General features: G+C 66.8%; 79 protein-coding genes, 1 tRNA gene and 1 pseudogene (1 of these 81 cut by a window edge). 47 read left to right on the plus strand and 34 right to left on the minus strand.

The window, feature by feature from the left end:
- Positions 1–58: the start of a ComF family protein gene (locus LGM71_RS28720; RefSeq protein WP_226117710.1), read on the minus strand. 755 nt of this gene lie to the left of the window's left edge; the window shows 58 of its 813 coding nt (coding positions 1–58); it begins with the start codon at positions 56–58; its stop codon lies beyond the left edge, outside the window.
- A gap of 84 nt (positions 59–142) precedes the next feature.
- On the opposite strand from LGM71_RS28720, the gene LGM71_RS28725 reads away from it, so the two are divergent.
- The 8 genes from LGM71_RS28725 to LGM71_RS28760 all read left to right on the plus strand — a co-directional run bounded on the left by LGM71_RS28725 (position 143) and on the right by LGM71_RS28760 (position 7,199).
- Complete coding sequence (locus tag LGM71_RS28725) at positions 143–1,108, plus strand: methyltransferase domain-containing protein (protein WP_059599866.1); 966 nt, start codon at positions 143–145, stop codon at positions 1,106–1,108.
- 195 nt (positions 1,109–1,303) lie between these two features.
- Entirely contained in the window at positions 1,304–1,828 is a 525-nt protein-coding gene (locus LGM71_RS28730) for a DUF2244 domain-containing protein (protein ID WP_059599867.1), read from the plus strand.
- A 57-nt stretch (positions 1,829–1,885) separates the two neighbouring features.
- Entirely contained in the window at positions 1,886–3,469 is a 1,584-nt protein-coding gene (gene coxB / locus LGM71_RS28735; protein WP_124626341.1) for a cytochrome c oxidase subunit II, read from the plus strand.
- A 43-nt stretch (positions 3,470–3,512) separates the two neighbouring features.
- Positions 3,513–5,120, plus strand: a complete 1,608-nt coding sequence (gene ctaD / locus LGM71_RS28740; protein ID WP_059599869.1) for a cytochrome c oxidase subunit I — start codon at positions 3,513–3,515, stop codon at positions 5,118–5,120.
- An 80-nt stretch (positions 5,121–5,200) separates the two neighbouring features.
- Entirely contained in the window at positions 5,201–5,341 is a 141-nt protein-coding gene (locus LGM71_RS28745) for a cytochrome oxidase small assembly protein (protein ID WP_006760728.1), read from the plus strand.
- 35 nt (positions 5,342–5,376) lie between these two features.
- Complete coding sequence (locus LGM71_RS28750) at positions 5,377–5,985, plus strand: cytochrome c oxidase assembly protein (RefSeq protein ID WP_124626339.1); 609 nt, start codon at positions 5,377–5,379, stop codon at positions 5,983–5,985.
- A gap of 16 nt (positions 5,986–6,001) precedes the next feature.
- Positions 6,002–6,202: a DUF2970 domain-containing protein gene (locus tag LGM71_RS28755; RefSeq protein WP_059599870.1), complete on the plus strand. Its 201-nt coding sequence runs from the start codon at positions 6,002–6,004 to the stop codon at positions 6,200–6,202.
- A 139-nt stretch (positions 6,203–6,341) separates the two neighbouring features.
- Positions 6,342–7,199, plus strand: a complete 858-nt coding sequence (locus tag LGM71_RS28760) for a cytochrome c oxidase subunit 3 (RefSeq protein ID WP_059464449.1) — start codon at positions 6,342–6,344, stop codon at positions 7,197–7,199.
- Between the two features lie 195 nt (positions 7,200–7,394).
- On the opposite strand, the gene LGM71_RS28765 is transcribed toward LGM71_RS28760, so the two are convergent.
- Positions 7,395–7,604 carry a twin transmembrane helix small protein gene (locus LGM71_RS28765; protein ID WP_059599872.1) on the minus strand — a complete coding sequence of 70 codons (210 nt, stop codon included), beginning with the start codon at positions 7,602–7,604 and terminating at the stop codon, positions 7,395–7,397.
- Positions 7,605–7,688: 84 nt separating this feature from the next.
- Between LGM71_RS28765 and LGM71_RS28770 the strand changes: the two genes are divergently transcribed.
- From LGM71_RS28770 to LGM71_RS28790, 5 genes are read left to right on the plus strand one after another with little or no spacing between them, the layout of a single operon-like run.
- Positions 7,689–8,399 (plus strand): SURF1 family protein, encoded by a 711-nt coding sequence (locus tag LGM71_RS28770; protein ID WP_059599899.1) that lies wholly within the window; start codon positions 7,689–7,691, stop codon positions 8,397–8,399.
- Between the two features lie 60 nt (positions 8,400–8,459).
- Positions 8,460–9,086: an SCO family protein gene (locus LGM71_RS28775; protein WP_226117712.1), complete on the plus strand. Its 627-nt coding sequence runs from the start codon at positions 8,460–8,462 to the stop codon at positions 9,084–9,086.
- A 25-nt stretch (positions 9,087–9,111) separates the two neighbouring features.
- A complete protein-coding gene (locus LGM71_RS28780; RefSeq protein WP_124626335.1) occupies positions 9,112–10,224 on the plus strand; it encodes a COX15/CtaA family protein in 1,113 nt (370 codons plus the stop codon).
- 8 nt (positions 10,225–10,232) lie between these two features.
- Positions 10,233–11,135 carry a heme o synthase gene (gene cyoE, locus LGM71_RS28785; protein WP_006477738.1) on the plus strand — a complete coding sequence of 301 codons (903 nt, stop codon included), beginning with the start codon at positions 10,233–10,235 and terminating at the stop codon, positions 11,133–11,135.
- An 18-nt stretch (positions 11,136–11,153) separates the two neighbouring features.
- The gene (locus LGM71_RS28790; protein ID WP_059599875.1) at positions 11,154–11,771 is read left to right on the plus strand and encodes an SCO family protein; all 618 of its coding nucleotides are present in this window, start codon (positions 11,154–11,156) and stop codon (positions 11,769–11,771) included.
- Between the two features lie 151 nt (positions 11,772–11,922).
- Here the strand turns inward: LGM71_RS28790 and LGM71_RS28795 are convergent, their stop codons facing one another.
- A complete protein-coding gene (locus LGM71_RS28795; RefSeq protein ID WP_226117714.1) occupies positions 11,923–12,213 on the minus strand; it encodes a YciI family protein in 291 nt (96 codons plus the stop codon).
- Between the two features lie 200 nt (positions 12,214–12,413).
- On the opposite strand from LGM71_RS28795, the gene LGM71_RS28800 reads away from it, so the two are divergent.
- Together LGM71_RS28800 and LGM71_RS28805 are read left to right on the plus strand one after the other, a co-directional pair.
- A complete protein-coding gene (locus LGM71_RS28800; RefSeq protein WP_226117716.1) occupies positions 12,414–13,982 on the plus strand; it encodes a methyl-accepting chemotaxis protein in 1,569 nt (522 codons plus the stop codon).
- 196 nt (positions 13,983–14,178) lie between these two features.
- Positions 14,179–14,994, plus strand: a complete 816-nt coding sequence (locus LGM71_RS28805) for a MetQ/NlpA family ABC transporter substrate-binding protein (RefSeq protein WP_059599877.1) — start codon at positions 14,179–14,181, stop codon at positions 14,992–14,994.
- Between the two features lie 109 nt (positions 14,995–15,103).
- Here LGM71_RS28805 and LGM71_RS28810 read toward each other — a convergent pair whose 3' ends face one another.
- Complete coding sequence (locus tag LGM71_RS28810; RefSeq protein WP_059599878.1) at positions 15,104–15,412, minus strand: VF_A0006 family four-cysteine protein; 309 nt, start codon at positions 15,410–15,412, stop codon at positions 15,104–15,106.
- A 347-nt stretch (positions 15,413–15,759) separates the two neighbouring features.
- Here LGM71_RS28810 and LGM71_RS28815 point away from each other — a divergent pair, with 347 nt between their 5' ends.
- From LGM71_RS28815 to nagE, 11 genes are all read left to right on the plus strand, one after another.
- A complete protein-coding gene (locus tag LGM71_RS28815) occupies positions 15,760–16,725 on the plus strand; it encodes an ABC transporter substrate-binding protein (RefSeq protein WP_226117719.1) in 966 nt (321 codons plus the stop codon).
- Positions 16,726–16,864: 139 nt separating this feature from the next.
- The gene (locus LGM71_RS28820; protein WP_059599879.1) at positions 16,865–17,761 is read left to right on the plus strand and encodes an ABC transporter permease; all 897 of its coding nucleotides are present in this window, start codon (positions 16,865–16,867) and stop codon (positions 17,759–17,761) included.
- A gap of 1 nt (position 17,762) precedes the next feature.
- A complete protein-coding gene (locus LGM71_RS28825) occupies positions 17,763–18,557 on the plus strand; it encodes an ABC transporter ATP-binding protein (protein ID WP_226117721.1) in 795 nt (264 codons plus the stop codon).
- Between the two features lie 295 nt (positions 18,558–18,852).
- Entirely contained in the window at positions 18,853–19,560 is a 708-nt protein-coding gene (gene imuA, locus LGM71_RS28830; RefSeq protein ID WP_059681656.1) for a translesion DNA synthesis-associated protein ImuA, read from the plus strand.
- Positions 19,493–20,980, plus strand: coding sequence for a Y-family DNA polymerase (locus tag LGM71_RS28835; RefSeq protein ID WP_226117723.1), 1,488 nt, complete (start codon positions 19,493–19,495; stop codon positions 20,978–20,980). The genes imuA and LGM71_RS28835 overlap by 68 nt, the downstream gene beginning before the upstream one ends.
- A gap of 6 nt (positions 20,981–20,986) precedes the next feature.
- Positions 20,987–24,205 carry an error-prone DNA polymerase gene (locus LGM71_RS28840; RefSeq protein WP_226117726.1) on the plus strand — a complete coding sequence of 1,073 codons (3,219 nt, stop codon included), beginning with the start codon at positions 20,987–20,989 and terminating at the stop codon, positions 24,203–24,205.
- Positions 24,206–24,525: 320 nt separating this feature from the next.
- On the plus strand, positions 24,526–25,260 hold the full coding sequence (locus tag LGM71_RS28845; protein WP_059599884.1) for a GntR family transcriptional regulator: 735 nt from the start codon (positions 24,526–24,528) through the stop codon (positions 25,258–25,260).
- A 102-nt stretch (positions 25,261–25,362) separates the two neighbouring features.
- A complete protein-coding gene (nagA, locus tag LGM71_RS28850; protein WP_226117727.1) occupies positions 25,363–26,466 on the plus strand; it encodes an N-acetylglucosamine-6-phosphate deacetylase in 1,104 nt (367 codons plus the stop codon).
- The gene (locus LGM71_RS28855) at positions 26,459–27,466 is read left to right on the plus strand and encodes an SIS domain-containing protein (protein WP_226117756.1); all 1,008 of its coding nucleotides are present in this window, start codon (positions 26,459–26,461) and stop codon (positions 27,464–27,466) included. Before nagA ends, LGM71_RS28855 begins: the two co-directional genes overlap by 8 nt.
- Before the next feature lie 15 nt (positions 27,467–27,481).
- The gene (gene ptsP, locus LGM71_RS28860; RefSeq protein ID WP_226117729.1) at positions 27,482–30,064 is read left to right on the plus strand and encodes a phosphoenolpyruvate--protein phosphotransferase; all 2,583 of its coding nucleotides are present in this window, start codon (positions 27,482–27,484) and stop codon (positions 30,062–30,064) included.
- Positions 30,065–30,150: 86 nt separating this feature from the next.
- Entirely contained in the window at positions 30,151–31,911 is a 1,761-nt protein-coding gene (nagE, locus tag LGM71_RS28865) for an N-acetylglucosamine-specific PTS transporter subunit IIBC (protein WP_124902029.1), read from the plus strand.
- A gap of 190 nt (positions 31,912–32,101) precedes the next feature.
- Here nagE and LGM71_RS28870 read toward each other — a convergent pair whose 3' ends face one another.
- The gene (locus tag LGM71_RS28870) at positions 32,102–34,585 is read right to left on the minus strand and encodes a family 20 glycosylhydrolase (protein ID WP_226117732.1); all 2,484 of its coding nucleotides are present in this window, start codon (positions 34,583–34,585) and stop codon (positions 32,102–32,104) included.
- A 237-nt stretch (positions 34,586–34,822) separates the two neighbouring features.
- Here LGM71_RS28870 and LGM71_RS28875 point away from each other — a divergent pair, with 237 nt between their 5' ends.
- Entirely contained in the window at positions 34,823–35,032 is a 210-nt protein-coding gene (locus LGM71_RS28875) for a hypothetical protein (RefSeq protein WP_226117736.1), read from the plus strand.
- Positions 35,033–35,139: 107 nt separating this feature from the next.
- On the opposite strand, the gene cydX is transcribed toward LGM71_RS28875, so the two are convergent.
- From cydX to rpoH, 5 genes are all read right to left on the minus strand, one after another.
- Positions 35,140–35,262 carry a cytochrome bd-I oxidase subunit CydX gene (cydX, locus tag LGM71_RS28880; protein ID WP_059598852.1) on the minus strand — a complete coding sequence of 41 codons (123 nt, stop codon included), beginning with the start codon at positions 35,260–35,262 and terminating at the stop codon, positions 35,140–35,142.
- Positions 35,263–35,316: 54 nt separating this feature from the next.
- The gene (gene cydB / locus LGM71_RS28885) at positions 35,317–36,453 is read right to left on the minus strand and encodes a cytochrome d ubiquinol oxidase subunit II (protein WP_059598851.1); all 1,137 of its coding nucleotides are present in this window, start codon (positions 36,451–36,453) and stop codon (positions 35,317–35,319) included.
- 31 nt (positions 36,454–36,484) lie between these two features.
- A complete protein-coding gene (locus LGM71_RS28890) occupies positions 36,485–38,065 on the minus strand; it encodes a cytochrome ubiquinol oxidase subunit I (RefSeq protein ID WP_124626318.1) in 1,581 nt (526 codons plus the stop codon).
- Positions 38,052–38,333, minus strand: coding sequence for a cytochrome oxidase putative small subunit CydP (cydP, locus tag LGM71_RS28895; protein ID WP_124626316.1), 282 nt, complete (start codon positions 38,331–38,333; stop codon positions 38,052–38,054). Before cydP ends, LGM71_RS28890 begins: the two co-directional genes overlap by 14 nt.
- Before the next feature lie 327 nt (positions 38,334–38,660).
- Positions 38,661–39,596, minus strand: coding sequence for an RNA polymerase sigma factor RpoH (gene rpoH, locus LGM71_RS28900; RefSeq protein WP_059541288.1), 936 nt, complete (start codon positions 39,594–39,596; stop codon positions 38,661–38,663).
- Between the two features lie 361 nt (positions 39,597–39,957).
- On the opposite strand from rpoH, the gene LGM71_RS28905 reads away from it, so the two are divergent.
- Both LGM71_RS28905 and LGM71_RS28910 read left to right on the plus strand, forming a co-directional pair.
- On the plus strand, positions 39,958–40,527 hold the full coding sequence (locus tag LGM71_RS28905) for an acyloxyacyl hydrolase (protein ID WP_124626314.1): 570 nt from the start codon (positions 39,958–39,960) through the stop codon (positions 40,525–40,527).
- Between the two features lie 45 nt (positions 40,528–40,572).
- Positions 40,573–40,956, plus strand: coding sequence for a nuclear transport factor 2 family protein (locus LGM71_RS28910; RefSeq protein WP_059464474.1), 384 nt, complete (start codon positions 40,573–40,575; stop codon positions 40,954–40,956).
- Positions 40,957–41,101: 145 nt separating this feature from the next.
- Here LGM71_RS28910 and leuA read toward each other — a convergent pair whose 3' ends face one another.
- Complete coding sequence (leuA, locus tag LGM71_RS28915; RefSeq protein ID WP_226117738.1) at positions 41,102–42,748, minus strand: 2-isopropylmalate synthase; 1,647 nt, start codon at positions 42,746–42,748, stop codon at positions 41,102–41,104.
- Between the two features lie 394 nt (positions 42,749–43,142).
- Positions 43,143–44,135 carry a DNA-binding protein YbiB gene (gene ybiB / locus LGM71_RS28920; protein ID WP_124902032.1) on the minus strand — a complete coding sequence of 331 codons (993 nt, stop codon included), beginning with the start codon at positions 44,133–44,135 and terminating at the stop codon, positions 43,143–43,145.
- Positions 44,136–44,316: 181 nt separating this feature from the next.
- Here ybiB and maiA point away from each other — a divergent pair, with 181 nt between their 5' ends.
- The gene (gene maiA / locus LGM71_RS28925) at positions 44,317–44,961 is read left to right on the plus strand and encodes a maleylacetoacetate isomerase (RefSeq protein WP_124902033.1); all 645 of its coding nucleotides are present in this window, start codon (positions 44,317–44,319) and stop codon (positions 44,959–44,961) included.
- Between the two features lie 94 nt (positions 44,962–45,055).
- Here the strand turns inward: maiA and ftsY are convergent, their stop codons facing one another.
- Positions 45,056–46,201: a signal recognition particle-docking protein FtsY gene (gene ftsY, locus LGM71_RS28930; protein WP_059598844.1), complete on the minus strand. Its 1,146-nt coding sequence runs from the start codon at positions 46,199–46,201 to the stop codon at positions 45,056–45,058.
- Between the two features lie 202 nt (positions 46,202–46,403).
- On the opposite strand from ftsY, the gene rsmD reads away from it, so the two are divergent.
- The 3 genes from rsmD (at position 46,404) to LGM71_RS28945 (ending at position 47,953) form a co-directional block, all read left to right on the plus strand.
- Positions 46,404–47,018 carry a 16S rRNA (guanine(966)-N(2))-methyltransferase RsmD gene (gene rsmD, locus LGM71_RS28935; protein WP_124902034.1) on the plus strand — a complete coding sequence of 205 codons (615 nt, stop codon included), beginning with the start codon at positions 46,404–46,406 and terminating at the stop codon, positions 47,016–47,018.
- 111 nt (positions 47,019–47,129) lie between these two features.
- Positions 47,130–47,627, plus strand: coding sequence for a pantetheine-phosphate adenylyltransferase (gene coaD / locus LGM71_RS28940; RefSeq protein WP_006398238.1), 498 nt, complete (start codon positions 47,130–47,132; stop codon positions 47,625–47,627).
- A gap of 59 nt (positions 47,628–47,686) precedes the next feature.
- Entirely contained in the window at positions 47,687–47,953 is a 267-nt protein-coding gene (locus LGM71_RS28945; RefSeq protein WP_059507779.1) for a YfhL family 4Fe-4S dicluster ferredoxin, read from the plus strand.
- Positions 47,954–48,034: 81 nt separating this feature from the next.
- Here LGM71_RS28945 and hisC read toward each other — a convergent pair whose 3' ends face one another.
- From hisC to LGM71_RS28985, 8 genes are all read right to left on the minus strand, one after another.
- Positions 48,035–49,102 carry a histidinol-phosphate transaminase gene (gene hisC / locus LGM71_RS28950; RefSeq protein WP_124626301.1) on the minus strand — a complete coding sequence of 356 codons (1,068 nt, stop codon included), beginning with the start codon at positions 49,100–49,102 and terminating at the stop codon, positions 48,035–48,037.
- A gap of 130 nt (positions 49,103–49,232) precedes the next feature.
- Positions 49,233–49,832, minus strand: a complete 600-nt coding sequence (gene pth / locus LGM71_RS28955; RefSeq protein ID WP_059451462.1) for an aminoacyl-tRNA hydrolase — start codon at positions 49,830–49,832, stop codon at positions 49,233–49,235.
- Between the two features lie 120 nt (positions 49,833–49,952).
- Positions 49,953–50,561, minus strand: a complete 609-nt coding sequence (locus LGM71_RS28960; RefSeq protein ID WP_059598854.1) for a 50S ribosomal protein L25/general stress protein Ctc — start codon at positions 50,559–50,561, stop codon at positions 49,953–49,955.
- 162 nt (positions 50,562–50,723) lie between these two features.
- Positions 50,724–51,686: a ribose-phosphate pyrophosphokinase gene (locus LGM71_RS28965; RefSeq protein WP_006483739.1), complete on the minus strand. Its 963-nt coding sequence runs from the start codon at positions 51,684–51,686 to the stop codon at positions 50,724–50,726.
- A 44-nt stretch (positions 51,687–51,730) separates the two neighbouring features.
- Positions 51,731–51,807: transfer RNA gene (locus LGM71_RS28970), tRNA-Gln, on the minus strand.
- A 53-nt stretch (positions 51,808–51,860) separates the two neighbouring features.
- Positions 51,861–52,742, minus strand: coding sequence for a 4-(cytidine 5'-diphospho)-2-C-methyl-D-erythritol kinase (gene ispE, locus LGM71_RS28975; RefSeq protein ID WP_226117740.1), 882 nt, complete (start codon positions 52,740–52,742; stop codon positions 51,861–51,863).
- 27 nt (positions 52,743–52,769) lie between these two features.
- The gene (gene lolB, locus LGM71_RS28980) at positions 52,770–53,390 is read right to left on the minus strand and encodes a lipoprotein insertase outer membrane protein LolB (RefSeq protein WP_124626472.1); all 621 of its coding nucleotides are present in this window, start codon (positions 53,388–53,390) and stop codon (positions 52,770–52,772) included.
- Positions 53,390–55,213 carry a tetratricopeptide repeat protein gene (locus LGM71_RS28985; protein ID WP_124626297.1) on the minus strand — a complete coding sequence of 608 codons (1,824 nt, stop codon included), beginning with the start codon at positions 55,211–55,213 and terminating at the stop codon, positions 53,390–53,392. Before LGM71_RS28985 ends, lolB begins: the two co-directional genes overlap by 1 nt.
- Positions 55,214–55,299: 86 nt before the next feature.
- Between LGM71_RS28985 and mutM the strand changes: the two genes are divergently transcribed.
- Together mutM and mutY are read left to right on the plus strand one after the other, a co-directional pair.
- The gene (mutM, locus tag LGM71_RS28990) at positions 55,300–56,127 is read left to right on the plus strand and encodes a bifunctional DNA-formamidopyrimidine glycosylase/DNA-(apurinic or apyrimidinic site) lyase (RefSeq protein WP_059598837.1); all 828 of its coding nucleotides are present in this window, start codon (positions 55,300–55,302) and stop codon (positions 56,125–56,127) included.
- Positions 56,128–56,164: 37 nt separating this feature from the next.
- Positions 56,165–57,271 carry an A/G-specific adenine glycosylase gene (gene mutY / locus LGM71_RS28995; protein ID WP_226117742.1) on the plus strand — a complete coding sequence of 369 codons (1,107 nt, stop codon included), beginning with the start codon at positions 56,165–56,167 and terminating at the stop codon, positions 57,269–57,271.
- A gap of 113 nt (positions 57,272–57,384) precedes the next feature.
- On the opposite strand, the gene LGM71_RS29000 is transcribed toward mutY, so the two are convergent.
- From LGM71_RS29000 to kdsD, 11 genes are all read right to left on the minus strand, one after another.
- Positions 57,385–58,020 carry an LON peptidase substrate-binding domain-containing protein gene (locus LGM71_RS29000; RefSeq protein WP_059598835.1) on the minus strand — a complete coding sequence of 212 codons (636 nt, stop codon included), beginning with the start codon at positions 58,018–58,020 and terminating at the stop codon, positions 57,385–57,387.
- A gap of 26 nt (positions 58,021–58,046) precedes the next feature.
- Positions 58,047–58,955, minus strand: a complete 909-nt coding sequence (gene rapZ / locus LGM71_RS29005; RefSeq protein WP_059526093.1) for an RNase adapter RapZ — start codon at positions 58,953–58,955, stop codon at positions 58,047–58,049.
- A 76-nt stretch (positions 58,956–59,031) separates the two neighbouring features.
- Positions 59,032–60,000 (minus strand): HPr(Ser) kinase/phosphatase, encoded by a 969-nt coding sequence (hprK, locus tag LGM71_RS29010; RefSeq protein ID WP_010090664.1) that lies wholly within the window; start codon positions 59,998–60,000, stop codon positions 59,032–59,034.
- A 119-nt stretch (positions 60,001–60,119) separates the two neighbouring features.
- Positions 60,120–60,659 carry a PTS sugar transporter subunit IIA gene (locus LGM71_RS29015; RefSeq protein WP_059598834.1) on the minus strand — a complete coding sequence of 180 codons (540 nt, stop codon included), beginning with the start codon at positions 60,657–60,659 and terminating at the stop codon, positions 60,120–60,122.
- Positions 60,660–60,828: 169 nt separating this feature from the next.
- Positions 60,829–61,188, minus strand: coding sequence for a ribosome hibernation-promoting factor, HPF/YfiA family (gene hpf / locus LGM71_RS29020; protein WP_006477786.1), 360 nt, complete (start codon positions 61,186–61,188; stop codon positions 60,829–60,831).
- Positions 61,189–61,347: 159 nt separating this feature from the next.
- Positions 61,348–62,853: an RNA polymerase factor sigma-54 gene (locus tag LGM71_RS29025; protein WP_059598833.1), complete on the minus strand. Its 1,506-nt coding sequence runs from the start codon at positions 62,851–62,853 to the stop codon at positions 61,348–61,350.
- Between the two features lie 134 nt (positions 62,854–62,987).
- Positions 62,988–63,764, minus strand: a complete 777-nt coding sequence (lptB, locus tag LGM71_RS29030) for an LPS export ABC transporter ATP-binding protein (protein WP_059598832.1) — start codon at positions 63,762–63,764, stop codon at positions 62,988–62,990.
- Entirely contained in the window at positions 63,761–64,426 is a 666-nt protein-coding gene (lptA, locus tag LGM71_RS29035; protein ID WP_059464489.1) for a lipopolysaccharide transport periplasmic protein LptA, read from the minus strand. Before lptA ends, lptB begins: the two co-directional genes overlap by 4 nt.
- 20 nt (positions 64,427–64,446) lie before the next feature.
- Positions 64,447–65,061 carry an LPS export ABC transporter periplasmic protein LptC gene (gene lptC, locus LGM71_RS29040; RefSeq protein ID WP_059451451.1) on the minus strand — a complete coding sequence of 205 codons (615 nt, stop codon included), beginning with the start codon at positions 65,059–65,061 and terminating at the stop codon, positions 64,447–64,449.
- Positions 65,062–65,064: 3 nt separating this feature from the next.
- Positions 65,065–65,601: a KdsC family phosphatase gene (locus tag LGM71_RS29045; RefSeq protein ID WP_059598831.1), complete on the minus strand. Its 537-nt coding sequence runs from the start codon at positions 65,599–65,601 to the stop codon at positions 65,065–65,067.
- A complete protein-coding gene (gene kdsD / locus LGM71_RS29050) occupies positions 65,601–66,584 on the minus strand; it encodes an arabinose 5-phosphate isomerase KdsD (protein WP_059598830.1) in 984 nt (327 codons plus the stop codon). Before kdsD ends, LGM71_RS29045 begins: the two co-directional genes overlap by 1 nt.
- Before the next feature lie 125 nt (positions 66,585–66,709).
- Here kdsD and LGM71_RS29055 point away from each other — a divergent pair, with 125 nt between their 5' ends.
- From LGM71_RS29055 to purU, 5 genes are all read left to right on the plus strand, one after another.
- Positions 66,710–68,716 (plus strand): cation:proton antiporter, encoded by a 2,007-nt coding sequence (locus LGM71_RS29055; RefSeq protein ID WP_226117745.1) that lies wholly within the window; start codon positions 66,710–66,712, stop codon positions 68,714–68,716.
- 78 nt (positions 68,717–68,794) lie between these two features.
- Positions 68,795–69,361 (plus strand): adenine phosphoribosyltransferase, encoded by a 567-nt coding sequence (locus LGM71_RS29060; RefSeq protein ID WP_059526281.1) that lies wholly within the window; start codon positions 68,795–68,797, stop codon positions 69,359–69,361.
- Positions 69,362–69,395: 34 nt separating this feature from the next.
- On the plus strand, positions 69,396–70,010 hold the full coding sequence (locus LGM71_RS29065; protein WP_059598829.1) for a LysE family translocator: 615 nt from the start codon (positions 69,396–69,398) through the stop codon (positions 70,008–70,010).
- A 5-nt stretch (positions 70,011–70,015) separates the two neighbouring features.
- Positions 70,016–70,873, plus strand: coding sequence for an NUDIX hydrolase (locus tag LGM71_RS29070; protein ID WP_124902039.1), 858 nt, complete (start codon positions 70,016–70,018; stop codon positions 70,871–70,873).
- A 76-nt stretch (positions 70,874–70,949) separates the two neighbouring features.
- On the plus strand, positions 70,950–71,834 hold the full coding sequence (gene purU / locus LGM71_RS29075) for a formyltetrahydrofolate deformylase (RefSeq protein ID WP_124626287.1): 885 nt from the start codon (positions 70,950–70,952) through the stop codon (positions 71,832–71,834).
- Between the two features lie 119 nt (positions 71,835–71,953).
- On the opposite strand, the gene LGM71_RS29080 is transcribed toward purU, so the two are convergent.
- Positions 71,954–73,036 (minus strand): AI-2E family transporter, encoded by a 1,083-nt coding sequence (locus tag LGM71_RS29080; protein WP_226117747.1) that lies wholly within the window; start codon positions 73,034–73,036, stop codon positions 71,954–71,956.
- A 255-nt stretch (positions 73,037–73,291) separates the two neighbouring features.
- A complete protein-coding gene (uvrA, locus tag LGM71_RS29085; RefSeq protein WP_059598825.1) occupies positions 73,292–76,177 on the minus strand; it encodes an excinuclease ABC subunit UvrA in 2,886 nt (961 codons plus the stop codon).
- Positions 76,178–76,444: 267 nt separating this feature from the next.
- On the opposite strand from uvrA, the gene LGM71_RS29090 reads away from it, so the two are divergent.
- The 7 genes and pseudogenes from LGM71_RS29090 to LGM71_RS29120 form a co-directional block, all read left to right on the plus strand.
- Positions 76,445–77,632, plus strand: coding sequence for an MFS transporter (locus tag LGM71_RS29090; RefSeq protein ID WP_174909361.1), 1,188 nt, complete (start codon positions 76,445–76,447; stop codon positions 77,630–77,632).
- Positions 77,633–77,735: 103 nt separating this feature from the next.
- The gene (locus LGM71_RS29095) at positions 77,736–78,287 is read left to right on the plus strand and encodes a single-stranded DNA-binding protein (protein ID WP_059603013.1); all 552 of its coding nucleotides are present in this window, start codon (positions 77,736–77,738) and stop codon (positions 78,285–78,287) included.
- A gap of 113 nt (positions 78,288–78,400) precedes the next feature.
- Entirely contained in the window at positions 78,401–78,952 is a 552-nt protein-coding gene (mug, locus tag LGM71_RS29100; RefSeq protein ID WP_226117749.1) for a G/U mismatch-specific DNA glycosylase, read from the plus strand.
- Positions 78,939–79,562, plus strand: a complete 624-nt coding sequence (locus LGM71_RS29105) for a DNA-3-methyladenine glycosylase (RefSeq protein ID WP_124902040.1) — start codon at positions 78,939–78,941, stop codon at positions 79,560–79,562. The genes mug and LGM71_RS29105 overlap by 14 nt, the downstream gene beginning before the upstream one ends.
- A gap of 71 nt (positions 79,563–79,633) precedes the next feature.
- Complete coding sequence (locus LGM71_RS29110; RefSeq protein ID WP_059603020.1) at positions 79,634–80,398, plus strand: ParA family protein; 765 nt, start codon at positions 79,634–79,636, stop codon at positions 80,396–80,398.
- Between the two features lie 461 nt (positions 80,399–80,859).
- Positions 80,860–81,441, plus strand: a complete 582-nt coding sequence (gene phaP / locus LGM71_RS29115) for a TIGR01841 family phasin (protein ID WP_226117751.1) — start codon at positions 80,860–80,862, stop codon at positions 81,439–81,441.
- A gap of 256 nt (positions 81,442–81,697) precedes the next feature.
- Positions 81,698–81,824 (plus strand): annotated as a pseudogene (locus LGM71_RS29120) (acetyl-CoA C-acetyltransferase); the annotation flags it as partial.

The following is an 81,824-nucleotide window of genomic DNA, read 5'->3' on the forward strand; positions in this document are numbered from 1 at the left end:
GCGCACGAACCTGCGACAAAACGACGCGCATCGGGCGCGGGGCGAAACGGCGATCCATTGCGAACACTCCTGGCGGCCCCCGTCTCGCTGAAGGCCGCGAGGCGAGCGAGTATACTTCGGGCTCTTCGCCAGTGTGCCCGACATGTCCCCAGCTTCGACTTCAACCGGCCGTCCGGCCAATGACGCCCGGCGTTTGCGGCGGATCTTCGATCGCCGCGCCGCCGCGTTCGACGCGGTCGCGTTCCTGCCGCGCGAGATCGCGCAGCGGATGAACGAGCGTCTCGAATACATCAAGGTGAGCCCCGCGGCCGTGCTCGACGCGGGCTGCGGTCCGGGCGACGACCTGCCGGCACTGCGCGCGCGCTTTCCCGAAGCGCCGGTGTTCGGTGTCGACCTGTCCGGCGCGATGCTCGCGCGGGCGGGCCACCGCGAGGTCGAGCAGACGAGCTGGCGCCGCTGGCTGCCCGCGTCGCTCGGCCGGGCGCTGGGCCAGCGCGGCCCGCGCGTCGCGCAGGCCGACTTCTCGATGCTGCCGTTCGCGGCCGGCGCGTTCGACCTGATCTGGTCGAATCTCGCGCTGCACTGGCATTCGCGTCCCGATGCGGTATTTCCTGAATGGCAGCGCGTGCTGCGGGTGAACGGCCTGCTGATGTTCAGCACGCTCGGCCCCGACACGCTGCGCGAACTGCGCGCGGCCTGCGCGGACGCCGAAGCGGCGCTCGGCATCGCGCCGCCCGCCGCGCGCGTCGTCGATTTCGTCGACATGCACGACCTCGGCGACATGCTCGTCGAAAGCGGCTTCGAGATTCCGGTGATGGACCAGGAAGTGCTGACCGTGACGTACAAGACGCCCGATTCCCTGCTGGCCGACGTGCGCCGCTGGGGCGCCTATCCGTTCGACCGCGCGGTGCCACAGCGCGCGGCGCGGCGCTTTCGCGCGGCGCTCGGCGATGCGCTGGAAGCGCGCCGGCGCGCGGACGGCACGATTGCCCTGACGTTCGAAGTGATCTACGGCCACGCGTGGAAGGCCGTGCCGCGCACGACCGCCGAGGGGCACGGGATCGTGCGCATCGAAGATATCGGAAAGGGGCGTCCGAAGAATCGGTAAAGCGGTAAAGAGGGGTTTTGTTATGCCCGAAATTAGCGGCGCAAAGCGGGGTCGAATTGACGTGAAAAACGGCCGGGAAGCTTGTGGCGCTTGGCTCGCGGGCCGATAGCCGCTTGCTTGTGGATGCCATTGAACCCGCCTATAATGCGTCAGCTTGTCGTCCCGGGGTCCCCGCAATACGGGCCGACGAGTCCGATGCAGGCATGCATCGCATGCCATTCGCGTGAGGCGGCGATGGAAGCAGCGAGGGTTTTGGCGGAGACGACGAACGGTGAGCCGGTCCTCGAAGACTGGCTCATGAAACGTAACTGTTCGGTGTCGCCGCGCCAGTTCGTGCTGTTTTACGCGTCGCTCGCGGGCTTCTCGCTGGTGATCGCGGCATTGCTGATGTGGCGGGGGGCCTGGCTCGTCATGCCCTTCACCGGAATCGAATTGCTGGCGGTAGGCGTCGCGTTTGCGGTCTACGCCCGTCATGCGGTCGATTACGAGCGCATCAGGCTGTTTCCGCACCGGCTCGTGATCGAGCGGATGGATGCGGAGCGGTTCACGCAGATCGAATTCAACCCGCGCTGGGTGCGGGTCGAGCCGGGGGCGACGCCACGCGATCCGATTCGACTCGTATCGCGCGGGCAGACCGTCGTAATTGGGCAGCATCTCGCGCAGCACAAGCGGGCGCAGTTCGCCGACGAACTGCGCGTGTCGCTCAGGCGCTGCGGCTGACGAGGCGCGGGCATCGGCCGGAACGGGCCGGCGGCTTGCGACGGGGGAGGGGTTTGAATGGAAATTTTGGGTAAGGATGCTATGAAAACAATCAAGCGAGCCCTCACGGGCGTGCTGGCATGCAGCGGATTGCTCTTTGCCGGCGCTGCTCTGGCGGTCGGTGATAGCCCGGGCGGCCCCCGCGTCAACGAAATCAATTTTCAGCCGCCTGTCACGAAGATCGCCGAGGAGCTCTACGATCTCCACACGATGATGCTGATCCTGTGTACGGTGATCTTCGTCGGCGTGTTCGGCGTGATGTTCTACTCGATCTTCGCGCATCGCAAATCCAAAGGCCACAAGGCCGCCAATTTCCATGAAAGCACGACCGTCGAAATCATCTGGACGATCGTGCCGTTCATCATCGTCGTGCTGATGGCGCTGCCGGCCACGAAGGCCGTCGTCGCGATGAAGGACACGACCAACGCCGATCTCACGATCAAGGTCACCGGCTACCAGTGGAAGTGGGGCTACGACTACGTGAAGGGCCCGGGCGAGGGCATCAGCTTCCTGTCGACGCTCAGCACCCCGCGTGACGAAGTGATGGGCAAGAAGCCGATCACCGAGACGTACCTGCAGGAAGTCGACAACCCGCTCGTCGTGCCGGTCAACAAGAAGATCCGCATCATCACGACCGCGAACGACGTCGTTCACTCGTGGTACGTGCCCGCGTTCGGCGTGAAGCAGGATGCGATCCCCGGCTTCGTGCGCGACACGTGGTTCAAGGCCGACAAGGTCGGCACGTTCCGCGGCTTCTGTACCGAACTGTGCGGCAAGGAACACGCGTTCATGCCGGTCGTGGTCGTGGTGCTGTCGGACGACGACTACGCGAAGTGGGTGACCGCGCAGAAGGCCAAGCTGGCCAGCGCTTCGGTCGATCCGAACAAGGTCTACACGATGGCCGAACTCGTCGCGCACGGCGAGGAAGTCTACAAGGCGAACTGCGCGGCCTGCCACCAGGTGAACGGCAAGGGCCTCGGCGCCTTCCCGGCGATGGACGGCAGCCAGATCGTGAACGGCCCGATCGCAGGTCACGTCGAGCGCGTGCTGCACGGCAAGGGTGCAATGCCGTCGTGGGCATCGCTGTCGGACCTCGACATCGCATCGGTCATCACGTACGAGCGCAATTCGTGGGGCAACCACAAGAACGACCTGCTGCAGCCGAAGCAAGTGGCTGACGCGCGCAACGGCAAGATGCCGGAAGACGCGGCAGGCGCGGCGGCCCCGGCCGAAGCGGCCTCGGCACCGGCGCAAGCCGCGTCGGGCGCGGAGGCAGCGTCGGCATCGGCTGCGCTGTCGACGATCTACTTCGAGACGGGCAAGAGCGTGCTGCCGGCCGACGCGAAAGCGGCGATCGCTGCAGCGGCCGACTATGCGAAGGCACATCCGGACGCGAAGCTCGCGCTGTCGGGTTTCACCGACAAGACGGGCTCGGCCGACGCGAATGCCGAACTCGCCAAGCATCGTGCACAGGCCGTGCGCGACGCGCTGAAGGCAGCAGGCGTGGCGGAAGACCACATTATTCTCAAAAAGCCGGAAACGATCACGGGCGGGGCTGACGCCAAGGAAGCCCGGCGTGTCGAGATCGGGCCGGCGGCTTGACGTGTCGCTGAGTTAGTCGACGTATTCGCATTAGGAGATTCTCATGTCTAGCATCGGGCACGACGTAGCCGCGGACCACGCGCACGACGACCACGCGCACGAAGCCCCGCACGGCTGGCGGCGCTGGCTGTTCGCCACCAACCACAAGGACATCGGTACGCTGTACCTGCTGTTCTCGTTCATCATGTTCCTGTCGGGCGGCGTGATGGCGCTCGCCATCCGTGCCGAGCTGTTCGAGCCGGGCCTGCAGATCATGCGTCCGGAGTTCTTCAACGAACTCACGACGATGCACGGCCTGATCATGGTGTTCGGCGCGATCATGCCGGCGTTCGTCGGCTTCGCGAACTGGATGATTCCGCTGCAGATCGGCGCATCCGACATGGCGTTCGCGCGGATGAACAACTTCAGCTTCTGGCTGCTGCCGGTCGCGGCCGTGCTGCTGGTCGGTTCGTTCTTCGCGCCGGGCGGCGCGACGGCCGCCGGCTGGACGCTGTACGCACCGCTGTCGACGCAGATGGGCCCGGGCATGGACTTCGCGATCTTCGCGGTCCACATCATGGGTGCTTCGTCGATCATGGGCGGGATCAACATCGTCGTGACGATCCTGAACATGCGCGCACCGGGCATGACGCTGATGAAGATGCCGATGTTCGCATGGACCTGGCTGATCACCGCGTACCTGCTGATCGCCGTGATGCCGGTTCTGGCAGGCGCGATCACGATGGTGCTGTTCGACCGCCACTTCGGCACGTCGTTCTTCAACGCGGCAGGCGGCGGCGACCCGGTGATGTACCAGCACATCTTCTGGTTCTTCGGCCACCCCGAGGTGTACATCATGATTCTGCCGGCGTTCGGGATCGTGTCGCAGGTGATCCCGGCGTTCGCACGCAAGACGCTGTTCGGCTATAGCTCGATGGTGTACGCGACGGCTTCGATCGCGATCCTGTCGTTCATGGTCTGGGCGCACCACATGTTCGCAACGGGCATGCCGGTCACCGGCCAGCTGTTCTTCATGTACGCGACGATGCTGATCGCCGTGCCGACGGGTGTGAAGGTGTTCAACTGGCTCGCGACGATGTGGCGCGGCTCGATGACGTTCGAAACCCCGATGCTGTTCGCGATCGGCTTCCTGTTCGTGTTCACGTTCGGCGGTCTGACGGGCCTGATGCTGGCGATGGCGCCGCTCGACATCCAGTATCACGGCACCTACTTCGTGGTGGCGCACTTCCACTACGTGCTGGTGGCCGGTTCGCTGTTCGCGCTGTTCGCGGGTTGGTACTACTGGGCGCCGAAGTGGACGGGCTGGATGTACAACGAGACGCGCGGCAAGATCCACTTCTGGGCGTCGATGATCTTCTTCAACCTGACGTTCTTCCCGATGCACTTCGTCGGTCTCGCGGGCATGCCGCGCCGCTATGCGGACTACCCGGCGCAGTTCACGGACTTCAACCAGGTAGCGACGATCGGTGCATTCGGCTTCGGCCTCGCGCAGGTGTACTTCCTGTTCGCGGTCGCGCTGCCGGCCTACCGTGGCGGCGGCGAGCTGGAAAAGGCGTCGGACAAGCCGTGGGATGGCGCGACGGGCCTCGAGTGGACGGTGCCGAGCCCGGCTCCCTTCCACACGTTCGAGCAACCGCCGCACGTCGAATAAGTTTCACTTGGCGTTCCGTCGCTGCCTGCCGTGCAGGCAGGCGCGGCGGGCGCCGAATCGAAGTTTCAGCGAAGTTTCAGATGAACCGGAATCCACAAGAAAGACGAACGCCCGAGCAGATTCGCGCGGGCAACAAGCGGCTCGGCCTCATCCTGCTCGTCATCGCCGCCGTTTTTTTTGTGGGTGTCGTGATCAAGCAGTGGTGGCTGTCCACTCACTGATGCAGCAACTGACGCAGTAGCGAGGAAGTAGTCGTATGTCGAAGCCGGAAGAGGGCGCCGTCGATCGCGCGTTCAATCGTTCGATGCTGATGAAGCTCTTCGTCGTGGCCGGACTGATGTTCGGCTTCGGCTTCGCGCTGATTCCGATGTATCGCGCGATTTGCCAGATCACCGGCATCAACAACCTGGTGCAGCGCGATGTCAGCGAACGCGAGGCGAAGAACTCGCAGGTCGACTACAGCCGCACGGTGTCGGTCGAGTTCGACGCGAATGCGCGCGGCCCGCTCGGGTTCAAGCCGGAGCACAACAGCCTCGACGTGCATCCGGGCGAGCTGACGACGATCGTGTACGACGTCACCAACGGGCAGGGCCGGCCGATGGTGGCGCAGGCGATTCCGAGCTACGCGCCGAAGCAGGCAACGGAATTCTTTAAGAAGATCGAATGTTTTTGCTTCACGCAACAGACGCTGGCCGCGAACGAGTCGCGCAAGATGCCGGTGGTGTTCGTGATCGATCCGAAGCTGCCGAAGGACGTGAAGACGATCACGCTGTCGTACACGTTCTTCGAGCTGAACACGCCGGCCACGCCGGCGCCGGCACCGCGCAAGACGGCGGCGCAGGGCGCGGCGAAGCCGGACGCATGACGACGGAGACGGGGCGGTGACAGAGACCAAGCGGAGCGGGTCGTTCGGCCAGGCGGTGAAAGCGGTGCTGTGGTCGTTCTTCGGGGTGCGCAAGCGGCGCGACCTGGAGGCCGACGCGACGCAGCTCAATCCGCTGCACGTGCTGATCGTCGCGTTGATCGCGGCCGGTGTGTTCATCGGCGTGCTGATCCTGATCGTGCGCGCGGTCGTGGGTTGAGGCCCGCGGCCACGAAAGAATGCAGTGCGTGGCGCCCGGGCGCTGCGTGCGGGAAAGAGCGGCGGCGGCACGCGCCGTGCAAGAAATAAAGCCGGAGCGGTTTCCGGTACACAAATTGGACTGAAGTGGAGAATCAAGCATGAGCGGTCAAAACCAGACCCCGTACTATTTCGTGCCGCATCCGTCGCAGCATCCGATCAGCGCGGCCATCGGCCTGCTGGTCATGCTCGCGTCGGTGGCGCTGTGGATCAACGGTCACGACTGGGCTCCGTACACGGCGCTGCTTGGCCTGCTGTGGTTGCTCTTCACGCTGTATCACTGGTTCGGCGACGCGATCGCCGAGTCGGAAGGCGGTCATTACGGCAAGAACGTCGACAAGTCGTACCGCTGGAGCATGAGCTGGTTCATCTTCTCCGAAGTCATGTTCTTCGGCGCATTCTTCGGCGCGCTGTTCTATGCGCGTGAAATCGCGCTGCACCAGCTCGGCAGCCTTGACTACAAGCTGATCTGGCCGGACTTCTCCGCCGTGTGGCCGAACGAAGGCCCGGCCGCGCTTGCCGGTCACTTCAAGACGATGGGCCCGTGGCCGGTCCCGACGCTGAACACCGCATTCCTGCTGGCGTCGGGTGCGACGCTGACGGTGTCGCACCACGCGCTGCGCGACGACCACCGCAACAAGGCGATCGCCTGGCTGGCCGCGACGCTCGTGCTCGGTGTCTGCTTCCTGTTCATGCAGGGCTTCGAGTACTACCACGCGTACAACGAACTGAACCTGACGCTGAACTCGGGCGTGTACGGCTCGACGTTCTTCCTGCTGACGGGTTTCCACGGCTTCCACGTGTTCCTCGGTGGCACGATGCTCGCGGTGGTGCTGGTGCGGATGATCCGCGGCCACTTCAAGCCCGATCACCACTTCGCATTCGAAGGCGCCGCGTGGTACTGGCACTTCGTCGACGTCGTCTGGCTCGGCCTGTACGTCGTCGTCTACTGGCTGTAAATGCAGGAACGGCCCGCGCAGCGATGCGCGGGCCGTTTTCATTGGCGGGGACGGGGCAGCGGCTGGTTGCCTGCGCTCAACGCCAACCCGGCGCCGCCGCGACTTCGTCAGGCGGCGCTTTTGCTTGGTGGCGCCGTTGTGCGGCGAAATGTCACAGCGGTCGCGGCGGTCACGGTGACCGCCGGCACGTATGCATCAACGCCCGATCGGCAGGCCGGTCGAATGGATCCAGCCCATCCAGTTCGCGAACAGGATGAACAGGAACAGCGAGACCGACAGCCCGACGCGGGTGGCAAGCGACCACACCATGCGTTTCGTGTGGCCGCGGTCTTGCATCATGAAGTAGAGCGCCGAGCCCATGCTGGCGACGATGAGGACGAAGGCGATGGGAACGAGGATGTGCATGACGCGAACCGGACGACGGCAATTCGAAAGGAAGAGGATAATTATCGCACTTCGCTTTCGCGAATGCGTCTCGCGGGTGGCCCGATGAGGATCCGCTGGCTGCCTGCGCTGCTGATACTCGCCATCGTCGCGGTCACGATTCGCCTCGGGTTCTGGCAGCGCGACCGTGCGCATCAGAAGGAGGCGCTGCAGGCGAGCATCGTGCGCTACGAGCACGCGGTGCCCGTCGACGTCGGTGCGCAGCCGATTCCGCTCGCGTCGATCGAGTTCCATCGCGTGCGGGCCAGGGGTCGCTTCCTGCCGGAGCAAGCGGTGTTCCTCGACAATCGGCCGTATAACGACCAGCCGGGTTTTTACGTCGTGATGCCGTTTAAACTCTCGGGCGGCGGCGTCGTGCTGGTGAACCGCGGCTGGCTGCCGCGCAACATCGCCGATCGCACGGCGATCGAGCCGTTTTCGACGCCGGATGGCGACATCGAGATCGAAGGCATCGCGCGGGCCGATGCGTCGCGCGCGTTCGAGCTTGGCGAAGGCGGCTCGGCCGCGCACCAGAAGATCCGGCAGAACCTGGACGTCGCCGCGTATGCGAAGGAAACGGGGCTGCCGCTGCAGCCGTTCGTGATCCAGCAGACGAGCGACGATGGCGACAAGCTCGTGCGCGACTGGCCGGCGGCGACGACCGGCGTCGAGCGCAATTACGGTTACATGTTTCAGTGGTGGGCCATGGCGGCTGCCGCGCTCGGTTTCGGCCTGTACGCCGCGCGGCGTGCGGCGAAGAAATCGGCCGGCGCGTGAGCGCCATGCCAGGACGCGGCGCACGCGCCGCGGGTTCGTTTCGAGAGGTCTGATTTGTCCATGCAATCTTCCCGTCGGGGTCCGGCCTCAGCGCCGATTTCGCCTGCGGCCCGCAAGCGCGGCCGCTGGATGCTCGTGCTGCTGGGTCTCGTGTGCGCAGCACCGATCATCGCGTCGTACTTCACCTATTACGTGATCAAGCCGAAGGGCGGCTCGACCAACTACGGCACGCTGATCGAGCCGCAGCGGCCGATCCCGGCCGATCTGCAGGTGACCGACGAAACCGGCAAGACGGTGCCGCTGTCGTCGCTGCGCGGCGTGTGGCTGTTCGTGATGACCGACCGCAGCGCGTGCGATGACGCCTGCGCGCAAAAGCTCTACTTCATGCGCCAGGTCCGCGTCACGCAGGCGGGCGAGCGGCACCGGATCACGATGGTATGGCTGCGCAGCGATGCGGGCGCGGTACCGCCGAAGGTGCTGGAGGCCTATCCGGACACGCGCCGGCTGGTCGCCGATCCGGCCGCGGTCGCCGCGTGGCTGCCGGCGGAAGCCGGCACCAAGGACAGCGACCACATCTACATGGTCGATCCGAACGGCAACCTGATGATGCGTTTCCCGAAGGACCCGAATCCCAGCAAGATCAAGGCGGACGTCACGAAGCTGCTGAAGTGGTCGAGCATCGGCTAAGGCGAGACGACGAGGCAACCATTCAATGTCGTATCTACTGCAACTCGGCCTGATCGGCCTCTGCATCGCGCTGCTGCCGCTGTCGTACGTGTGGGTCAAGGCCGACGACGACAAGTTCCGCAAGCTGGTGTGGATCACCACGTTCCTGACCCTCGATCTCGTGATGTTCGGCGGCTTCACGCGGCTGACCGATTCGGGCCTCGGCTGCCCGGACTGGCCCGGCTGCTACGGCACGTCGTCGCCGTTCATCGCGCACGCCGCGATCACGGCCGCGCACCAGGCGATGCCGACCGGCCCCGTCAGCATGACGAAGGCGTGGATCGAGATGATCCACCGTTATTTCGCGATGGCGATCGGCGTGCTGATCATCGCGCAGGTCGTGATTGCGTGGTCCGCGCGGTTGCGCCGCCGCGCGCTGCACGTGTCGCCGTGGTGGCCGACGAGCCTCTTGCTGCTGATCGTCGTGCAGGGCGTGTTCGGCGCGTGGACGGTCACGATGAAGCTGCAGCCGGTGATCGTCACGACGCACCTGCTGCTCGGCCTCACGCTGCTCGGCACGCTCGGCTGGCTCGCGGCGCGGCAGACGCCGCTGCCGTCGCATGACCCGGAGGCCGGCCGCTACCGCGCGGCCGCGCTCGCGGCGCTGGTGCTGCTGGTCGTGCAGATCGCGCTCGGCGGCTGGGTGAGCACCAACTACGCGGTGCTCGCGTGTACCGACTTCCCCACCTGTAACGGTCAGTGGATTCCGCCGATGAATTTCGAGCAGGGCTTCCATCTGTGGCGCGCGCTCGGCATGACGAAGGATGGCGACGCGATCACGCAGGACGCGCTGGTCGCGATCCACTGGACGCACCGCACGTTCGCGTTCGTCGTGGTCGCGTTCCTGGTCGCGTTCGCGTTGAAGATGCGCCGCTTCGAGTCGCTGCGCCGGCCCGCGAACGGCGTGCTGCTGGTGGTCCTGCTGCAGTTCCTGACGGGCCTGACCAACATCGTGCTGCAGTGGCCGCTGCCGGTCGCCGTCGCGCACAACGGGGGCGCCGCGATCCTGCTGCTGCTCGTCGTCATGTTAAACTTTCGCATCCTTTCAAGCCGCCCCGGCCGTGTCGCGCAGCCCGCGCGCGACGCCGCCCCGGCGTGACCGCCCCCATGCAAAGCACCCTTTCCCAATCGCCCGGTAGCCGGTTTTCTCAGTACATGGCGCTGACGAAGCCGCGTGTCACGCAGCTTGCGGTGTTCTGTGCGGTGATCGGCATGTTTCTCGCGACGCCGGGCATGGTGCCGTGGCATGTGCTGATCGGCGGCACCGTCGGCATCTGGCTGCTGGCCGGCGCGGCGTTCGCGATCAACTGCCTCGTCGAACAGAAGATCGACGCGATGATGCGGCGCACCGCATGGCGTCCGTCCGCGCGCGGCGAGATCACGACCCCGCAGATCCTGCTGTTCTCGGCCGTGCTCGGCAGTGTCGGCGCATGGACGCTCTATACGTTCACGAACCCGCTGACGATGTGGCTGACGATCGCCACCTTCGTCGGCTACGCGGTGATCTACACGCTGCTGCTCAAGCCGATGACGCCGCAGAACATCGTGATCGGCGGCGCATCGGGCGCGATGCCGCCGGCGCTCGGCTGGGCCGCGGTCACCGGCGCGGTGCCCGGCGATGCTTGGATCCTCGTGCTGATCATCTTCGTGTGGACGCCGCCGCATTTCTGGGTGCTCGCGCTGTATCGCCGCAAGGATTATGAAAACGCGGGCCTGCCGATGCTGCCCGTCACACACGGCGAGAAATTCACGCGGCTGCACATCCTGCTGTACACGGTGATCCTGTTCGCGGTCACGCTGATGCCGTTCATCTCGGGGATGAGCGGGGCCGTCTACCTGACGAGCGCGGTGCTGCTCGGCGCGGTGTTCCTCGCGTATGCCTGGAAGATCCACCGCGACTATTCGGATGAACTCGCCCGCAAGGCTTTCCGCTACTCGATCGTCTATCTGTCGCTGCTGTTCGCCGCGCTGCTCGTCGATCACTATGCACGCCCGCTGCTCGGCGTGTAACCGCACGGTTTGAACGCAATGCTCCATTCATGGTTCGGGCGCCGCGCGCGCCAAGGCTGGATGCTCGCGTGCGCATTCGCGGCAGCCACGCTGCTCGCCGGCTGCGACAACGCGCCGAAGTTCCAGAATCTCGACATCACCGGCAACACGCAGTTCGGCAGCGATTTCTCGCTGCCCGACACGACGGGCAAGGTGCGCACGCTCGCCGACTTCAAGGGCCGTGCGGTCGTGATGTTCTTCGGCTATACGCACTGCCCGGACGTGTGCCCGACGACGATGGCCGAACTGTCTGAAGCACTGAAGCAGCTCGGGCCCGACGCCGCGAAGCGCGTGCAGGTGCTGTTCGTCACCGTCGATCCGGAGCGCGACACGCCGGCGCTGCTCGGCCAGTACGTGCCCGCGTTCGATCCGTCGTTCATCGGCCTGCGGCCGGCCGACGAAGCGGCGCTCAAGAAGGTCACGAAGGATTTCCGCGTGTACTACGCGAAGGTGCCCGGCAAGACGCCCGGCAGCTACACGATGGATCACACCGCCGCGAGCTACGTGTTCGACCGCGACGGCAAGCTGCGCCTGTTCGTGCGCGATGGCCAGGGCCCCGGCCCGTGGGTTCACGACCTGAAGCTGCTGGTCGACTGAGCGGCGCGCGCCGCATGTTCGCGCGGGCGTTCGCCCGGCGAAACGCGTGACGGCCGCGACTCGCCGTCACGCATTCTTCCTGTTTCCCTTCGATCTGCATGCGCCGCCTCGCGAGGCGGCGTGCGTGCGCACATTCGCGCGCCGGCGCGCGTTACGGCAGTGCCGGCACGTTGAAGCCCTGCGCGGCACGCGTGATCCGGAATTCCGTCACGCGATACGTCGCGAGCCCTTCGGTCACGAACGGATCGGTCTCGAGGATCGCGTCCAGTTCGTCGCGGTCGATGCGGGCCGCGAGGATCACGCCGCCGTCGCGCGGCACCTTCGGCCCCGCTGCGATGAAGATGCCGCGCTCGAACAGCGGCTGCAGATACGCACGATGGCGTTCGAGCGCATCGTCGATGCGCTCGAGCGACGCGTTGTAGTGGATGTCGATGACGTACATGGATGGCCCTGGAATGTCGCCGGCGCGTCGTGTGCCGGTCAGCCGGTCTTTTTAGCACAGCGGCCGTCCCGTGTCGTGCCGGCCGTCGTGCGTGTATTCAAGTTGTAAGTCTCGTTGCCGTAAATACGGAGGCAACCGTTTGCGCGCGACCGGCCGTTCGCGCGTATCGCGGGCATCGACTTCGACAACAAGGCACGCAGATGAGCAGAATGAGTTTGAATCGCAAGCTGTGGCTCGCGCTTGCGCTGGTATGGATCGGCTTGCTCGGCGTCGGCGCATGGAGCGCATACGAGACGCGCGCGACGATGCTCGCCGAACGCAAGGCAGGCATCGCCAACCTGGTCGACTCGGCGGCCGGCATCGTCAGCGCATATCACGCGCTCGCGCAGAGCGGCACGCTGTCCGAGGCCGACGCGAAGCGCGACGCGCTCGCGAGCGTGGCCGCGATGCGCTACGGCGAGTCGGGCTATGTGTTCGTGATGGATTCGAAACCCGTCGTGCTGATGCACCCGACGCTGCCGAAACTTGTCGGCACGCAGGTCGGCGACTATCTCGACCCGGACGGCAAGCCGCTGTTCGTCACGATCCTGAACGCCGCGAAGGCGACCGGCAGCGGCTTCGCCGAGTATCGCGGGCGGCTGCCGCACAGCGAGACCGCGGTGCCGAAGATCAGCTACGTCACGCGCTTCGCGCCGTGGGACTGGAACATCTCGAGCGGCGTGTTCCTCAAGGACATCGATACCGTCTACTACCGGACGCTGTTCGGCCACCTCGCGGTCGTGTTCGCGATCGGCTTCGCGATCAGCGCGGCGATGCTCGTGATCATCCGCAACGTGCGCGGCAGCCTTGGCGGCGAGCCGGACGAAGCGGCCGCGCTGGCGACCCGCATCGCGCAGGGCGACCTCACGCGGCCGGTGCCGGTGCGCGCAGGCGACGACACGAGCATGATGGCGGCGATGCGCGACATGCAGGCGCGCCTGCAGGCGACGATCGGCGGAATCCGCCAGTCGGCCGAGTCGATTGCGTCGGCGAGCCGCGAGATCGCGTCCGGCAACGACGACCTGTCGCAGCGCACGGAGGAGCAGGCCGCGTCGCTCGAGGAAACGGCCGCGAGCATGGAGCAGCTGACCGCGACGGTGAAGCAGAACGCCGACAACGCGCGGCAGGCGAGCGGGCTCGCGAACAACGCATCGGAGATCGCGCGGGCGGGCAACGACGTCGTCAGTCGCGTGATCGGAACGATGGGCGAGATCGACGACAGCTCGCGCAAGATCGCCGACATCATCGGCGTGATCGAGGGCATCGCGTTCCAGACCAACATCCTCGCGCTGAACGCGGCGGTCGAGGCAGCGCGGGCCGGCGAGCAGGGGCGCGGCTTCGCGGTGGTCGCGGGCGAGGTGCGTTCGCTCGCGCAGCGCAGCGCGACGGCCGCGAAGGAGATCCGCGAACTGATCGTCGATTCGGTCGAGCGCGTGCGTAACGGCTCGACGCTGGTCGGCCAGGCCGGCACGACGATGGGCGAGATCCTGCAGGCGGTCGCGCGCGTGACCGACATCATGGGCGAGATCGCGGCGGCGTCCGAAGAGCAGGCGAGCGGCATCACGCAGGTTGGGCGCGCGGTCACACAGATGGATCAGGTCACGCAGCAGAACGCGGCGCTCGTCGAGGAGGCCAGCGCGGCCGCGGCGTCGCTGCAGGAGCAGGCCGGCCGGCTGCGCGACGCGATCAGCGCGTTCCGGGTCGCCGATGCCGGTGGCCGCGTGCATTGAACGCAACTAACGGCCTGATGGCGGCGTGGTAGCGGCCTGGTCGCGCATCGTTCGCCAGCACCGCTGCGGTGCATACCCATATGAGCGGGATGTATTTCACTTCCGGCCGATCCTGTGACACCATTTGCCCCTTCCTGCGAGTTCGGGGATACCCGTATCGCGCCCCATTTTCAGTTAGCAAGAAAGCGAGAAACAGATGAAGCGTCGCAGTCTCCTGAAGGTATTTTCCGTGCTGGCCACCGGTGCCGCGCTGACGCTGTCGGCGGGCGCGCACGCCGAAGACAAGGTCATCAAGGTCGGCACGGTCGCCGGCCCGGATGCGGAAGTGTGGCAGGTCGTGCAGAAGGTCGCGAAGGAGAAGGAAGGCCTGAACGTGAAGGTCATCGAGTTCAACGACTACGTGCAGCCGAACGCGGCGCTCGATGCGGGCGACCTCGACGCGAACAGCTTCCAGCACCAGCCCTACCTCGACAGCCAGGTGAAGCAGCGCGGCTACAAGATCGTCAGCGCGGGCCTGACCTACATCTCGCCGATCGGCGTGTACTCGAAGAAGTTCAAGGCGCTGAAGGACCTGCCGCAAGGCGCGAAGCTCGCGGTGCCGAACGATCCGTCGAACGAGAACCGCGCGCTGCTGCTGCTGCAGACGCAAGGCGTGATCAAGCTGAAGGCCGGCGCCGGCACGGGCGGCAACAACGCGACGGTGCTCGACATCGCCGAGAATCCGAAGAAGCTGAAGATCTCCGAGCTCGACGCCGCGCAACTGCCGCGCGTGCTGTCGGATGTCGACGCCGCCGTGATCAACACGAATTACGCGCTCGCCGCGAACCTGCAGCCGACCAAGGACGCGATCGCGCTCGAATCGCTGACGAGCCCGTATGCGAACCTGATCGCCGTGCGCGCGAAGGACAAGGATCAGCCGTGGGTGAAGAAGCTGGTCAAGGCGTACCAGTCGCCGGAAGTGCGGGAATTCATCAAGAAGCAGTTCAAGGGCTCGATGGTCGCGTCGTTCTGAACGCCGCACACCGGTCGGACCGCTGAAACGAAAGGGCCTGCCTCGCGCAGGCCCTTTTTCATTGGCGCGGCCGCAGATCATTGCGCGGCGCCCGGCGTTCAGCGCTGGCTCACATCTCGCCGCGCCGCGAGCAGATCGCCATGATCTGCTGGATCGCGTAGTTGTCGCGCACGCCCGGCAGCGACTGCACGACACACTCGTGAAAGCGCCGCTCGCGCGGCAGCAGCATCGCGTTGTTGCGGTACAGCGCGTCGCACGAGCGCTGGATCAGTTGCGCGGCCGCGCCGTTGCGGCTCTCGCGCAGCGCACCCAGCATGCAGTCGTCGTATTGCGCATAGCCGTCGGTCAGCGCGAATGCCGCACCCGGCAGCGCCAGCGCGACGACCGCGCACGCGATCGCACGGATTCCCCGTTTCATGCACGCTCCGTTGGTGTGGATTGGGTCCGCGGACAGCATAACGTAAAGCTGTGAACGCGGCTGACGTGTTGCGCCGGGGCCGGCGCCAAGCGCCGCCGGCCGGGCTTCCCGAGCGTTTCGCAGCGGCTCGGCGGCCGCGTGTGCCGGCCGGACGACCGAAAGCGCGAAGTCAGGTGGTGGTCTGCGGAAATGGTATCCTCGTGCGTTCGCCGCCGCGCGCCTTCCCGGGGCCCGCGCGGGGCCGCTGCCGCCCACACCGTCACCCGGTTGCGCGTGCATCGGCACCTGCATGACGGCGGCGGGAATCCATCATCCAGAACCGACACAAATACGGGGGAGACTCACCCATGAAGCGTTTCAAGATTTTCGCGATCCGTTCGATCACGGCCGGCGTCGCCGCATTCGCGTTCGCGGGCGCCGCGCACGCACAGACGGTCAAGGTGCTGTCGATCGTCGACCACCCGGCACTCGATGCGATCCGCGACGGCGTGCGCGCCGAACTGAAGGCGCAAGGCTACGGCGACGACAAGCTCAAGTGGGAATACCAGAGCGCGCAGGGCAACACGGGCACGGCCGCGCAGATCGCGCGCAAGTTCGTCGGCGACCAGCCCGACGTGATCGTCGCGATCGCGACGCCGGCCGCGCAGGCGGTGGTTGCATCGACGAAGAGCGTGCCGGTCGTCTATTCGGGGGTGACCGATCCGGTCGCAGCCCAGCTCGTGAAGGGCTGGGGCCCGTCGGGCACCAACGTGACGGGCGTTTCCGACAAGCTGCCGCTCGACCGTCAGGTCGCGCTGATCAAGCGCGTCGTGCCGAAGGCGAAGACGGTCGGCATGGTCTACAACCCGGGCGAGGCGAACTCGGTCGTGGTCGTGAAGGAGCTCAAGGAGATCCTCGCGAAGCAGGGGATGACGTTGAAGGAAGCGGCCGCGCCGCGCACCGTCGACATCGGCCCGGCTGCGAAGAGCCTGATCGGCAAGGTCGACGTGATCTATACGAACACCGACAACAACGTCGTGTCCGCATACGAAGCGCTCGTGAAGGTCGCGAACGAAGCGAAGATCCCGCTCGTCGCCGGCGACACCGACAGCGTGAAGCGCGGCGGCATCGCGGCGCTTGGCATCAACTACGGCGACCTCGGCCGGCAGACCGGCAAGGTCGTCGCGCGCATCCTGAAGGGCGAGAAGCCGGGCGCGATCGCGTCGGAAACGAGCAGCAACCTCGAGCTGTTCGCGAACACGGGCGCGGCCGCGAAGCAGGGCGTGACACTGTCGCCGGATCTGCTCAAGGAAGCGAAGACGGTCATCAAGTAAGCCGCGGCCCGACCGCCGCGCTTGCGGGCCCGATCCGGGCCCGAACGACATCGCCGGACGGGCGGCTCCCACCCGGGGCCGCCCATCCGCTTCGCCCGGCCGTATACGTGAGGCCGGGAAGCAACAGGGTTTCCCCATCATGTCTCTGTTCTCGTTTCTGGGCGCGCTGGAGATCGGCCTGATCTTCAGTCTCGTCGCCCTCGGGGTGCTGATCTCGTTTCGCATCCTCAACTTCCCCGACCTGACCGTCGACGGCAGCTTTCCGCTCGGCGGCGCCGTCGCCGCGACGCTGATCTCCGCCGGCCACGACCCGTTCACGTCGACGGTGCTCGCGATCGTCGCGGGCGCGCTGGCCGGCTTCGTCACGGGCTGGCTCAACGTGCGCCTGAAGATCATGGACCTGCTCGCCAGCATCCTGATGATGATCGCGCTCTATTCGGTGAACCTGCGGATCATGGGCCGGCCGAACGTACCGCTCATCACCGAGCCGACGATCTTCACCGTGCTGCAGCCCGACTGGATGCCCGACTACGTGCTTCGCCCGGCGCTGCTCGCGATCGTCGTCGTGGTCGCGAAGCTCGGCCTCGACTGGTTCTTCTCGTCGCAGCTCGGCCTCGCGATGCGCGCGACCGGCGCGAACCCGCGGATGGCGCGCGCGCAGGGTATCGCGACTGGCCGCGCGACGCTCGCCGGGATGGCGCTGTCGAACGCGCTCGTCGCGCTCGCCGGTGCGCTGTTCGCGCAGACGCAGGGCGGCGCCGACATCTCGATGGGGATCGGCACGATCGTGATCGGGCTGGCCGCGGTGATCATCGGCGAGACGCTGCTGCCCGCGCGCCGGCTCGTGCTGACGACGCTCGCGGTCGTGCTCGGTGCGATCGTCTACCGCTTCTTCATCGCGCTTGCACTGAACAGCGAATTCATCGGCCTGAAAGCGCAGGACCTGAACCTCGTGACGGCTGCGCTCGTCACGATCGCGCTGGTGCTGCCGGCGACGCGCAAGAAGCTGTTCGCGCGCAAGAACGGAGGGGCCTGACATGTTGTCCGCACAAGACCTGAAACTCACGTTCAATCCCGGCACGCCGATCGAGACGCGTGCGCTGCGCGGGCTGTCGCTCGAGATTCCCGACGGCCAGTTCGTCGCGGTGATCGGCTCGAACGGCGCCGGCAAGTCGACCTTCCTCAATGCGGTCAGCGGCGACCAGCGCGTCGATTCGGGACGCATCGCGATCGACGGCACGGATGTCACGCGCCAGCCCGCGTGGGACCGCGCGCACCTCGTCGCGCGCGTGTTCCAGGATCCAATGGCCGGCACCTGCGAGGCGCTGACGATCGAGGAGAACATGGCGCTCGCGATGGCGCGCGGCGTGCGGCGCGGCTTCCGGGCCGCGCTCGACCGTCCGTCGCGCGAGCTGTTCCGCGACAAGCTGCGTCTGCTGAACCTCGGTCTCGAGAACCGGCTGACCGACCGGATCGGGCTGCTGTCGGGCGGTCAGCGGCAGGCGGTGAGCCTGTTGATGGCGTCGCTGCGGCCGTCGCGGATCCTGCTGCTCGACGAGCACACGGCCGCGCTCGACCCTAAGACGGCCGCGTTCGTGCTGGAACTGACCGCGCGCATCGTCGCCGAAAGCAAGTTGACGACGATGATGGTCACGCACAGCATGCGGCAGGCGCTCGACTACGGCGACCGCACGGTGATGCTGCACCAGGGGCAGGTCGTGCTCGACGTGTCGGGCGACCAGCGCCGCGGGCTCGACGTGCCGGACCTGCTGCAGATGTTCGAGAAGGTGCGGCACGAGCAGCTCGACGACGACGCGTTGCTGCTCGGCTGACGCGCGGCGGGCGGGCCGGCGCGGTGCGAGGTGCTGCATCGTGCCGGTTTGCGTGAGGGTTGGCATGCCGATCCGGCCGGGTGATTCGGCGCGCGTGCGCCGCATCGGGCCGGATGGTTGGGGCGGGCGTTCGGGCGGCGCGATCCGGCCACGCCCGATCCGGCGCGCCGTAGCATGACGGGGCGCGCCGGCTTTCTCCCCGTTTTTCCTCCGACAAAAGCCGGTTTCGCACCGGCGCTGTGCGATGCGAGCGCATTGCCATATACTGTATATCCATACAGTTGTGGGTGGCGTCATGCTCGCATCCTCCATTTCTCCCGAATCCCTTCATCCATCGCTCTGGCGTGGCTCGCAGCTCGCGCGCGGCGGTCTGCGCACGATCGATACCGGCTTTGCGCCGCTGTCCGCCGAGCTGCCGGGCGGCGGCTGGCCGGTCGGCGGGCTCGTCGAGTTGCTGGCCGCGCAGCCGGGCTGCGGCGAGATGCGGCTGCTTGCACCCGCGCTCGCGCGCACCGTCAGCGCGCGGCGTCCGCTCGCGCTCGTCGCGCCGCCGCAATCGCCGCATGCGACCGCGCTCGCCAGTCTCGGCGTGCCGGCCGACGCGTTGCTGTGGCTGCGCGCCGGTAGTCGCACGGATGCGTTGTGGGCCGCCGAACAGGCGCTCAAGACCGGCTGTTGCGGCGCGCTGCTGCTCTGGCAGGACGCGCGGCCCGATGCGCTGCGGCGCCTGCATCTCGCGGCCGCGCGCACGGGCGACACGCTGTTCGTGATGCTGCGCCCGCTGTCGGCCGCGCGGCAGCCGTCGCCGGCCGTGCTGCGCGTCGCGCTGTATCCTGTGCCGGGCGGCGTGTCGCTCGACATCGTCAAGCGTCGCGGGCCTGCGAGCGGCGAGCCGCTCGTGCTCGACCTGCCGTCGCCCATCGTGGAGAGCCGCTATGCGCGTCTTGCTCGGCATCCATCTGCCGCGCCTGCCGCTCGACGTGTGCGCCCCGCAGCCGTCTGACGCAGCGGCCGGCGGCGCCGGCTGCGCGGTGCTCGAGCAAGGCGTCGTGTTGATCGCCGATGCAGCCGCGCGCCGGCAAGGCGTGCGCGCGGGCATGAAGCGCGGCGGCGTGCTGACGCTCGCGCCCGAGACGCAACTCGTCGAACGCGATCCCGCGCGCGAGGCCGATGCGCTGCGCGCGGTCGCGCTCGCATTGCTGCGCTTCTCGCCGTGCGTCGCGCTCGACGACGAAGCGACGCTGATCGTCGACGTCGGCCCGAGCCTGCGCCTGTTCGGCGGCCTGCCGTCGCTGTGCCGCCAGGTGCGTGCGACGCTCGCGGCGCTCGGTTATGCGGCGCGCCTGTCCGCCGCGCCGACCGGGCGCGGTGCGTGGCTGCTCGCGCGTGTCTCGGCCCGCGCGCGGATCCGGCGCCGGTTGGCCGCCCCTGCGTCGCTGGTTCGCGCGCTCGATGGGCTGCCGTGCGCGTTGCTGCCCGACGCGCGCCCGTATGCGGGCTGGTTCGACGGCCTCGGTTGCCGCACGCTCGCCGATCTGCGTGGCTTGCCGCGCGCGGGGTTGCAGCGCCGCTGCGGCCCGGCGCTGCTCGCCGCACTCGATCGCGCGTACGGCGATGCGGTCGAGCCGCTTGCGTGGATGGCGGTGCCGCCCGTGTTCGACGTGCGGCTCGAATTGCCGGAGCGCGTCGAATACGCGGAAGCCGTGCTGTTCGCCGCGCGGCGGCTCGTCGTGCAGCTCTGCGGGTGGCTGGCCGCGCGGCAGCTGTCGCTGGCCGCGATGACGTTCGATCTCGAGCACGAGCGCGGCCGTCAGGCCGTGCCGCCGACACCGCTCGAACTCGCGTTCGCTGCGCCCGTGCGCGACGAGACGCACTTCATGCGGCTGCTCGGCGAGCGGCTCGCGCGCGTCGAATTGCCGGCCGCGGTGATCGCGGTGCGGCTGAAGGCCACGCGCGTCGAATCGGTCGCGCCGCCGGCCGACGATCTCTTTCCCGAGCCGGGCGGCACGCGCGAGACGCGCGCGCGGCTGTTCGAACTGCTGATCGCACGGCTCGGCGCGGAGAACGTGCTGCGCGCGGCACCCGTCCCCGATCACCGTCCGGAGGCCGCGAACCGCTGGCTGCCGCTCGATGCGCAAGCAGGCAAGCCGGCCGCTGGTCCGCCGGCCGTGCCGCCCCGCCCCGCATGGCTGCTGGCCGAGCCGCAGCCGCTCCTGATGCGCGAGAACCGGCCGGTGTTCCATACGCCGCTCAGGATGATGTCGTCGGCCGAGCGGATCGAAGCCGGGTGGTTCGACGGGCAACTGGCCGCACGCGATTACTACGTCGCGCAAGACGAGGTCGGTGCGTGCTACTGGGTATTCAAGGAACGGGCGGGGAGCGAGTCCGAGCCGCGCTGGTTCCTGCACGGCCTGTTCGGGTGAGCCGTCATGATTGCAGAATTCAGCTGGCTGCCCGATTACGCGGAGTTGTTCTGCCGATCGAACTTTTCGTTCCTGCATGGCGCGTCGCATGCGGACGAGCTGGTCGAGCGCGCGGCCGAACTCGGCTATCGCGGGATCGCGATCACCGACGAATGCTCGCTCGCAGGTGCGCCGCGCATGCATGTCGCGGCGAAGGCGAAAGGGCTGCCGCTCGTCATCGGTTCGTATTTCGAAGTCACGCCGGATGAAGTCGCGCCCGGCCACGATCCGGGCCCCGGCGCGTTCGGGCTCGTGTTGCTTGCGCAGAACCGCGAGGGTTACGGCAATCTTTCCGAGCTGATCTCGTGGCGGCGGATGGCATCGCCGAAGGGCACTTACAAGCTGACGTCGCGGATGCTGTCGGCGCCGCCTGCCGAGTTTGCCCACTTGCGCGGCATGCCCGACTGCTTCGCGATTCTCGTGCCCACGTATCCGGTGCGTGCTGATGTACTCGATGCGCAGGTCGCGTGGTTTCGCGCGACGTTCGGCGAACGGGCGCGGCTCGGGCTCGTGCAGTTGCAGCGCGCGCTGGACGGTGCGCAGCGCGAGGAGATTCGTGCGGCCGGCGCGCGGCGCGGCGTGCGTATCGTCGCGCTTGGCGATGTGACGATGCACCGGCGTTCATGCAAGCCGCTGCAGGACGTGATGACGGCGATCCGCGTCGGGATGCCGGTTTCAGAGTGCGGCTATGCGCTCGCGCCGAATGCGGAACAGCATCTGCGTTCGCGACAGCGGATCGGGCAACTGTACTCGCCGGAGGAGATCGCGGAGACGTGCGCGATTCTCGATGCTTGTCTTTTCGAACTCGATTCGCTGCGCTACGAGTATCCCGACGAGATCGTGCCGCAGGGGCTGACGCCGACGCGCTATCTGGAACAGGAAACCTTCGCGGGGGCGGCGGGGCGTTATCCGCAAGGCATTCCGGAGAAGGTCGAGAAGCAGATCCGCCATGAACTCGACCTGATCGCGAGGTTGAGCTACGAACCGTTCTTCCTGACCGTCTACGACATCGTCAAATACGCGCGCAGCCAGAACATCCTGTGCCAGGGCCGGGGCTCGGCGGCAAACTCGGTCGTCTGCTACTGCCTCGGCATCACCGAGGTCGATCCCGACCAGAGCACGATGCTGTTCGAGCGCTTCATCAGTGAGGAGCGCGGCGAGCCGCCGGATATCGACGTCGACTTCGAGCATCAGCGCCGGGAAGAGGTCATTCAGCATATCTACGAAAAATACGGCAAGGACCGCGCAGCACTCGCGGCGGCGGTCTCGACGTATCGCCCGCGCGGCGTGCTGCGCGAAACCGGCAAGGCGCTCGGTGTCGATCCGATGCTGATCGATCGCGTCGCGAAAGGGCATCGCTGGTTCGACGGCAGTCGCGATCTGCTGCAGCAATTCGCGACGACCGGGCTCGACCCGGCCACGCCGATCATTCGCGCATGGGCCGAACTCGCGGGGCGCTTGCTCAACTTTCCGCGCCACCTGTCGCAGCATTCGGGCGGCTTCGTGATCAGCCGCGGCAAGCTCACGCGGCTCGTGCCGGTCGAGAACGCGGCGATGGACGGGCGGCGCGTGATTCAATGGGACAAGGACGATCTCGAGGCGCTCGGGCTGATGAAGGTCGACGTGCTCGCGCTCGGCATGCTGTCGGCGCTGCATCGCGCCTTCGACATGCGCACGGCGTGGCGCGGGCCGCCGGAGCCGGGTGGTGAGCCGTTCACGCTGAAGCACATTCCGCAGGATGACGAACCAACCTACGACATGATCTGCCGCGCCGATACGGTCGGCGTGTTCCAGATCGAATCGCGTGCGCAGATGTCGATGCTGCCGCGGTTGAGGCCGCGCAACTACTACGATCTCGTCGTCCAGGTGTCGATCGTGCGGCCCGGTCCGATTCAGGGCGGCGCGGTGCATCCGTATCTGAAGCGGCGCAGGATCATGGCCGGCGAAGAGGAGGGTGAGGTCACGTATCCGAGCGATGCGCTCAAGGAAGTGCTCGAACGCACGCTCGGCGTGCCGATCTTCCAGGAACAGGTGATGCAGATCGCGATCGTCGCGGCAGGCTTCACGCCTGGCGAGGCTGACGAGTTGCGCCGGGCAATGGCCGCGTGGAAACGCAAGGGCAACCTCGAGAAGTATTACGACAAGATCGTCGACGGGATGCTCGAACGCAACTACACACGCGAATTCGCCGAGCAGATCTTCGAGCAGATCAAGGGCTTCGGCGAATACGGTTTCCCCGAGAGCCATGCGGCCAGTTTCGCGAAACTCGCCTATGCGAGCAGTTGGCTCAAATGCCACGAACCGGCGATCTTCCTCGCCGCGCTGCTGAACAGCCAGCCGATGGGTTTCTATCCGCCGTCGCAACTCGTGCAGGACGCGAAGCGTCATCGCGTGAAGGTGCTGCCGATCGACGTGACGCAAAGCAACTGGGAAGCCTCGCTCGAAGCGCTGCCCGGCCAGCCGCCGCCGCATGGTCAGCCCGCGGTGCGGCTCGGCCTGTCGCTCGTGCGCGGCCTCGGCGAGGCTGCCGCGCGGCGCATCGAGGCCGCGCGCGCGGCCGGCCCGTTCGAGAACGTCGACGCGCTCGCGCGCCGCGCGCAGCTCGAACGACGCGATCTCGAAGCGCTCGCCGCCGCGAACGCGCTCGCGACGCTCGCCGGCCATCGCCGCGATGCACTGTGGCAGGCCGTCGCCGCGGCACCGGAGCGCGACCTGCTCGCCGCCGCGCCGATCGACGAAACGGAGCAGCCCGTGCTCGGCGCGCCTTCGGAAGCCGACGACATCCTTGCCGACTATCACACCACAGGCCTCACGCTGAACCGCCACCCGGTCGCGCTGCTGCGGCCCGCGTTGCGCGCGCAGCGGCTGTCGTCCGCGGCCGAGTTGCGCGACCGTCCCGATGGCCGGCTCGCGCGCGCGTGCGGGCTCGTGACCGCACGGCAGATGCCGGGCACCGCGAAGGGCGTGATGTTCATGACGCTCGAGGACGAGACGGGCTGCGTGAATGTGATCGTGCGGCCCGAGCTGCTCGCGCGGCAGCGCCGCGAAACGCTCGATTCGCGACTGCTCGCGGCATCGGGCGTGTGGCAGGTCGTCAGCGACGTGAGGCACCTCGTCGCGCAGCATTTCGAGGATCTGACGCCGCTGCTCGGCGGCCTGCGCACGTCGAGCCGCGAGTTCCACTGACACGGCGCGCCGGCACGCCGCCCGCGCGCCGCCGCCGCATGCATACCAGTCGGCCCAACTGGTTCTATTCAGGTATCGTTTCCAGCTTCCCAAGCCTGGGAAATCCGGCCCGGGAACTGTCCCCTTGCATACCAATCCGGGTAAATACCTATCCCGCATCGCTTTGTAAACAAAGGCTTTCTTGCAACTAAAACGCTTGCCGGGCAAGGCTTTCGGCGATTTTCGCGCCACTAATACCAGTTCGTTGACTGGTATTATGGTGGTTATATAATGCGTTCACTTTCGACGGCCCGAGGTCGTCGTCCGACACCCGGAGGCACATGGAAACCGGCTGGTCCGAACTGGCGCCCGATCCCCTCGACGACACGCCGCTGTATCTGCAGCTCGCCCGCAACCTGGCGAGCGCGATTCACGCCGGCGCGTGGCGGGCCGGCGAGGCGCTGCCGTCGGAGCGGCTGCTGTCGGGAACGGTCGGCGTGTCGCGGATCACGGCCCGCCGTGCGCTCGCGCTGCTGGTCGAGCAGGGGCTGATCAAGCGGGCGCGCGGGGCGGGCAGCTTCATCACGCCGCGCGTTGCCGATCCGCTGTCGCGTCTCGTCGGCTTCACCGCGAAGATGCGGCAGCGCGGTTTCGTGCCCGATTCGGTGTGGCTGTCGCGAACGCTGCGCACCGCGAGCCGCGACGAGATCACGCGTCTCGGCCTCGCGCCGGGCGCGACGGTCGCGCGGCTCGAGCGGCTGCGCCGCGCCGACGGCATCGTGATGGCCGTCGAGCATTCGACCCTGCCGGCCGCGGTGGTGCCGGATCCTCAGGCGCTTGGCGCGTCGCTGTACGAATACCTCGACGCGCGCGGGATGACCGTCGTGCGCGCGCTGCAGCACTTTCGCGCGGCGAACGCGACGCACGAGATCGCGAAGTGGATGTCAGTGAAGCCGGGCTCGGCCCTGCTCGTGATCACGCGCATCGGCTACGGTGCCGACCAGCGCGCGATCGAAGTGTCCGAAACGTATTGCCGCGACGACTATTACGACTTCGTCGCCGAACTGAAACGCTGACGCGCGAGACTGCCCGCGCGCCACGCGCGGCGCAACGAAGTACAACGGATTTGCAAATCGCGACGCGGATGTCCGCGTCACCAGATCATCAAGAGAAACGTCATGCTGACTGGCAACATCCTTACCCCCGACGGCTGGATTCTCGGCTCGCTCGACCGCGAGAACGGCCGCATCACCACGCTCGACGGCACGCCCGCCGATCCCGCGAAGAACGATGCGCCGTACATCCTGCCCGGCTTCATCGACCTGCACGTGCACGGCGGCGGCGGCGCCGACGTGATGGAAGGCGGCGACGCGATCGAGACGATCGCACGCACACACGCGCAGTTCGGCACGACGAGCCTGCTCGCGACGACGATGACCGCGCCGCGCGACGAACTGATGCAGGTCGTCGCGAATCTCGGCACGGTCGCGCGCACCCGCACGCCGGGCGGCGCGCGCGTGCTCGGCGTGCATCTCGAAGGGCCGTACATCAACCCCGGCAAGCTCGGCGCGCAGCCGGACGCGGCCGTGTCGGCCGTGCTCGACGAAGTGCTGAAGTACCTGTCGATCGCGCCGATCCGGGTCGTCACGCTCGCGCCGGAAATCGCGGGTCACATCGAGATCATCGGCGAGATGGCCGCGCGCGGCGTGCGCGTGCAGCTCGGCCACTCGCTCGCGACCTACGACGACGCCGTCGCCGCGCTCAAGCACGGCGCATGCGGCTTCACGCACCTGTTCAACGCGATGTCGCCGCTGCATCACCGCAACCCGGGCCTCGTCGGCGCCGCACTCGCGCATGCCGAATACGCGGAAATCATCCCCGATCTGTTGCACGTGCACCCGGGCGCGATTCGTGCGGCGCTGCGCGCGATCCCGCGCCTGTACGTCGTGACCGACAGCACGTCCGCCACCGGCATGCCCGACGGCGAATACCGGCTCGGCAGCCAGCACGTGACGAAGTGCCTCGGCGGCGTGCGGCTGGCCGACGGCACGCTCGCCGGCAGCACGCTGACGATGGACCAGGCGCTGCGCAACCTCGTGTCGCTCGGCCTGCCGATCGCCGACGTGTCGAACCGGATGTCGCGCTATGCGGCCGACTACCTCGGCGTCACCGATCGCGGCCGCCTCGAGCGAGGCGCATGGGCCGACCTCGCCGTGTTCGATCGCGACCTGAACCTCACCGCGACCTACGTCGAAGGAGAATCGATTGTCGAATATGCTTAAGGAAGCGCGCGAGTCCGCCCAGGTCGTCGCCGCGCAACTCGCCGACACCACGCGCGTCGAAGCGCTCGCGGGCCAACTCCTCGATCACCCGCCGGCCGTCGCGCTGACGGTCGCGCGCGGCAGCTCGGATCACGCCGCCAGCTATTTCGCGAGCCTGACGATGAGCCGCCTCGGCGTGCCCGTCGCGTCGCTGCCGATGTCGGTCGCGACGCTGCAGCAGGCGCCGCTGAAGGTGCAGGATCAGCTCGCGATCGCATTTTCCCAGTCGGGCAAGAGCCCCGACCTCGTCAACACGATGGCCGCGCTGCGCGAAGCCGGCGCGCGTACCGTCGCCGCCGTCAACGTCCTGCCGTCGCCGCTCGCCGATGCGTGCGAGCACCAGTTGCCGCTGCTTGCCGGCCCCGAACTGTCGGTCGCCGCGACCAAGAGTTACATCGCGATGCTGTCGCTGTCCGCGCAGATCGTCGCGTACTGGCAGCGCGACGCCGCGCTGATGACGGCATTGCGCGGCCTGCCCGACGTGCTCGCGCAGGCCGGCCGGCTCGACTGGTCGTCGGCCGTTGCCGCGCTCGCTGGCATCGAGCGGATGATCGTGATCGGCCGCGGCCTCGGTCTTGCGATCGCTCAGGAAGCCGCGCTGAAACTGAAGGAAACCTCCGGCATCCAGGCCGAGGCATTCTCGAGCGCCGAAGTCCGTCACGGCCCGATGGAGCTGATCGACCGCGACTATCCGCTGCTCGTGTTCGCGCCGCCGGGCCCGGAGCAGGCCGGGCTGCTGCAGCTCGCGCAGGACATGCGCGCACGTGGCGCGGCCGTGCTGCTCGCGGCGCCCGCCGGCACGCCCGGCGCGACCTTGCCGCTCGCGCAGTCCGCCCATTCGGCGCTCGACCCGATCGCCGCCATTCTTTCGTTCTACGTGATGGCGGCGGATCTCGCCGTCGCGCGCGGCCGCAATCCCGACACGCCGCGCCACCTGAACAAAGTCACCGAAACGCACTGATAGCCGAGACAGCCGATGAGACGCGCCGAGGAGTCCCAGTTGAAGAGTTCCACCCATGATCAGATCGTCCTGCTTGCCCCGCTGACCGGGCCGATCGTCGCGCTGGCCGACGTGCCCGATCCGGTGTTCTCCGGCGGGATGTTCGGCGACGGCATCGGCATCGACCCGCTCGCGGGCAAGCTCATCGCGCCGTGCGCCGGCATCGTGTCGCATCTCGCGCGCACGGGCCACGCGGTGACGATTACGACGCCGGAAGGCGCGGAAGTGCTGCTGCACATCGGCATCGACACCGTCGAGCTGAACGGGCAGGGCTTCGCCGCGCATGTCGAGGCCGGCGCGCGCGTCGAAGCGGGCGACCTGCTGATCGAGTTCGACCAGGACGCGGTTGCACGCAGCGCGCATTCGCTGGTCTCCGTGATCGCCATCGCGAACTCCGACGCGTTCGACGTCATCGAGCGCGCGAGCGGTTTCGCGACGGCCGGCGAGACGCCGCTGCTGACGCTGCGCGGCAAGGGCGAGGCCGCCGCGCAGGCGGCGCAGGCCGGCGCGGCGGCGATGAACGAGGTGCGCCGCAAGGTCGTGCTGACGCAGCCCGGTGGCCTGCATGCGCGCCCGGCCGCGCGGGCGCGCGAAGCCGCGCGCGGGCTCGACGCACATGTCGAAGTGCATTTCGACGGTCGCAAGGCGCCGATCGCAAGCGTGGTCGGCCTGCTCGGCCTCGGCGCCGGCGAAGGCGCGACGATCGAGCTGGTCGGCCGCGGTGCGCACGCGCAGCAAGCCGTCGAAGCGGTCGAGCACGAGTTGCTGCGCGAAGCGCACGGCGAGGTCGAGGAAAGGCCGGCGCGGCTCAAGTCGCCCGCACCGCAGCCGATCGTGCGCAACACCGGCGCAACACTCGATCCGAACACGCTCGCGGGCGTGTGCGCGGCGCCCGGCATCGCGGTCGGCACGCTGGTGCGTCTCGACGATGCGGATATCGTGCCGCCCGAGCAGGCGACCGGCACGCCCGCGTCGGAAAGCCGCCGGCTCGACCAGGCGCTGATGGCGGTCGACGCCGAACTCGACGAAACGGTGCGCAGCGCATCGGCGCGCGGCGCGGTCGGCGAGGCGGGGATCTTCGCGGTGCATCGCGTGCTGCTCGAGGACCCGACGCTGGTCGACGCGGCGCGCGATCAGATCAGCCTCGGCAAGAGCGCGGGCTTCGCATGGCGCGCGACGATCCGCACGCAGATCGACACGCTGTCGAAGCTCGACGACGCACTGCTCGCCGAGCGTGCGGCGGACCTCCGCGACATCGAGAAGCGCGTGCTGCGCGCGCTCGGCCACACGAGCGGCGCGACGCGCACGCTGCCCGACGAGGCCGTGCTCGCGGCCGAGGAATTCACGCCGTCGGACCTGTCGTCGCTCGATCGCCAGCGCGTGACCGCGCTCGTGATGGCACGCGGCGGCGCGACGTCGCATGCGGCGATCATCGCGCGCCAGCTCGGCATTCCGGCGCTCGTCGCGGTCGGCGACGCGCTGTACGCGATTCCGGACGGCACGCAGGTCGTCGTCGATGCGAGCGCGGGCCGTCTCGAACACGCGCCGACCGCGCTCGACGTCGAACGCGCGCGCCACGAACGCCAGCGCCTGGACGGCGTGCGCGAAGCGAACCGGCAACTGGCCGGCGCCGCCGCCGCGACCGTCGACGGCCGCGCCATCGAGATCGCCGCGAACATCGCGACGCTCGACGACGCGAACACCGCGGTGGACAACGGCGCGGATGCGGTCGGCCTGTTGCGCACCGAACTGATGTTCATCCATCGCCAGGCCGCACCGAGCGTCGTCGAGCACCAGCAGAGCTACCAATCGATCGTCGACGCGCTGCAGGGCCGCACCGCGATCATCCGCACGCTCGACGTCGGCGCCGACAAGGAAGTCGACTACCTGACGCTGCCGCCCGAACCGAACCCGGCGCTCGGCCTGCGCGGCATTCGCCTCGCGCAGGTGCGCCCCGATCTGCTCGACGATCAGCTGCAGGGCCTGCTCGCGGTGAAGCCGTTCGGCGCGGTGCGCATCCTGCTGCCGATGGTGACGGATGCGGGCGAGCTCGTGCGGCTGCGCAAGCGTATCGACGAATTCGCGCGTGCGCAGGGCCGTACCGAGCCGATCGAAGTCGGCGTGATGATCGAGGTGCCGTCGGCGGCACTGCTCGCCGACCAGCTCGCGCAGCATGCGGATTTCCTGTCGATCGGCACCAACGACCTGACGCAGTACACGCTCGCGATGGACCGCTGCCAGGCCGATCTGGCCGCGCAGTCCGACGGCCTGCATCCGGCCGTGCTGCGCCTGATCGACATCGCGGTGCGGGGCGCGGCGAAGCACGGCAAGTGGGTCGGCGTGTGCGGCGCGCTCGGCGGCGATCCGCTCGCGGTACCGATCCTCGTCGGCCTCGGCGTGACCGAACTGTCGGTCGACCCGGTGTCGGTGCCGGGCATCAAGGCGCGCGTGCGCCGTCTCGATTACCAGTTGTGTCGCCAGCGTGCGCAGGATCTGCTCGCACTCGACTCGGCACAGGCGGTAAGGGCAGCAAGCCGCGAGGTCTGGCCGCTCGACTGAACGTCGACGGCGGGCGCGCGAGCGTTTCACGACGCAAGCAATTAGGTCAACGACGATTAATGACGAGACATGGATTGGAGGACTGAATGGACGGGAATCCGTTTCTGAAGATACAGGGCCTGGGCCGGGCGCTGATGCTGCCGATCGCGGTGTTGCCGGTCGCCGGCATCCTGCTGCGGCTCGGACAGCCGGACGTGTTCAACATCAAGATGATCGCCGACGCCGGCGGCGCGATCTTCGACAACCTGCCGCTGCTGTTCGCAATCGGCGTGGCGGTCGGTTTCGCGAAGGACAACAACGGCGTGGCGGCACTCGCGGGTGCGATCGGTTACCTGATCGAAACCGCGATCATGAAGGATATCGATCCCAAGCTGAACATGGGCGTGCTGTCCGGGATCATCGCGGGCGTGGTCGCGGGCTTGCTGTACAACCGCTACAAGGACATCAAGCTGCCCGACTACCTCGCGTTCTTCGGCGGGAAACGGTTCGTGCCGATCATCACGGGGCTGGTCTGCGTGGTACTCGGCATCGTGTTCGGGTATGTGTGGCAGCCGGTCCAGCATGCGATCGACGCGGCCGGCCAGTGGCTGACGACGGCGGGCGCGATCGGTGCGTTCGTGTTCGGCTTCCTGAACCGCCTGCTGCTCGTCACGGGCCTGCACCACATCATCAATTCGCTCGCGTGGTTCGTGTTCGGCAACTTCACGCCGCCGGCCGGCGGCGAGCTCGTGCACGGCGACCTGCACCGCTTCTTCGCGGGCGATCCGACCGCGGGCACCTTCATGGCCGGCTTCTTCCCGATCATGATGTTCGGCCTGCCGGCCGCGTGTCTCGCGATGCTGCACGAAGCACCGAAGGAGCGCCGCGCGATGGTCGGCGGCCTGCTGTTCTCGATGGCGCTCACGTCGTTCCTGACGGGTGTGACCGAGCCGATCGAATTCAGCTTCATGTTCCTCGCGCCGGTGCTGTACGTGATCCACGCGGTGCTCACGGGGCTGTCGCTCGCGATCTGCCAGATCCTCGGCGTGAAGCTCGGCTTCACGTTCTCGGCCGGCGCGATCGACTACGTGCTGAACTACGGGCTGTCGACGAAGGGCTGGATCGCGGTGCCGCTCGGTATCGCATACGGCGTCGCGTATTACGGGCTGTTCCGCTTCTTCATCCGCAAGTTCAACATGGCGACGCCGGGCCGCGAGCCGGCCTCGACCGACGCTGCGGCCGAGTCGTACGCATCGGGCGGCTTCGTCGCGCCGGCAGCTGGCGCGGCGGCGGCACCGCGTGCGCAGCGCTACATCGCCGCGCTCGGCGGCGCCGGCAACCTGACGGTCGTCGACGCATGCACGACGCGCCTGCGCCTGACCGTCGTCGATCCGGAGAAGGTGTCGGAGCCGGAACTGAAGTCGATCGGCGCGCGCGGCGTGCTCAAGCGCGGCGGCAACAGCGTGCAGGTGATCATCGGGCCTGAGGCCGACATCATCGCCGACGAGATGCGCTCGGCGATCAGCAGCGGCGCGACCATCGCGGCGGCGACGGCGACGGCCCCTGCAGCTCAGCCGGTCACGGGTGCGGCGGCCGGTCCGCTCGATCCCGATCCGCTGCGCTGGCTCGCGGTGTTCGGCGGTGCGACCAACGTCGCTTCGCTCGACGCGATCGCGACCACGCGCCTGCGCGTCGTCGTGCGTGACGCATCGGCGGTCGATCGCGATCGACTCGGCGCGCTCGATGTCGCATGGGTGTCGCCGGACACGTTCCACATCGTCTGCGGCAACGCGGCGGCACGCTACGCGGAACAGCTCGGCGCGCGCCTGACGTCGACGGGCGGCGGGGCGGCCCCGCAACCGGCCTGATCCGGCATGATGCGATGAGGCAGGCCCGGTCCGCGTGGCGGGTTCGGGCCGCCGGTCGGTAAAACGAGAACGGCTTGCGATACGTCGCAAGCCGTTTTTTCTTGGCGGGGCGTGTGCGCGATGCATTCGTCCGCACCGCGCACCGTTTGCGTGGATCAGCAACCGCTCAGTTGCTCAACCGCTTCACCGTTCACGGATTCGTCAGCGTGAAGGTCGGCTTCCGGTAGCCGATGCCGGCCCGGTCGAGCTTCGGCAATTCGCGCTGCGTGAGCAGCGTCGCGAAGCCGGCCCAGTCGCGCTGCAGCGCGGCCAGGTCGACGTGATGCGTGTCGCCGCGCTTGAAGCGCACGCCGGCCGCATACGGCAGCTCCCAGTCGGCCCGGTGCCACGCGCGCTCGGCGAGCGCGAGCAGCCGCGGATAGGCCATGTATTCGAGGAAGGTGTCGTTGCGCATCACCTCGCCCCACGCCTGCCCCTGCATGCCTTCGATGCGCGGCGCGGGGCCCGAGCCCGTCACCTCGAACGCGTTGCCGTCACGATCGCCCATCACTTCGGCGTTCTGCGGCAGGTTCTCGGGCGCGAACGAGAACACCTTGTACTCGTCCGTCGCGTGCGAGCCCCAGTAGTAGCCGCGCTCGCGCGGGTTGAGCGTGTACGGGAAGTCGAAGTACAGGTAGTCGGGCAGCGCGAGCACCGTCAGGTAGCCCTTGCCGCTCAGATCGCGCGCGCTGTCCGATGCGCCCCAGAAGATCGTGTCCCACAGCGACACCATCACATGTCGCGTGCTGAAGTCCCGAGGCCCGTTCGCATGCTTGATGCCGTCCTGCCACGCGGCCATCGTGTCGATTCCGTTCGCGTCGACCGCCGCGCTCACCTGTTTCGCGAAACGCGTCGGCAACTCGTCGATCGACTTGATCTCGCCGCGCTGGAGCAGCGCCGTGCACGCGGGCGAACGCGCCCACGGTTTGTCCTGCGCGGCGACATCGATGCGCCCCTTGTTCGGGTCGGTGCCGTTCAGCGGCTGGAAGCCCGCGCCGAGGAAAATGTTCTTCGCCTCGTCGCCGCCGTAGTGCCAGGTGTGCAGCGGCGCCTGCGCGTCCGCATGCATCGCCGCGATCTCGCGGATCACCTTCGATGCGAAATTGAGCGCGCCCGGCACGCACGGGTTCAGGTCGCTGCGCCGGTCGTAGAACTGCACCGTCGTCAGGTTCGTCGTGTCCTGCGGATCGAGCAGCCGGTACGCGTTCGCTTCCTGCTCGCGGCCGGCCGCATGCAGCCGGCGGTAGCGCGCCTCCATCGTCACGACGGCCGCACGCGCATGCGCGGGCATGTCGATCTCGGGGATGATCGTGACGAAGCGGGCAGCTGCGTAGCGCACGAGCGCCACGTAGTCGTCGCGCGTCAGGTAGCCGCCGCCCGAGCGGTTGTCGGGGCCCGAGCCGAGTTGCGGCAGCAGGCAGCGTGTCTCGCTCGGGTCGTGACAGCGGCGTGAGCCGATTTCGGTCAGCTCCGGCAGGCCGGGAATCTCGATACGCCAGCCCTCGTCGTCGGACAGATGCAGGTGCAGGCGGTTGAGCTTGTACGCGCTCATCTGGTCGATCAGGCGGCGCAGCGTCGCCGGGTGCTTGAAGTTGCGCGCGAGGTCGACGTGCATCCCGCGATGCGTGAAGCGCGGCGCATCCTCGACGAGCATTGCCGGGATCGGGCCGCCGCCGGCGGGCGCGAGCGAGTAGAGCGTCTGCACGCCGTAGTAGAGGCCCGCGCGATCGTAGCCTTCGATCAGCACGCCGCGCGGCCCGATCGCGAGCCGGTACCCGCCCGGCACCGCAATGTCGGCCGGCAGCCGGCGCGGTGCGACGGCACCGCGGACCGGCACGCGCGCGCCGTCGAGCCCGAGTGTCGTCGCACGTTCGCGCAGCGCCGCGATCTGCACGTCCGGCAACTGCGGCAGCGCGAGCTCGATGCCGCGCAGGTCGAGCGTGCCGGGCAGCCGCTGTTCGCGCTTCACGCTCGGCAGCGCGCGGCTCGCGTCGGGGCGTGCCGCCACGGGCGGCGCGTTGCTGGTCGAATTGTTTTGCGCGTCGGCCGGCAGCGATTCGACATAGCGGAGCTCGTCGTCGGTGTCGTTGTAGCGGAGCACGGCGGGCGGTGCGCCGTCGACGACGACGTACGGGCGCGGAATCACGTCGCTGTAGCGCAGCAGCCAGTATTCGGCGACGAACGGCAGTTCGATGCGTTCGCCGGGCGCAAGCCGTACCGAGCCCGGCTGCGGCGTCAGCTCGTACAGGTCGCCGGTGAGCCGCCGCAGCGCGAAGCCCGGACGATCGATTCGCAGCAGGCGTCGGATGCTGTGCAGGTACAGCTTCCAGCCGCCGTCGGCGATCGTCTGGTGGCCGCGGTTCTGCAGGATCAGGCGGCCGGTCGCGCAGGCCGCGCCGTCCGCGCCGAGATCGGCGCACGGCACGCCGGCCGCGGCCGCGTGGTTGTTGTCGACGGCGACGCGCAGCGCGAGGTCGTTCGACAGAAGCGTCGCGAGACTGGCCGCTTGCGCGGCCGGTTGTGCGATGCCGGCAGTCGCGACGGCGGCGGTCGGTGTCGGCTGCACGCCGATCGCGACAGGCGGCAGCGCTGCGATGAACACGGCGGCAACGAAGGATGGCAAGGTGTGCTTCATTCGAACTCCTGAGAAAAAGGTAGGCGTAGCGGCGTCGTGGGGGCGACGTCGCTGCGATCGGGGTCTTTCAATGGAGCTGCGGGAGATACCCGCGCACGGGGCGATGCGGCTGCACCGCGCGCATTCGGCACGCAGGGGCGTGCGTTACGGAACGGGAGGCGGGCACGCGTGCCGATCGGATCGGCGGGGCGGCGTATGCGTGCTCATCGGCGGCGCACGGTAAACGCCGCGGCAACGATGCGGCCGCAGCAGGCCGCGTTCGACCGGCCGCGCATGATCGCAACGGCGGACGCTGCCGCATACGCATGGCAACTCGGCGCGCAGGCGCGCGCCAGACACGGGATTCGCATGTCTCCCCCACCCGATGGATTCGGCCTGTCGGCGGCCGTGTTCAAAGATCTTATGAAACCTTTGATTGGTATTCAAGTGGTATCAATCTGGCGCTAAATTGGCATCGAGGAATCGCGGGTGCGCCGATGGTACGGACGAAAAAAAACCTCGCGTGACGCGAGGTTCGTTCCGGACGGGAGGGGCGGTGCGCCTCCCGCGCGCGATCAGTCGCGACGTGCGCGCACCGGCGCTTCCTGCGGCTTCTGCCGCACTTCGAGCCACATCGCGTTGACGATGCCGAACGACAGCGCGACGCCGATACCGAGAATCCAGCTGAAATACCACATGATCCGACTCCTTGCGAAACGGTGGGCGAGGGCGCGCAGGCGCCCCGGCCGGGTTCAATACATCGAGTGCTTGTTCTCTTCGAGCGACTGATGCGTGACCTTGCCGCGCATCACGCGGTACACCCAGCTCGTGTAGAGCAGGATGATCGGCAGGAACACGATCACCGCGAACAGCATCACCTGCAGCGTCCTGTGGCTCGACGTCGAATCCCACACGGTCAGGCTGCTGCGCGGGTCGAGCGACGACGGCATGATGAACGGGAACATCGAGAAGCCTGCGGTCAGGATCACGCCGGCGATCATCAGGCCGGTGCAGAAGAACGCCGTCTTTTCCTGCTTCGAGCCGGCGAGCAGCAGCGCGAGCAGGCCGCCCGCGATCCCGACCACGGGTGCCGCGATCATCCACGGATACTCGCCGTAATTCGCGAGCCACAGGCCCGAGCCGGCGGCGACGTCCTTGAGCAGCGGGTTCGCGACCGTGTCGGTCGGTGCGGCGTGCGTGATGTGGAAGCCGCCGATGGTCGACGCGATCAGCACGCCGGCCAGCACGAACAGCACGACCGCGAGGAGCGCCGACACGCGCAGCGCGACCGACGCGCGGCGTGCGATCACGCCGTCGGTCTTCATCTTGATGAACGCGGCGCCGTGCGCGACCAGCATCGTGAGGCTGACGAGCCCGCAGAGCAGCGCGAACGGGTTCAGCAACGCCCAGAAGCCGCCGTAGTAGGTTACGCGCAGGTCGCTGTCGAACTTGAACGGCACGCCCTGCAGGAGGTTGCCGAACGCGACGCCGAACACCAGCGCCGGCACGAAGCCGCCGACGAACAGGCCCCAGTCCCAGCCCGCGCGCCAGCGCGGGTCGGGCCGCTTGCTGCGATAGTCGAAGCCGACCGGCCGGAAGAACAGCGCGAACAGCACGAGCAGCATTGCGAAGTAGAAGCCGGAGAACGACGCGGCATAGACGAGCGGCCAGGCGGCGAACATCGCGCCGCCGGCCGTGATCAGCCACACCTGGTTGCCTTCCCACGTCGCGCCGACCGTGTTGACGATGATGCGGCGCTCCTCGTCGGTCTTGCCGAGGAACGGCAGCAGCGCGGTCGCGCCCATGTCGAAGCCGTCGGTGACGGCGAAGCCGATCAGCAGCACGCCGACGAGCAGCCACCAGATCAGCTTGAGAGTTGCATAGTCCATAGCGATTCCTTGTTCCGTTTCAGGTGCGTGCTCAGGCCGGAGCGCGCTCGCTGGCCGCGGCGAGTTCGTGGTGATAGCGGCCGGTATGCAGCGACGACGGGCCGAGGCGTGCGTACTTGAACATCAGTTTGATCTCGATGATGAACAGCGCCGTGTAGAACGCGATGAAACCGGCGAGGCTCAGGTACAGGTCCGAGGGCGTGAGGCTCGACGCGGACAGATGCGTCGGCAGGATGCCCGCGATCGTCCAGGGCTGGCGGCCGAGCTCGGCGACGACCCAGCCGAATTCCGCGGCGAGCCACGGCAGCGGAATCGCCCACACCGCATAGCGCAGGAACCAGCGGCGGTTGTCCTGCAGCAGCTGGCGGCGCGCGCAGAACCAGAACGCGGCGACGAAGGTCGCGAGGAACAGGAAACCGAGGAACACCATGATCCGGAACGAGAAGAACACGGGCGCGACCGGCGGGATCGTCTTCTTCGCGGCGGCTTTGATCTGCTCGGGCGTCGCATCGACCACGTTCGGCGTGAACTGCTTGAGCATCAGCCCGTAGCCGAGATACTGCTTGTGCTGGTCGAACAGTTCGCGCGTGGCCGCGCTCGTGTCGCCTTCCTTCATCTTCTGCAGCGCGCCGTACGCGACCATCCCGCTCTGGATGTGCTCCTCGCTGTGCTTCGCGAGTTCCCGCAGGCCGACCACGGGTTCATCGACCGAGCGCGTCGCAATCAGGCCGAGCGCGTACGGAATCTTGATTGCATAGTCAGTACGCTGTTCTTCCTGGTTCGGAAGGCCGATCAGCGTGAACGATGCGGGTGCCGGCTGCGTTTCCCATTCGGACTCGATCGCGGCGAGCTTCATCTTCTGCACTTCGCCGGTCGTGTAGCCCGACTCGTCGCCGAGCACGATCACGCAAAGCGTCGACGCGAGGCCGAAGCCGGCCGCGACCGCGAACGAGCGCAGCGCGAAATCGGTGTCGCGCTTTTTCAGCAGGTACCACGACGAGATGCCGAGCACGAACATCGCAGCCGTCACGTAGCCGGCCGACACCGTGTGCACGAATTTCACCTGCGCGACCGGGTTGAACAGCACGTCGAACAGGTTCGTCAGCTCCATGCGCATCGTCTGATAGTTGAACTCGGCGCCGACCGGGTTGTTCATCCAGCCGTTCGCGACGAGGATCCACAGCGCGGACAGGTTCGAGCCGAGCGCGACGAGGAACGTGACCATCAGGTGCTTGACCTTCGACAGGCGGTTCCAGCCGAAGAAGAACAGGCCGACGAACGTCGATTCGAGGAAGAACGCCATCAGCCCTTCGACCGCGAGCGGCACGCCGAAGATGTCGCCGACGTAGTGCGAGTAGTACGACCAGTTCGTGCCGAACTGGAATTCGAGCGTGATGCCGGTCGTCACGCCCATCGCGAAGTTGATCCCGAACAACTTGCCCCAGAACTGGGTCATGTCCTTGTAGACCTGTTTGCCGGTCATCACGTAGACGGCTTCCATGATGACGAGCAGCCAGGACAGGCCGAGCGTCAGCGGCACGAACAGGAAGTGGTAGAGCGCCGTGATGCCGAACTGCAGACGTGACAGATCGACGACTTCACTGCTTATCATGGTGGTCTCCCTCGGTAGATGCGGGCGCCGGTACCGAGAGCAACTTCTCGGCGACGGCGGCAGGCGGAAGCGACATGTGCTCAGCCTGCGGATGATTGAAGAATGCGTATTTGAGCGACATCAAAAGGATCAGCTTGACGATCAACACCAGGGTGATGTCGCGGGCGAGGGTTGGCCCGCGAGCCCACGCGGCGATGCGCGCGCGCCAGCCGAGCGTGCCGGTGGCCTGCGGGGGAGGCGGCGCAGGCTCTTTATTGATCGAGATCAAGGTGATTATCCTGAATCGATTTACGTGGGTTTTGGGGCGACTCTACGTCGGATTTATGACGGCGGTTAAGCTGTTTTAATCCTTTTAAGCCGACATGCCAATTTTAAAATGCCGGCTTTCCGATGCCGAGTGCTGCGCTGCGGCAGACCGTCGCGAAGCGCATGTCAAAACTTGAGGTAGATCAAGGTTATGCGGAAGGGGCCGGAATTTGCCCGATACCCGATCAATACGGTCGATTAACGCGGCGCGATCGAGGCGAAATAACAGACGAAAAAAAACCGCTGCCGGGCGGGCAGCGGTTTTGGGTGAAGCGCTCTAAATCGGGAGTCAGGCGTATTCGGCGAGTGCCGTGCGCATCTTTTTCATGGCGCTCGCTTCGATCTGGCGGATGCGTTCCGCCGACACACCGAACTCGGCCGCGAGATCGTGCAGCGTCGATCCGCCCGAGCCGTCGTCGTCGACGTTCAGCCAGCGCGCCTCGATGATCCGGCGGCTGCGCGCGTCGAGCGCCTCGAGCGCCTGCGCGATGCCGTCCGTCTGCAGCATGTCGCGCTGACGCGCGGCGAGCACGGCGGTCGGCTCGTTGTGCGAATCGGCCAGGTAGGCGATCGGTGCGTACGACTCCTCGCCGTCTTCCACTTGGCCCTCGAGCGCGATGTCGCCGCCCGACAGACGCGTTTCCATCTCGGTCACGTCTTCGCGCTTGACGTTGAGCTCCTGCGCGAGCCCGTCGATTTCCTCGGGCGTCATCGCCTGCATGCTCTTCTTGTGGCTGCGCAGGTTGAAGAACAGCTTGCGCTGCGCCTTCGTCGTCGCGACCTTCACCATCCGCCAGTTGCGCAGGATGTACTCGTGGATCTCGGCCTTGATCCAGTGGATCGCATACGACACCAGGCGCACGTTTTGCGCCGGGTCGAAACGTTTCACAGCCTTCATCAGGCCGATATTGCCTTCCTGGATCAGGTCGCCGTGCGGCAGGCCGTAGCCGAGGTAGTTGCGCGCGATCGACACGACAAGCCGCAGGTGCGACAGCACGAGGCGGCGTGCCGAGTCGAGGTTGTTGTCTTCGCGGAATTCGGTCGCGTACTGGCGTTCCTCTTCGGCGGTCAGGAGCGGGATCCGGTTGACGGCCTGGATGTACGCGTCGATGTTGCCAAGCTGGCCCGGCAACATCGATTGAGTTGCGAGCGCCAGCGAGCCTGCCGATTCGGCCTTGGCCGGCGTCGGGCTCAGGGTGTTCGGAAGGGTCAGGGCGTAGCTCACTAAAAAACTCCTTTGGAATCAGGGACAAACCCCTGGTCTCGGATGAGATTCCGAGGCTCATCTTAGCACTCCCGTAATCTGAGTGCTAATTCCTTAGAGGGGGCGGGGGCATGCAAGTTCCCGATTCTCTATCGAACTTGTCGAATCGATAGTCTAATTTGCGACAAGGCTGATCGGAAGAAGTTCCGTAAGTTGTTGTTTCTGATAGCAATCAGTAGACGGTTTCGATTTTTGTAGTTTTGGAAGCAAACAATTTCGCTTCGTGATGCCGATCCGAAAAGTCCTTTACCATACCATTCAGTTCGCTCGGGCCCGGCCGCTGCGGCAAGGCTCCATTCAATCCACAAAGTTGGAGTGTCTGATGAACAATAAGAAGAATTGCCGGCCCCGTAGCCGGCTTGCGCTGCATGCGCTGCTGGCGGCGTCGCTGCTGGGCGGATCGGGTGCGGCGTTCGCGGATCGATGGGGAATCCAGGCGGGCGGCGGGTTTTCCGATCGCCACGGGATCGACAAGGCCGATCTCGGCGTCGTGTGGGATCCGGGCTGGAACTGGTGGGAAATCGGCGGCTGGCACTTCGCGTTCGTGATGGAAGGCCACGCCGGCTACTGGCACACGGGCGGCAATGTTCATGGCAGCATCGGTGAATTCGGCGCGACGCCGATGTTCCGCTTCATCAAGAGCGCGGGCCAGGTGCGCCCGTTCATCGAGGCCGGCGCCGGCATCCGCTTCCTGACTTCCCCGACGATCTCCAACAAACTGTCGCTGGCGACGTCGTTCCAGTTCGTGGACGTCGCCGGTGTCGGCGCGCAGTTCGGAGAACGGCAACAGTACCAGCTCGGCTACCGTTTTCAACATGTGTCTAACGCGGGTATCAAAGAGCCGAATCCTGGTATAAATTTCCACCAGTTCTACGTGCAGTACAACTTCTGATCCGCACGCCCGCGCACGGCGGGCGCGTTGCCGAGGAGTCAGGCGATGGCGAAGGTGGTCGATGCGATTCGCGCGCTCGAGCGCGATCGGTTCCGGGCGATGGTCGACGGGGACGGCGAGGCGCTCGATGCGCAATTGTCGGACAAGGTGTTCTTCGTGCACACCAACGGCAAACGCGAAACCAAGCAGCAGTTCATCGACGCCATCGTCGCCGGCCGCCGCCGCTATCGCCAGATCGAAATCCAGTCGCAGGATCTGCTTCCCGTCGGTGACGCAACCTGCGTCGTCACCGGGCGCGCTCTGATCGAGATGGAAACGAACAACGGCGGATTGGTGTTTCCGATCGCCTATACCGCCGTCCATACCCATGAGCAGGGGCAGTGGCGCCTGCTGGCGTGGCAGGCGACGCGGTGCGCGACCGAGACATGAGCGCGCGTGGCGCTCCTTTTTCGTGTCCCGACCGAAGCGGCCTTCTGGGCCGCTTTTTATTGCCCGTGCGGCGCGGATTGCGCGCAGCACGGGCGGTCACGCACCGCTCGCTTGACGTTTGAACCCTGAAGCGAAAACCCGCCGGTCAGGCCGCCGCACGGCGGTCGGCGCACTGCCAGGCCGAGCGGTTGATCGCGCTGACGACCGCATCGAGCGCGGCGCTCGTCGCATCGGCATGCACTCCGACGCCGTGCCGCAGCGGCGCATCGCCGACCCGGCAGCCGACCGATACCGCGATTCGTCCGTCCGTCGTGCGCGCGTGTTCGCACGAGGCGACGTCGACCGTCGCGCCGGCCGCCGTCGCGAAGGCCGCGGCCATTCGTTGCACGACCTCTTCGGGCGTCGCGTCGGCCGGCGGTGCGCCCGCGATGTCGCGGTTCTGCCAGCGTGCGGCGTCGCCGTGGCGCGCGGCCGGGCCGGCGGTCTCGAAGAATTCGCGGGCGAACAGCGCGCAGATCGCGTCGCCGGTCACTTCCTCGCCGGAGACATCGGCGAGTGTCTGCACCGCGTGGCTGAATTCGATCTGCACGCGCCGCGTCGGCGTGAAGCCCATCCCGCGTTCGAGCAGGAACGTCGCGCCGCCCTTGCCGGACTGGCTGTTCACGCGAATGACCGCGTCATAGCTGCGGCCCAGATCGGCCGGGTCGATCGGCAGGTAAGGCACCTCCCACACCGCGTCGGGGCGCTGCTGCGCGAAGCCCTTGCGGATCGCATCCTGGTGCGAGCCCGAGAACGCGGTGAATACGAGGTCGCCTGCGTACGGATGGCGCGGATGCACCGGAATCTGGTTGCAGCGCTCGACCACGCGGCGCACCGCGTCGATGTCGGAGAAATCGAGGCCCGGATCGATGCCCTGCGTATAGAGGTTCAGCGCGAGCGTGACGAGATCGACGTTGCCGGTGCGCTCCCCATTGCCGAACAGGCAGCCCTCGATGCGGTCGGCGCCCGCGAGCAGCGCGAGTTCCGCGGCCGCGACCGCGGTGCCGCGATCGTTGTGCGGATGCACGGACAGCACGATGCTGTCGCGATACGCGAGGTTGCGGTCCATCCACTCGATCTGGTCGGCGAACACGTTCGGGCTCGCGGCTTCGACGGTCGCCGGCAGGTTGACGATCATCTTGTGATCGCGGGTCGGCCGCCACGCCTGCGCGACCGCGTCGCACACCTCGCGCGCGAACGTCAGCTCGGTCATGCTGAAGGTTTCCGGTGAGTACTGGTAGGTCCAGTGCGTGTCCGGGCGGGCCGCCGCGTGTTCCTTGATGAGTCGCGTGCCCTCGACCGCGAGCGCCTTCACGTCGTCCTTCGACATCCCGAACACGATGCGCCGGAACGACGGGCAGATCGCGTTGTACAGGTGCACGATCGCGCGCGGCACGCCTTCGAGCGCGTCGAAGGTGCGCGCGATCAGGTCTTCACGCGACTGCACGAGCACTTCGATCGTCACGTCGTCGGGAATGCGCTTGTCGTCGATCAGCTTGCGGACGAAATCGAAATCGGTTTGCGACGCCGACGGAAAACCGACTTCGATCTCCTTGAAACCGATCGCGACCAGCATGTCGAAGAATTCCAGCTTCTGTTCGATGTTCATCGGCTCGATCAGCGACTGGTTGCCGTCGCGCAGGTCGGTGCTCATCCAGACCGGCGCACGCTCGATGGTGCGGGTCGGCCAGCGGCGGCCATTGATGCGGACGGGTTCGAACGGACGGTACTTGTCTTGCGGGTTGCGCTTCATCTTCTGGACCTCGGGTCTCAAGTCGCGAGCGAAGACGGGCGGCATGGGCGACGGGTGGCGCTGCCTCGCACCGTGGCGCCGGAAACGCGCTGCGGATGCGGATGATCTTCGCGAATCGGCCGACGGATAGACGGACGAATGCTGACGACTTCGGGTTGTAAAAACTGCGAGAAGGGTGCTGCGAGGAACTGCAGGGAGGGACCGTGCGGACAGCACACGGCGCTACGACAGCCTTAGGCTAGTCGTAGCGATAGCGACCGCGCTAGGCGGCCGGAGGTAATTCGGAGGGTGTTCGGAAAGGAACGCATGGCGACAACTCTATGTCAGGATGCATGCGCGTGTCAAATGGTCGGTTGAAAGGCCGGCGCGACGGCGTGCCGGCCCGGGACGCCGGTCACGGTGCGAGCCGGGCTGTCCGCTCGATTCGTACGATCCGCACGATCGTCTCGACCTGCCGCGCAAGCGTGTCGGGTACCGGAATTTCGCCGCGCAGCACGGCGTCCGTCCACGCGGCCGTGGTGGCCGCGTCGCGCGATTCGGGCAGCGCCACAGGCGGCGCGTCGCTCGACGAGCGCTCTGGCTCGATCAGCGTGTCGCACACGCCGTCGTGCAGCCAGTCGACCTGCACCTGGCGTCGCGTGTCGGCCACCGCTTCGCCTTCGGTGCCGCGCGCGAGCAGCGCGCCGCCCAGTGCGGCGTCCGGATGATCGCGGAACAGTTGCGCGAGGCTGTCGCGGTACGGCGGATGCGTGTAGTTGACGAGCCGCAGCCCGGCCGGCGCGAACGGCTGCAGGATCTTCACGAGCGTGTGCGTCGAGTTGCGCACGCCGAGCACGCCGCGCAGCGACAGCAGACGCGCGATGCGCGGCGCCAGCGCGTCAATGGGCGCGAACGCGACGCGGCGCTCCGCGAGCGTGTCCTCGATCGCGTCGTGCGATGTCGACGGCGGGATCGACAGCGCAGAGAAGATCTCCGCGCTCGTCACGCGGCCCGGATCGCGCTCGACACCGTGTACGAGCACCGGTACGCCTTCGCGCGCGAGCAGCAGCGCGAGCAGCGGCACCAGGTTCGGCTGCTTGCGCGCGCCGTTGTAGCTCGGGATCGACACCGGGCGGAACGCGGCGTCCTGCACGTGCACGGGTTCGAACGACGCCTGCGCGGCGGCGAGCATCGCGGCCAGTTCGTCGGCGCTTTCGCCCTTCAGGCGATAGGCGATCAGGATCGCGCCGAGTTCGACGTCCGACACGCGCGCATCGAGCATCGCGCGATAAAGCTCGAACGTGTCTTCGGCGGACAGCGCGCGTGCGCCGTGCGGGCCGCGGCCGATTTCCTTGATGAAGCGGGCGCAAGGAAACGGCGAGGCTGCTGGGTCGAGGGGAGCGGTCATCGGGGCGTGGGGCGGGCGGCCGGCATCGGGCCGCGCGGTGAGCGGTGAGGAATGCCCCGAGTATCGCACGGGCACGGCCGCGCGCGCCGATGCGGCGCGGCGCGCTAAACTCGGGTTCCCGGCGGTGCCGCGTGCGTCGCGGACGCAGTCGCCGGCCGAATACGAACCAGAGAGACATCCCATGAAGCTCTACAGCTATTTCCGCAGTTCCGCGTCGTACCGCGTGCGGATCGCCCTGAACCTGAAGCAGCTGCCGTACGACACGGTTCCCGTGCACATGCTGCGCGACGGCGGCGAGCAATTGAAGGACGCCTACCGCGCGGTGAATCCGGATGCGGTCGTGCCGACGCTGGTCGACGGCAATGCCACGCTGCAGCAATCGCTCGCGATCATCGAATATCTCGAGGAAACGCATCCCGAACCGGCGCTGTTGCCAAAGCAGCCGGTCGACCGCGCATATGTGCGGGCGATTGCGCTGCAGGTCGCGTGCGAGATCCATCCGCTGAACAACCTGCGCGTGCTCAAGTACCTGAAGCACTCGCTGAAGGTGTCCGAGGAAGCGAAGAACGACTGGTACCGGCACTGGATCGAGGCGGGTTTCGCATCGCTCGAGACGCGCCTCGCGAACGATCCGCGCACCGGCAAGCTGTGCTTCGGTGACACGCCGACGCTCGCCGATATCTGCATCGTGCCGCAGGTGTTCAACGCGAACCGTTTCTCGATCGACACGACGCGCTTTCCGACGATCCAGCGGATCGCCGATCATGCGTCGACGCTCGACGCGTTCAAGGCCGCCGAGCCCGGCGCGCAGCCCGACGCCGAATGACGCCGTGGGTCAGCCGGCCGCCCGCTGACGGCTTCCGGACGTGCATGAAAAAAGGGCGCCCGAAGGCGCCCTGTGCGGTGCGGGCCGGCGGCGTTCAGTCGAGCAGCGCGTCCGCGAATTCGACTGCGCTGAACGGCTGCAGGTCCTCGACTTTCTCGCCGACGCCGATGAAGTAGACGGGCACCGGGCGCTGCCGCGCGATCGCGGCGAGAATGCCGCCCTTCGCGGTGCCGTCGAGCTTCGTGACGATCAGGCCCGTGAGGCCGAGTGCATCGTCGAATGCCTTCACCTGCGTGAGCGCGTTCTGGCCCGTGTTCGCGTCGATCACGAGCAGCACCTCGTGCGGCGCGCCATCGTGCGCCTTCGAGATCACGCGCTTCACCTTCTTCAGCTCTTCCATCAGGTGCAGCTGCGTCGGCAGGCGGCCGGCCGTGTCGGCCATCATCACGTCGATCCTGCGCGCGCGCGCCGCGCTGACCGCGTCGAAGATCACGGCGGCCGGGTCGCCGCTTTCCTGCTGGACGACCGTCACGTTGTTGCGCTCGCCCCAGACCGCCAGTTGTTCGCGCGCGGCCGCGCGGAACGTGTCGCCCGCAGCCAGCAGCACCGACTGGTCGAAGCTCTGCAGGTGCTTCGCGAGCTTGCCGATGCTGGTGGTCTTGCCTGCGCCGTTCACGCCCGTGATCATCATCACGAGCGGCTGCGCGCGGCCGAGCATCAGCGATTTCTCGAGCGGCTTCAGCAGTTCGACGAGCAGGTCGTGCAGCGCGCCCTTCACCTGCTGCGGATCGGTCAGCCGGCCAGCGCGCACCTTCTCGCGCAGCGCGCCGAGCAGGTACTCGGTCGCATCGACGCCGGCGTCGGACATCAGCAGCGCGGCCTCGAGCTCTTCGTACAGGTCCTCGTCGATCTTCGTATTGACGAATACGCCGGTGATGCTCGAGCCCGTCTTTGCGAGGCCCGACTTCAGGCGCGCGAGCCACGATTTCTTCGCGGAGGCGTCCTGCGTCGGCGGCGGCACGATCTCGACCGCTTCGACGACTTCGTCGCTGCCGTCGTTGGTCGGCGTGACCGTCATCACGACCGCCGGCGCGGCTTGCTGCGGTTGCGCGGGTGCTTGCGGTGCTTCGATCGCCTGGCGCGTGTCGGACGGTTCGTCCGGTTGCGGCGCATCGATCGATTGCGATTCCGCGGAGTCGGGCTCCTGCGTTTTCTTGAATCGTTTGAAGAAGCTGAACATGGTCTGACGTCGGGAAGAGGGCGGGGCGCCGCTAGGGCGCAGCGCCGGACGGGCCGTCGTGCGTGCGCATGGCGGCCGAAACCGTGCATTTTATCAGTGCGGCGGCGCACTCGCGTCAGCCGGTGCCGCCGCTGTGGTAACGTGCGCCTGTTTGGCGGTGCGCCCTCCTGCGCACCCGGTCCCCCCGTTGTCGATATTCCGTATGTCCCGTTCCTCTTCCGGCCGCCCGACGGCCCCCCCTGGCCGCGGCAAGCCGCACACGATCCGCATCATCGGCGGTGACTGGAAACGCACGCCGCTCGCCGTGCTCGATCTCGACGGCCTGCGGCCGACGCCCGATCGCGTGCGCGAGACGCTGTTCAACTGGCTCGGCCAGGATCTCGAAGGCCGGCGCTGCCTCGACCTGTTCGCGGGCACCGGTGCGCTCGGGTTCGAGGCCGCGTCGCGCGGCGCGACGAGCGTCGTGATGGTCGAGCGCCACCCGCGCGCGGCGCAGCAACTGCGCGCGATCAAGGACAAGCTCGGCGCACGCTCGGTCGAGGTCGCGGAAGCCGACGCGCTGCGGCTCGCGGCCGGGCTGACCCCGGGTGCGTTCGACGTCGTGTTCCTCGATCCGCCGTTCGGTGAGCCGGCCGTACTCGATCGCGCGATCGCGCTGGCGGCGCCGCTCGTCGCGCCGGAGGGCGCCCTGTACGTCGAGACGGGCGCGGAGCTCGACCCGGCCGCCCACGAAGCGCTGGCCGGCTGGCAGGTGGTGAAGCACGGCAAGGCGGGTGCGGTTCACTTTCATTTGCTGCGGCGCGAAAATGATGAATAATGCGCGTTCCATACGAGGCGGCGCGCCGCAAAGGCGACGCATGCCCATCTCGGCAGCGGCGTGCGCGTCGCACGGCTGCCACCCCGTTTGCGTGATGACAGGAGGAGCGACATGGTAGTCGCCGTGTATCCCGGTACGTTCGATCCGCTGACACGCGGGCACGAAGACCTCGTGCGGCGTGCATCGAGCATTTTTGATACGCTGGTGGTCGGTGTTGCCGACAGCCGCGCAAAGAAGCCGTTTTTCTCGCTGGAAGAACGTCTGAAGATTGCGAACGAGGTGCTCGGCCATTATCCGAACGTGAAGGTGATGGGTTTCAAGGGCCTGTTGAAGGACTTTGTCCGCACCAACAACGCGCGCGTGATCGTGCGCGGCCTGCGTGCCGTGTCCGATTTCGAATATGAGTTCCAGATGGCGGGGATGAACCGCTATCTGCTGCCCGACGTCGAGACGATGTTCATGACGCCATCCGATCAGTATCAGTTCATCTCGGGGACGATCGTGCGCGAAATCGCGCAGTTGGGCGGCGATGTCAGCAAGTTCGTGTTCCCGTCCGTCGAGAAGTGGCTGACCGAGAAAGTCGCCGCGATGGGAGGCCCGGCCGCGTGACGCGGCGCCGGCCGGTTTCGTTGCGAAGCCGGCGGCCGGCCTGAAGAAGTGAGACCAGTATGTCTTTGATGATTACCGACGAGTGCATCAATTGCGACGTGTGCGAGCCAGAGTGCCCGAACGGCGCGATTTCGATGGGCCCGGATATCTACGTGATCGACCCCAACAAGTGCACCGAGTGCGTCGGCCATTTCGACGAACCGCAATGCCAGCAGGTGTGTCCGGTCGAATGCATTCCGCGCGATCCGCAGCATGAGGAATCGCACGCGCAGTTGATGGCGAAGTATCACGCGTTGATCGCCGCGAAGGGCGACGACGCGCAGTGACCGTGCGGCGACGCGCGCGTCGCAACGTCATGAATCCCCTGACCGGCGCCGTTCGGCGCCGGTTCCACTTCTCCCTTCGCTTCAGCCGATCAGGTCGCGCAATGCCGCGACGAGCGCGTCGCATTCGGCGTCGGTGCCGACGGTGATGCGCAAATGCTGGTCGATGCGTGGCGCCCGGAAGTGCCGTACGAAAATTTCCCGATCCTTCAGCTTTGCCGCGATCGTGCCCGCATCGTGCGCGGGATGGCGCGCGAACACGAAATTCGCGCTCGACGGCACGACGTCGAAACCGAGTGCCTCCAGCGCGTGCGTGAGCCGCGCGCGGCTGTCGATCACGCGTCGGCAGGTCGCACCGAAGTAGTCGGTGTCCTCGTATGCTGCCTGCGCGGCGACCTGCGCGAGCCGGTCGAGCGGATAGGAATTGAAGCTGTCCTTCACACGATTCAGTGCGTCGATCAACGCCGCATCGCCGAACGCGAAGCCGACGCGCATGCCCGCGAGCGAGCGCGCCTTCGACGTCGTGTGCACGACGAGCAGGTTCGGATGGCGGTCGATCAGCGTGATCGCGGATTGCGCGCCGAAATCGACGTACGCTTCGTCGATCAACACGACCGACGACGGGTTCGCGGCCGCAATCCGCTCAATGTCCGCGAGCGGCAGCGCGCGCCCGGTCGGCGCGTTCGGGTTCGGAAACAGCACGCCGCCCACATCGTCGAGATAGTCTTCGACACGGATCGAGAAGTCGTCCGCGAGCGGCACGATTGCGGTCTCGACACCGTACAGGCGCGCGTAGGTCGGGTAGAAGCTGTACGAAATATCGGGAAAGCGCAGCGGCCGGTCATGCTTGAGCAGTGCCTGGAACGCGTGCGCGAGCACCTCGTCGGAGCCGTTGCCGACGAAGACCTGCTCGGGCTTGATGCGATGATGGGCCGCGACCGTCTCGCGCAGTGCGCGCGCGAGTGGGTCGGGATAGCGGCGCAGCGTGTCGCCGGTGTCGCCGAGTTCGCGTGCGATCGCCGCGACGACGCGCGGCGAAGGCGGATAGGGATTCTCGTTGGTGTTCAGCTTGACGGGGTGTGCGAGCGCGGGCTGTTCGCCCGGCACGTAAGGCACGAGTTGCTGAACGATGTCGCTCCAGTAACGGCTCACCGCTTGGCTCCTGACGGGCAAAAACAACCAGATTACCGCATGTGGATGCGGCGGTGCGCGATTGCGCACGACCGAGACGCCGCCCGGCGGCGCCGGACGGCACGTTGCACCATGCCGGTGCGGTGCGCAGTCAGTTGCGATGCAACTGCATCGTCGCGCGGTCGAGTTCGCCCTTGACGACCATCGGCATGACGGCGAGCGCACGCTCGATCGATGCGTCGATCACGTCCTGCTCTTCGCGGCGCGGCGGCTTCAGCACGAAGTTCGCGACGTCGGGCTTCGCGCCGGCGCGCGCGCCTTCCGGGATCAGGTCGCGCGGATGGCCGATGCCGATGCGCAGGCGCCAGTACTGCTGCGACGACAGATGCGCGGTGATGTCCTTCAGACCGTTGTGACCGCCGCTGCCGCCGCCGAGCTTCAGCTTCACCGTGCCGGGCGGCAGATCGAGTTCGTCGTGCGCGACGAGGATCTGGTCGGGCAGGATCTTGAAGAAACTCGCGAGCGCGACGACCGACTGGCCGGAGCGGTTCATGTAGGTTTGCGGCTCGAGCAGGTGGACTTCCTCGCCGTGCAGGCGCGCCTTCGCGTAGAAGCCATGGAAGCGGCGCTCGTCGCGCAGCGTCGCGCCTGCTTCGCGGGCGAGCTGGTCGATCAGCCAGAAGCCGGCGTTGTGGCGCGTCGCAGTATATTCTGCCCCGGGATTGCCGAGGCCGACGATCAGTTTGATCATGACGTTTCGTAGGCGGCAGCGCCCGCCTGGGCGCAGAAAAAGAAAAACCCGCCGGGCAAGCCGCGGCGGGTTGTGTCGACCGTTTCTTGAAACGGATCGAACGGGCGCGTAGGCGGCCGTTTAGGCAGCCGGCGTTTCGCCTTCGCCTGCTGCGTCCGACACGGCACCAGCCGGGACCGTCGCCGATGCGACAACCGGGTTTTCCGCGTCGACGTGCGCGACCAGCGTCACGCCCTTCGGCAGTGCGATGTCCTTCGCGTGCAGCGACTGACCTGCTTCGATCTTCGACAGATCGACTTCCAGGAATTCCGGCAGAGCCGACGGCAGGCACTCGACTTCGATTTCCGTCGTGACGTGCGAGACGATTGCGCTCGACAGCTTCACTGCCGGGCTGACTTCAGCGTTCAGGAAGTGCAGCGGCACCTTCGTGTGCAGCTTCTTCTTCGCGTCGACGCGCTGGAAGTCCACGTGCAGCACGAGTTGCTTGAACGGGTGGTATTGCACGTCGCGCAGCAGAACCTGTTGCGACTGGCCAGCCACTTCGAGGTCGAGGATCGACGAGTGGAAGGCTTCCTTCTTCAGTGCGTGCCACAGCGCGTTGTGATCGAGTTCGATCTTTTGCGGGGCTGCTTCGCCACCGTAGACGATACCCGTGGTCTTACCGGCGTTGCGCAGGCGGCGGCTCGCACCCGTACCTTGCTGTTGGCGCTCGAAAGCGACGACTTTCATGTGATTCTCCATTAGCTGCCCGCGACCAGGCAGTAAAACGGGGCCGGCGAAATGGCGGCCCCCGATGAAACGGACGGGGCTTCGTCTATCCCGTCCGATTGTGCAAAAAGCGAAGCGTTGCCGCTTCGCTTTCCGCGCATGCTATGTCGTGTCGTTCCGCGATCAGGATTCCGCGAACAGCGACATCACCGAGTCGCCGCGGCGAATCCGCGAGAACGTTTCGGCCAGCAGGCTCGCGCTCGTCAGTGAGCGGATCTTCGAGCACGCCAGCGATTCGGCCGACAGCGGGATCGTATCGGTGACGACCAGCTCGTCGAGTGCCGATGCGGCGATGCGGTCGGCGGCGCCGCCCGACAGAACCGGGTGCGTCGCGTACGCGAACACCTGCTTCGCACCGCGATCCTTCAGCACTTGCGCTGCCTTGCAGAGCGTGCCTGCCGTATCGACCATGTCGTCCATGATCACGCAGGTGCGGCCTTCGACTTCACCGATGATGTTCATCACTTCGGCGACGTTCGCCTTCGGACGACGCTTGTCGATGATCGCGAGATCGCAGTTGAGCTGCTTCGCGAGTGCCCGGGCACGGACCACGCCGCCGACGTCCGGCGACACGACGAGCAGATCCGAGTAGTTCTGCTTGCGCAGGTCGCCCAGCAGGATCGGCGTTGCGTAGATGTTGTCGACCGGAATGTCGAAGAAGCCTTGAATCTGATCGGCGTGCAGATCCATCGTGATGATCCGCTCGACGCCGGCGATTTCCAGCATGTTCGCGATGACCTTCGCCGAGATCGCGACGCGCGCCGAGCGCGGGCGACGGTCCTGGCGGGCATAGCCGAAGTAGGGGATGGCGGCAGTGATCCGGCCGGCGGACGCACGCTTGAGCGCGTCGACCATGATCATCAGTTCCATCAGGTTGTCGTTCGTGGGCGCGCACGTGGATTGCAGGACGAAGACGTCCTTGCCGCGCACGTTTTCCTGGATCTCGACCTGGATCTCGCCGTCGGAGAAACGGCTGACCATTGCTTTGCCGAGGGGAATTCCAAGGATATTGACGACTTCCTGGGCGAGCGCGGGATTCGCGTTGCCAGTAAAGACCATCAAGCCATCATGGCTGTGGCTGCTCATCGTGCACCTGCTTCAGGCTTAGGCGGGAAATGCGGGAAAATTTTTGGCAGGGGAGGAAGGACTCGAACCCTCGCATGCCGGAATCAAAATCCGGTGCCTTGACCAACTTGGCGACTCCCCTACACTCAACTGATAACTTCACCGGACTTGTAGGCCATCCGATAAAGCAAAACTTCATGACGCGAAAGCGAAGAGCGGATGCTCGTTCAGACTCTCGGCAACTGCACCGTTCCAACTGGTGGGCAGCTTGGCTTTCGCCGCTTCTGCCTCGTGCCTGCTATGAAACGCTGCAAACACGCTTGCTCCGGAGCCGGTCATCCTCGCGGGGGTCACATCATACAACCATTTGACCACCTGCGCAACTTCCGCGTACTTACTTGTCACAACTTGCTGCATGTCGTTCCGGCCGAAGCTGTCTGGCCATCCCGCATCGCTGCTTTGCTGTGCAAGAAAGTCCGTAATTGTGACGCGCTTCGTATCTCTTGTCAACAACTCATCTGAAAAAATTTCAGCGGTGGGGACATGAACTCGTGGCGTCACAACCAAGAACCAGCGAGTCGGCAATTCTACCTCAGCTAATTCTTCTCCGATACCCTCTGCGAACGCATTTTTTCCAAAAACAAAAAACGGGACGTCCGCGCCGAGTTTCACCGCGAGCGACTGCAGTTCCGTGCGCGGCAGATCGAGTTGCCACAGGCGGTTCAGCGCGAGCAGCGTCGTCGCCGCGTCCGAGCTGCCGCCGCCGAGGCCCGCGCCCATCGGCAGGCGCTTGTCGATCTCGATGTCGACGCCGGCCGTGGTGCCCGTGTGCGTTTTCAGCAGGTTGGCCGCGCGCACGACGAGATCGCTTTCCTCGGGCACGCCCGGCACGTCGGTGACGCGTGCGACGCGACCGTCGTCGCGCAGCGTGAAGTGCAGCGTATCGCCCCAGTTCAGCAGCTGGAACACGCTCTGCAGATCGTGATAGCCGTTCGGTCGACGGCCGGTGATGTGCAGGAACAGGTTGAGTTTCGCGGGCGCAAGGCAGTTGCGCAGCGAGCGGGTCGAATCGGTCATGCGTATGTCGGGGCTAGGTTCACGTGCTTACTGGTCGAGCACGAGCTTGATGTCGAGCGGCGGCGTCGCGCGCACGAGGTTGACGCGTTTGACGCCCGTCGCCGGTGCGTCCGCGTAGGCGAGATAGTCGATCGTCCAGCCGTCCTGGCGGATCTGCTTGACGTGCGTCGTGTCCGCGGGGTCGCGCACCGTCTGCGCGGGCGTCGCGGGCGCGGGCGTCGGCAGCAGCCAATAGCGCAGACCGGCCAGCGGCAGCGAGAAGCCGAGCGCATTCTGCATCAGTTCGCCGACGTCCGTCGCGTATTGCGGCTGGCGGTTCGGCAGTTCGAGGGATGCGGCCTGCGGCGTCGATTTCACGACCGCGAGCGTCTGGCCGAGCGGGCTGCGCAGTTCGAGCGACACGTCGTCGCCGTGCTCCTGCCAGTCGAAGTTGCCGTACACGTTCTGGGGTCGGCCGAGGCGGTCGCTGTACTGCACCGCGAAGCGGCCGTGGTACGCGTGTGTCGCGGCCGTCTGCAGCACGGCGCCCGACGGCGCATTTGCCGACGGCGGCGTGCTCGCGCAGCCGACGAGCGCGAGCGCGGCGCCAGCCGCGGCAAGCGCGCGCAGCGCGCGGGAAGACGGGGAAAGCATCGGGAACATCCGCATCACAGGCCGTTGACCTGCAGGCGCTTGAGCGTCTGCACGAGCGTGTCGTTGTCGGGTTCGAGCTTCTGCGCGGCACGCCACGCGACGCGCGCGTCGTCCTGCGCGCCGCTCTTCCACAGCACTTCGCCGAGGTGCGCGCCGATCTCGGCGTTCGGCTGCAGCTCGTACGCGCGCCGCAGCACCTTCGTCGCGCCCGCCGTGTCGCCCATCCGGTACTTCACCCAGCCGAGGCTGTCCATGATGTACGCGTCGTTCGGCGCGAGCGACAGCGCCTTGTCGATCAGCTTGCTGGCCTCGGGCAGGCGCTGGTTGCGATCGGCGAGCGAATAGCCGAGCGCGTTGTACGCCTGTGGGTTGTCGGGCTGCGTGCGGATCAGCTCGCGCAGCTGCTTTTCCATCGCCGCGTAGTGGCCGGTCTTCTCGGCCGCCATCGCGTAGTCGTAGCGCAGGTCGGGATCGTCCGGGAAATCCTGGACTGCCTGCGCGAGTCGCGCCTCGGCTTCCGGATAGCGCTTCGCGGTGAACAGGATCGACGCATCGGTGCGTGCGACCACGGCCGCATCGCGCGGATCGCTGATCGGCAGGTCGTCGAGCACCTTGCGCGCCTCGTCGGTCTTGCCCTGTTTCTGCAGCAGCTGCGCGCGCGTGATCTGCGCGGGCAGGTAGTGCTGGCTCGTCTGGTCGACCTTGTCGAGCCATTGCGACGCCTGCGCATCGTTGCCCTGTTCGATCGAGATCTGCGCGAGGTAGATGTAGCCCTGGCCGACGTCGAGGTTCGGCTGCTTGTCGCCGAGCTGCACGTACTGTTTCAGGTACGCGCTCGCGTCGTCGAGCTTCTTCTGCTGGATCTTGATCAGCGCGAGCGCCATCAGCGGCGTCGGGTCCTTCGAGTCGAGCTTGCGCATCGTCTCGAACTGCTTCTGCGCGTCGTCGAGGCGGTCGTCGGAGAGATAGAGCTGCGACAGAGCGAGGCGCGCATCGCGCGACTTCGGATTCTGCTGAACATATTTCTCGAACGACGCGATGCCGGCCGCGCGCTCGGCGGGCCCCATCTGCGACAGCATCAGCGCCGCCGGCAGATAGTCGGGGCGGATCTGCAGCGCCTGCTTCAGCGACTGCGCCGCGCCTTCCTTGTCGTCGACCGCGATTTGCTGCCGCGCGATCGCGAGCTGCGCCTCGGGGCGGTTCATGTCGTTCTTCAGCATGTCCTTCAGCACCGCGAGGCCGCCGACGCGGTCGGCGCCGCGCACCAGCAGTGCCTGCAGCGCGAGGATCGCGGGGCCGCGCGTTTCACCGGTCGCGCGGGCCAGTTCGCGCGCGAGCATCGGCTGCGCGTCGGCCGGCTTGCCGGCGAGCACGAGCAGCGCGGCGTCGACTTGCGATGCGCGGTTCGAATCGGGTGCGTACTGGCGCCACAGATTGGCTGCGGACAGCGCGTCGGCCGGGCTTTGCGCGCCGAGCGCGATCTCGGTCGCACGCTGCGCCATGCGGGGGTCGCGCGTGTCGCGGGCGAGCGCGAGGTAGGTCTGGTAGGCCGGCGCGGGCTGGTTGCGCTGGAGCGCGACCTCGGCGGCCAGCACCTGATAGACGATCTGGCTCGTCAGCGGGACGCCCGGGAGATCCTTTTTCTCGTCCGGCATTACGTGCTCGAACGCGCCCTGCGGCTCCGCGTCGTCCGATGCCGGATTCTGCGCGTGAGCCGGGAAGGCGGTGAGGGTCCACGCGGCGAACAGCGCGGCGCCGAGCGCACGGCGGACCGGGAAGGCGCGCGCGCCGCGCACGGCGGCGGGGCGCTTCAGAAGCAGCTTCGAGGGCAAGGTCATGGAAATCCGTTCGATGTTTCAACCGATTGTAACGCGCTCGCTACAATACACGCACGATCGTGAATCCAGTCTCAGACCCGCAAAACATGCCAGAGTTGCCAGAAGTCGAAGTCACGCGCCGGGGCATCGAGCCCTTTGTCGCGGGCCGCCGCGTCGAGCGTGTCGACGTCCGTACCGCGATGCTGCGCTGGCCCGTGCCGGCGGAGCTCGCCGAGCAATTGCGCGCGCGCGAGGTGCTCGCCGTCGAGCGTCGCGGCAAGTATCTGCTGTTCGAGGTCGACGCGGGCTGGTTCATCGTTCATCTCGGGATGACGGGCACGCTGCGCGTGCTGCCCGCGGCCGGCGTGCCGGTCGCCGCGAAACACGACCACATCGACTGGATCTTCGACGAATTCGTGCTCCGGTTCCGCGATCCGCGCCGTTTCGGCGCGGTGCTGTGGCACCCGCGCGAAGCGGGCGACGTGCATGCGCATCCGCTGCTCGCCAGCCTCGGCGTCGAGCCGTTCTCGCCGGCGTTCACCGGCGCGCTGCTGCACGCGCGCACGCGCGGCCGCACGGTGTCGGTCAAGCAGGCGCTGCTCGCGGGCAACATGGTCGTCGGCGTCGGCAACATCTATGCGTCGGAGAGCCTGTTTCGCGCGGGCATCCGGCCGACGACCGCCGCCGGCAAGGTGTCGCTGCCGCGCTACGAGCGGCTGGCCGACGCGGTGCGCGCGACCCTCGCCGACGCGATCGAGCGCGGCGGCAGCACGCTGCGCGATTTCGTCGGCAGCAACGGCGAAAGCGGCTATTTCCAGCTCGACTGCTTCGTCTACGACCGGGCGGGGCTACCTTGCCGCACATGCGGCACGCCGATCCGCCAGATCGTGCAGGGGCAGCGCTCGACCTATTTCTGCCCGACCTGCCAGCGTTGAGTCGCGCGTTGCAACCTCTTTCCAAAGATTCGAACACTTGAAGCCGCCCCGCATTGCTCCCGCTCCGTTCCCCGTCACACCGCTGCATCGCACGTTCGCCACGCGCCTGATTGCCTGGCAGCGCGTGCACGGTCGCCACGACCTGCCGTGGCAGAACACCCGCGATCCCTACTGGATCTGGCTGTCGGAAATCATGCTGCAGCAGACGCAGGTCTCGACCGTCGTCCCGTATTACACGCGCTTTCTCGAGCGCTTTCCCGACGTCGCCGCGCTCGCGGCCGCGCAGTCCGACGACGTGATGGCGCTGTGGGCCGGGCTCGGCTACTACTCGCGCGCACGCAACCTGCATCGCTGCGCGCAGGTCGTCGTCGCCGAGCATGGCGGCGTATTCCCGTCGACGCCGGAAGCGCTCGCCGAACTGCCGGGCATCGGCCGTTCGACGGCCGCGGCGATTGCGTCGTTCGCGTACGGTGCGCGCGCGACGATCCTCGACGGCAACGTGAAGCGCGTGCTGGCGCGGGTGTTCGGCGTCGAAGGCTTTCCGGGCGAGAAGCGCGTCGAGAACGACATGTGGGCGCTTGCGGAATCGCTGCTGCCGGATGCCGCGAACGCGGCCGACGTGAGTGCCTATACGCAGGGGCTGATGGATCTCGGCGCGACGCTGTGCGTGCGCGGCAAGCCGGATTGCGCGCGCTGCCCGTTCGCGGGCGACTGTGTCGCGCAATCGACGGGACGGCAGCGCGAACTTCCGGCCGCGCGGCCGAAGAAGGCGGTGCCGACGCGCAAGACCTGGATGCTCGTGTTGCGCGACGGCGACGCCGTGCTGCTCGAGCGACGTCCGCCGGCCGGCATCTGGGGCGGCCTGTGGTGCCTGCCGCAGGCAGACGGCGATGTGGCACTCGCGGAACTCGCACGTGGCTTCGGCGGTGGCGGCCCGGTGCCGCTCGCGCCGTTCACGCACACGTTCACGCATTTCCGGCTCGAGATCGAGCCGCGGCTGAGCGATGTGGCGAACGGCGGGCGGCCGCTCACGCACGTGCAGGATGCCGAGACGGCGTGGGTGCCGTTGGCGGGGCTCGATGCGTACGGCGTGCCGGCGCCCGTGCGCAAGCTGCTCGATGCGTTGAGCGGGCCGCTGCTGTAAAGAAAAGGGAAGGGCGCGGCGCGCTCACGGAAGCGCCGGGCCGCCGCGGGTGTTTTGCCTGCCAGGATGATTCGCTCGGTGACGCCGCTGCGACGCGTTTGGCCAGCCGAGGCTTACAGCCATCCGTGCCGATCGAGCACGTGGTGCACGGCATCGATCCGCGCGCCGACGTCCGGAAATTCCATCAATTTCTGCCGCGCACGCAGGTCGAGCGGCAGCAGTTCAGCGAGGCGGTTCGATACCCAACTCGGGTCGTCGAGACGAAACGGTTCGGCGAACGGCATCTTGTCCGGTTCGGATTTCTTCAGCGCTTCGATGATGCGCTCCAGCACCTCGGCACACGAGCCGAATTGCGCGAGCGCCTGTTCACCTTCGAGCGGGATGTCGTCGGGCAGCGGCTCCGCGATCCCGACCAGCAGCCCGTTGCCTTCGACGCGATACGACAGCAGCTCGAACCGCTGCGTGCCGATCGCCTGCAGGTACAGCATCCCGAATTCGCCGGTATCGCACTCGGTGATGCGCGCCATGCAGCCGATCGTCTCGGGCACCGATACGGCACCGTCCTGCGCGACTTCGGGCCCGCTCTTCAGCAGGCACACGCCGAACGGCGCGTCGTCGCGCAGGCATGCGCGGGACATGTCGAGATAGCGCGCCTCGAACACCTTGAGCGGCAGCCAGCCACCGGGGAACAGCACCGTGTGCAGCGGAAACAGCGGCAGGTCGATCAGGGTGGTCGATAGCGTGGACATGGCGCACCGGCAAGAGGGCGGTGTCGCTAAGGTCGTTCGACCTCGGCGACGAGCCGCGACGACGCGTCGACATCCACGGGCGCGTCACGATGCCGCACGATCACGTTCGCATCGTGCGCGAGGCGCGCGGCGAGCGTTTCCGCGATGAACACCGAGCGATGCTGACCGCCCGTGCAGCCGATGGCGACGGTCAGGTAGCTGCGGTTGTCTTCGCGAAAGTGCGGGAGCCATTTCGTCAGGAACGCATGGATGTCGTCGATCATCTGGTGGACGATCGGCAGTGCGTCGAGAAAGGCGATGACCGGCTGGTCCAGCCCGGTGAGCGGGCGCAGCTCATGGTCGTAGTACGGGTTCGGCAGCGCGCGCACGTCGAACATCAGGTCGGCATCGAGCGGCACGCCGCGCTTGAAACCGAACGACTCGAACATCACCATCAGGTCGTTGTTCTTCTGCTCGATGAAGCGCTTGACCCACGTGCGCAGCACGTTCGCGCGCAGCGTGCTGGTATCGATCTGGTGGCCGAATTCGGCGAGCGGTGCGACCAGCTCGCGTTCGCGCTCGATCGCTTCCTCGAGCGACGACAGCAGCCCGACGTTCGCGTCGTGCGACGGCGAGCCGGACAGCGGGTGGCGCCGGCGCGTTTCGGAGAAGCGCTGGATCAGCGCCTGCGTGCTCGCGTTGAGGAACAGCACGCGGACATCGTGCTCGAGCGACAGCGCGCGGATCAGACCGGGCATTTCGTCCAGCGACGCGCTCGAACGCGCGTCGATCGCGACCGCGAGCCGGTGCTGGCCGCCGTCGGCCAGGTAGCGGGCGAGTTCGGGAAGCACGTGCGGCGGCAGGTTGTCGACGCAGTAGTAGCCTGCGTCTTCGAGCGCGTTCAGCGCGACGGACTTGCCTGAGCCGGAGATGCCGGTGATAAGGACGATGCGCATGGGAAGCAGAGAATCCTGACGTTTCATCATAGCACCGGCTCGACGCGTCGGCGCTGCGAGGCCGGCGCGGGGAGCGTTACACGAGCTTGCCGGGGAACTGACTGTCGGGATCTTGCATTGCGAGTCGTTGCCGATCCATGAAATCGCGCAACGTGTCGATTCCGCGCAACTGCAGGATCGTATTCCGCACGGCCGCCTCGACGAGCACCGCGAGGTTGCGGCCGGCCGCAACCTGGATCGTGACCTTGCTGATCGGCAGGCCAAGCACGTCGACCGTCTGGCTTTCCAGCGGCAGCCGCTGGAATTCGCCGTCCGGGCGGCGCACGAGCTGGACGATCAGCTTCAGCTTCATTTTCCGGCGGACCGCCGTTTCACCGAAGATCGTCTTGATGTCGAGCAGGCCGAGGCCGCGCACTTCGAGCAGGTTCTGCAGCAGCGGCGGGCAGCGGCCTTCGACGAAATCGGGGCCAAGTCGGACGAAGTCGACGGCATCGTCCGCGACGAGGCCGTGGCCGCGACTGATGAGTTCGAGGCCCAGTTCGCTCTTGCCGAGCCCGGAGTCGCCGGTGAGCAGCACGCCCATCCCGAGGATGTCGAGGAACACGCCGTGCAGCGTCGCGCGCGGCGCGAGGATGCGCGACATGTAGAGCCGCAGGCTGTCGATCACCGCGGCGGCCGACATCGGCGTCGTGAACAGCGGCGTGGACGAGCGCGTGCAGCGCAGCACGAGTTCGGGCGGCGCCGCAGCGCCGCCGGCGACGACGAGGAACGGTGGCTCGAGGGCGATCAGCTCGGCCATGTGGCGCGAACGGTCTTCGTCGGTCTGCCGCTGGTAGTAGTCGATTTCGGCTTCGCCGAGCACCTGGATCCGGTTCGGGTGGATCAGATTCAGGTGGCCGACGAGGTCGGCGCTCGACGTTGCGTTGGCGACGGTGTCGGCCGAAAAACCGCGCTCCCAGCCTTCATGCCCCGTCAGCCAGCTCAGCTTCAGCGTGGCCGCGTTGTCGTCGAAGATGCTCTGGGCGTTGATGCTGGACGTATCCATGACTCTCGTCACTCCAATGGGCCGGTGTGCAGGCGCGCGGCGACGGACGTCGCCATGCCGGGCGGCCCTGGACGACGGCGTATGCCGCCTCGTGCCGGAAAAATTCCGCCCGGATCAACTCAAGGTTGCCACTGAGTGAGCAGGCGATGCAACTCGGCGATATCCGTTTCGTTGTGCAGACGCTCGCGCGCGTCGCGATCGGACAGCAGTTGCGCGATTTCCGACAGGATCTCGAGGTGCTGCTGGGTGGCTTGCTCGGGGACGAGCAGGAAAATCAGGAGACCGACGGGCTGGCCGTCGGGCGCTTCGAACGGGATCGCGTCGGCCAGCCGCACGAACGCGGCGAGCGGGTGCTTGAGCCCCTTGATGCGCCCGTGCGGAATCGCGACGCCTTCGCCGAGCCCGGTCGAACCGAGGCGCTCGCGCGCGAACAGGTTATCCGTGACGGTGCTGCGGGCGATGCCGTTCTGATTCTCGAAGATCAACCCGGCTTGTTCGAAGACGCGTTTCTTGCTGGTGACGGAGAGGTCGATGACGACGTTCTCTATGGGCAGGATTTTGGCTAGGCGATTCATGTTGGCAGGCGATTGGGCGGCCTGGGGTCTCCTTGCGGCGGCAGACTGATTTTCCATGTTCGGCGATATCAAGGCGTTCGGCATCGGAAACCTGCAAGGCAGCTACCGCACCCAACGCCCCCCGGCGATAACCGGAACATTATTGAGCACAGCCGCGTGCGTGGCGCGGCATGGACGGACCGGTCGCACCACTGCCGCTCGGACACAAAAAAAACGCCCGGCGAACCGGGTGGCGTGTGTATTGCGGTGAACGTTATTGCGGCGGCAGTTCGATCTGGTCGATCGACGGCTGCAGCTTGATCGGGTCGTGCGCATGGGTCTGCAGACGCTCCATGTGCTTGACGACCTGGCGATCCAGCTTGTCGATCAGCAGATCGATCGCAGCGTACAGGTTGCCGTTCGCGCTTTCGACGAAGATGTCCTTGCCCTTCAGATGCAGATTGATTTCCGCGCGCTGCTGCTTGTCCTTTTCCTTGTGATTGTCGACCGAGAGGATCACAGTGCCATCGATTACCTGATCGCTATGCCGTAGCACCCGGTCCAGCTTGGTGATCACGTATTCGCGAATTGCAGGCGTGACTTCGAGATGATGTCCACTGATCTTCAGGTTCATAGTGCTTCTCCAAGCGAGTGACCACCCGGCCGCATCGAGGCGGCGCTCCGGTCGACTTGCCCCTGCCGCAGGTAGCGGCACATTCGCGGACAAGTCGCCCGGCCTGTTCCCCGTGTGCGCGGTGGCCGGAACACGCCTGCCGCCGGGCAGGCAGCAGGCTTAAAGAGACTTGCGCAGATTCACTGCCGGGATTTTGAGGGCTTCGCGATACTTGGCAACCGTGCGGCGCGCGACCACGAATCCCTGTTCTGCCAGCAGCTCGGCAATGCGGCTGTCCGAAAGTGGCGATTTTGGGTCTTCAGCTCCTATCAGTTGCTTGATCAGGGCTCGGATGGCGGTCGACGATGCGGCGCCTCCGGTGTCGGTCGAAACGTGTGATCCGAAGAAGTACTTAAATTCAAGCGTCCCGAACGGGGTCAGCATGTACTTGCCAGTTGTCACACGGCTGACAGTCGACTCGTGTAGGCCCAGCGTATCAGCTATTTCCCGCAAAACCAAGGGGCGCATGGCAATTTCACCGTGCGCAAAGAAATTCTTCTGACGTTCGACAATAGCCTGCGCGACACGCAGGATCGTGTCGAATCGCTGCTGGATGTTCTTGATCAGCCAGCGTGCTTCCTGGAGCTGCTGTTTCAACGATCCGGCCGACGGGTCGCCGCGGCTGTTGCGCAGGATGTTCGCGTACAGGTTGTTGATTCGCAGGCGCGGCATCACTTCCGGATTGAGTTCCGCGAGCCAGCCCTGGCCGGCCTTCTTCACGATGATGTCGGGCACGACGTAGTCTGCCTCGGCCTTGCCGTACGCGGCGCCGGGGAACGGCTCCAGCGAACGGATCAGCGCGTGCGCGTCGCGCAGCGCGTCGTCGCTCGCCTTCAGGTGCTTGCGCAGCCGCGTGAAGTCGCGGGCGGCGAGCAGTTCGAGATGCTGCGACACGATCTCGAGCGCGAGCGTGCGTGTCGGGGACGGATCGAGGCGCAGCAACTGCAGCTTCAGGCATTCGGACGCCGAGCGGGCCCCGACCCCGGCCGGGTCGAAACTGTGCAGCAGCGCGAGCGCCGCATTCAGTTCGTCGCAGTCGATTTCCAGTTCCGGCGGCAGGTCGGCGAGCACTTCGTCGAGGGAGGCGGTCAGGTAACCGTCGTCGTCGAGCGATTCGATCAGGAACATCACGAGCGCGCGATCGCGCGGGCTGGCCTGCGTGACGCGCAATTGCGCGGACAGGTGGTCGCGCAACGACGTCGCGGCTTCCTGCACCTGCAGCGGCGGGAGGTCGTCGTCGTCCGATGCGCCGCTCGAACGGCCGAACTCGTCGAGATTCCACTGCGGGCCGTCGCCGGCGTCGCCCGATGCGTAGCTGTCGTATTCGTCGGCGGCGGCCGGTTCGTCGCGCTCGGCGCGATCGCTCGACTGGCTGCTGCCGTTCGCGGCGCCCGACTCGGTATTCTGGCTGGGCGGCGTCTGCGCGATCAGCGATCCGTCCGCCGCGACGCGCAGCGGGCTCGCGATCCATTCGTCATCGTTCTCGAGCAGCGGATTCTGCGCGACGGCCATCGCGACTTCCTGCTGCAGTTCGAGCGTCGACAACTGCAGCAGCCGGATCGACTGCTGCAGTTGCGGTGTCAGTGCCAGGTGTTGCGACAGGCGGAGTTGAAGGCTGGCTTTCATGGCAGAGAGGGAGTCATACCGGCAGTTTGCCACGACCCAGGTGCCTTGAGCCATCCGCGATTACGCGCGGCGCGGCGCACGGCCGCAGGCGGGAGCCGCCGGACGCCGGAGGGGGCGGCCAGCCGCGGGGAAGGTTACATGCGGAAGTGTTCGCCGAGGTACACGCGGCGCACGCTTTCGTTTTCGATGATTTCGCTCGGCGCGCCGGCGGCGAGCACCGAACCGTCGCTGATGATGTATGCGTGGTCGCAGATGCCGAGCGTTTCGCGGACGTTGTGATCGGTAATCAACACGCCGATGTTACGCTGTTTCAGGAACTTGACGATCTTCTGGATCTCGAGCACTGCGATCGGGTCGACGCCGGCGAACGGTTCGTCTAGCAGGATGAAGTTCGGGTTGGTCGCCAGCGCGCGCGCGATTTCGACGCGACGGCGTTCGCCGCCCGACAGCGACAGCGCCGGGTTCTCGCGCAGGTGGCCGATCTGCAGCTCGTCGAGCAGCGCCTCGGTGCGCGCCGCGATCGCGTCCTTCGACAGCCGCTTGCCGTCGTCGCCGTGCTGCAGTTCGAGCACCGCGCGGATGTTTTCCTCGACGGTCAGCTTGCGGAACACCGACGCTTCCTGCGGCAGGTACGACAGGCCGAGCGACGCACGCTTGTGGATCGGCAGCAGGCTGATCGAGCTGCCGTTCAGGGAAATCTCGCCCGCGTCGAGCGGCACGAGGCCGACGATCATGTAGAACGACGTCGTCTTGCCGGCGCCGTTCGGGCCGAGCAGGCCGACGACTTCGCCGCTCTTCACGTCGAGCGACACGTCCTTGACGACCGTGCGCGAGCCGTAGCGTTTCTTCAGGTTGCGGACGACGAGCGAGCTCGTCGTGCCGGCCGGCTGGCGGTTCGAAAGCGCGTTCATTGGCCCGGCGCTCCCTGGATCGTGGTCGACGGCGACAACTTCGCCGGCGCACCGTTCAGCTGCCCGGGGCCACCGTTCTTCGGCGACAGCATCGCGCGCACGCGGCCGTTCGGGTTGCCCGGCGCCGCGACGTCCTTGCCGCCCTTCGCGGTGTAGAAGTCGCGCTGGCCGTCGTACGTGATCACGCTGCCGTGCACGGTGTCGGCGATCGTCGACGTGCCCTGCAGGCGGCGCACGGTCGCGGCGGTGGTCAGCGTCGTCAGGTCCTGCTTGCCGTCGTAGTCGATGCGCTCGGCGTCGCCGTCGATGTATTCGTCGAGACCTTCGCGTTTCTGACGGAACGTCGCGTGCTTCTTGCCGCTGCCGAACGATGTCGCGTACTGATAGCCTTCGGGATCCTGGCGCACTTCGACGCGGTCGCCCTTGATGATGATCGTGCCTTTCGTGATCACGACGTTGCCGGTCGCGACCGTCACCTGCTTCAGGTCGTCATAGGTCAGGTTGTCCGCCTCGACGTTGATCGGCTTGTTCTGGTCGGCCTTCTCGGCATGGGCGAGCGGCGCCAGCCCGACGAGCGGGAGCGCCACGAGCGTCGCGGCGAGCGCGGCGCGGACGGCGCGCGCAGCGCCGCCGGAATTCTGTCGAGGGAACGGTTCGTTCATGCAGTCACGTGAGGGATGCGTCACCTGGATTGACCTTTCGAGCCGCCGGACGTGTCCGCCGCGGCGATCGTGCCGCGCACGTTGCCGTAAAGCTCGATGACCCGGGTGACGTTGTTGTACTTCATGCCGTCGGTCGCGTTGACGAGCGACAGGCCGCGCTGAAGTTTAACCGGCTTTTCGGTCTGGATCACATCGTCATTGACGAAGATCCGGAAATGCTGCGAATCGGCCTGCATCTGCGGGTCGCCGCCGCCGGCCACGCGCAGGATGCGCGCGTCGTCGTACAAGTCGACGATCGACACGTCGCCGTTGACGGTGCCGCGCTTCGCGGTGGTCGTCACGACCGGCTTGCCGGGCTGGAATGCGCGCATGGCCGGATCGGTCAGGTCGCTGTTTTCGGTGTCTTCGTAATGAATCAGCTTCGCGGCCGTCAGACGGTACTGCGTCGTGCCCGTCTGGTCGAGCTCGGTGACCGAGAAGTTGTCCGCGAAATAGTCGGGCGTGTGGCGCTTCGGCTGCACGGTGCCTTCGCCGGGCGGCGGCAGCGTCGCCTGCAGCAGCCACCACGTGATGCCCGCGAGCGCGGCGACCGCGACGAGCGGCAGCAGCTGGGTCCAGCGGAAATGCGTGTTCATCCGTCAGGCTCCGCAGGCAGCGGCGAGCAGCGCGTCGTAGCGGCGCTGCGCGCGCAGGATCGCGTCGCAGACTTCGCGCACCGCGCCGTGGCCGCCGCGGGCCTCGGCCACCCAGTGCGCGCGGGCGATCACCTCGGGGTGCGCGTTGGCCGGTGCCGTCGCGAAGCCGCAGCGCAGCATCACCGGCAGGTCGGGCCAGTCGTCGCCCATATAGCCGCAGGCGTCGGCGGTGATGCCGAGCGACGCGATCAGGTCGCCGAACACGGCGAGCTTGTTCTCGACGCCCTGGAACAGATGCGCGATCTTCATTTCCTTCGCGCGGGCCGCGACGATGTCCGAGCGGCGGCCGGTGATGATCGCGGTTGCGATGCCGGCCTCGCCGAGCAGCTTCACGCCGTGGCCGTCGAGCGAATTGAACGACTTCATCGCGTCGCCTGCCGCGGTAAACAGCAGGCCGCCGTCGGTCAGCACGCCGTCGACGTCGAAAACCATCAGCTTCACGCGGCTCGCGCGTTCGGCCGCAGTCAGCGCTGCACTCATCAGATCACCTTCTTCGAAAACAGGTCGTGCATGTTCAGCGCGCCGATCAGCGCACCGTCGGCATCGACCACCAGCATCTGGTTGATCCGGTGGCGCTCCATCAGTTCCACGGCCTCGACCGCGAGATTGTCGGGGCCGATCGTGCGCGGTTCGCGCGTCATCACGTCGACGATCGGCAGCGTGCGGAAATCACCGTCGCGCGCCAGCACGCGGCGCAGGTCGCCGTCGGTGAAGATGCCGGCCACGCGGCCGTCGGTGTCGACCACGGCGGTCATGCCCAGGCGCTTCGCGGTGATCTGGAACAGTGCGTCCGACAGCGTCGCGTCGAGCCCGACGCGCGGAATGTCGTCGCCCGAGCGCATCACGTCGCGTACGTGGGTGAGCAGGCGTCGGCCGAGCGCGCCGCCCGGATGCGAGCGCGCGAAATCCTCGGAGCCGAAGCCGCGCGCGTCGAGCACCGCGACGGCAAGCGCGTCGCCGAGCGCGAGCGCGGCGGTCGTGCTCGCGGTGGGGGCGAGGTTCAGCGGGCAGGCTTCCTTCGAGACCGCGGCGTTCAGGTTCACGTCGGCGAGCGTGCCGAGGCTCGATTCCGCACGGCCCGTGATCGCGATCAGCTTCGCGCCGATCCGCTTCACGAGCGGCAGGATCGCGACGAGTTCTTCCGACTCGCCGGAATAGGAGATGCCGATGAACACGTCGTCCGACGTGACCATGCCGAGGTCGCCATGGCTGGCCTCGGCCGGGTGGACGAAGAAGGCCGGCGTGCCGGTGCTCGCCAGCGTGGCCGCGATCTTGCGGGCGATATGCCCGGATTTGCCGATGCCGGATACGACGACGCGGCCGCGGCAGCCGAGCAGCAGCGCGACGGCCTGGACGAAGTCGCCGTCGAGCTGGTCGCGCAGCGCGCGCACGGCGTCCGCCTCGATGTCGAGCACGTCGCGGGCGAGCGCGAGCGCCCGATCATCATTGATTTTCGCTATCATGCGCGGAGTATAGCAAAGGCGTTTGTTCGCCGCGCCGCGCCTTCGGACTCGTCCGATGCCGCTTGCCCACCGCCACCACCCGCGCCCGCATTGCCGTGGCCCCGACGAACGAGGACGCTTCGCCCGTGATTTCCCCGCTCGAAATGACCCTGCTGCTGCTGTTGGCCTCGGTGGTGGGCGTCGTCGTATTTCGCTCGCTGAACCTGCCGCCGATGCTCGGCTACCTGACCGTCGGCATCCTGGTCGGGCCGCACGCGTTCGGCGTCGCCGCGGATCTGGAGCGGGCCGAGCATCTCGCGGAATTCGGCGTGGTGTTCCTGATGTTCTCGATCGGCCTCGAATTCTCGCTCGCGAAGCTGCGGGCGATGCAGCGGCTCGTGTTCGGGCTGGGCCTCCTGCAGGTGGTCGCGACGCTCGTGCTCGCGCTGGCGCTCGGCCTGCTGTTCGAGCGCTGGGTGCACATCACGTGGCAGGGCTGCATCGCGCTCGGCGGCGCGCTCGCGATGTCGTCGACGGCGATCGTGTCGAAGATGCTCGCCGAGCGGCTCGAGATCGAGACCGCGCACGGCCGCAACATCTTCGGCGTGCTGCTGTTCCAGGATCTGGCCGTGGTGCCGCTGCTGATCGTGATCGCCGCGTTCGGCGCCGAGTCGTCGAAGGATCTCGCGCTCACGCTCGGCTTCGCGGCGGTCAAGATCGTGATCGCGCTGACGCTGCTGCTGGTCATCGGGCAGCGTTTCATGACGCGCTGGCTGAACGTCGTCGCTCGGCGCCGCTCGCAGGAGCTGTTCGTGCTGAACCTGCTGCTCGTCACGCTCGGCGCCGCGTTCATCACCGACCGCTTTGGCCTGTCGCTCGCGCTCGGCGCGTTCATCGCGGGGATGCTGATCTCCGAGACGCCGTTCCGCCATCAGGTGGAGGAGGACATCAAGCCGTTCCGCGACGTGCTGCTCGGCCTGTTCTTCGTGACGACGGGGATGCTGCTCGATCCGCGCGTGATCTGGGAGCATCCGGTGCTCGTGTTCGGCTTCTTCGTCGGGCAGATCCTGTTCAAGGCGACGACGATCGCCGGACTTGCGCGGTTGTTCGGCGCGACGCCGGGCGTCGCGATGCGCACCGGCATCGGCCTCGCGCAGGCCGGCGAATTCGGCTTCGTGCTGCTGAACCTGATCCTCGACCGCCATCTCGTCGATTCGACGCTGCTGCAGGCGATCCTCGCGTCGATGCTGCTGTCGATGCTCGCCGCGCCGTTCCTGATCCAGAACGCCGACCGGATCGTGATGCGGCTGTCGTCGACGGAATGGATGCAGCAGTCGTTGCAGATGACGAGGATCGCGACGCAAAGCCTCAAGCAGCGCGGCCACGTGATCATCTGCGGTTACGGCCGCGCGGGGCAGAACCTGGCGCGCATGCTCGAGCAGGAAGGCATTCCTTACGTCGCGCTGGACCTCGACCCCGATCGCGTGAGCGCGGCCGCGACGGCCGGCGAATCGGTCGTGTTCGGCGACGCGGCGCGCCGCGAGTCGCTGCTCGCGGCCGGTATCCATCGCGCGGCGGTCGTCGCGATCACGTATGCGAACACGCCGTCCGCGCTGCGCGTGCTGCATCACGTGCACGAACTGGAGCCGACGCTGCCGGCGATCGTGCGCACGGTCGACGACGCCGATCTCGAGAAGCTGCTCGCGGCCGGCGCGACCGAGGTGATTCCGGAGATCGTCGAGGGCAGCCTGATGCTCGCGTCGCACACGCTGGTGCTGGTCGGCGTGCCGATGCGCAAGGTCGTGCGGCGCGTCGAGGAGATGCGCGACGAGCGCTACAGCCTGCTGCGCGGCTATTTCCGCGGCGCGGACGATGCGGACGACGACGATCACGAGCAGGTGCGGCTACAATCGGTGCCGGTCGACGCGCGCGCGGATGCGGTCGGGCGCTCGCTGGAGGAACTCGGGCTGTATGCGCTCGGGCTGGAAGTCACGGCGATCCGCCGGCACGGCATCCGCGGCGTCGAACCCGATCCGCAGACCAAGCTGCGCGCGAGCGACATCGTCGTGCTGCGCGGGCTGCCCGAGGCGCTCGCGCTCGCGGAGGAGCGGCTGTCGCGGCATCGGCGCGAACCGCCGGCCGCAGTCGCGTGAGTCGCGATTCGATAACCTGACCCGTATTTACTCGAAACGGTGCCCGATCTTCGCGCACCGTTTTTTTCGGAGAGTTTCATGCCGCATTCGTCGTCGGGCGCACCGCTCGATCCGGTCGCCTTCATCCACAGCCAGATCCGCACCGTGCCCGACTGGCCGCAGCCGGGCGTGATGTTCCGTGACATCACGACGCTGCTGCAGAGCCCGAAGGCGCTGCGCATCCTCGTCGACCTGTTCGTCGAACGCTATGTCGATGCGAAGCTCGACTATGTCGCGGGCCTCGACGCGCGCGGCTTCATCATCGCGCCGATCGTCGCGTACGAGTTGAGCGTCGGCTTCGTGCCGATCCGCAAGGTCGGCAAGCTGCCGTACAAGACGTGCTCGGAGTCGTACGACCTCGAATACGGCAGCGCGACCGTCGAGATCCACGAAGACGCGTGCCGCGCCGGCGACCGCGTGATCATCATGGACGACCTGATCGCGACCGGCGGCACGATGATGGCGGGGCGCAACCTGCTGCAGCGGCTCGGCGCGGTCGTCGTCGAAGGTGCGGCGATCATCGATCTGCCCGATCTCGGCGGCTCGACGCTGCTGCGCAACGCGGGGCTGCCCGTCTATACCGTCACCGAATTCGCCGGCCACTGAACCACTGGACGCCGGCCCACGCCGCGAGGTCACGATGCCCAACTTCATGCTGTTTCTCGCCACGTCGATCGCGATCACGTTCGCGCCGGGTCCCGACAACCTGCAGGTGCTCGCGCGCGGCATCTCGCAGGGCCGCGCGGCCGGCTTCGTCGCCGCGCTCGGCTTCACGGCCGGGATCCTGTTCCATACGACGCTCGCGGCGCTCGGCGTCGCGGCCGTGCTGCGCTCGTCGCCGGTCGCGTTCCAGACACTGAAGCTCGCGGGCGCCGCGTACCTCGTGTGGATCGGCATCAAGGCGTTGCGCAGCCAGGGGCTCGCGAACGCGCACGCGCGTCCGCCGCAGCCGCTTGGCGCGATCTTCCGGCAGAGCGTGATCGGTAACCTGATGAACCCGAAGGTCACGCTGTTCTTCGTCGTGTTCCTGCCGCAGTTCGTCGATCCGCATGGCGTGCAGGGCGTGACGCTGCAGATGTTCGAGCTCGGGGCGCTGTTCATGCTGCAGACGGCCGTGGTGTTCTCGCTGTTCGGCGTCGGCGCGGGCGCGATCGGCACATGGCTGAAGCGCCGCCCGAAGGCCGGCGTATGGCTCGACCGGATCGCCGGCGCGACGTTCATCGCGATCGGCATTCGCGTCGCGCTGAAGGACTGAGCCCGATGACGTTTCCTTGCATCGCGGCCGCGCGCCGCTTCGATCCGGCCGCGCACCTGCGTTTCGAGATCGCCGGCGAGCAGGTCGGCTGGGTGCGTCGCCAGGACGTCGCCAAGCTCGCCCGCTGGCCCGACGTGTTCGAGCTGACCGACACGCGCGTCGTGCTGTCGGCGCGTTATGACACGGTCGACGCGCGCAGCATGGCGCTCGCGAGCGCGATCGGTGCGCTGGCGGCGGAGGGCGCGATTCCGGGCTGGCGCGACGAGATCTATGCGATCCGCAACCGCTTCGACGATCCACCGCTCGCGTATATCGAACGCGCCGCGTCGCGCTTCTTCGGCACGCAGACCTATGCAGTGCACCTGAACGGCATCGTAGAATATGCGGTTGCGCCGGGTGAGCCGGCCGTGCCGCGGATGTGGCTCGGCCGCCGCAGCGCGACCAAGGCAACCGATCCCGGCATGCTCGACAACGTCGTCGCGGGCGGCATCGGCTGGGGCCTGGGCGTTCACGAGACGCTCACGAAGGAATGCTGGGAAGAGGCCGGCATGCCGGCCGAACTGGCGGCGCGCGCGATCGCGGGCCGGGCGGTGCAGGTGCTGTGCTCGCTGCCGGAAGGCACGCAGTCCGAACTGATCTTCGTGTACGACCTGCCGCTGCCGCGCGACTTCGCGCCGCACAACCAGGATGGCGAAGTGGCCGAGCACCTGCTGGCCGGTGTATCCGAGGTGATCGGCTGGCTGCGCGAAGGCCGCGCGACGATGGATGCGAGCCTCGCGATGCTCGACACGCTGCTGCGCCATCGCTGGCTCGCGGCGGCCGACGCAGCGGGCATCGACGCGCTGTTCGCGCCGGCCGCGTAACGCGCAGCACGCCGGCCCGGGCGCGGCCGAACGAATGGCCTATTTGACGAACACCGAAACGAAGGGAGTAGCGGTCATGTCGACCGATCACAGCTTTATCTTGAAACTGTCGTGCCCCGACCGGCACGGCATCGTCCACGCAGTCTCGGGCTTCCTGTTCGAACGCGCCAACAACATCCTCGATTCGGCGCAGTTCGGCGACAGCCGCACCGGCGAGTTCTTCATGCGCGTGCACTTCGTGCAGGACGGCGGGGGCGCGGATGCCGCGTCGGCGCTCGACACGCTTCGCAACGAATTCGCGCCGCTCGCCGAGCAGTTCGCGATGCGCTGGGAGATGCACGACGCGGCCGTGAAGCCGCGCGTCGTGATCATGGTGTCGAAGATCGGCCACTGCCTGAACGACCTGCTGTTCCGCTACCGCACGGGCCAGCTGCCGATCGAGATCCCGGCGATCGTGTCGAACCACAAGGAGTTCTACCAGCTCGCCGCGAGCTACAACATTCCGTTCCATCACTTCCCGCTCGTCGGCGGTTCGTCCGATGCGGCGAAAGCCGCGCAGGAAGCGCGTGTGCTCGAAGTGATCGACGAACACCAGGCCGATCTCGTCGTGCTCGCGCGCTACATGCAGATCCTGTCGCCGAACATGTGCCAGCAGCTCGCCGGCCGGGCGATCAACATCCACCATTCGTTCCTGCCGAGCTTCAAGGGCGCGAAACCGTACTACCAGGCGTTCGACCGCGGCGTGAAGCTGATCGGCGCGACCGCGCACTACGTGACGACCGATCTCGACGAAGGCCCGATCATCGAGCAGGAAGTCGAGCGCGTCGACCACAGCATGACGCCCGACCAGCTCACCGCGATCGGCCGCGACGTCGAGTGCGTGACGCTCGCGCGCGCCGTGAAGTGGCACGTCGAGCACCGGGTCGTGCTGAACGGCACGAAGACGGTCGTGTTCCGCTGATCGGCGGTGCGGGGCGGCCATTGGCCGGCCGCTGGCCCGGATGCAAAAACGCCGCGCCCTTGACGGGGCGCGGCGTTTTTTTATCGCGTGACGCGCGTGACGCGCCGGGCAGCGTTGCGTCAGATCAGCCGCAGCATGTACAGCTCGCGCTTCAGGTATGCATAGAAGATCGGTGCGGCGATCACGCCCGGCAGCCCGAACGCGGCTTCCATGATCAGCATCGCGAGCAGCAGTTCCCACGCGCGCGACTCGATCTGGCCGCCGATGATCTTCGCGTTCAGGAAATATTCAAACTTGTGGATCACGACGAGGAACGCGAGCGACGCGATCGCGGTGCCCATGCTGACCGACAGCGACACCGCGACGATCAGCGTGTTGGAGATCAGGTTGCCGATCACCGGCAGCAACCCGACGATGAACGTGACGAGCACGAGCGTCTTCGACAGCGGCAGCCGCTGGTGGAAGATCGGCAGCGCGACGAGCAGGTAGATCGCCGTGAATGCCGCGTTGATCGCCGAGATCTTGATCTGCGCGAACACGATCCGGCGGAACGACTCGGCGAAGCGCGACACGCGCGTGACGAGCGCGGTCGACAGCGGCCGACGCACCTTGCCGTGCTCGACGCCGATCGCGATCATCGCGCCGATGATCATCCCGAACAGCACGTGGCCGAAGCCGCGCGCGACGCTCTTACCGCCTTGCTGGAGCTGATCCATGTGCGAGTGCATCAGCAGCGCCGCCTTGGTCTTCATCTGTTCGACGTCGACGGGCAGCAGGTTCGCGATCCAGGCCGGCGTGCGGGCGCGGGTCTGCTCGACGATCTGCATCAGCTGGTCGAGCAGGCTCTGCAGGTTCGGCACCGTGTGCTCGAAGTGATCGATGATGCCGATCGTCAGGCCGGTGAGCCCGCCGACGATCGCAATCGACAGCAGCACGACGGCGACCCAGCGGGCGCGCATGCTTGTGGTGTGGCGTTCGATGACCGGCGCGATCGTGTGGATCAGCTGATAGACCAGCAGGCCGGCCAGCAGCCCGCCCAGCAGCTTGAGCTCGATGACGAGCACCATCGCGACGAGGGCGAACAGATAGCTGCCGATCTCGATCGCCGACAGCTTCGGCAGGCTGAAGTCGCTCGTCAGCCGCACACTCCGCAGGTGCGGCTCGCGGCTCTGGGCGTCGCGCGACTCTTGTTGCTTCTCCATCGTGGATTCCTGTCGTTCGTGTGTCATGCCGCGCGGTGGGCGGCAGGACGGCGGTCGCCCGGCGCCGCACCGGATTGGTGCGGATGGCGAACCTTACGACCGTAAAGTATAGCTGCCATTATGGTCCGCCACGGGGCTGTTTGGCTCGTGGTGTAAACGCAGAGGGGAAAACCGCGGAAGGGAAAACGATGACGCCGGCGCCGCCGCGAGCGCCGGGCGCGCGCGGCCGGCAGCCGCGCGCGGGAACGGCAATTGTCAGCCGGCCGCCGCCTTGCGGGTCGGACGCTTGAGCAGCGGCGCGAGGTACTTGCCGGTGAAGCTCGCCTTCGTCTTCGCGACCTGCTCGGGCGTGCCCTGCGCGATGATCTGGCCGCCGCCGGCGCCGCCTTCGGGGCCGAGGTCGATCACCCAGTCGGCCGTCTTGATCACGTCGAGGTTGTGCTCGATGATCACGACCGTGTTGCCCTGGTCGCGCAGCCGGTGGATCACCTCGAGCAGCAGCGCGATGTCGTGGAAATGCAGGCCGGTGGTCGGCTCGTCGAGGATGTACAGCGTGCGGCCCGTGTCGCGCTTCGACAGCTCCAGCGACAGCTTCACGCGCTGCGCCTCGCCGCCCGACAGCGTCGTGGCCGACTGGCCGAGGCGGATGTAGCCCAGGCCGACGTCGAGCAGCGTCTTCAGCTTGCGGGCGATGACCGGCACCGCGCTGAAGAATTCGTACGCGTGCTCGACCGTCATGTCGAGTACTTCGCTGATGTTCTTGCCCTTGTACTGCACTTCGAGCGTTTCGCGGTTGTAGCGCTTGCCGTGGCACACGTCGCACGGCACGTAGACGTCCGGCAGGAAGTGCATCTCGACCTTCAGCACGCCGTCGCCCTGGCACGACTCGCAGCGGCCACCCTTCACGTTGAACGAGAAGCGGCCCGGATCGTAGCCGCGCTCCTTCGCGGTCGGCACGCCCGAGAACAGCTCGCGGATCGGCGTGAACAGGCCCGTGTAGGTGGCCGGGTTCGAGCGCGGCGTGCGGCCGATCGGCGACTGGTCGACGTTGATCACCTTGTCGAAGTGCTCGAGGCCTTCGATCGCCTCGTGCGGCGCCGGCTCGGCCGACGAGCCGTACAGGTGGCGCGCGACCGCGTGGTACAGCGTGTCGTTGATCAGCGTCGACTTGCCGGAACCCGACACGCCGGTGATGCAGGTCAACAGGCCGACCGGCAGCTCGAGATCGACGTGCTTCAGGTTGTTGCCGTGCGCGTCGACGATGCGCAGCATCCGCTCCGGATCGGGCGCGATCCGCTCGTCCGGATACTCGATCGTGCGCTTGCCGACGAGATACTGGCCCGTCAGCGACTGCGGGTTCGACTGCACCTGCTTCGGCGTGCCTTCGGCGACCACCACGCCGCCGTGCTCGCCCGCGCCGGGGCCCATGTCGACGACGTAGTCGGCCGTGCGGATCATGTCCTCGTCGTGCTCGACGACGATCACCGAGTTGCCGAGGTCGCGCAGGTGCTTGAGCGTCGAGATCAGGCGGTCGTTGTCGCGCTGGTGCAGGCCGATCGACGGCTCGTCGAGCACGTACATCACGCCGGTCAGGCCCGAGCCGATCTGCGACGCGAGGCGGATGCGCTGCGCCTCGCCGCCGGACAGCGTCTCGGCGCTGCGCTCGAGCGACAGGTAGTCGAGGCCGACGTTGTTCAGGAAGGTCAGGCGCGCGACGATTTCCTTGATCACCTTGTCGGCGATCTCGCGCTTCGCGCCGTCGAGCGACAGGCCGTCGAAATAGCCGAGCGCGTCGCGCAGCGGCCAGCCGCTGATTTCATAGATGCCGCGCGCGTAGTCGCCGGTGCCGACCCGCACGTGGCGCGCCTCGCGGCGCAGCCGCGTGCCGTCGCACGACGGGCATGGCTGGTTGTTCTGGTATTTCGCGAGTTCTTCGCGTACCGCGACCGAATCGGTTTCGCGGTAGCGGCGCTCGAGGTTCGGGATGATCCCTTCGAACACGTGCTCGCGGATCGTCGTGCGGCCGCGTTCATTGATGTACGAGAACGGGATCGTCTGCTTGCCCGAGCCGAACAGCAGCACCTTGCGGATCTTCTCCGGCAGGTCCTCGAACGCGGCGTCGATGTCGAATTCGTAGAATGCCGCCAGGCTCTGCAGCATCTGGAAGTAGAACTGGTTGCGGCGGTCCCAGCCCTTCACGGCGCCCGCGGCGAGCGACAGCGACGGGTGCGCGACGACCCGCTTCGGATCGAAGAACGTGATCTGGCCGAGGCCGTCGCATTCCGGGCACGCGCCCATCGGGTTGTTGAACGAGAACAGGCGCGGCTCGAGCTCCTGCAGCGAGTACGAGCAGATCGGGCAGGCGAACTTCGAGCTGAACAGGTGTTCGCGGTCGGTGTCCATTTCCAGCGCGATCGCGCGGCCGTCGGCGAGGCGCAGCGCGGTCTCGAACGATTCCGCGAGGCGCTGCTTCATGTCCGGGCGCACCTTCAGGCGGTCGACGACGACGTCGATCGTGTGCTTGTCGTTCTTCTTGAGCTTCGGCAGCGACTCGACCTCGTAGATCTTCGCGACGCCTTCGTTCGCGGTGCCGCCGCCCGAGCGCACGCGAAAGCGCACGAAGCCCTGCGCCTGCATCTCCTCGAAAAGCTCGACGTGCTCGCCCTTGCGGTTCGCGACCACGGGCGCGAGGATCATCAGCTTGGTTTCCTCGGGCAGCGCGAGCGCCGCGTCGACCATCTGCGACACGCTCTGCGCCTCGAGCGGGATGTCGTGGTCGGGGCAATACGGCGTGCCGACACGTGCGAACAAAAGTCGCAGGTAGTCGTGGATCTCGGTGACCGTGCCGACGGTCGAACGCGGGTTGTGGGACGTCGCCTTCTGCTCGATCGAGATCGCGGGCGACAGGCCCTCGATCAGGTCGACGTCGGGTTTCTCCATCAGTTGCAGGAACTGGCGGGCGTACGCGGACAGGCTTTCGACGTAGCGGCGCTGGCCTTCGGCATAAAGGGTGTCGAACGCGAGCGACGACTTGCCCGACCCGGACAACCCGGTAATCACGACCAGCTTGTGGCGCGGCAGGTCGAGATTGACGTTTTTCAGGTTGTGGGTGCGTGCCCCACGGATACGGATCTGTTCCATGAACCTGGCGAAAATGGAGGGAACCAAACCTGCTACTATAACGGCTTTTCGAGGCCGTCGTTGGGGGTCCCCAGCCTTTGCAGCAGCTGGCAGCAAGGCGGTGTCCACGCCGGGGAAGCGGCCGCGCCGCACGGCTCGAGGCGGCCCGCAGGCAGCCTGCGTGACCTCCCGGAAAGCGGTCCCGGAAAGCGCCTGCCGGGCCGGTGGCCCTGATCTTCCGCCGCCCGCCGCCGGGCGGACATTCCGATCATTCGAAATTCATTCCCGATGTCCAATCCGTCCGCCACGTCTTCCCGCATGAGTGCGCCCGAACTGCGCGCGACCACGTCGCTCGCGGCGATCTTCGCGCTGCGCATGCTCGGCCTGTTCATGATCATGCCGGTGTTCTCGGTCTACGCGAAAACCATCCCGGGCGGCGACAACGTGCTGCTCGTCGGCATCGCGCTCGGGGCCTACGGCGTCACGCAGTCGCTGCTGTACATCTTCTACGGGTGGGCGTCAGACAAGTTCGGCCGCAAGCCCGTGATCGCCACCGGCCTCCTGATCTTCGCGCTCGGCAGCTTCGTCGCCGCGTTCGCGCACGACATCACGTGGATCATCGTCGGCCGCGTGATCCAGGGCATGGGTGCCGTGTCGTCCGCAGTGCTCGCGTTCATCGCCGACCTGACCTCCGAGCAGAACCGCACGAAGGCGATGGCGATGGTCGGCGGCTCGATCGGCGTGTCGTTCGCGGTCGCGATCGTCGGCGCGCCGATCGTGTTCCACTGGGTCGGGATGAGCGGGCTGTTCGCGATCGTCGGCGTGCTGTCGATCCTCGCGATCGGCGTCGTGGTGTGGATCGTGCCCGACGCGGCGAGGCCCGTGCACGTGCCGGCGCCGTTCGGCGAGGTGCTGCACAACGTCGAGCTGCTGCGCCTGAACTTCGGCGTGCTGGTGCTGCACGCGACGCAGACGGCGCTGTTCCTCGTCGTGCCGCGCCTGCTGGTCGACGGCGGGCTGCCGGTCGCCGCGCACTGGAAGGTCTACTTGCCGGTGATGGGGCTCGCGTTCGTGATGATGGTCCCGGCGATCATCGTCGCAGAAAAACGGGGCAAGATGAAACCGGTGCTGCTCGGCGGCATTCTGGCTATCCTGATCGGCCAATTGTTGCTCGGCAGCGCACCGCATACCATCCTGATTGTGGCGGCGATCCTGTTCGTGTACTTCCTGGGCTTCAACATCCTGGAAGCGTCGCAGCCGTCGCTCGTGTCGAAGCTCGCGCCCGGTTCGCGCAAGGGCGCGGCCACGGGCGTCTACAACACCACGCAATCGATCGGGCTCGCGCTCGGCGGCATCGTGGGCGGCTGGCTGCTGAAGCACGGCGGCGCGAACACCGTCTTCTATGCCTGCTCGGGGCTCGTGGCGGCGTGGCTTATAATCGCGGCCAGCATGAAAGCGCCGCCGCGCAAGGCCTGAACCCTCTTTTCGGGCAGGCACCGGCGACGCTCGCCGGCTTGCCCGGCGGGCCGCTCCGACGATATTCGCGGGCGGCCCGGCATCGAATTTACTGGAGAAACACATGGCATCCGTCAACAAGGTCATCCTCGTCGGCAATCTCGGCGCCGATCCTGAAGTCCGTTACCTGCCGAGCGGCGACGCGGTTGCGAACATCCGTCTCGCGACGACCGATCGCTACAAGGACAAGGCAAGCGGCGATTTCAAGGAAATGACCGAGTGGCACCGCGTCGCGTTTTTCGGCCGTCTCGCTGAAATCGTCAGCGAATACCTGAAGAAGGGTTCGTCGGTCTATATCGAAGGCCGTATCCGCACGCGCAAGTGGCAGGGCCAGGACGGCCAGGATCGCTATTCGACCGAAATCGTCGCCGACCAGATGCAGATGCTCGGCGGCCGCGGCGGTTCGGGCGGCGGCGGTGGCGGCGGTGACGAAGGCGGTTACGGCGGCGGCTACGGTGGTGGTGGCGGCGGTCGCGGCGGCGAACAGATGGAACGCGGCGGTGGCGGCGGCCGTGCCGGCGGTGCGCCGCGCGGCGGTGCAGGCGGCGGTCAGAGCCGTCCGAGCGCGCCGGCAGGCGGCGGTTTCGACGAGATGGACGACGATATTCCGTTCTGACGGAACGTCGGCATCCCGCACCGGAATGGGCCCGAATGTCCGAGTCAAGCCAATCGCTTGGCACGGACCTTCGGGTCTTTTTCCGTTTACGCCCCGCGCCCCGGAGACCGCCAGTGGCTGACGCGCTCCCCGACCTCATCGCCCCGCGGCTCGATGTGCTGTTCTGCGGGATCAACCCCGGCATGACCGCCGCCGCGACAGGGCATCACTTCGCGGGCAGGAACAACCGCTTCTGGCGCGTGCTGCATCTCGCGGGCTTCACGCCGGACGAAATCGCGCCGAGGGACGACCGGACGATCCTCGCGTACGGATGCGGGCTGACCGCGGTCGTACCGCGACCGACCGCGAGCGCCGATCAGTTGTCGCACGCGGAATTCGTCGCCGAGGCGGCCGTCCTCGAGCAGAAGATCGTGCATTACGCGCCGCGCTTCGTCGCGTTCCTGGGCAAGGCCGCGTACGCTGTGCTCTCCGGACGACGCGAGATCACGTGGGGCCGGCAAGCCGAGCACATGCAGCGCGCGGCCGTCTGGATCCTGCCGAATCCGAGCGGCAGGAACCGCGCATTCGGCATCGACGACCTGGTCGACGCGTATCGCGAGCTACGAGAAGCGGCGCACGCCGTTTCGGGCCGCCGGCAGCAGGGGACGTCGGATGCCGCGCAATAAGCCCGCGTCGTGCTGGCCGGGCGCGCTGTTGCCGCGCGCGTTCTTCGATCGCGCGGCCACCGAAGTCGCACCGCAACTGCTGAACAAGATCCTGGCGGCAGCGGACGGCCGTGCCGGCCGGATCGTGGAAGTGGAGGCCTATGCGGGTGCGATCGACCCGGCCGCGCACACCTACCGCGGCAAAACGCCGCGCAATGCGACGATGTTCGGGCCGCCCGGGCATATGTACGTCTATTTCACCTATGGCATGCACTGGTGCTGCAACTGCGTGTGCGGTCCGCAAGGCGCCGGGACGGGCGTGCTGATCCGTGCGCTGGAGCCGCTGCACGGGCTCGAACGGATGCGTGCGGCCCGGCCGCCGCTGACGCGCGATCGCGATCTGTGCCGGGGGCCCGCGCGGCTGACCCAGGCACTCGGCATCGCCGGCGCGCAGGACGGGGTCGATCTGGTCGCCGCGCTTGAAGGTTTCGCGCTCGTGGATGACGGCATGGCGCCGCCCGCGAACCTGGCGGGCGGGCCGCGCGTCGGCATTCGCGTCGGCCAGGAGCTGCCCTGGCGATGGAGCGTGCCCGGCAACCGTCATGTGTCGGGACCGCTGCCGCGCATCTGACATATGTCACGCGGTCGCCACGATTGACCGGCTAAGCTCGTCCTTTCGACGTTTCGATCGAAGGAGACACCATGCGGCGGGTCGTATTCAACCAGAAGGGCGGTGTGGGCAAGTCGACGATCGTCTGCAACCTGGCGGCGATCAGCGCGAGCGAAGGGCTGCGCACGCTCGTCATCGACCTCGACGCGCAGGCGAATTCCACGCGCTACCTGCTCGGCGACCGCGCGGCCGACGCGCATCCCGGCGTCGCCGAATTCTTCGAGACCGCGCTGACGTTCAACTTCCGGCCGGTCGACGTCGCCTCGTTCATCCATCCGACGCCGTTCGACGGGCTCGACGTGATGCCCGCGCATCCGGACCTCGACGCGCTGCACGGCAAGCTCGAATCGCGCTACAAGATTTACAAGCTGCGCGATGCGCTCAACGAGCTCGACACCTACGATGCCGTCTACATCGACACGCCGCCCGCGCTGAATTTCTACACGCGCTCGGCGCTGATCGCGGTCGAGCGTTGCCTGATTCCATTCGACTGCGACGACTTCTCGCGTCGGGCCCTGTACACGCTGCTCGAGAACGTGAAGGAAATCCAGCAGGACCACAACGCGGCGCTCGAGGTCGAAGGGATCGTCATCAACCAGTTCCAGCCACGCGCGAGCCTGCCGCAGCGGCTGGTCGACGAACTCGTCGAGGAAGGCCTGCCGGTGCTGGCGTCGCGGCTATCGGCGTCGGTGAAGATCCGCGAGTCGCATCAGCAGTCGACGCCGGTGATCCATCTCGAGCCGGCGCACAAGCTCGCGCAGGAGTTTCGGGCACTGCATCGCGAACTGGTCGGGTGAGGGTGTCGCCGCAGCCCCCTCGCGGCAATTCATATACGATCATTGAATTCGTCATTAATAATCCCGGAAACGATTTCAAAATAAATCTGGAAAAACGATTACATAATCATCTGTCCCGTTTTCAATGCGCGCCCTTTTTCTAATAACGGGAATAATGACGGGGTAAATGTTGCGGCCGGCTACCGCGGGTTATGCTGTAAAAAGGTAAAGGTCATTGTCGGGCAAGGCGTTGCGAGGCGACCCCATTATGAACAAGCACCGTTGTGAAGCGGTCACTTCGACATTTAAGGGTTTTCACCTAGTATTAATGCCACTTAATTGACAATTAATCCATCTAAAATGGCCATCCTCAACTCTTCACAATCAATCGTGCCTGAGGGTTGTGAATAAGGAAGCAGGCCCTCGATCTGACTTCCATTTTCTTTACGTCGTCTCTCGCATTGCCAACAGGAGCGTGCCCGATGTCCGTATTTGCCCCCGAAAAATTCGCCGCCGATTATCAGTCCGGAATCGCCGCCTGGTTCGCGATTGCCCGTCCGGCAATCAATGGTTTCGAGGCAGTCGTCGAACTCAACCTGCAAGCGGCCAAGACGGCGCTCCAGGAATACGAGGACAAGCTGAAGAACGCGTTCAACGCGAGCAACCCGGCTGCAGGCTTCGCGCAGCAAGTCGCCGCACCGCAGGAAGCCGCCGGCAAGGCCGTCGCATACGGTCGCCATCTGTTCGATATTGCCGTGACGACGCAGGCCGAGTGGGCGAAGGTTGCCCAGGCTCAGTACGAACAGAACGACCAGCGCGTGAAGGAAGTGGTCGGCGAGTTGACGAAGCATGCGCCGGCGGGTTCGGGCGCCGTGGTCGCCGCGCTGAATTCGGCGCTGTCCGCGGCGACGGCCGCGGCCGACTCCGTGCGTGCAGCGACGGGGCAGGCGATCGAAGCCGCGCAAAGCGGTTTCGACGCAGTCAGCGAAACGACGGCCCGCGGTGCCAAGCAGACCGCCGCCGCTGCTCGCAAGGAAACCGCTTCGCGCGAATCGGCTGCATGAGCGCATGTCGCGCACAGGCGCGACACTGATTGAGCGGCGACGGCGGGCGCCGGCCGCCGCGTGTGCCGCGTGGCGTTCGGCGTATGTCCGGCCGCCGCAGCGTGCCCGGACACGGTCGGGGCGGGCGGATGAGCGGCACGCGTGAGCATGCGAACGTGCAGCCGCATCGCCGGCCACACGGCGCTCACGCGCCGCCGCCGCGCGGTGCCGGCACGCAATACGGATCGACCCACTGATTTCAATGCAGGAAGAGAACATGACGGACGTAGTGATCGTATCGGCCGCGCGGACCGCGGTCGGCAAATTCGGCGGTTCGCTCGCGAAGATCGCGGCACCGGAGCTGGGGGCGACGGTGATTCGCGCGGTGCTGGAGCGTTCGGGCG

Source organism: Burkholderia sp. AU33545, assembly GCF_020419685.1.
Taxonomy (GTDB): Bacteria; Pseudomonadota; Gammaproteobacteria; order Burkholderiales; family Burkholderiaceae; genus Burkholderia; species Burkholderia diffusa.

Excerpts from the sequence above, each read along its gene's own strand:
- purU (WP_124626287.1), top strand. The coding sequence starts at position 70,950 with ATGTCGACCGATCACAGCTTTATCTTGAAACTGTCGTGCCCCGACCGG.
- lptB (WP_059598832.1), bottom strand. The coding sequence starts at position 63,764 with ATGAACGCGCTTTCGAACCGCCAGCCGGCCGGCACGACGAGCTCGCTC.
- LGM71_RS28760 (WP_059464449.1), top strand. The coding sequence starts at position 6,342 with ATGAGCGGTCAAAACCAGACCCCGTACTATTTCGTGCCGCATCCGTCG.
- LGM71_RS28840 (WP_226117726.1), top strand. The coding sequence starts at position 20,987 with ATGATTGCAGAATTCAGCTGGCTGCCCGATTACGCGGAGTTGTTCTGC.
- LGM71_RS28815 (WP_226117719.1), top strand. The coding sequence starts at position 15,760 with ATGAAGCGTTTCAAGATTTTCGCGATCCGTTCGATCACGGCCGGCGTC.
- LGM71_RS28835 (WP_226117723.1), top strand. The coding sequence starts at position 19,493 with ATGCGCGTCTTGCTCGGCATCCATCTGCCGCGCCTGCCGCTCGACGTG.
- LGM71_RS28965 (WP_006483739.1), bottom strand. The coding sequence starts at position 51,686 with ATGAGCAGCCACAGCCATGATGGCTTGATGGTCTTTACTGGCAACGCG.
- kdsD (WP_059598830.1), bottom strand. The coding sequence starts at position 66,584 with ATGATAGCGAAAATCAATGATGATCGGGCGCTCGCGCTCGCCCGCGAC.
- cyoE (WP_006477738.1), top strand. The coding sequence starts at position 10,233 with ATGCAAAGCACCCTTTCCCAATCGCCCGGTAGCCGGTTTTCTCAGTAC.
- lptC (WP_059451451.1), bottom strand. The coding sequence starts at position 65,061 with ATGAACACGCATTTCCGCTGGACCCAGCTGCTGCCGCTCGTCGCGGTC.
- mutM (WP_059598837.1), top strand. The coding sequence starts at position 55,300 with ATGCCAGAGTTGCCAGAAGTCGAAGTCACGCGCCGGGGCATCGAGCCC.
- LGM71_RS28770 (WP_059599899.1), top strand. The coding sequence starts at position 7,689 with ATGAGGATCCGCTGGCTGCCTGCGCTGCTGATACTCGCCATCGTCGCG.
- LGM71_RS28745 (WP_006760728.1), top strand. The coding sequence starts at position 5,201 with ATGAACCGGAATCCACAAGAAAGACGAACGCCCGAGCAGATTCGCGCG.
- LGM71_RS29000 (WP_059598835.1), bottom strand. The coding sequence starts at position 58,020 with ATGTCCACGCTATCGACCACCCTGATCGACCTGCCGCTGTTTCCGCTG.
- LGM71_RS29065 (WP_059598829.1), top strand. The coding sequence starts at position 69,396 with ATGCCCAACTTCATGCTGTTTCTCGCCACGTCGATCGCGATCACGTTC.
- LGM71_RS28780 (WP_124626335.1), top strand. The coding sequence starts at position 9,112 with ATGTCGTATCTACTGCAACTCGGCCTGATCGGCCTCTGCATCGCGCTG.
- LGM71_RS28945 (WP_059507779.1), top strand. The coding sequence starts at position 47,687 with ATGTCTTTGATGATTACCGACGAGTGCATCAATTGCGACGTGTGCGAG.
- ispE (WP_226117740.1), bottom strand. The coding sequence starts at position 52,742 with ATGACCGATTCGACCCGCTCGCTGCGCAACTGCCTTGCGCCCGCGAAA.
- LGM71_RS28820 (WP_059599879.1), top strand. The coding sequence starts at position 16,865 with ATGTCTCTGTTCTCGTTTCTGGGCGCGCTGGAGATCGGCCTGATCTTC.
- LGM71_RS28845 (WP_059599884.1), top strand. The coding sequence starts at position 24,526 with ATGGAAACCGGCTGGTCCGAACTGGCGCCCGATCCCCTCGACGACACG.
- LGM71_RS28725 (WP_059599866.1), top strand. The coding sequence starts at position 143 with ATGTCCCCAGCTTCGACTTCAACCGGCCGTCCGGCCAATGACGCCCGG.
- hpf (WP_006477786.1), bottom strand. The coding sequence starts at position 61,188 with ATGAACCTGAAGATCAGTGGACATCATCTCGAAGTCACGCCTGCAATT.
- ftsY (WP_059598844.1), bottom strand. The coding sequence starts at position 46,201 with ATGTTCAGCTTCTTCAAACGATTCAAGAAAACGCAGGAGCCCGACTCC.
- LGM71_RS28985 (WP_124626297.1), bottom strand. The coding sequence starts at position 55,213 with ATGACCTTGCCCTCGAAGCTGCTTCTGAAGCGCCCCGCCGCCGTGCGC.
- pth (WP_059451462.1), bottom strand. The coding sequence starts at position 49,832 with ATGATCAAACTGATCGTCGGCCTCGGCAATCCCGGGGCAGAATATACT.
- maiA (WP_124902033.1), top strand. The coding sequence starts at position 44,317 with ATGAAGCTCTACAGCTATTTCCGCAGTTCCGCGTCGTACCGCGTGCGG.
- LGM71_RS29080 (WP_226117747.1), bottom strand. The coding sequence starts at position 73,036 with ATGGAGAAGCAACAAGAGTCGCGCGACGCCCAGAGCCGCGAGCCGCAC.
- ctaD (WP_059599869.1), top strand. The coding sequence starts at position 3,513 with ATGTCTAGCATCGGGCACGACGTAGCCGCGGACCACGCGCACGACGAC.
- LGM71_RS28795 (WP_226117714.1), bottom strand. The coding sequence starts at position 12,213 with ATGTACGTCATCGACATCCACTACAACGCGTCGCTCGAGCGCATCGAC.
- LGM71_RS28960 (WP_059598854.1), bottom strand. The coding sequence starts at position 50,561 with ATGAAAGTCGTCGCTTTCGAGCGCCAACAGCAAGGTACGGGTGCGAGC.
- LGM71_RS28750 (WP_124626339.1), top strand. The coding sequence starts at position 5,377 with ATGTCGAAGCCGGAAGAGGGCGCCGTCGATCGCGCGTTCAATCGTTCG.
- imuA (WP_059681656.1), top strand. The coding sequence starts at position 18,853 with ATGCTCGCATCCTCCATTTCTCCCGAATCCCTTCATCCATCGCTCTGG.
- LGM71_RS28810 (WP_059599878.1), bottom strand. The coding sequence starts at position 15,412 with ATGAAACGGGGAATCCGTGCGATCGCGTGCGCGGTCGTCGCGCTGGCG.
- nagE (WP_124902029.1), top strand. The coding sequence starts at position 30,151 with ATGGACGGGAATCCGTTTCTGAAGATACAGGGCCTGGGCCGGGCGCTG.
- LGM71_RS28855 (WP_226117756.1), top strand. The coding sequence starts at position 26,459 with ATGCTTAAGGAAGCGCGCGAGTCCGCCCAGGTCGTCGCCGCGCAACTC.
- LGM71_RS28825 (WP_226117721.1), top strand. The coding sequence starts at position 17,763 with ATGTTGTCCGCACAAGACCTGAAACTCACGTTCAATCCCGGCACGCCG.
- leuA (WP_226117738.1), bottom strand. The coding sequence starts at position 42,748 with ATGAAGCGCAACCCGCAAGACAAGTACCGTCCGTTCGAACCCGTCCGC.
- LGM71_RS29095 (WP_059603013.1), top strand. The coding sequence starts at position 77,736 with ATGGCATCCGTCAACAAGGTCATCCTCGTCGGCAATCTCGGCGCCGAT.
- cydB (WP_059598851.1), bottom strand. The coding sequence starts at position 36,453 with ATGGACTATGCAACTCTCAAGCTGATCTGGTGGCTGCTCGTCGGCGTG.
- LGM71_RS28910 (WP_059464474.1), top strand. The coding sequence starts at position 40,573 with ATGGCGAAGGTGGTCGATGCGATTCGCGCGCTCGAGCGCGATCGGTTC.
- LGM71_RS28890 (WP_124626318.1), bottom strand. The coding sequence starts at position 38,065 with ATGATAAGCAGTGAAGTCGTCGATCTGTCACGTCTGCAGTTCGGCATC.
- LGM71_RS29015 (WP_059598834.1), bottom strand. The coding sequence starts at position 60,659 with ATGCCGAACGCCTTGATATCGCCGAACATGGAAAATCAGTCTGCCGCC.
- lolB (WP_124626472.1), bottom strand. The coding sequence starts at position 53,390 with ATGCGGATGTTCCCGATGCTTTCCCCGTCTTCCCGCGCGCTGCGCGCG.
- lptA (WP_059464489.1), bottom strand. The coding sequence starts at position 64,426 with ATGAACGAACCGTTCCCTCGACAGAATTCCGGCGGCGCTGCGCGCGCC.
- LGM71_RS29045 (WP_059598831.1), bottom strand. The coding sequence starts at position 65,601 with ATGAGTGCAGCGCTGACTGCGGCCGAACGCGCGAGCCGCGTGAAGCTG.
- cydX (WP_059598852.1), bottom strand. The coding sequence starts at position 35,262 with ATGTGGTATTTCAGCTGGATTCTCGGTATCGGCGTCGCGCTGTCGTTC.
- LGM71_RS28800 (WP_226117716.1), top strand. The coding sequence starts at position 12,414 with ATGAGCAGAATGAGTTTGAATCGCAAGCTGTGGCTCGCGCTTGCGCTG.
- rsmD (WP_124902034.1), top strand. The coding sequence starts at position 46,404 with ATGTCCCGTTCCTCTTCCGGCCGCCCGACGGCCCCCCCTGGCCGCGGC.
- LGM71_RS29105 (WP_124902040.1), top strand. The coding sequence starts at position 78,939 with ATGCCGCGCAATAAGCCCGCGTCGTGCTGGCCGGGCGCGCTGTTGCCG.
- coxB (WP_124626341.1), top strand. The coding sequence starts at position 1,886 with ATGGAAATTTTGGGTAAGGATGCTATGAAAACAATCAAGCGAGCCCTC.
- LGM71_RS29060 (WP_059526281.1), top strand. The coding sequence starts at position 68,795 with ATGCCGCATTCGTCGTCGGGCGCACCGCTCGATCCGGTCGCCTTCATC.
- coaD (WP_006398238.1), top strand. The coding sequence starts at position 47,130 with ATGGTAGTCGCCGTGTATCCCGGTACGTTCGATCCGCTGACACGCGGG.
- LGM71_RS28905 (WP_124626314.1), top strand. The coding sequence starts at position 39,958 with ATGAACAATAAGAAGAATTGCCGGCCCCGTAGCCGGCTTGCGCTGCAT.
- LGM71_RS28805 (WP_059599877.1), top strand. The coding sequence starts at position 14,179 with ATGAAGCGTCGCAGTCTCCTGAAGGTATTTTCCGTGCTGGCCACCGGT.
- LGM71_RS28765 (WP_059599872.1), bottom strand. The coding sequence starts at position 7,604 with ATGCACATCCTCGTTCCCATCGCCTTCGTCCTCATCGTCGCCAGCATG.
- rapZ (WP_059526093.1), bottom strand. The coding sequence starts at position 58,955 with ATGCGCATCGTCCTTATCACCGGCATCTCCGGCTCAGGCAAGTCCGTC.
- uvrA (WP_059598825.1), bottom strand. The coding sequence starts at position 76,177 with ATGGAACAGATCCGTATCCGTGGGGCACGCACCCACAACCTGAAAAAC.
- LGM71_RS29110 (WP_059603020.1), top strand. The coding sequence starts at position 79,634 with ATGCGGCGGGTCGTATTCAACCAGAAGGGCGGTGTGGGCAAGTCGACG.
- LGM71_RS28870 (WP_226117732.1), bottom strand. The coding sequence starts at position 34,585 with ATGAAGCACACCTTGCCATCCTTCGTTGCCGCCGTGTTCATCGCAGCG.
- LGM71_RS28790 (WP_059599875.1), top strand. The coding sequence starts at position 11,154 with ATGCTCCATTCATGGTTCGGGCGCCGCGCGCGCCAAGGCTGGATGCTC.
- LGM71_RS28730 (WP_059599867.1), top strand. The coding sequence starts at position 1,304 with ATGCAGGCATGCATCGCATGCCATTCGCGTGAGGCGGCGATGGAAGCA.
- LGM71_RS29070 (WP_124902039.1), top strand. The coding sequence starts at position 70,016 with ATGACGTTTCCTTGCATCGCGGCCGCGCGCCGCTTCGATCCGGCCGCG.
- ptsP (WP_226117729.1), top strand. The coding sequence starts at position 27,482 with ATGAGACGCGCCGAGGAGTCCCAGTTGAAGAGTTCCACCCATGATCAG.
- LGM71_RS28875 (WP_226117736.1), top strand. The coding sequence starts at position 34,823 with ATGCGGCCGCAGCAGGCCGCGTTCGACCGGCCGCGCATGATCGCAACG.
- LGM71_RS29025 (WP_059598833.1), bottom strand. The coding sequence starts at position 62,853 with ATGAAAGCCAGCCTTCAACTCCGCCTGTCGCAACACCTGGCACTGACA.
- LGM71_RS28775 (WP_226117712.1), top strand. The coding sequence starts at position 8,460 with ATGCAATCTTCCCGTCGGGGTCCGGCCTCAGCGCCGATTTCGCCTGCG.
- phaP (WP_226117751.1), top strand. The coding sequence starts at position 80,860 with ATGTCCGTATTTGCCCCCGAAAAATTCGCCGCCGATTATCAGTCCGGA.
- nagA (WP_226117727.1), top strand. The coding sequence starts at position 25,363 with ATGCTGACTGGCAACATCCTTACCCCCGACGGCTGGATTCTCGGCTCG.
- ybiB (WP_124902032.1), bottom strand. The coding sequence starts at position 44,135 with ATGACCGCTCCCCTCGACCCAGCAGCCTCGCCGTTTCCTTGCGCCCGC.
- hprK (WP_010090664.1), bottom strand. The coding sequence starts at position 60,000 with ATGGATACGTCCAGCATCAACGCCCAGAGCATCTTCGACGACAACGCG.
- LGM71_RS29090 (WP_174909361.1), top strand. The coding sequence starts at position 76,445 with ATGTCCAATCCGTCCGCCACGTCTTCCCGCATGAGTGCGCCCGAACTG.